The 113,097-nt window shown below is 61.5% G+C and carries 105 protein-coding genes and 10 pseudogenes (3 of these 115 running past the window's edge); 57 read left to right on the plus strand and 58 right to left on the minus strand.

Translation table 11 applies throughout. From position 1 onward, the window contains the following. A pseudogene (locus AC2444_RS30100) lies at window positions 1-11 on the plus strand (hypothetical protein); it begins 410 nt to the left of the window's first position. Here AC2444_RS30100 and AC2444_RS30105 read toward each other — a convergent pair. Next, window positions 1-1,070 carry the 5' portion of an AraC family transcriptional regulator gene (locus AC2444_RS30105; protein WP_128449453.1) on the minus strand. The gene continues 16 nt to the left of window position 1, outside the view, so 1,070 of the gene's 1,086 nt are visible here — the first part of the coding sequence; its start codon is at window positions 1,068-1,070; its stop codon lies off the left edge, out of view. The pseudogene AC2444_RS30100 and the gene AC2444_RS30105 sit on opposite strands and share 27 nt — an antisense overlap. An 83-nt stretch (window positions 1,071-1,153) precedes the next feature. On the opposite strand from AC2444_RS30105, the gene AC2444_RS30110 reads away from it, so the two are divergent. The 10 genes and pseudogenes from AC2444_RS30110 to AC2444_RS30155 all read left to right on the plus strand — a co-directional run bounded on the left by AC2444_RS30110 (window position 1,154) and on the right by AC2444_RS30155 (window position 11,822). Further along, on the plus strand, window positions 1,154-1,921 hold the full coding sequence (locus AC2444_RS30110; protein WP_128449452.1) for an SDR family NAD(P)-dependent oxidoreductase: 768 nt from the start codon (window positions 1,154-1,156) through the stop codon (window positions 1,919-1,921). 23 nt (window positions 1,922-1,944) lie between these two features. Then, window positions 1,945-3,132 (plus strand): acetyl-CoA C-acyltransferase, encoded by a 1,188-nt coding sequence (locus AC2444_RS30115; protein WP_128449451.1) that lies wholly within the window; start codon window positions 1,945-1,947, stop codon window positions 3,130-3,132. A gap of 16 nt (window positions 3,133-3,148) precedes the next feature. Further along, entirely contained in the window at window positions 3,149-4,276 is a 1,128-nt protein-coding gene (locus tag AC2444_RS30120; protein WP_128449450.1) for an acyl-CoA dehydrogenase family protein, read from the plus strand. 65 nt (window positions 4,277-4,341) lie between these two features. After that, window positions 4,342-5,574 carry a thiamine pyrophosphate-dependent enzyme gene (locus AC2444_RS30125; protein ID WP_128449449.1) on the plus strand — a complete coding sequence of 411 codons (1,233 nt, stop codon included), beginning with the start codon at window positions 4,342-4,344 and terminating at the stop codon, window positions 5,572-5,574. Window position 5,575: 1 nt separating this feature from the next. Continuing rightward, complete coding sequence (locus AC2444_RS30130) at window positions 5,576-6,589, plus strand: alpha-ketoacid dehydrogenase subunit beta (RefSeq protein WP_128449448.1); 1,014 nt, start codon at window positions 5,576-5,578, stop codon at window positions 6,587-6,589. 3 nt (window positions 6,590-6,592) lie between these two features. Beyond that, window positions 6,593-7,822 (plus strand): dihydrolipoamide acetyltransferase family protein, encoded by a 1,230-nt coding sequence (locus AC2444_RS30135; protein WP_128449447.1) that lies wholly within the window; start codon window positions 6,593-6,595, stop codon window positions 7,820-7,822. Window positions 7,823-7,827: 5 nt separating this feature from the next. Continuing rightward, on the plus strand, window positions 7,828-9,225 hold the full coding sequence (gene lpdA / locus AC2444_RS30140; protein ID WP_128449446.1) for a dihydrolipoyl dehydrogenase: 1,398 nt from the start codon (window positions 7,828-7,830) through the stop codon (window positions 9,223-9,225). Window positions 9,226-9,406: 181 nt separating this feature from the next. Continuing rightward, a pseudogene (locus AC2444_RS30145) lies at window positions 9,407-9,706 on the plus strand (IS6 family transposase); the annotation flags it as partial. Window positions 9,707-9,741: 35 nt separating this feature from the next. Further along, complete coding sequence (locus tag AC2444_RS30150) at window positions 9,742-10,005, plus strand: hypothetical protein (protein WP_206615929.1); 264 nt, start codon at window positions 9,742-9,744, stop codon at window positions 10,003-10,005. A gap of 50 nt (window positions 10,006-10,055) precedes the next feature. Further along, a complete protein-coding gene (locus tag AC2444_RS30155) occupies window positions 10,056-11,822 on the plus strand; it encodes a cadherin domain-containing protein (RefSeq protein ID WP_128449445.1) in 1,767 nt (588 codons plus the stop codon). 160 nt (window positions 11,823-11,982) lie between these two features. Here AC2444_RS30155 and AC2444_RS30160 read toward each other — a convergent pair. The 6 genes and pseudogenes from AC2444_RS30160 to AC2444_RS30185 form a co-directional block, all read right to left on the minus strand. Then, window positions 11,983-12,305: pseudogene (locus AC2444_RS30160) on the minus strand (transposase); the annotation flags it as partial. Between the two features lie 285 nt (window positions 12,306-12,590). Beyond that, window positions 12,591-12,956, minus strand: coding sequence for a GtrA family protein (locus AC2444_RS30165; protein ID WP_012760736.1), 366 nt, complete (start codon window positions 12,954-12,956; stop codon window positions 12,591-12,593). Then, a complete protein-coding gene (locus tag AC2444_RS30170) occupies window positions 12,953-13,657 on the minus strand; it encodes an HAD family hydrolase (protein ID WP_128449444.1) in 705 nt (234 codons plus the stop codon). The genes AC2444_RS30165 and AC2444_RS30170 overlap by 4 nt, the downstream gene beginning before the upstream one ends. Beyond that, window positions 13,654-14,640 carry a UbiA family prenyltransferase gene (locus AC2444_RS30175; protein ID WP_128449443.1) on the minus strand — a complete coding sequence of 329 codons (987 nt, stop codon included), beginning with the start codon at window positions 14,638-14,640 and terminating at the stop codon, window positions 13,654-13,656. Before AC2444_RS30175 ends, AC2444_RS30170 begins: the two co-directional genes overlap by 4 nt. A gap of 29 nt (window positions 14,641-14,669) precedes the next feature. Further along, the gene (locus AC2444_RS30180) at window positions 14,670-14,819 is read right to left on the minus strand and encodes a hypothetical protein (RefSeq protein WP_245461252.1); all 150 of its coding nucleotides are present in this window, start codon (window positions 14,817-14,819) and stop codon (window positions 14,670-14,672) included. A gap of 377 nt (window positions 14,820-15,196) precedes the next feature. Further along, window positions 15,197-15,553 carry a hypothetical protein gene (locus AC2444_RS30185; protein ID WP_012760733.1) on the minus strand — a complete coding sequence of 119 codons (357 nt, stop codon included), beginning with the start codon at window positions 15,551-15,553 and terminating at the stop codon, window positions 15,197-15,199. An 89-nt stretch (window positions 15,554-15,642) separates the two neighbouring features. On the opposite strand from AC2444_RS30185, the pseudogene AC2444_RS30190 reads away from it, so the two are divergent. From AC2444_RS30190 to AC2444_RS30210, 5 genes and pseudogenes are all read left to right on the plus strand, one after another. Continuing rightward, window positions 15,643-16,133 (plus strand): annotated as a pseudogene (locus AC2444_RS30190) (hypothetical protein). Window positions 16,134-16,184: 51 nt separating this feature from the next. After that, window positions 16,185-16,391: pseudogene (locus tag AC2444_RS30195) on the plus strand (lysozyme family protein); the annotation flags it as partial. A gap of 67 nt (window positions 16,392-16,458) precedes the next feature. Next, entirely contained in the window at window positions 16,459-16,674 is a 216-nt protein-coding gene (locus tag AC2444_RS30200; RefSeq protein WP_409565708.1) for a hypothetical protein, read from the plus strand. A 208-nt stretch (window positions 16,675-16,882) separates the two neighbouring features. Next, entirely contained in the window at window positions 16,883-17,149 is a 267-nt protein-coding gene (locus tag AC2444_RS30205; RefSeq protein ID WP_011654345.1) for a type II toxin-antitoxin system prevent-host-death family antitoxin, read from the plus strand. Continuing rightward, window positions 17,149-17,562, plus strand: a complete 414-nt coding sequence (locus tag AC2444_RS30210) for a hypothetical protein (RefSeq protein WP_011654346.1) — start codon at window positions 17,149-17,151, stop codon at window positions 17,560-17,562. The genes AC2444_RS30205 and AC2444_RS30210 overlap by 1 nt, the downstream gene beginning before the upstream one ends. A 20-nt stretch (window positions 17,563-17,582) precedes the next feature. Here the strand turns inward: AC2444_RS30210 and AC2444_RS30215 are convergent, their stop codons facing one another. The 4 genes and pseudogenes from AC2444_RS30215 to AC2444_RS30230 form a co-directional block, all read right to left on the minus strand. Next, entirely contained in the window at window positions 17,583-17,888 is a 306-nt protein-coding gene (locus tag AC2444_RS30215; RefSeq protein WP_105008842.1) for an alkylphosphonate utilization protein, read from the minus strand. A gap of 227 nt (window positions 17,889-18,115) precedes the next feature. Beyond that, window positions 18,116-18,340, minus strand: a pseudogene (locus tag AC2444_RS30220) (type II toxin-antitoxin system RelE/ParE family toxin); the annotation flags it as partial. Next, a pseudogene (locus AC2444_RS30225) lies at window positions 18,340-18,495 on the minus strand (type II toxin-antitoxin system ParD family antitoxin); the annotation flags it as partial. The pseudogenes AC2444_RS30220 and AC2444_RS30225, both read right to left, overlap by 1 nt. A 63-nt stretch (window positions 18,496-18,558) precedes the next feature. Beyond that, window positions 18,559-18,657 (minus strand): annotated as a pseudogene (locus tag AC2444_RS30230) (hypothetical protein); the annotation flags it as partial. A 467-nt stretch (window positions 18,658-19,124) separates the two neighbouring features. Between AC2444_RS30230 and AC2444_RS30235 the strand changes: the two are divergent. Beyond that, complete coding sequence (locus AC2444_RS30235; protein WP_128449441.1) at window positions 19,125-19,994, plus strand: alpha/beta hydrolase; 870 nt, start codon at window positions 19,125-19,127, stop codon at window positions 19,992-19,994. Window positions 19,995-20,296: 302 nt separating this feature from the next. Continuing rightward, entirely contained in the window at window positions 20,297-22,441 is a 2,145-nt protein-coding gene (locus tag AC2444_RS30240) for a TonB-dependent siderophore receptor (RefSeq protein ID WP_128407751.1), read from the plus strand. Window positions 22,442-22,683: 242 nt separating this feature from the next. Here the strand turns inward: AC2444_RS30240 and fhuB are convergent, their stop codons facing one another. The 3 genes from fhuB to AC2444_RS30255 are packed head-to-tail and all read right to left on the minus strand — an operon-like array spanning window position 22,684 to window position 26,340. Next, window positions 22,684-24,654, minus strand: a complete 1,971-nt coding sequence (fhuB, locus tag AC2444_RS30245) for a Fe(3+)-hydroxamate ABC transporter permease FhuB (RefSeq protein WP_128449440.1) — start codon at window positions 24,652-24,654, stop codon at window positions 22,684-22,686. Continuing rightward, on the minus strand, window positions 24,654-25,532 hold the full coding sequence (locus AC2444_RS30250; protein WP_003555583.1) for an iron-siderophore ABC transporter substrate-binding protein: 879 nt from the start codon (window positions 25,530-25,532) through the stop codon (window positions 24,654-24,656). Before AC2444_RS30250 ends, fhuB begins: the two co-directional genes overlap by 1 nt. Before the next feature lie 13 nt (window positions 25,533-25,545). Next, a complete protein-coding gene (locus tag AC2444_RS30255) occupies window positions 25,546-26,340 on the minus strand; it encodes an ABC transporter ATP-binding protein (RefSeq protein ID WP_128449530.1) in 795 nt (264 codons plus the stop codon). A gap of 683 nt (window positions 26,341-27,023) precedes the next feature. Between AC2444_RS30255 and AC2444_RS30260 the strand changes: the two genes are divergently transcribed. The 4 genes from AC2444_RS30260 (at window position 27,024) to AC2444_RS30275 (ending at window position 30,883) form a co-directional block, all read left to right on the plus strand. Continuing rightward, window positions 27,024-28,160 carry a DUF3734 domain-containing protein gene (locus AC2444_RS30260; protein ID WP_017997152.1) on the plus strand — a complete coding sequence of 379 codons (1,137 nt, stop codon included), beginning with the start codon at window positions 27,024-27,026 and terminating at the stop codon, window positions 28,158-28,160. Then, the gene (locus tag AC2444_RS30265) at window positions 28,150-28,890 is read left to right on the plus strand and encodes an acetoacetate decarboxylase (RefSeq protein ID WP_128449591.1); all 741 of its coding nucleotides are present in this window, start codon (window positions 28,150-28,152) and stop codon (window positions 28,888-28,890) included. The genes AC2444_RS30260 and AC2444_RS30265 overlap by 11 nt, the downstream gene beginning before the upstream one ends. A gap of 12 nt (window positions 28,891-28,902) precedes the next feature. Continuing rightward, window positions 28,903-29,685 carry a 3-hydroxybutyrate dehydrogenase gene (locus AC2444_RS30270; protein ID WP_012760101.1) on the plus strand — a complete coding sequence of 261 codons (783 nt, stop codon included), beginning with the start codon at window positions 28,903-28,905 and terminating at the stop codon, window positions 29,683-29,685. A 286-nt stretch (window positions 29,686-29,971) separates the two neighbouring features. After that, window positions 29,972-30,883 carry an acetamidase/formamidase family protein gene (locus AC2444_RS30275; protein WP_012760099.1) on the plus strand — a complete coding sequence of 304 codons (912 nt, stop codon included), beginning with the start codon at window positions 29,972-29,974 and terminating at the stop codon, window positions 30,881-30,883. 63 nt (window positions 30,884-30,946) lie between these two features. Here the strand turns inward: AC2444_RS30275 and AC2444_RS30280 are convergent, their stop codons facing one another. The 4 genes from AC2444_RS30280 to AC2444_RS30295 all read right to left on the minus strand — a co-directional run bounded on the left by AC2444_RS30280 (window position 30,947) and on the right by AC2444_RS30295 (window position 34,657). After that, window positions 30,947-31,849, minus strand: a complete 903-nt coding sequence (locus AC2444_RS30280) for an NAD(P)H-binding protein (RefSeq protein WP_128449590.1) — start codon at window positions 31,847-31,849, stop codon at window positions 30,947-30,949. 94 nt (window positions 31,850-31,943) lie between these two features. Then, window positions 31,944-32,801, minus strand: a complete 858-nt coding sequence (locus AC2444_RS30285; protein ID WP_017997157.1) for a helix-turn-helix transcriptional regulator — start codon at window positions 32,799-32,801, stop codon at window positions 31,944-31,946. Between the two features lie 91 nt (window positions 32,802-32,892). Continuing rightward, window positions 32,893-33,795, minus strand: coding sequence for a proline iminopeptidase-family hydrolase (locus tag AC2444_RS30290; protein WP_113545376.1), 903 nt, complete (start codon window positions 33,793-33,795; stop codon window positions 32,893-32,895). A 64-nt stretch (window positions 33,796-33,859) separates the two neighbouring features. Further along, the gene (locus AC2444_RS30295) at window positions 33,860-34,657 is read right to left on the minus strand and encodes a helix-turn-helix transcriptional regulator (RefSeq protein ID WP_028743398.1); all 798 of its coding nucleotides are present in this window, start codon (window positions 34,655-34,657) and stop codon (window positions 33,860-33,862) included. Between the two features lie 160 nt (window positions 34,658-34,817). Here AC2444_RS30295 and AC2444_RS30300 point away from each other — a divergent pair, with 160 nt between their 5' ends. Genes AC2444_RS30300 through AC2444_RS30320 form a run of 5 tightly spaced genes read left to right on the plus strand, consistent with a single transcriptional unit; the run spans window position 34,818 to window position 40,789 of the window. Beyond that, a complete protein-coding gene (locus AC2444_RS30300) occupies window positions 34,818-35,708 on the plus strand; it encodes a proline iminopeptidase-family hydrolase (protein WP_017997160.1) in 891 nt (296 codons plus the stop codon). Window positions 35,709-35,759: 51 nt separating this feature from the next. Then, entirely contained in the window at window positions 35,760-36,698 is a 939-nt protein-coding gene (locus AC2444_RS30305; RefSeq protein WP_003549356.1) for an ABC transporter permease, read from the plus strand. Continuing rightward, window positions 36,695-37,546, plus strand: a complete 852-nt coding sequence (locus tag AC2444_RS30310) for an ABC transporter permease (protein WP_113545375.1) — start codon at window positions 36,695-36,697, stop codon at window positions 37,544-37,546. Before AC2444_RS30305 ends, AC2444_RS30310 begins: the two co-directional genes overlap by 4 nt. Further along, entirely contained in the window at window positions 37,543-39,255 is a 1,713-nt protein-coding gene (locus tag AC2444_RS30315; RefSeq protein ID WP_128449589.1) for a dipeptide ABC transporter ATP-binding protein, read from the plus strand. The genes AC2444_RS30310 and AC2444_RS30315 overlap by 4 nt, the downstream gene beginning before the upstream one ends. Before the next feature lie 19 nt (window positions 39,256-39,274). Further along, window positions 39,275-40,789, plus strand: a complete 1,515-nt coding sequence (locus AC2444_RS30320; protein WP_128449588.1) for an ABC transporter substrate-binding protein — start codon at window positions 39,275-39,277, stop codon at window positions 40,787-40,789. A gap of 85 nt (window positions 40,790-40,874) precedes the next feature. Here the strand turns inward: AC2444_RS30320 and yghU are convergent, their stop codons facing one another. Beyond that, on the minus strand, window positions 40,875-41,750 hold the full coding sequence (gene yghU / locus AC2444_RS30325) for a glutathione-dependent disulfide-bond oxidoreductase (RefSeq protein ID WP_029875376.1): 876 nt from the start codon (window positions 41,748-41,750) through the stop codon (window positions 40,875-40,877). Between the two features lie 217 nt (window positions 41,751-41,967). On the opposite strand from yghU, the gene AC2444_RS30330 reads away from it, so the two are divergent. After that, entirely contained in the window at window positions 41,968-42,216 is a 249-nt protein-coding gene (locus tag AC2444_RS30330) for a type II toxin-antitoxin system ParD family antitoxin (RefSeq protein WP_113545372.1), read from the plus strand. A 6-nt stretch (window positions 42,217-42,222) separates the two neighbouring features. On the opposite strand, the gene AC2444_RS30335 is transcribed toward AC2444_RS30330, so the two are convergent. Next, window positions 42,223-43,122 (minus strand): NAD(P)-dependent oxidoreductase, encoded by a 900-nt coding sequence (locus AC2444_RS30335; protein WP_128449587.1) that lies wholly within the window; start codon window positions 43,120-43,122, stop codon window positions 42,223-42,225. A 159-nt stretch (window positions 43,123-43,281) separates the two neighbouring features. On the opposite strand from AC2444_RS30335, the gene AC2444_RS30340 reads away from it, so the two are divergent. The 3 genes from AC2444_RS30340 (at window position 43,282) to AC2444_RS30350 (ending at window position 45,134) form a co-directional block, all read left to right on the plus strand. Then, a complete protein-coding gene (locus tag AC2444_RS30340) occupies window positions 43,282-43,749 on the plus strand; it encodes a universal stress protein (protein WP_012760087.1) in 468 nt (155 codons plus the stop codon). A 144-nt stretch (window positions 43,750-43,893) separates the two neighbouring features. Then, a complete protein-coding gene (locus AC2444_RS30345) occupies window positions 43,894-44,808 on the plus strand; it encodes a DnaJ C-terminal domain-containing protein (protein ID WP_113545370.1) in 915 nt (304 codons plus the stop codon). A gap of 2 nt (window positions 44,809-44,810) precedes the next feature. Beyond that, on the plus strand, window positions 44,811-45,134 hold the full coding sequence (locus AC2444_RS30350) for a chaperone modulator CbpM (protein ID WP_128449586.1): 324 nt from the start codon (window positions 44,811-44,813) through the stop codon (window positions 45,132-45,134). Window positions 45,135-45,147: 13 nt separating this feature from the next. On the opposite strand, the gene AC2444_RS30355 is transcribed toward AC2444_RS30350, so the two are convergent. From AC2444_RS30355 to AC2444_RS30365, 3 genes are read right to left on the minus strand one after another with little or no spacing between them, the layout of a single operon-like run. Next, a complete protein-coding gene (locus tag AC2444_RS30355) occupies window positions 45,148-46,077 on the minus strand; it encodes a phosphatidate cytidylyltransferase (protein ID WP_128449585.1) in 930 nt (309 codons plus the stop codon). After that, entirely contained in the window at window positions 46,074-46,694 is a 621-nt protein-coding gene (locus tag AC2444_RS30360; protein ID WP_113545368.1) for a lysophospholipid acyltransferase family protein, read from the minus strand. Before AC2444_RS30360 ends, AC2444_RS30355 begins: the two co-directional genes overlap by 4 nt. Beyond that, window positions 46,691-47,320 carry a CDP-alcohol phosphatidyltransferase family protein gene (locus AC2444_RS30365; protein ID WP_128449584.1) on the minus strand — a complete coding sequence of 210 codons (630 nt, stop codon included), beginning with the start codon at window positions 47,318-47,320 and terminating at the stop codon, window positions 46,691-46,693. Before AC2444_RS30365 ends, AC2444_RS30360 begins: the two co-directional genes overlap by 4 nt. A gap of 340 nt (window positions 47,321-47,660) precedes the next feature. Between AC2444_RS30365 and AC2444_RS30370 the strand changes: the two genes are divergently transcribed. Genes AC2444_RS30370 through AC2444_RS30395 form a run of 6 tightly spaced genes read left to right on the plus strand, consistent with a single transcriptional unit; the run spans window position 47,661 to window position 54,893 of the window. Next, complete coding sequence (locus AC2444_RS30370) at window positions 47,661-48,647, plus strand: BMP family protein (protein ID WP_113545367.1); 987 nt, start codon at window positions 47,661-47,663, stop codon at window positions 48,645-48,647. A gap of 8 nt (window positions 48,648-48,655) precedes the next feature. Beyond that, window positions 48,656-50,068: an amidase gene (locus AC2444_RS30375; protein WP_128449583.1), complete on the plus strand. Its 1,413-nt coding sequence runs from the start codon at window positions 48,656-48,658 to the stop codon at window positions 50,066-50,068. After that, the gene (locus tag AC2444_RS30380) at window positions 50,065-51,597 is read left to right on the plus strand and encodes an ABC transporter ATP-binding protein (RefSeq protein WP_128449582.1); all 1,533 of its coding nucleotides are present in this window, start codon (window positions 50,065-50,067) and stop codon (window positions 51,595-51,597) included. The genes AC2444_RS30375 and AC2444_RS30380 overlap by 4 nt, the downstream gene beginning before the upstream one ends. Next, entirely contained in the window at window positions 51,587-52,636 is a 1,050-nt protein-coding gene (locus AC2444_RS30385; protein WP_128449581.1) for an ABC transporter permease, read from the plus strand. Before AC2444_RS30380 ends, AC2444_RS30385 begins: the two co-directional genes overlap by 11 nt. Next, complete coding sequence (locus tag AC2444_RS30390) at window positions 52,633-53,577, plus strand: ABC transporter permease (RefSeq protein WP_017997178.1); 945 nt, start codon at window positions 52,633-52,635, stop codon at window positions 53,575-53,577. Before AC2444_RS30385 ends, AC2444_RS30390 begins: the two co-directional genes overlap by 4 nt. Before the next feature lie 26 nt (window positions 53,578-53,603). Continuing rightward, window positions 53,604-54,893, plus strand: coding sequence for an amidohydrolase family protein (locus AC2444_RS30395; protein WP_128449580.1), 1,290 nt, complete (start codon window positions 53,604-53,606; stop codon window positions 54,891-54,893). A gap of 234 nt (window positions 54,894-55,127) precedes the next feature. On the opposite strand, the gene AC2444_RS30400 is transcribed toward AC2444_RS30395, so the two are convergent. The 3 genes from AC2444_RS30400 to AC2444_RS30410 form a co-directional block, all read right to left on the minus strand. Next, window positions 55,128-55,913, minus strand: coding sequence for a protein-L-isoaspartate O-methyltransferase family protein (locus AC2444_RS30400; protein WP_487762920.1), 786 nt, complete (start codon window positions 55,911-55,913; stop codon window positions 55,128-55,130). Window positions 55,914-56,202: 289 nt separating this feature from the next. Beyond that, window positions 56,203-56,901 (minus strand): ribonuclease activity regulator RraA, encoded by a 699-nt coding sequence (locus tag AC2444_RS30405; RefSeq protein ID WP_128449579.1) that lies wholly within the window; start codon window positions 56,899-56,901, stop codon window positions 56,203-56,205. A 27-nt stretch (window positions 56,902-56,928) separates the two neighbouring features. Then, window positions 56,929-57,714 carry an SDR family oxidoreductase gene (locus tag AC2444_RS30410; protein ID WP_128449578.1) on the minus strand — a complete coding sequence of 262 codons (786 nt, stop codon included), beginning with the start codon at window positions 57,712-57,714 and terminating at the stop codon, window positions 56,929-56,931. Between the two features lie 97 nt (window positions 57,715-57,811). Here AC2444_RS30410 and AC2444_RS30415 point away from each other — a divergent pair, with 97 nt between their 5' ends. Then, the gene (locus AC2444_RS30415; RefSeq protein WP_128449577.1) at window positions 57,812-58,684 is read left to right on the plus strand and encodes a LysR family transcriptional regulator; all 873 of its coding nucleotides are present in this window, start codon (window positions 57,812-57,814) and stop codon (window positions 58,682-58,684) included. Window positions 58,685-58,690: 6 nt separating this feature from the next. Here AC2444_RS30415 and msrA read toward each other — a convergent pair whose 3' ends face one another. Further along, complete coding sequence (msrA, locus tag AC2444_RS30420) at window positions 58,691-59,200, minus strand: peptide-methionine (S)-S-oxide reductase MsrA (protein ID WP_012760071.1); 510 nt, start codon at window positions 59,198-59,200, stop codon at window positions 58,691-58,693. Window positions 59,201-59,299: 99 nt separating this feature from the next. Here msrA and AC2444_RS30425 point away from each other — a divergent pair. After that, a pseudogene (locus AC2444_RS30425) lies at window positions 59,300-59,626 on the plus strand (TOBE domain-containing protein); the annotation flags it as partial. Between the two features lie 19 nt (window positions 59,627-59,645). On the opposite strand, the gene AC2444_RS30430 reads toward AC2444_RS30425, so the two are convergent. The 16 genes from AC2444_RS30430 to AC2444_RS30505 form a co-directional block, all read right to left on the minus strand. Next, window positions 59,646-60,479 carry an inositol monophosphatase family protein gene (locus AC2444_RS30430; RefSeq protein ID WP_128440134.1) on the minus strand — a complete coding sequence of 278 codons (834 nt, stop codon included), beginning with the start codon at window positions 60,477-60,479 and terminating at the stop codon, window positions 59,646-59,648. Window positions 60,480-60,585: 106 nt separating this feature from the next. After that, on the minus strand, window positions 60,586-61,479 hold the full coding sequence (locus tag AC2444_RS30435; RefSeq protein ID WP_113545360.1) for a ribokinase: 894 nt from the start codon (window positions 61,477-61,479) through the stop codon (window positions 60,586-60,588). 23 nt (window positions 61,480-61,502) lie between these two features. Beyond that, window positions 61,503-62,150: a TenA family protein gene (locus AC2444_RS30440; RefSeq protein WP_017997188.1), complete on the minus strand. Its 648-nt coding sequence runs from the start codon at window positions 62,148-62,150 to the stop codon at window positions 61,503-61,505. Window positions 62,151-62,152: 2 nt separating this feature from the next. After that, entirely contained in the window at window positions 62,153-62,995 is an 843-nt protein-coding gene (locus AC2444_RS30445; protein ID WP_128449576.1) for a BtpA/SgcQ family protein, read from the minus strand. A 38-nt stretch (window positions 62,996-63,033) separates the two neighbouring features. Then, the gene (locus tag AC2444_RS30450) at window positions 63,034-63,807 is read right to left on the minus strand and encodes a glutamine amidotransferase (RefSeq protein ID WP_012760065.1); all 774 of its coding nucleotides are present in this window, start codon (window positions 63,805-63,807) and stop codon (window positions 63,034-63,036) included. A 37-nt stretch (window positions 63,808-63,844) separates the two neighbouring features. Next, on the minus strand, window positions 63,845-64,924 hold the full coding sequence (locus AC2444_RS30455; RefSeq protein WP_128449575.1) for a phosphotriesterase family protein: 1,080 nt from the start codon (window positions 64,922-64,924) through the stop codon (window positions 63,845-63,847). Between the two features lie 4 nt (window positions 64,925-64,928). Next, window positions 64,929-65,933, minus strand: a complete 1,005-nt coding sequence (locus tag AC2444_RS30460) for an ABC transporter permease (RefSeq protein WP_017997190.1) — start codon at window positions 65,931-65,933, stop codon at window positions 64,929-64,931. Further along, the gene (locus AC2444_RS30465) at window positions 65,930-66,751 is read right to left on the minus strand and encodes an ATP-binding cassette domain-containing protein (RefSeq protein ID WP_012760062.1); all 822 of its coding nucleotides are present in this window, start codon (window positions 66,749-66,751) and stop codon (window positions 65,930-65,932) included. Before AC2444_RS30465 ends, AC2444_RS30460 begins: the two co-directional genes overlap by 4 nt. Next, window positions 66,748-67,701 (minus strand): ABC transporter substrate-binding protein, encoded by a 954-nt coding sequence (locus AC2444_RS30470; RefSeq protein ID WP_128449574.1) that lies wholly within the window; start codon window positions 67,699-67,701, stop codon window positions 66,748-66,750. Before AC2444_RS30470 ends, AC2444_RS30465 begins: the two co-directional genes overlap by 4 nt. A 38-nt stretch (window positions 67,702-67,739) precedes the next feature. After that, window positions 67,740-68,762 (minus strand): LacI family DNA-binding transcriptional regulator, encoded by a 1,023-nt coding sequence (locus AC2444_RS30475; RefSeq protein WP_012760060.1) that lies wholly within the window; start codon window positions 68,760-68,762, stop codon window positions 67,740-67,742. 254 nt (window positions 68,763-69,016) lie between these two features. Next, window positions 69,017-70,087 carry an ABC transporter ATP-binding protein gene (locus AC2444_RS30480; RefSeq protein ID WP_012760059.1) on the minus strand — a complete coding sequence of 357 codons (1,071 nt, stop codon included), beginning with the start codon at window positions 70,085-70,087 and terminating at the stop codon, window positions 69,017-69,019. Beyond that, the gene (locus AC2444_RS30485; RefSeq protein ID WP_012760058.1) at window positions 70,084-70,911 is read right to left on the minus strand and encodes a carbohydrate ABC transporter permease; all 828 of its coding nucleotides are present in this window, start codon (window positions 70,909-70,911) and stop codon (window positions 70,084-70,086) included. The genes AC2444_RS30480 and AC2444_RS30485 overlap by 4 nt, the downstream gene beginning before the upstream one ends. Continuing rightward, complete coding sequence (locus AC2444_RS30490; RefSeq protein WP_128449573.1) at window positions 70,908-71,810, minus strand: carbohydrate ABC transporter permease; 903 nt, start codon at window positions 71,808-71,810, stop codon at window positions 70,908-70,910. Before AC2444_RS30490 ends, AC2444_RS30485 begins: the two co-directional genes overlap by 4 nt. A gap of 174 nt (window positions 71,811-71,984) precedes the next feature. Beyond that, the gene (locus AC2444_RS30495; protein WP_128449572.1) at window positions 71,985-73,217 is read right to left on the minus strand and encodes an ABC transporter substrate-binding protein; all 1,233 of its coding nucleotides are present in this window, start codon (window positions 73,215-73,217) and stop codon (window positions 71,985-71,987) included. A 62-nt stretch (window positions 73,218-73,279) separates the two neighbouring features. Next, window positions 73,280-74,182, minus strand: coding sequence for a sugar phosphate isomerase/epimerase family protein (locus AC2444_RS30500; protein ID WP_012760055.1), 903 nt, complete (start codon window positions 74,180-74,182; stop codon window positions 73,280-73,282). An 11-nt stretch (window positions 74,183-74,193) separates the two neighbouring features. Beyond that, window positions 74,194-75,228 carry a Gfo/Idh/MocA family protein gene (locus AC2444_RS30505; RefSeq protein ID WP_113545356.1) on the minus strand — a complete coding sequence of 345 codons (1,035 nt, stop codon included), beginning with the start codon at window positions 75,226-75,228 and terminating at the stop codon, window positions 74,194-74,196. A 134-nt stretch (window positions 75,229-75,362) separates the two neighbouring features. Between AC2444_RS30505 and AC2444_RS30510 the strand changes: the two genes are divergently transcribed. Further along, complete coding sequence (locus tag AC2444_RS30510) at window positions 75,363-76,406, plus strand: substrate-binding domain-containing protein (protein ID WP_128449571.1); 1,044 nt, start codon at window positions 75,363-75,365, stop codon at window positions 76,404-76,406. A 40-nt stretch (window positions 76,407-76,446) separates the two neighbouring features. On the opposite strand, the gene AC2444_RS30515 is transcribed toward AC2444_RS30510, so the two are convergent. Both AC2444_RS30515 and AC2444_RS30520 read right to left on the minus strand, forming a co-directional pair. Further along, window positions 76,447-77,781 carry an LLM class flavin-dependent oxidoreductase gene (locus AC2444_RS30515; RefSeq protein ID WP_128449570.1) on the minus strand — a complete coding sequence of 445 codons (1,335 nt, stop codon included), beginning with the start codon at window positions 77,779-77,781 and terminating at the stop codon, window positions 76,447-76,449. Between the two features lie 8 nt (window positions 77,782-77,789). Continuing rightward, complete coding sequence (locus tag AC2444_RS30520) at window positions 77,790-77,933, minus strand: hypothetical protein (RefSeq protein WP_017997197.1); 144 nt, start codon at window positions 77,931-77,933, stop codon at window positions 77,790-77,792. Window positions 77,934-78,103: 170 nt separating this feature from the next. On the opposite strand from AC2444_RS30520, the gene AC2444_RS30525 reads away from it, so the two are divergent. After that, window positions 78,104-79,321: an SfnB family sulfur acquisition oxidoreductase gene (locus tag AC2444_RS30525; protein ID WP_128449569.1), complete on the plus strand. Its 1,218-nt coding sequence runs from the start codon at window positions 78,104-78,106 to the stop codon at window positions 79,319-79,321. Between the two features lie 80 nt (window positions 79,322-79,401). Here the strand turns inward: AC2444_RS30525 and AC2444_RS30530 are convergent, their stop codons facing one another. Both AC2444_RS30530 and AC2444_RS30535 read right to left on the minus strand, forming a co-directional pair. Further along, the gene (locus AC2444_RS30530) at window positions 79,402-80,610 is read right to left on the minus strand and encodes an acyl-CoA dehydrogenase family protein (protein WP_128449568.1); all 1,209 of its coding nucleotides are present in this window, start codon (window positions 80,608-80,610) and stop codon (window positions 79,402-79,404) included. A 77-nt stretch (window positions 80,611-80,687) separates the two neighbouring features. Continuing rightward, window positions 80,688-81,734: a substrate-binding domain-containing protein gene (locus AC2444_RS30535; RefSeq protein WP_017997200.1), complete on the minus strand. Its 1,047-nt coding sequence runs from the start codon at window positions 81,732-81,734 to the stop codon at window positions 80,688-80,690. 235 nt (window positions 81,735-81,969) lie between these two features. On the opposite strand from AC2444_RS30535, the gene AC2444_RS30540 reads away from it, so the two are divergent. From AC2444_RS30540 to AC2444_RS30590, 11 genes are all read left to right on the plus strand, one after another. Further along, window positions 81,970-83,454 carry a sugar ABC transporter ATP-binding protein gene (locus tag AC2444_RS30540; protein WP_128449567.1) on the plus strand — a complete coding sequence of 495 codons (1,485 nt, stop codon included), beginning with the start codon at window positions 81,970-81,972 and terminating at the stop codon, window positions 83,452-83,454. After that, the gene (locus AC2444_RS30545; RefSeq protein WP_017997202.1) at window positions 83,451-84,512 is read left to right on the plus strand and encodes an ABC transporter permease; all 1,062 of its coding nucleotides are present in this window, start codon (window positions 83,451-83,453) and stop codon (window positions 84,510-84,512) included. The genes AC2444_RS30540 and AC2444_RS30545 overlap by 4 nt, the downstream gene beginning before the upstream one ends. A 16-nt stretch (window positions 84,513-84,528) precedes the next feature. Next, window positions 84,529-85,926, plus strand: coding sequence for an LLM class flavin-dependent oxidoreductase (locus AC2444_RS30550; protein WP_017997203.1), 1,398 nt, complete (start codon window positions 84,529-84,531; stop codon window positions 85,924-85,926). 140 nt (window positions 85,927-86,066) lie between these two features. Then, entirely contained in the window at window positions 86,067-87,677 is a 1,611-nt protein-coding gene (locus AC2444_RS30555; protein ID WP_128449566.1) for an ABC transporter substrate-binding protein, read from the plus strand. A gap of 40 nt (window positions 87,678-87,717) precedes the next feature. Then, window positions 87,718-88,707, plus strand: coding sequence for an ABC transporter permease (locus AC2444_RS30560; RefSeq protein WP_017997205.1), 990 nt, complete (start codon window positions 87,718-87,720; stop codon window positions 88,705-88,707). Next, entirely contained in the window at window positions 88,704-89,528 is an 825-nt protein-coding gene (locus tag AC2444_RS30565) for an ABC transporter permease (RefSeq protein WP_017997206.1), read from the plus strand. The genes AC2444_RS30560 and AC2444_RS30565 overlap by 4 nt, the downstream gene beginning before the upstream one ends. After that, window positions 89,525-90,313 carry an ABC transporter ATP-binding protein gene (locus tag AC2444_RS30570; protein ID WP_113545348.1) on the plus strand — a complete coding sequence of 263 codons (789 nt, stop codon included), beginning with the start codon at window positions 89,525-89,527 and terminating at the stop codon, window positions 90,311-90,313. The genes AC2444_RS30565 and AC2444_RS30570 overlap by 4 nt, the downstream gene beginning before the upstream one ends. Next, the gene (locus AC2444_RS30575) at window positions 90,310-91,089 is read left to right on the plus strand and encodes an ABC transporter ATP-binding protein (protein ID WP_012760040.1); all 780 of its coding nucleotides are present in this window, start codon (window positions 90,310-90,312) and stop codon (window positions 91,087-91,089) included. Before AC2444_RS30570 ends, AC2444_RS30575 begins: the two co-directional genes overlap by 4 nt. Window positions 91,090-91,100: 11 nt before the next feature. Continuing rightward, window positions 91,101-92,195, plus strand: a complete 1,095-nt coding sequence (locus tag AC2444_RS30580; protein WP_128449565.1) for a pyridoxal-phosphate-dependent aminotransferase family protein — start codon at window positions 91,101-91,103, stop codon at window positions 92,193-92,195. A gap of 71 nt (window positions 92,196-92,266) precedes the next feature. Continuing rightward, window positions 92,267-93,130 (plus strand): glycerophosphodiester phosphodiesterase, encoded by an 864-nt coding sequence (locus tag AC2444_RS30585; protein ID WP_012760038.1) that lies wholly within the window; start codon window positions 92,267-92,269, stop codon window positions 93,128-93,130. A gap of 129 nt (window positions 93,131-93,259) precedes the next feature. After that, complete coding sequence (locus tag AC2444_RS30590) at window positions 93,260-94,915, plus strand: GGDEF domain-containing protein (RefSeq protein ID WP_128449564.1); 1,656 nt, start codon at window positions 93,260-93,262, stop codon at window positions 94,913-94,915. A 66-nt stretch (window positions 94,916-94,981) separates the two neighbouring features. Here AC2444_RS30590 and AC2444_RS30595 read toward each other — a convergent pair whose 3' ends face one another. The 7 genes from AC2444_RS30595 to AC2444_RS30625 all read right to left on the minus strand — a co-directional run bounded on the left by AC2444_RS30595 (window position 94,982) and on the right by AC2444_RS30625 (window position 102,170). Further along, window positions 94,982-95,791 carry an inositol monophosphatase family protein gene (locus AC2444_RS30595; protein ID WP_017997211.1) on the minus strand — a complete coding sequence of 270 codons (810 nt, stop codon included), beginning with the start codon at window positions 95,789-95,791 and terminating at the stop codon, window positions 94,982-94,984. Further along, window positions 95,791-96,795 carry a LacI family DNA-binding transcriptional regulator gene (locus AC2444_RS30600; protein ID WP_128407595.1) on the minus strand — a complete coding sequence of 335 codons (1,005 nt, stop codon included), beginning with the start codon at window positions 96,793-96,795 and terminating at the stop codon, window positions 95,791-95,793. Before AC2444_RS30600 ends, AC2444_RS30595 begins: the two co-directional genes overlap by 1 nt. Beyond that, window positions 96,779-97,558, minus strand: coding sequence for a glycerophosphodiester phosphodiesterase (locus tag AC2444_RS30605; protein ID WP_128407594.1), 780 nt, complete (start codon window positions 97,556-97,558; stop codon window positions 96,779-96,781). The genes AC2444_RS30600 and AC2444_RS30605 overlap by 17 nt, the downstream gene beginning before the upstream one ends. Next, window positions 97,558-98,613, minus strand: a complete 1,056-nt coding sequence (locus tag AC2444_RS30610) for an ABC transporter ATP-binding protein (RefSeq protein ID WP_017997213.1) — start codon at window positions 98,611-98,613, stop codon at window positions 97,558-97,560. The genes AC2444_RS30605 and AC2444_RS30610 overlap by 1 nt, the downstream gene beginning before the upstream one ends. Beyond that, window positions 98,613-99,455, minus strand: coding sequence for a carbohydrate ABC transporter permease (locus tag AC2444_RS30615; RefSeq protein WP_026154681.1), 843 nt, complete (start codon window positions 99,453-99,455; stop codon window positions 98,613-98,615). The genes AC2444_RS30610 and AC2444_RS30615 overlap by 1 nt, the downstream gene beginning before the upstream one ends. Before the next feature lie 2 nt (window positions 99,456-99,457). Further along, window positions 99,458-100,759 carry a carbohydrate ABC transporter permease gene (locus AC2444_RS30620; RefSeq protein ID WP_128449563.1) on the minus strand — a complete coding sequence of 434 codons (1,302 nt, stop codon included), beginning with the start codon at window positions 100,757-100,759 and terminating at the stop codon, window positions 99,458-99,460. A 64-nt stretch (window positions 100,760-100,823) separates the two neighbouring features. Then, the gene (locus AC2444_RS30625; RefSeq protein WP_003552053.1) at window positions 100,824-102,170 is read right to left on the minus strand and encodes an extracellular solute-binding protein; all 1,347 of its coding nucleotides are present in this window, start codon (window positions 102,168-102,170) and stop codon (window positions 100,824-100,826) included. A gap of 247 nt (window positions 102,171-102,417) precedes the next feature. On the opposite strand from AC2444_RS30625, the gene AC2444_RS30630 reads away from it, so the two are divergent. After that, on the plus strand, window positions 102,418-102,876 hold the full coding sequence (locus AC2444_RS30630) for a YbaK/EbsC family protein (protein ID WP_017997214.1): 459 nt from the start codon (window positions 102,418-102,420) through the stop codon (window positions 102,874-102,876). An 84-nt stretch (window positions 102,877-102,960) separates the two neighbouring features. Further along, window positions 102,961-103,956, plus strand: coding sequence for a Tim44 domain-containing protein (locus AC2444_RS30635; RefSeq protein WP_128449562.1), 996 nt, complete (start codon window positions 102,961-102,963; stop codon window positions 103,954-103,956). 128 nt (window positions 103,957-104,084) lie between these two features. Here AC2444_RS30635 and AC2444_RS30640 read toward each other — a convergent pair whose 3' ends face one another. Beyond that, window positions 104,085-105,116, minus strand: a complete 1,032-nt coding sequence (locus AC2444_RS30640) for a hydroxyacid dehydrogenase (RefSeq protein WP_128449561.1) — start codon at window positions 105,114-105,116, stop codon at window positions 104,085-104,087. A gap of 278 nt (window positions 105,117-105,394) precedes the next feature. Between AC2444_RS30640 and AC2444_RS30645 the strand changes: the two genes are divergently transcribed. Further along, window positions 105,395-105,994 (plus strand): HupE/UreJ family protein, encoded by a 600-nt coding sequence (locus tag AC2444_RS30645; protein WP_128449560.1) that lies wholly within the window; start codon window positions 105,395-105,397, stop codon window positions 105,992-105,994. 165 nt (window positions 105,995-106,159) lie between these two features. Here AC2444_RS30645 and AC2444_RS30650 read toward each other — a convergent pair whose 3' ends face one another. The 3 genes and pseudogenes from AC2444_RS30650 to AC2444_RS30660 all read right to left on the minus strand — a co-directional run bounded on the left by AC2444_RS30650 (window position 106,160) and on the right by AC2444_RS30660 (window position 110,216). Beyond that, window positions 106,160-107,146, minus strand: a complete 987-nt coding sequence (locus tag AC2444_RS30650) for a HupE/UreJ family protein (protein ID WP_017997218.1) — start codon at window positions 107,144-107,146, stop codon at window positions 106,160-106,162. After that, the gene (locus tag AC2444_RS30655) at window positions 107,143-108,027 is read right to left on the minus strand and encodes a peptidyl-prolyl cis-trans isomerase (protein WP_128449559.1); all 885 of its coding nucleotides are present in this window, start codon (window positions 108,025-108,027) and stop codon (window positions 107,143-107,145) included. Before AC2444_RS30655 ends, AC2444_RS30650 begins: the two co-directional genes overlap by 4 nt. 226 nt (window positions 108,028-108,253) lie before the next feature. Further along, window positions 108,254-110,216, minus strand: a pseudogene (locus AC2444_RS30660) (DUF3604 domain-containing protein). Window positions 110,217-110,860: 644 nt separating this feature from the next. Here AC2444_RS30660 and AC2444_RS30665 point away from each other — a divergent pair. Beyond that, complete coding sequence (locus tag AC2444_RS30665) at window positions 110,861-111,439, plus strand: GbsR/MarR family transcriptional regulator (RefSeq protein ID WP_026157699.1); 579 nt, start codon at window positions 110,861-110,863, stop codon at window positions 111,437-111,439. Window positions 111,440-111,443: 4 nt separating this feature from the next. Then, window positions 111,444-113,097, plus strand: partial view of a thiol reductant ABC exporter subunit CydD gene (gene cydD, locus AC2444_RS30670; protein ID WP_128449558.1) — the 5' portion only. It continues 92 nt past the right edge of the window; the window shows 1,654 of its 1,746 coding nt (coding positions 1-1,654); the start codon lies at window positions 111,444-111,446; the stop codon falls past the right edge of the window.

Here is a 113,097-nt window from a genome sequence, read left to right on the forward strand (position 1 = left end):
GATTCGACTGACATGCCCTCGATTTCCGCTCCGTCCCGCCGAAAGCCCTCGGGGCTCTTGCCCACCCATTTGCGGAAGGCCCGGAAGAAGGCGCTCGGCTCGGAATAGCCAAGCTGCACGGCAATCTCACCGATGGTCATCGACGTGTTCAGCAGCAGTTCGACGGCGAGGTCGCGACGGATGTCGTCCTTGATGGCGGCATAGCTTTGTCCCTCGTCGCGCAGGCGGTGGCGGAGTGTGGAGGGCGGCATGCGCATATCGGCGGCAAGCTCGGCAAAACTCCGCCACATGGCAGGCGTCGCCTGGTTCAGGCGCCGGCGGACGCCGGCGGCGATGCCCGCATCATAACGGTAGCGCACTAGAATATTGGCGGGTGCGCCGCGCAGGAACTGTTTGAGCGCCTGTTCGCTGCGCGCCACCGGCAGGTCGAGCAGGGCACTGTCGAAGCCGAGCCGGCTGATGGCTTGCGAGAAACGCACAGGGGCGCCGAAGAAGAGCCGATAGTCGGCGCCTTGTTTGGGCTCCGCGCAGCGGAAATCGACGAGCCGGATCGGAATGCGCCGGCCGACCAGCCAGCAGATGATGCCGTGCAGGATGATCCAATAGGTGCGGTAGGCGAAGGCCGAACGCGGGTCACCGGCGTCGCTGAGTTCGATCTCGGCCAGACCGTCGCGGATGACGAGCCGTCCCCGGGGATCGTCGAGCACGACATCGAGGAAACGCAGCGCCCGGCGGAGCGCCTGACCCAGCGTCGGCGCATGCAGCACAGAGTGGCAGAGCAGCGTGAAGCTGCCGCTGCGCATCGGCCGTGCGCCCATGCCGAAGAATTCATCGTCGAGCTCGGCGGCGATCGCCAGCCAGAGCGCGCCATAGGTCTCTGCCGAAACCGGCTGATCGACCGGGGATGCCAGGCCGACGCGGGCAAGGATCGGCGCCGTCGGCTTGCCGAGCCGCCGCAGGCTGTCGAGTGCCTCCTCCACGAAGCCCGGCGCGATCATGCGTCGTTCGATCTCGGCCATTCTATCCCCGCTATGGCAAAACTGGCCGAAATAATGGAGCAGTTCTGTCATCGCTTGCAATAGGTGGAGCGAATAGAATCGTGTCCGTCGGTTGCGCTTGGAGGGGGTTGTGGTCGGCAGGGAGGAAGAGATTCATGCTGATCCGTGGAGCAAGTTTCATCGTGACCGGCGGCGGCTCCGGCTTGGGTGCGGCAACAGTGCGCGCGCTTGTGGAGGCCGGCGGGCGCGTGACGATTGCCGATCTCAATATGCAAGCGGGCGAAGAGATTGCCCGGGAATTCGGAAGCGATGCCTGCTTCCTCAAGGCCGATGTGACCGATGGCGAGGAGGGGGCGGCGGTGGTTGCCGCTGCCGTCGAAGCCTTCGGCAGCCTGCGCGGATTGGTGAATTGCGCAGGCGTCGCACCGGCCGAAAAGGTGATCGGCCGCGACGGACCGCACCGGCTGGAGAATTTTGCCCGCACGGTCGGCATCAATCTCATCGGCACGTTCAACATGATCCGGCTGGCCGCCGCAGCGATCCAGACGACCGAGCCGGATGCGGAAGGCGAACGAGGCGTCATCGTCAATACGGCCTCGGTCGCCGCCTTCGACGGCCAGATCGGCCAGGCAGCCTATGCCGCCTCCAAGGGCGGGGTGGCGGCGATGACCTTGCCAATCGCCCGCGAGCTTGCCCGTCACGGCATTCGCGTCGTCGCGATCGCACCCGGCATTTTCGAAACGCCGATGATGGCGGATATGCCGGCCGAGGTTCAGGCAGCACTCGGCAAGAGCGTGCCCTTTCCGCCGCGGCTTGGCCGTCCGGCAGAATTCGCCGGGCTGGTACGCCATATCTTGGAAAACAACATGCTGAACGGCGAGGTCATCCGCCTCGACGGCGCATTGCGGATGGGCGCGCGCTGAGCGCTTTGCCCGAAGGAGGAAAGATGGTTTTGCAAGACCCCATCGTTATCGTCGGTGCAGCGCGCACCCCGATCGGCAGCTTTCAGGGAGAGCTGAAGGAGGCGACAGCGCCGGAACTCGGAGCAACGGCGATCCGCGCGGCATTGCAGCGGAGCCGCGTCGAGGCCGAGGCGATCGAGGAGGTCGTCTTCGGTTGCGTGCTGCCGGCGGGGCAGGGACAGGCGCCGGCGCGCCAGGCGGCGATCCATGCCGGCCTGCCCTTCTCCACTGCGGCCAGCACCGTCAACAAGATGTGCGGCTCAGGCATGAAGGCCGTGATGATGGCGCATGACCTGATCGCTGCCGGCAGCGCTTCAGTGGCGGTTGCGGGTGGCATGGAAAGCATGACCAATGCGCCCTATCTCCTTGACAAGGCCCGTGGCGGTTACAGGCTCGGCCATGGGCGTGTCGTGGATCACATGTTCCTCGACGGGCTGGAGGATGCTTATGACAAGGGGCGCTTGATGGGCAGCTTCGCGGAGGATTGCGCCGAGGCCTATCAATTCACGCGCGAGGCGCAGGATAACTACGCCATCGCCTCGCTGACGCGGGCGCAGAAGGCGATTGCCGAAGGCTGTTTCGAGAGCGAGATCGCGCCGGTTACGGTGAAATCGGGCAAAGCCGAGCAGGTGGCGAGCCGCGATGAACAACCCGGCAAGGCGAAGCTTGACAAGATCCCGACGCTGAAACCCGCCTTCCGCGACGGCGGTACCGTGACCGCCGCCAATTCCAGCTCGATCTCCGATGGTGCGGCGGCCCTGGTGCTGATGCGCCGTTCCGAGGCGGAGCGTCGCGGCCTGAAGCCGCTTGCCACTATCCTTGGCCATGCCACGCATTCACAGGCGCCCAATCTTTTCGCCACCGCACCGATCGGCGCGCTGCAGAAGCTGTCCGATCGCACCGGCTTGCCGCTGTCGGAGGTCGATCTGTTCGAAATCAACGAGGCTTTCGCTGTCGTCGCCATGGCGGCGATGCGTGATCTCAACCTGCCGCATGAAAAGGTCAACGTGCATGGCGGCGCCTGCGCGCTCGGCCATCCGATCGGCGCTTCAGGAGCCCGGATTCTGGTGACGCTGCTTGCGGCGCTGGAACGCCACGACCTGAAGCGCGGCATGGCCGCGCTCTGCATCGGCGGCGGCGAGGCGACGGCCGTCGCCATCGAGCGGCACTAGGGGGAGGGAAGAACAGATGATCCTTTCCGAAACTCAGCAGCAGATTTGCGATCTTGCCCGTGACTTTGCCAGTGAGCGGCTGGCGCCGGGTGCTGCCAAGCGCGACCGGGAATCTCTTTTTCCGCGCGAGCAACTGAAGGAGATGGGCGAACTCGGGCTGCTCGGCATGCTGGTGCCGGAAGCCTATGGCGGGTCGGATACCGGTGTGATCGCCTATGCTGCGGCACTGGAGGAAATTGCCGCCGGTGACGGACCCTGCTCGACGATCATGAGCGTGCACAGCTCCGTCGGTTGCGTGCCGATCCTGAAGTTCGGCAATGAAGAGCAGCGACAGCGCTTCCTGCCGAAACTGGCCAGCGGCGAATGGATCGGCGGCTTTGCGCTCACCGAGCCGCAGGCCGGCTCCGATGCCTCGAACCTTAAGACCCGGGCGCGACGCGATGGCGACCATTATGTGCTCGATGGCTCCAAGCAGTTCATCACCTCGGGCAAGAATGGCCATATCATCATCGTCTTTGCCGTGACCGATCCCGATGCCGGCAAGAAGGGCATTACCGCCTTCATCGTGCCGACGGATACGCCGGGCTATGAAGTGATACGGGTCGAGGAAAAGCTTGGGCTGCATTCCTCCGATACCTGCCAGATCGCCTTCAACAGCATGCGCATTCCGGCAGAACTCAGGCTCGGTGCGGAAGGCGAGGGCTATCGCATCGCGCTCGCCAATCTCGAGGGCGGACGGATCGGCATCGCGGCACAGGCGGTCGGAATGGCGCGGGCGGCCTTCGAGGCGGCGCGCGACTACGCCAGAGAGCGCACGGCCTTCGGCAAGCCGATCGTCGAGCATCAGGCCGTTGCCTTCCGCCTTGCCGATATGGCGGTGCGGATCGAGGCGGCGCGGCAGCTCGTCTTTCACGCCGCCTCCCTCAGGGAGGCCGGGCTGCCCTGCCTGTCGGAAGCGTCGATGGCGAAGCTCTTTGCCTCCGAGATGGCCGAGCGCGTCTGCTCCGATGCGATCCAGATCCATGGTGGTTATGGCTACATGGCCGATTATCCAGTCGAGCGCATCTACCGCGACGTGCGCATCTGCCAGATCTATGAAGGAACGAGCGACGTGCAGCGCATGGTGATTGCCCGCAATCTATAAGAAACACATCCGGCCCTGCTTCCGGAGGAGGGGAGCAAGGCCGGCAAAGGGAGGAAAGAAAAGACATGGTGGATTCCGCACGGTTGAGCCTGCATGTCCCCGAACCCGCCGTTCGCCCCGGTGGTCAGCCCGATTTTTCCAACGTCAAGATTGCCAAGGCCGGTTCGGTGCCGCGGCCGGAGGTGGATGTCGCATCCGAAGATATCCGTGATCTCGCCTATTCCATCATCCGCGTTTTGAACCGCGAGGGCGAGGCGGTCGGCCCCTGGGCCGGGTCGCTCTCCGATGAGGCGTTGCTGACCGGGCTTCGCAACATGATGAAGCTGCGCGCCTTCGACGCCCGCATGCTGATGGCGCAGCGGCAGGGCAAGACCTCATTCTACATGCAGCATCTCGGCGAAGAGGCCGTGAGCTGTGCCTTCCGCAAGGCGCTCGAGAAGGGAGACATGAATTTCCCGACCTATCGCCAGGCAGGCCTGCTGATTGCCGACGACTATCCGATGGTCGAGATGATGAACCAGATCTACTCGAACGAGAGCGATCCTTTGCGCGGCCGGCAACTGCCGATCATGTATTCCTCCAAGGAGCACGGCTTCTTCACTATCTCGGGCAATCTCGCCACCCAATATGTGCAGGCTGTCGGCTGGGCGATGGCCTCGGCGATCAAGAACGATAGCCGCATTGCCGCGGCCTGGATCGGCGACGGATCGACGGCGGAATCGGATTTCCACTCGGCGCTCGTTTTCGCCTCGACCTACAAGGCGCCTGTTATTCTCAACATCGTCAACAATCAGTGGGCGATCTCCACCTTCCAGGGCATCGCCCGCGGCGGCTCCGGCACCTTCGCGGCGCGCGGCCTCGGCTTCGGCATTCCGGCGCTGCGTGTCGACGGAAACGACTATCTCGCCGTCCATGCCGTCGCCTACTGGGCGGCAGAGCGCGCGCGGCGCAATCTCGGCCCGACGCTGATCGAATATGTGACCTATCGCGTCGGCGCGCATTCGACCTCCGACGATCCGAGCGCCTATCGGCCCAAGACGGAATCGGAAGCCTGGCCGCTCGGCGATCCCGTGCTGCGGCTGAAGAAACATCTGATCGTCAAGGGCGCATGGTCGGAGGAGCGGCATGTGCAGGCCGAAGCCGAAATCATGGACGAGGTGATCGAGGCGCAACGCCAGGCAGAGGCGCATGGCACGCTGCATGCCGGCGGCAGGCCTTCGGTACGCGACATTTTCGAGGGCGTCTATGCCGAGATGCCGCCGCATATCCGCCGCCAGCGACAGAAGGCGGGGTACTGACATGACCAGGATGACGATGATCGAGGCCGTGCGCAGCGCCATGGACGTCTCGATGGCACGGGACGACAATGTCGTCGTTTTCGGCGAGGATGTCGGTTATTTCGGCGGCGTCTTTCGCAGCACCCAGGGCCTGCAGGCAAAATACGGCAGAACGCGCTGCTTCGATACGCCGATCAGCGAATCCGGCATCGTCGGCACGGCGATCGGCATGGCGGCCTATGGGCTGAAACCCTGTGTCGAAATCCAGTTCGCCGATTACATGTATCCGGCCTATGACCAGCTGACGCAGGAGGCGGCGCGCATCCGCTACCGTTCCAACGGCGATTTCACCTGCCCGATCGTCGTGCGCATGCCGACCGGCGGCGGCATTTTCGGCGGCCAGACGCACAGCCAGAGTCCGGAGGCGCTTTTTACCCATGTCTGCGGGCTGAAGGTGATCGTGCCGTCCAATCCCTATGATGCCAAAGGCTTGCTGATCGCGGCGATCGAGGATCCCGACCCTGTCATGTTTCTGGAGCCGAAGCGCCTCTATAACGGCCCCTTCGACGGCCATCACGAGCGGCCGGTGACGCCCTGGTCGAAACACGACCTCGGGGAGGTGCCTGATGGCCATTACACCATCCCGATCGGCAAAGCCGAAGTGCGGCGCGCGGGATCGGCGGTGACGGTCGTCGCCTACGGCACCATGGTACATGTGGCGCTTGCTGCGGCCGAGGATGCCGGCATCGATGCAGAGGTGATCGATCTCAGAAGCCTGCTGCCGCTCGATCTCGATACGATCGTCAAATCGGTCTCGAAGACGGGACGCTGCGTCGTCGTGCATGAGGCAACCCTGACATCCGGCTTCGGCGCCGAGGTCGCAGCACTGGTGCAGGAACATTGCTTCTATCATCTCGAAGCGCCAGTCGTGCGTGTTGCCGGCTGGGACACGCCCTATCCGCATGCGCAGGAGTGGGACTATTTTCCCGGTCCCGGCCGTGTCGGGCGGGCGCTTGCCGAAGTCATGGAGGCCTGAGCCATGAGCGAATTCATCATCAAGATGCCTGACGTCGGGGAAGGGGTCGCCGAGGCCGAGATCGTAGAATGGCATGTGAAGACGGGAGATCCCGTCCGTGAGGACATGGTGATCGCCGCCGTCATGACCGACAAGGCCACCGTGGAAATTCCGTCTCCTGTCAATGGTACCGTCACCTGGCTTGCCGGTGAAGTCGGAGACCGTATCGCGGTCAAGGCTCCGCTGGTGCGGATCGAGACGGCGGGAGATGTCGGCGAGGTTCAGTCTGCAGGGATTTCGCAGACGCCGATTGCCGGAACGCCCAAGGCCGAGATTGCAAAACCTGCTCCGCCAGCGCCAACTCCCGCGCCGGCGCCGGCGGAAAAGCCGCTTGCCGCGCCCTCCGTGCGGCTCTTCGCCAGGGAAAGCGGTGTCGATCTTAGGCAGGTGCAGGCGACCGGACCGGCCGGGCGCATCCTGCGCGAGGACATCGAGCAATTCCTAAGCCATGGGACCGCGCCTGCAACGGCAAAGAACGGCTTTGCCAGGAAGACGGCGACCGAGGAGATCAAGCTGACCGGCCTGCGCCGCCGCATTGCCGAGAAGATGGTGCTTTCCGCCTCGCGCATCCCCCACATCACCTATGTGGAGGAAGTGGATATGTCCGCGCTTGAGGAGTTGCGCGCCACCATGAACGGCGATCGCAGGCCTGATCATCCAAAGCTAACGGTTCTGCCCTTCCTGATGCGGGCGCTGGTCAAGGCGATTTCCGAGCAGCCTGACGTCAACGCCACTTTCGACGACGATGCCGGCATCATCATGCGCTATAGTGCTGTGCATATCGGCATCGCCACGCAGACACCGGCCGGTCTGACAGTGCCGGTGGTGCGGCATGCCGAAGCCCGTGGCATCTGGGATTGCGCCGCCGAGATGAACCGGCTGGCGGAAGCGGCGCGCTCGGGGACTGCGACACGCGATGAGCTGTCCGGCTCCACCATCACCATCAGCTCGCTCGGTGCGCTTGGCGGCATCGTCTCGACACCCATCATCAATCGTCCCGAAGTGGCGATCATCGGCGTCAACAAGATCGCCACGCGACCGGTCTGGGACGGCACGCAGTTCGTGCCGCGCAAGATGATGAACCTCTCCTCCAGCTTCGATCATCGCATCATCGACGGCTGGGATGCGGCAAACTTCGTGCAGCGCATCCGCACGCTCATCGAAACGCCTGCGCTCATTTTTATCGAAGGCTGAGATCCATGAAAGAGATCGTCTGCAAGCTCCTCGTCATCGGCGCCGGTCCGGGAGGTTATGTCTGCGCCATCCGCGCCGGGCAGCTCGGCATCGATACCGTCATCGTCGAGGCCGGCAAGCCGGGCGGCACCTGCCTGACGGTCGGCTGCATTCCCTCCAAGGCGTTGATCCATGCGGCCGCCGAATTCGACGTCGCGCAAAAGATGCTTGCCGGCAAGAACCCGATGGGCATCCGCGTCGAATGCGCGTCGATCGATCTCGGCAGAACGATTGCCTGGAAGGACGGGATCGTCGGCCGGTTGACGACCGGTGTTTCGGGGCTGCTGCAGAAGGCGCGGGTCAAGATCGTCCACGGCCGAGGCCATTTCCGCGACGGCAAGACGGTGGAGGTGGAGACGGAAACCGGCCAGCAGATCATCCGCGCCGAAACCGTGGTGATCGCCACCGGTTCCGATCCGGTGGAGCTTGCAAACCTGCCTTTCGGCGGCCGCGTCATGTCCTCGACAGAGGCGCTGTCGCTGACGGAGTTGCCGAAAAAACTCCTCGTCGTCGGCGGCGGTTATATCGGGCTGGAGCTCGGGACCGCCTTTGCCAAGATGGGGTCTGATGTGACGGTCGTCGAGGCGACGCCACAGGTGCTGCCGCAATATGATGCCGAGCTGGTGCGGCCCGTCATGCGCAAGCTGACCGAAGGCGGTATCCGGCTGTTGACGGGTGCGAAGGCGATCGGCCTTGCCGATAATGGGGAGGCATTGATCGTCGAAACGGCTGATGGCCGGCGTGAGACCCTGCCGGCCGACCGCATCCTCGTCACCGTCGGCCGCCGCCCGAGAACCGCAGGATCCGGTCTCGAAGAGCTCGATCTCGATCGTGCCGGCCCTTATCTGCGGATCGACGACCGTTGCCGCACCTCCATGCGCGGCATCTATGCGATCGGCGATGTGACCGGCGAGCCGATGCTTGCCCATCGGGCCATGGCGCAAGGCGAGATGGTGGCGGAAATCATCTCCGGAAAGAAGCGGGCCTGGGACAAGCGATGCATCCCCGCCATCTGCTTCACTGATCCGGAGATCGTCAGCGCCGGCCTGTCGCCGGCGGAGGCGAAGGCGCAAGGTTATGAAATTCGCACCGGCCAGTTTCCGTTCAGCGCCAACGGACGGGCAATGACGATGTTGTCCGAAGAAGGTTTCGTGCGCGTCGTGGCCCGCGCCGACACCAATCTCGTGCTCGGCCTGCAGGCGGTGGGAGCCGGGGTCTCCGAGCTTTCGGCGGTTTTTGCGCTCGCCATCGAAATGGGTGCGCGCCTGGAAGACATCGCCGGCACCATCCACGCGCATCCGACCCGCAGCGAAGCGGTCATGGAAGCGGCACTGAAAGCGTTGGGAAGCGCGCTGCATATCTGAGCCGGAGTCCTGTATGAAAGGTGGCAATCTTCGAAAAAATTGAGCAGGGAAACCGTCCCGCGATGATTATCGAATTTCTCGACGGTCTCCGTTCGTCCCAAGCAACAGACTAGCTAGTTTCGTTCAGTTCGGTGTTGTCACATAAACCTGCTGTCAGTGAGTGGGGTGTAGAGATGGTGGGATGAAGAATTCAGCCATCAGCTACAAGCGTCACCGTCTCCCGCAACAGATCATCGCGCACGCGGTCTGGCTGTATTTCAGATTTCCTTTGAGCCTGCGGCTGGTAGAGGAAATGCTGCTGGAGCGCGGCATCGTCGTTTCGTATGAAACGATCCGGCGATGGGGTCGGAAATTCGGACCGGCCTACGCGAAGCAAATCCGCCGCCGACGGCCGTCGGGCCGGGACGTCTGGCATCGGGACGAGGTGGTAGTTTCCATCGCCGGCCGCAAACACTGGCTCTGGCGTGCCGTTGACCAGGACATGACGAGATCGGGCAGGCGTTCAAGGCAGCGGGATTGGATGCCTATCTCGTTCATGTGCTGTCGCCGGGCGACCTCGACGCCATTGCCACGACACGTGAGGCGGGAACGCGGATCGCCTATTCCGAGCAGCAACTGTCGGGCTGGATCTTGGCCGTTCAGGGCGTAGTCGCCTATCTCAAGGGGCAACCACGCTCTGGCGGTAAGATCGGAATTTGGGAATTTCCCTTGGCGCGCAAATCGCGGCATAGATCCGCAGGGGGTTGTCGTCCGTTGAAGCTGCAAGAACAGTTCTACTGAGGATTTCTCATTTTCATAGAATACAAACGCATCTTTCTGGAAAGTTTAATATGGCCTTGAATATTCTGAATACGAACGGCGCAACGATCACCAAGACCGGCGCCGAGCTCGAATCTTACGACGTCATCCGCAATTCCGAAATCAATCCTCTCCTCTCGGTCAATCTGGTCATCTCCGATTCCGGGACGGTTGATCTTGCTGACGAACTGGGCTCTGGCTCCGCGAATGTGACCGGCTCAAACGGCGACAATGCGATCACAACAGGCGCAGGCAACGATAACATCGATGGCGGCGAGGGCGCAGACACACTGAATGGGGGCGCCGGAAACGATCTGCTTCGTGGCGGTAATGGCAATGACACGCTTGACGGCGGTGATGGCAATGACTGGCTCGCGGGCAGAGATGGCAATGATATTCTGAATGGTGGTGACGGCAATGACCAGATTATAGACGACGTCGGAAATGACGTCATCAGAGGCGGCTTGGGCAACGATACGATTTCCGATGGTGACGCCGGCGGCCGTAACCCTGAGGTCTTCGACATCAATGCGGGCGACGGCGACGATGCCATAAGCGTGAAGGGGCAGGGCTCCGGAACAATCGACGGCGGCGCGGGGATCGATACTCTCCAAGCCTCTGAGCTAAGAGGCCTGACGATCAAGAACATTGAAGTCCTTGAAACGGTGGGATACTGGGTTGCCGGTTCAAGCGCGCAGTTCGAAAGCTTTGACACGATCGTGTGGTCGACCGATTCGTTCCACAATTTTAACCCCGCATTGGCAGTGACAGACAGCGCCCACCTCGATCTTTCCGACGAACTGGGAGATCGCGGGGCTTTCGTTACCGGCTATGTCTCTGGCGTTGACGTCAAGACCGGCGGTGGTAGCGACGAGTTTACAGGCACCGATGGCAACGACATTTTCGACGGCAGCGGCGGCAACGACATCATCAATGGCAAGGCCGGCAATGACAAGTTGACCGGGGGCGCCGGCAACGACACCATCAATGGCGGCGCCGGCATCGATACCGCGATCTTCTCAGGTAATTTCGTCAATTATTCCTTCGCATTGAACAACAGCGATCACATTCTGACGAGCGCCCTGGAGGGCAAGGACACGCTGACGGACGTCGAATTCGCGCGCTTTGCCGACGGCGTCTACGATTTCGCCACGGAAACCTTCACAAGCAGCAATACCGCGCCGACCAATATCCAGCTCTCGAAAACCTCCCTGTCGGAAAGCACGCCGATATGGACCACGGTCGGCCTGCTCAGCGCCAAGGACGTCGATGGTGACAAGCTCACTTACACGCTGCTCGACGGCGCCAACGATCATTTCCGGATCAACGGCAACCGCATCGTTACCTCCAAGGCTCTGGATTACGAGACGGCCAAGTCGCACACGATTAAGGTCGCCGTCTCCGACGGCAAGGTCTCGGTCGAAAAGGACATCACGATCAACGTCCTCGACGTCAACGAAACCCCTGCCAACAAGGCGCCGACCAATCTCGCTTTCTCGCGCAGCTCGATCTCCGAGATTGTCGCGATCGGCACCTCGGTCGGCCTGCTCACGGCACGCGATCCGGAGGGCAGCGTGGTGAAGTGGCGGCTGACGGATGATGCTGACGGCATCTTCAAGCTCGTCGGCAACAAGATCCAGACAAAGGCGGCGATCGATTTCGAAAGCACCCACAGCCTGACTTTCACCGCCGAAGCCTATGACGCTGCCGGAAACGCCACGAGCCACGATTTCACGGTGGCCGTGAAGGACGTCTTCGAGCCGTCCTTTTCGAGCTTGTCGCATGAGGCGTTGATCTAACTGCGACTGGATTGCCGTCAGGCGCGGAGATGCGTTGTGATCGTCTCTGGATGCGTTGCGAAGGGATAGGTCTGCCACCTCTCCTCCTTCATTCCTGTGCTTGTCACAGGAATCCATTCACGGCGCGTCCGCGCCGTGAATGACTCTGCGGCAAGAAAGAAAGGATGTCGCTTTGCCGGAAGCGGCCATGCCGGTCTTGGAGAAACTGGAATGATCCGGCACCTTCCCATCCAGACCGAGCCGGCAAAACCAGCGATAGGCCAAATTGAGATGGGCCTCTTCGTACAGCCGCCGATCCGAGGATGCCCAGGCAGTAGCCGATGATCCGCATCATCAGATCAGGATCAACCGACGGCCGGCCAGTGCCGCTATAAAAGGGCTTTAGCTGCGTGCGCAGCTGTCGAGGTCGAGATGGCGGTCGATGCCGCGCAGCAGATGATCTGCAGGAACGTGATCATCGAGGCGGAAGTCGTAGAAGAGCTGCGCAGGAACCGCCTGACACCATCATCACTCAATCCGCCGCAAATCAATGCGACGATTGAATCATGACACCAAAGCATCGGCAACGCCGAGTGTTTTCAACACTATCTCTCCGAAGGGGACATTAAGCACATATTGGCTAGATGCTGCTGGCGGACGCTTAGCTCAGGCATGGTTCATATTGCGCCGCTGTCCAACAGCCCTCCAACAAGGCTCCGCTGAACTTTCTCTTATTCTGGGCACCGTCCTTCAAAGGACGGAAAGATATGGCGCCGTCGCTCGCTGGCCCTACCTGAACACCCAGAGAAGGTTTATCAGGAAATTGAAGACGAAGGCCGCGCCGATTCCAAAAAGCTTTGCCCACAAGGGCGAGAGCCCAACCTGCTGCACGAGGATCAACGTCACGAAGACATTGATCGAGAGGCCGAGCAGTGCGCCGATCAGGAACAGTGAAGCGCGCTTGCGGCTTGTTGCCTGATTGAAGACATAGCGGCTGGTGGCGCTGTAATTGACGGCGGCCGCGATCAGCCAGCTCGATGTCGCCGAGAGCCCGAGGGGCACGCCAAACGCCAGCAGGCCACGAAACACCGTGAGGTCGACGAACGCGGCCAGCCCTCCGGTGAACACATAGCGGATAGCCTTTGACAAGATCATCCGGACGCTTCCTTTGCCCGCAGCGCTGCGAACACAGGGTCCGAATAGGTCGAAAAGGTCAGCCAGCCCTCGCGTGGCCCGTCGGAGCGAATGAGCGGCAGGACACCGGCGCGCCGCGCCGCAAGGCCATCCCGCTCGGGCCTGTCGCCTATCAATACGGTTTGCGCCGGGCCGACGCCGGCGCGCTGCATCAGCATCTGCAGGCCGCGCGGATCAGGCTTCTGGATGCCGACGCCGGGATCGCTTGCGGCCAATATGTAATCGGCCGACAATGTCATCCTCTGCAGCTTCTCGTCGGCAGGATAATCAGAATAAATCCCGATCGACTTGTTCTGCCGTCTGAGCCCGGCAAACAACTCCACCAGCCCATCATACCGGCAGGATGCGATATAGGCGAGCGGACGGCGCTCGATCCACTCGCTGACGATTGCCCCTATCCTTTCGGCTGGCTGGCCGGTTCGCGCGACGGTTCGCGTCATCAGGCTCGCCTGAAAATCGTCGATCTCCCCCTCGCCGATGGCTTCACGCAAGGAGCGGTATGCGCGTAGCACACGCAGATTGGTCAGGCTGCCTCTCGCCACTGCATCAGCAATCAATTCGCCGGCCATTCGAAGGCGTAGCATGCGCTGGTTGTATAACGTTCCGTCGACGTCGAACACGACGAACCGGATACTGCCCCAGTCGACATTCCTCGCGATCATCGGATGGTGATGTAGTGCTGTTCGGTCAGCGTCACTAAGAGCGGAATGTCGACGAATGTTGCGAAGATGAAGGCCGCCGCCAGGGCCGCGACGATCGCGATCAGGCCGGGCTCGCGGAACAGCTTTTCCGGTTTCTGCGCCGTAGAGCCCGGTTTCGTCGCCATCACGAAATAGGCCGTGAACAGGGCTACGACGAAGGGCAAGACGAGCATGTACTCGATGCGATACTTGACCAGGAAGACGGACAGAAAGGCAATCGAAAACAGTGAATACGCAATGCAGGAGGCGGTCAGCGATACCTGCGTATACTTGGCGAAACTCGCCCGGTAGCGCGACAGCAACTCCTTGCCATGCGACGCGACGATCTCGTCATATTCCGATAAGCGTTTGGCCGCCATGAGGAACGCGCCGCCGAACCAGTAGGCCAGGATGATCGATCCCGGCGGCAGGCTCGTTGGGTCGATCATTGACCAGCCGATCACCAAGCGGATCGGATTATTGATCGATTCTGAGATGACATCGAGATAGGTCTTATCCTTGCTTCTGATCGGATCGAGATTGTAGAGGATCCCCTGAATCGCAAACAGGCAGGCGACGAAGAACAGAAGTTTGCTCGAGAGGATGGCGCAGCCCAGGCCGACGATGAGCAGCACGGTCCATTCGAGCTGAACCAGCCTGCCGTTCATCGCGCATTGCACGGCGGACCGCTGCGATTTCGTCGGATGATGCCGGTCAAACTCGCGGTCGAACCACTCGTTAATGCAGTAGTTCGCGGATGCGATGCAGAGCGCGGTCACAAATCCGAGCAGGATCGAGGACGTCAGGTCGTCGGTTCTGACCCCCCGCAGAAGATAGGCGAGGATGATGCCGGGAACGATGAAAACATGCTTCGTACTGTGATCGAGCCGTGCAATGGCGATATAGTCGCGCAAGCCCGCTCGGCCTGATGCGGTCACCCTGCGGTCACCCAAGCTTGTGTTCATGCCGGACGCCTCCTTTTTCGTCAGACGGTCTATTTCCGATCACCGTCCAACAGATACACATCATAGGTTTCGAAATAATTCGCAGGGCCGAATTCGACGAGCACCATCGTCGTCGACAGGAAATCGTCGATCTGTTGGCGCGAGGCATGGAAGGTCTCCAGTTGTAACCCTCCCGGCAAATCTGGTCCGGAACTATTCTCTTCAGCTTGTGCTGCATCAGGATTACCACTGGAGACCGGGTCTGGACGTGCAGGTCCTGGCTAGTTTTCAGCGCCTCTCCAAGATCCGCGTCGAGCTGACCCTTCTTGGTGAAGCGGACGTAGGTCCTGAATTTCTGCTCGCGGGTCAGATATATCGGATCGTTGATGTAATATAGCAGGGCTTCCGCGAGATATTCCGGTTCGGCAACGATGGTTGCCTTGGCGAGTTAAGGCCGGGAGAGGATGAGACGGGCGAGATCCGCACTGCGGTGACTTGCCCTGAGAATTTACTCCAGAATGGATTAATGTCCGCCGCCGAGGTGGTGCATCAGAACTCGTCACTTAAGATAGGTTGCCTATCCAGCTCCGAAGGAGCTCAATTTCTCCAGAAGCGCCTGTGAAATCTCGAACTGGCGTGCCGTTCCACGCCCCATCGAATTCTTGACGATCGTCTCGTCCAGCATCCCTCGCTTCACCAGCAGATCCACCGTCTCCTTGACGCCACTGCGTGTCAGAGCGGTAATTTCCATGATGCTGGAAAGTGTTAGCTTCTGGTGTGCCTGGTTCATGCTGTAGAGGATCGTCATCATGCCGACCTGCTTCAGCCTTGCTTGAGGCGTCTCGTCATCGTCGAGAGGATGATCGAGGATCTCATGCAGGATCAGGCCTGAAAAAGCGAGATTGTGCCATTGAGTCTTGAGTGCTCTTGTCATGTATTTTACTGTGTTATATAAGTCAGTATAATTGCTCTACAGGCAAACCACCTCTTCCGCAATGGGATGTCCTTTGAAGGGTCGTGCTCATGAAAAACCTTCTGTTCAACTCAGTTGTCGCGGCCTGCTGCATATTGCCACCCTATCTTACCTCGCCTGGCAACGCGCAAGCAACTGATTGGGGTTGCGAGGTTATCCTGTGCCTTTCCAACCCCGGAGGTCCGACGCAGTTCGCGGAATGCCGGCCGCCGATCCAAAAGCTGTGGCGCGAGCTTGCCGAGGGGCATTCGTTCCCGACATGTAGCGGCGCCACCTTCCACAGTTCGCGCCCGGGCTATGAGCCGTATTACTGCGAAACCGGATACCGGCTGGAAAGCGATTATGGTCCGCGCGGGCAAGAAACAACCTGCGTGTCGACAGCCCTCCAGCCGGTGAGTGATGCATTCTGCCTCAATCTTGGCGCCGGCAAAATTTCAGCAAGGGTTCGGTCCTCTCGCCGCGATGGCAGCGGGAGGATGGGCGCCGCCGGTGCATGGGTTATTCGACGGCTCGTCCGAACGTGCGATCGCAACCTCACTAAGTCGAGGTCACCATCGATGGGACAGCCACGCAGCGGGTCTGGTATTGATCGATGGCGGTCGCTTTCGTGGATCTCGCGCAGACATGCGCGCCCATTGTGGAAGTCAGAACGCTCGCTGCTGTCGTCAGTCTCGAGAGCCGTTTCAAGCCTTCCGCCATTCGGATCAACAGCGGTTCGCCGCTTGAGCGCCAACCCGCATCGAAGGCGGAAGCAATTGAGCTTGCGACCTCCCTCATTACGGATCACCAGAACATTCAATGGAGGAGTTGCGCAAGCTGAACCTTTCGATTTCGAGAACGAGATTTTCGGGCGCTTCACCATCAATTTGCTGGACGATCTCGAAATCGACGTCGGCACCCACGAATACCGCATCAGCGGCGGCAGCTGGATCAACGCTTTGACGGCCGATGAGGGTGGGGTCGAGGTCCGGTTTCCGACATTGGTTGGGTTGACCGACGAAGAATTCGGTTCACTGGCATCGACTATTGAGGATATCACGCTGGAAACTGGCATCCCCGTTCATGCGGTGCGCGCCATTTGATCCTCGTGGTAAAAGGCGCTTCAGATGCTAAGAGGTGGCGGACGACGCCCGCCTCACAATTGGCGATCGCCGCAGCCGTTGTGAGCTGAGCGGCAATGGCGGACGCCGCAATTCCCGTCCGCGCAAGGCCGCACGCCTCAAACCAGCAACTTGCAGCATTGTTGGAAATGCTGTATATTGCAACAAATACAGCAACAAGGAAACCCATATGTCGAAGTCAAGCGGTTCCTATTCAACCAGCGACCTCTCCCGTAAGTCTGGCGACATCATCGCCGAGGCCCTGCGCCATCCAGTGACCATCACCCAGCGGAATAAACCCCGACTGGTCCTCCTCAATATCGAAGACTACCAACGGCTGATGAAGCAGTCGGATCGACGCACCGCCGGGACCATTGAAACGATGCCCGATGAACTGTTTGCCGAGTTCGAAAACGCCGTCGAGGCCTACGCCGGCGAGGACGAGGCAGGCCACTGATGAACTACGAGCTGATCCAGACCGCAAGCGTCATACGCTATCCCTATCTATGGGCGAGAGAGGCTGGGCGTGGAGAGACGGAAGGACGCAAGGAGCGGCCGGTGGCCGTCGGCGTGAGAATGCCGCGGCCGGACGGGGATCTGGTTCTCTTCTTTCCCATCACCACCAAGCAGCCGGAGGCGTCGCGGTTTGCTGTGGAAGTGCCGGCCATCGAAAAGCGCCGGGCTGGCCTCGATGCCGATCGCAGGCTTTGGATCATTTTCGATGAGTTCAACACCGACATCGTCGGAAATTCATTCTATCTTGAGCCTGAGCCGCCAACCGGCCGCTTCAGCAAGGCCTTCTTCCTGCCGCTGCTGCGCGAATTCATCCGTCGCCGCAAGTCGGCCACGGAGGTCAGCCGATTCCGCTGAGCAGGCCCTGAGAACTCGAATTAGCGTTTGCGCACGAACTCGGTGCGTAGAACGAGGCCCTTAATTCCATCATGGCGGCAATCGATCTCCTCGGGATTATCAGTGAGGCGGATCGACCTGATGACGGTGCCCTGTTTCAGCGTCTGGCCGGCTCCCTTGACCTTCAAATCCTTGATGACGGTGACCGAGTCACCATCGGCCAGAACATTGCCGCTTGCGTCTCGAACGACCGCCTCACCGCCACTGGCGGATGCTGCCATCTCCGAAGCCGGACGCCATTCGCCAGTCACTTCGTCATAGATGTATTCGTCATTTTCAGCGGCCATGCTCGTCTCGGTTCCTCAGAAGTCCTTGGCGCCTTCCGTGCGGGAGCGGCGTACAAAGGCGCTTATCGCAGACGTCCGCCCAACGCAACTCGGGCGGCGCTGCTGAACGTGTGAGCTCGTCAAGTTCGCACGAAGCGATTGGCCTTTGCTTGCGCATCCAATGAAGAAGCAGGGGCGAAAATCGTGCTGGTCGGCGATGCGATGCAGCTTCAGCCGATCCAGGCGGTATAGGGGAAAGCCTTCAGCGACATGCTGCGCAGATCGGGCAAACCGAGTTCATATGCGTAGCGCGATGAACCCGATGAAGGATGCTTTGCGATCAAACCAAATGTCGACTGCAGCGCGTCAACGAAGCTAATCGCGACTTGAGCGCCAGCCTCGCGAGCATAGTAGTCCACGGCATTCTCGATATCCCCGCGGGCCGACTCGCGGGGAACGATAGACTTTGCAATCACTTAGAGCTTTGCCGCGAGGCACGGGCTCGCAGGCTATCGAAATAGGCGGCATCAACCGGCTCGGTCGTCTCGAATGAAGCACCCTCAAGCAGGAGACTACGCAAGTGCTGCCGATCTTTGTCGTGACGGATCAACTCGCGGACGTATTCGCTGCCGTAGCGCGCACATAGTGCGCACCAGGCGGCCGCTGTTTTCGCATCTTGTCCGTAAAGCGATCGGGCAGCAGTACTAATGTTCCCAACATCTGCATCACTCCAAAAATCCGGTGCCGTTTTGGTGCAGCCGGCTGAGAACCTTTTGAACATTTCGCGCATTAAAAAGTCCCGTTACCGTCCGGAAACAGGCCGTCAAATTATGCCGGAAAAAGCCGATGACGACCGAACGAGCTACACTACCTCTCGGGACATCATCGGCCGTGATGCTTGAGAAGTGGTGGCTCTGACGTGTAGTTCACGTTAACACCTAGGGGCTGCAAACTCAGGAAAGCTACGAAACAGACGTCGGCTTAGCAGTGTTCGGAGATGATTGAATTGAGGCCCTTGTGAATTCATCTGTGGGATCGAAATGCGGCTCGATAGCTCCGGGTCTTCAAATCATGCCCGGACGAGGTTAGATCAGCCTCTGTAAACCTTCGAACCGTGACTGCCATGATGCGCTTTCGCGGAAGCCAGGATATCAGCAAAGAGTTGCACCGACCTTGGAAAACTTCGAAACCTGCCGGTGAACAGCACCGATATCAATTTCCCTTCCCCTATCCTCCCAACCATCAGAAAACTTTCTCATGACCAATCCCATCAGCGTCTATTCGATGCCCGGAACGTGTTTTTTCGATCTGGCTCCTGCTGCGGGCGGCGAGCCCTATCGCTTATTCCTTTCCATTCCGGCGGAGAAACCGCCTGCGGGAGGATGGCCGCTTCTCGTCATGACCGACGGCAACGCCACTTTCCCCTTCGCAGTCGCCAGCTTGGTCACGCAGGCACCTTACCCAACGGGGACGAATGTCGGTTGGGGGGTGATCGCGGCGATCGGCTACCCCTCCGACGAGCCCTATGATCCGCTCCGCCGGTCTTGGGACCTGGGGCCTCCGCCGGTCAAATCCTATCCGCCGTTCGTTGAGGGTGGTCCGCCGGTTGTAATCGGAGGGACCGGTAAGCTGGTGGATTTCATCGAGAACGAGCTTATACCGCGGATTGCAGAGATGGTGATCCTGGATCCGATGCGCCGATCACTTTTCGGACATTCCTTCGGCGGCCTCTTTACTCTCTATGCCCTGTTCGAGCGCCCAGGTCTGTTTGCCACTTGGATTGCGGCCAGCCCAACCATCTATTGGGAGAACAGTGAAATCCTCAAGAATGAAGCGCAGCGTCAAGACGCGCCGGGCAATGCACCCTTCCTGCATTTGTCCGCCGGAGAATACGAAGGCGATGAGCTGGCACCCTTCCAGTACCGGAACGAGGATGCCACTGCTCGCCTGGAGAAGAGGAAGACGGAACGGACCGTCCTCCTGGCGCGGGAGATGGCGGAGCGATTAAACGGCACTGCCGACGGATTGCGTACCGAATTCGAGCTCTATGCCGGTGAGACCCACATGTCCGTTCTTGCAGCGGCCGTGAATCGTGCGGTTGGCATCGCATTCGCCGTCCAAAGTTGACCGACATGTGACGCTTTCTGCAAGGGGCCTCATCGGTGAATAAATCCGGCGGTTAGACGATCGTCCTTGAGACGAACGTCCTTGCGCGTGCACTCGTCAAGGTCGGCGCCTCATGGCGTTTGGGATTACCTCCTCTTCTCCGTGTTGCCGCTAAACCTCATGGTCCCGACCAGGAGCAAAGATGGTCACAAAAGCGGGATTTTTAAGTTGACTCCAATTCTCCTGTTTGAGTAAACGGACTCGCTGCAGTGGCCGGAGGGGCGACCGTCACGCTGCTCGATATTGGTCTGACAGGGGATAGTATGACAGTAGGACTACAGGGAAAGTTGCGTGTGTTCACAAGCCGATTGATTGCGAGCAGCGCTTTGATGACAGTGTCGTTCGGATCGGTAGGCATCGGCTGGGCCCAAGACAATGCGGCGGAAGAGGCGACGCAATTGGCCCCGATCGTCATAACCGGCAAGTCGGATCGTGTGGTTGGCCCTGATCGCACCATCGTTGCCAAGGATACCGCCACAGGCACCAAAACAGATACTCCGGTCGTCGATGTCCCTGCGTCCGTGTCGGTGGTGACGCAAAAAGAGTTGGAAGAGCGTCATGTGGACAATCTTCAGCAGGCGGTCGCTTATACCGCCGGCGTCTTTTCGGATGAGTTCGGAAACGACGATCGCTACGATTATATAAGAATTCGCGGCTTCGATCAGACGGCGCTCGGCACCTATCGGGATGGACTGGCGGCGCGCATTCCTGCCTGGTTCACGGCCAGCCGCCTCGAACCCTATGGTCTTCAGCGCGTCGAGGTCCTGAAAGGATCGACTTCGACCCTCTTTGGCCTTAACGGCCCGGGGGGACTGGTCAATGCGATCACCAAGCGTCCCTTGGATGAGAAGCATGGCGAAGTGTACACGTCTTATGGGGATGGCACCAAGGAAGTGGGTGCGGATTTCGGCGGCCCGATCGATGCCGATGGCGTTTGGACCTACCGGCTTACCGGACTTGCCAAGGACGGTGACCAAGGCTTGGATTATTCGAACGACGACCGCACCTACATTGCACCGGCACTGACGATCAAGCCGGACGAGGGGACCTCGCTCACCATTCTGACCGATTACTATAAACGCGATGGAACGGGCGCACGGGGCGTTCCGACCGGTGCAAATATCGATGTCGACACCTTCCTCGGCGAACCGGACTTCAATCGCTTCAATACGGAGCAGGTCGACATCGGATATCAGTTCGAGCACGAGATCAACGACAACCTGACCTTCCGCTCCAACGCTCGCTATACACATTTGAGCCTGGATTATGCTGAAGTCTATGGCGCATCGCTGGACCCGACGGCCAATCGAACGGCGTTCTCGGTTGACGGCACGTCCAACCGCTACGCCTTCGACAATCAGCTCCAGTACGATACCGGATGGGACGGGATCGACAGCAAGACGCTGGTCGGCGTTGATTACACCAGTGACAATACGCGCGAAAACATCCTGTTCGGCACGGCGGGGCCGATCGATATTGATAATCCGGTCTATTGCGGTCTTTCCTGCATTAACCTTGGCCCTTATGTGAACTGGCGCGTCAAACAGCAGGCGCTCGGGATCTATGCTCAGGAGCAATTGACGTTCGACGATCGATGGATCGTTACCCTGGGCGGACGATGGGACCAGGTTCACACGACCGCGGATTACCTCGATAGCGGGACAAGCGACGACGACACGGCGTCAGCTTTCACCAAGCGGGCCGGACTGACGTATAAATTTACGCCGAACCTCGCAGCCTATGCGAACTATTCGGAAAGCTTCCAGCCGCTCGTCGCGCAGACCGCAAACGGCTACGCTGTGACGGGCTCGTTGAAACCACAGCAGGGTGAACAATACGAAGTTGGCCTCAAATATCAGCCGGATGGGTTTGACGGCCTCTTCACCTTGGCGCTGTTTGATCTTACCCAAACCAATGTGCCGAGCTATGTCAGCCCTCTGGTGCAGGAGCAGATCGGCAAGGTCGGTGTGCGCGGCATCGAATTTGAAGGGAAAGCCGCAATCAACGACAGGCTCAATCTCACGCTTGCTTATTCCTATTGGGATGCTGAAATCCGCGAAGACGGGACAGGCGGCAATGTCGGTAACCGGCCTTCCCGCGTGCCGCGACATCTGGCATCGGCCTGGCTTGATTACACGATTCCGGGAGACGGATGGCGCGGTGACCTGACGATCGGGGGAGGTGTCCGCTATATCGGTCAAACCTACGGTGACGATACAAATACGGTGTCGCTTTCCAGCTATACGCTCGTTGATGCCGCGGTCAGCTACAAGGTGACCGAGGACGTGACGCTGGCCGTCAATGCAACGAACCTGTTTGACCATAAATATCTCGCCACCAGCTATTACGGAACTGAGTTCTACGGCGATCGGCGTAAGGTCGTCGGCACCCTGAAGTATTCCTGGTAAAGTGGCGGACGCCGCCTTTGTCCAATCAAGGCGGCGTCCGCATTCTGAGCGTCGAAAGAAGCAATTATCCGCGGAGAAGCCGAACTATCGCGCCGGTATCCCTGCCGTTGTCGGGGCCGTTTGTCTGCGGATCTTCGCTGACGGAGCAAAACGCTCCTATTGATGGCGGGTTTTTCTTGCCGCGATGACAGCCACGGCTCTGCGGTGCGTGCCTCATGGCCGCCCCTCCCTACGCATAACCCTCAGCTGGCACTGCGCTTCCGCATCATCAGCATCAAGAACGGCGCTCCGATGAGTGCGGAAACGAGACCGGCCGGGATCTGGTAGGGCGATACGATCGTGCGGCCGACGAAATCAGCCGCAACCATAAGCCCCCCTCCGATCAGAGCGGCGCCAACCATTTGCGGCAGCGCGCGGGCCAATCCCGCCTCCCGCGCAAGGTGAGGTCCCATGAGGCCGATAAATGACAACGGGCCAACCGTGAGCGTCGCGGCAGCCGTCAACAATCCTGCAAGGCCAAAAAGCGCAAATCGCGATTTCGCCAAGGGTATACCGACCGCCGCCGAAGGCGACGGCCCAAGCGGAAGGATGTCAAGCCAACGGCGAGCGGCGAGCGAGACGGCAATCAGCACGGCGCCGAGCGCTACCTCCATTGCGGCGGTCGACCCGTCGATAAGATAGGTGGACCCGCTCATCCACCGCATCAGCAGCGCTGCTCTCGGATCTCCCGTCGAGCTCAACACGCCGACGACGGCATCGACCATCGCGCTTAAGGCAATGCCCGCCAGCAGGACTCGCTCAGGCGCAAACGCCGATCGCCGGGAACTGACGAAGATGACAAAAAGAACGCTGATCGCACCGGCCACGGCAAACGCAAATTGCCCGGAAAACCCTGGAGCGACGGCAAACAGGGCAATTGCAACACCGAAGGTTGCGCCGGCACTGATCCCCAGAACTTCGGGACTTGCCATTTCGTTTCCGGTCAGCCGCTGAAGGATCGAGCCCGCGACCGCAAGCATGGCGCCCGATGTCAGGGCGGCGAGGATTTTAGGTATCCTGATCGCAAGAACATCGACCGAAAATTCGCCTGATGTAAAAGCCCAGCCGCCGTTGATGTCGCGTCCGAGAAACGCGCTGACCATCAACAGGACGAGCAGGCCGGCGGCAGCGACGATGACCGGTCGGGTTCCATCCCATCGACGTGGCCGTCTGAACACCGGCGATTGCTGTAGCCTATGACGGATCTTCAGCCGCGGCAGGAGCGCGAGAAGCAGCGGCGAACCGAAGATGGCCGTCACCGCCCCCGTCGGCAAGAAATCACCAAGTCCGCCGGCGACAAGTTGCAGGATGGAGTCGGCGAAGAACAGCAGTCCGGCGCCGATCAGGGGAGACCAAAGGATGAGCTGCGCGGGACGCCGTGCTCCGGACAATCGCGCAATCGTCGGCGCGACCAGTCCAATGAAACCGATGACCCCAACGGCGCTCGTGACAAATGCAGCAAGCGCGACGGCAAGGGCGACGACAACGAAACGCAGGCGGACCAATCTGACGCCGAGTGCCGTGGAACTGCTCTCGCCAAGATCGAGCAGCGAAAGCGGTCTCATCACGAACGCGCAGCCGATGGCGATGACGGCCAACTTCCAAAGAAGCGACAAGGGAATGACCCAGCTTTGCTGTGCCAGCGAGCCGGCGCCCCAGATGAACAGGCTCGAGAGGTAGCGCTGGTTCAAATAGGTCAGGATGGCAGCGAGGCCACCGCACCATAGACTGAGAACCAGCCCCGACAAAACAAGCGAATAAGGCGAAAAACCACGGCGCGCCCCCAAGCTGACGACGATCGCAGCAGCGGTCGCACTGCCAATCAGAGCGACAAGATCGCGGCCGGCGCCAAGCAGGTCGGGGAGAAATAACGATGTTACCACCAGCGCCAGGTTTGCGCCGGCGGACACGCCGAGGGTGGTAGGATCGGCGAGCGGGTTTCGCAAAACTTGCTGAAACAGCGCCCCGGACAGGGCAAGTGCGCCTCCGGCAATCAGCGCCGTCGCGAGGCGGGGAAGCGTCGAATAGGTGAACACCATTCGCGTGACATCGTAATCCGGTCGAGCGATTTCTGACAACGCAGGAGCGGCAAGAAACCACGCTGCTACGCCTCCACCGCACATCAGGAGGAGGAAGACAATTGCTGGCCCGATATTGTCGCGGCGGGATACCATCAAGCTTCCTTTTCCAGAAGATCTGTCAAAAGGCCCGCAAAACGCATGGCCTCGTTCACCATCCCGAACATCAGGGCTGGCGGCAGAATCGACAGATGGCCTGGACGCGCAAACGAAAGCCTGTTCCACAGGGGGCTCTGAGCGAGTTTCGGAAGAACGTCCGGAGGAATCGGGTCAAATGCGATCAGACGCGCGTCCGGATCGGTAATCTTGGAGAGATCTTCAATGCCGATCGTTTCAAAGCCCCAGTAGTTCGACTCTCTGGTCCAGGCATTCCGGACACCGATGCGCTCTAGCACATTGTGGAACAGTCCGGGGCTCGAGTAGATGCGGGCATGGCGGGCATCCATGAAGTTCACCAGGGCGACCGGCGGCAGGTTCTTGCCCACCAGGCGGCTGCGGCATTGCGCAAAGAAGACGTCGGCGCGCGCCAGGAACTGCTCTGCTTCATTCTCACGTCCAAGCTCAATGGCCAATTTACGCGTTGCCGCGATGGCAGCGGTAAGAATAGGTCCAATGCCCGGCGTAAAGATTTCCAGCCGAACGACTTTCGCCACCGCCTGCAGCTTGGGCAACAGCTCATCCAGGTAGGGTGTGGTCAAGATAATGTCGGGCTTCAGCGTGACGAGAATTTCAAAATTGACCTCGAAAGCACTGCCGATATCGACGACGGATTTTGGCATCGGCGGTTCGACAACCCATCTGTCCCAATCGGCAAGGTCCGAAATCCCGACCGGAGGCAATCCGAGGGATAAAAGAGTGGACGCAAGACCGTAGTCGAGGCTGATGATCCTCAGGCCCATCGACTGTGCAAACAGCGGAGATGGTATGAGCGAGGCCCCGGCGAACTGCAAAAAGGATCGCCGCGAAAACCCCATAGAACGGCCGGCCTCAGCAAACATAGGCGAGTGGATAGGGCAGATTGGGCGCGGAGATCACATCCATGTCGATCCCATAGATCGCTTGCAGCGTATTCGGCGCGAGGATCGCGCTCGGTGTTCCGCTGGCAACCACGCGACCGCGTTTCAATGCATGGATCCGATCGCAGAAGCGCGCGGCCATGTTGATGTCGTGGAGCACGATGACGACACTCCTTCCGCCCTCATGCGCCAAGCGTCGCACAAGCGAGAGCACCTCGACCTGATGCGCAACGTCGAGTGCCGCAGTCGGTTCGTCGAGCAACAGGCAGCGAGCATCCTGGGCGATCAGCATCGCAATCCAGGCACGTTGCCGCTCGCCGCCCGATAGTGTCCCCATGATACGGTCGGCGAACGTCTCGATATGCGTGGCTCGAAGGGCTGCCTCGACTTTCTCTTCGTCGTTCCTGGTGAAGCGGCCGAGCGCTCCGTGCCACGGATAACGACCGCATCCCACAAGCTCGCGGACCGTCATTTCCGATCCGGTCGTGACATCCTGGGGCAGATATGCGACCGAACGCGCAAAGGCGCGTTCGCTATACATCCTCAGATCCTGGTTCCCGTAAAAGATCGATCCCGTGCTCGGCGCAAGCTGGCGAGCCAACATTTTGAGAAGGCTGGATTTGCCGGAGCCGTTGTGGCCGACCAGTGCGACAACTTCTCCTGCCGGAAATTTAAGACTGACGTCGCAGAGAATTTCGTTCCGCTCTATCAAAAGACCTATATTTTCGGCGACAAAAGTTTCAGCCGTTCGAGGCGGATCTTGCATCGGGAGTATAGCCACGTGACTTCCTTTAACCGGGTGACAGGTCGGTACTAAAGATGAGAGCGGCAATCAACTATTTTCGTTAGTCCTCCGCCTAGCTCCCTCGTCATCTCGTGCGGCGGCCTCGGCTTTCGGCCGGCAGCGCCGGCTTTGTGCCGCCTCACGTTAAGAGGGGAAGAGGAAGTCAAAATCCTCTCCAGCGTGTGTAGTTCCGTTGAGATTATCATTATTTGGCCGTCGCTTGACGGATCTTTCGCAGTTCAACGGAGAAAATATATGCAATCTAAGATTGTGTAAAGTGGCATAAGCTGAATTATGGAACATAAGATTGCTCCTGTCTCGAAGCGAGACTTCGTTGATTGAACCAGCTGACGACGCTGGTCGAACGGCGTAGCAAGCCTGAAATGAGGGATTGGCCTGGCGTGGGTGAATTCGCAGTCTACATCTCCACACAGCCAACGTTGTCACATTTTGTTGCATTGCAAGATGCCCTCGGCAGGACTAACTAAATGCTTCAATGGTTGCGACGAATGCGCAGCTTTTGACTAGCAAGCCTCTGAAATAACTTAGAATACGATTACTGAAGAAGCTTTTCTGCATTACTAAAACTTAATCTGCCCTGTGCAGCTCGATGGCCTTCCCTGTGCTATTTGTTAGCAGCTGCAGCATTTAAGGAAAAGCGTCCCGTGAGTAGTATTCCGACAGAGAAAACCGTGCTGGTGTTTCAGGGCGGTGGTGCTTTGGGTGCCTACCAGGCCGGCGCTTACGAAGCTTTGCATGAGGCTGGCATCCGCCCCGACTGGCTGGCCGGGATATCCATCGGCTCGATCAACTCAGCCATCATTGCCGGAAGCCCCGTCGATCAGCGTGTCGATAACCTCAGGACCTTCTGGCATCGGGTATCGTCCGGCCTGCCCGGCCATTTTCTCGGCAATGGCAATGCGATGCGCAAATGGTTCAACGAATCCTCCGCTTTTCTGGGGTCTTTGACCGGCGTTCCCGGTTTTTTCACGCCGCGCGTCTTTGCGCCATGGAACATCCCGGGCGACCCGATGGCCGCGATCAGCCTTTACGACACCGCGCCGTTGCAGGAGACCCTCGCCGGTCTGGTCGATTTCGACCTGATCAATTCAGGTGCCATCCGTCTCAGCCTCGGCGCAGTCGACGTTGTTAGCGGCAACTTCAATTATTTCGACAACCGCGATTGCGCGTTTTCGCCCAAACACGTGGCCGCCTCCGGGGCGTTGCCGCCGGGTTTTGCGCCCGTCGAGATCGACGGCCGCTATTATTGGGATGGAGGTATCGTTTCCAATACGCCGCTGCAGCGCATTCTCGGTGGTAGCGAGTTGGAGACAGATCTCTGCATCTTCCAGGTCGATTTGTTCAGCGCCAAGGGCGTGCTGCCCAAGGATGTCTTTGACGTCGATGCCCGCGAGAAGGAAATCCGTTTTTCCAGCCGCACCCGGCTCAACACCGACCAGTTCCGCAAGCTTCAGTCGGTGCGCATGGCGGCCAAGCGGCTGATGGAAAAGCTGCCGCCTGAGCTGAAGGACGATCCTGATGCGAAGCTTCTTGAAAGGATCGGCAATGATTGCGCCGTCACCATGGTGCACCTGATCTATAGGCGTGCCGCCTACGAAACCGGATCCAAGGACTATGAGTTTTCGCGGCTCTCCGTGGAGGAACACTGGAAGGCCGGCCATGACGATGTGGTCGAGACGCTAAACCATCCAGAGTGGCTCAACCGGACGCGTCCGACCAATGGGATACGGATTTTCGACCTTGCCGAGCAACGCCTGCGTGGGAAAAACCATGAAAATTGAAGATGTCGTTCGTAATGCCTTTGCCATGCCGCTGACGAGTCCATCCTACCCGCCAGGGCCGTACCGGTTCGTCAATCGCGAATACATGATCATCACCTATCGCACCGATCCGGAGGCCCTGCGCCGGGTCGTGCCGGAGCCGCTGCAGTTCGATGAGCCGCTGGTGAAGTACGAATTCATCCGCATGCCGGACTCGACCGGCTTTGGCGACTATACCGAATCCGGCCAGGTCATCCCGGTGACCTATGAAGGCGTACACGGCGGTTACGTGCATTCTATGTACCTCAACGACGACGCGCCGATCGCCGGTGGCCGCGAGATTTGGGGCTTTCCGAAGAAACTGGCCGAGCCGTCGCTGACATCCGTCAAGGATGCGCTGGTCGGCACGCTCGACTATGGCGGTCAGCGCGTCGCCACCGCAACGATGGGCTTCAAGCATCGAACACTTGACAAGGCGAAAACCCTCGAAAGCCTGAAGCAGCCGAATTTCATGCTGAAGATCATTCCACATGTCGATTGCACACCGCGCATCTGCGAACTGGTGCGCTACTATCTGGAGGATTTGACGGTGAAAGGCGCGTGGGAAGGTCCGGGCGCCCTGGCGCTGTTTCCGCATGCGCTGGCGCCGGTCGCCGACCTGCCGGTGCTTGAGGTCAAATCCGCCATCCATATTCTCTCGGACCTGACGCTGGGCCTCGGCGAAGTGGTCCATGATTATCTTGCAAAATAGGGAGTCCAAACCATGAAGCTCAGGGACAAGGTCTGCATCGTCACGGGCTCGGCCAGCGGTATCGGGCTGGCGATCGCAAGGAAATACGTTTCAGAGGGTGCCAAGGTCGTCATTGCCGACCTGAAGCTCGAGGCGGCGCAAGCGGCGGCCAAGGATCTGACGGCTGCCGGCCCGGGCGAGGCGATCGGTCTTGCGATGGACGTGACCAGCGAGGAAGCCGTGAACGCCGGCGTCGCCGCCGTCGTAGCCAAGTGGGGCCGGGTGGACGTGCTCGTCTCCAATGCCGGCATCCAGATCGTCAACAAGATCGAGGACTACGCCTTTTCCGACTGGAAGAAGATGCTTGCCATCCATCTCGATGGCGCGTTCCTCACCACCAAGGCTTGCGTTCCCCACATGAAAGCGCAGAAGGGCGGCGCGATCATCTATATGGGCTCGGTGCATTCGCATGAGGCTTCGCCGCTGAAATCGGCCTACGTCACCGCCAAGCACGGCTTGCTCGGCCTTGCTCGTGTGGTCGCCAAGGAAGGCGGACCGGATGGCGTGCGTGCCAACGTCATCTGCCCCGGCTTCGTCCGGACGCCGCTGGTCGACAAGCAAATTCCGGAACAGGCAAAGGAACTCGGAATTTCCGAAGACGAGGTCATCAAGAAGGTAATGCTCGGCGGCACGGTGGATGCACAGTTTACGACGGTCGACGATGTCGCAGAAGTGGCGCTGCTCTTTGCCGGTTTCGAAACCAATGCTCTCACCGGCCAGTCACTCGTCGTCAGCCATGGCTGGTACATGCAGTAACGGTCGCGCTGAGGCATCGCATCTGGGACCGTTAAGGCTCAACCCTGTTGAATGTTGCGGTCGATACCGCGTTTGCTCCCGACTTCGTCAGTGCCGGCAATCTCTGATCTACAGCGCTGCGTGTCGGAAAAGACGCGCAAAGGACGCTGTAGTCCTTTGAATTGCTGCATAATTTTAATCCTGAAGTCGATTCCAGTTTAAGCAATTATGCAGTAGTCTCGAATTCTCTCCGCCGGGCAATTCAGCCGCAGGCTCATGACATTCGAACGAGCGAGAGCTGTATTTCATGACCACTCACCGCTTCATTCCGACGAGCTTTCACAATGTCATCGGCTCTCTTCCGCCGGCCCTGCACATCGCCGACGGCGACACCGTGGTCACTGAGACGCTCGACGCCGCCGGGCATGACAAGGACGGCATCAAGCAGGCGCCCGGCGGCAATCCGATGAACGGCCCGATCTTCGTGGAAGGTGCTGAGCCGGGGGATGCGCTGAAGGTCGAGATCATCAGCATGATCCCGACCAGGGACACGGGGTTTACCCGCAGCGTCGTCGCGGCCAATGTCGTCGATCCCGAGTCGGTTCGTGACCTGCCACCGCGCGATATCGCCATCTGGGCGATCGACCGTGAGGCATTGACCGTCCGGCTTTCCGAGCCGGTCGCAGGTCTTGAAAATTTCGTTCTGCCCCTCGCCCCGATGATCGGCTGTTTCGGCGTGGCGCCCAGCCTCAGCCAGGCGATATCGACGGCGACCAGCGGTGAATATGGCGGCAACATGGATTATCGGCTGTTCGGCCCCGGCACCACCCTCCGCTTGCCCGTAGCGGCCCCCGGCGCCCTGTTCTTTCTGGGCGACTGCCATGCCGTGCAAGGGGATGGCGAGATCGTCGGAACCGGCATCGAGACGACGTTCGAGGTCACGGTGCGGCTGACGGTGGAAAAGAAGGCCGGACTGGTCTGGCCGCGCGGGGAAACCGCCGAAGACATCTTCACCATCGGCAACGCCCGGCCACTCGATCAAGCGCTCCAGCACGCGACCAGCGAAATGTTGACCTGGCTGGCATCGGATTATGGGCTGGACAGGACGGCGGCCAGCCATCTGCTCGGCCAGGTGGTGCGTTATGACGTCGGCAACGTCTTCGACCCGGCCTATACGATGGCTTGCCGCGTTGCCAAGAAATGGCTGGTTCGCGGATAGAAGGTTCTCGGGAGCGGCCGTCCCCGGCCGGACTCCTCTTCATGCGTCACGTGATTGAGACTATCACGACACAGCCTGCCCGACGTCAGGACGAAATGTTTCGAGGGCAGCGGAAAGCTCCGTGCGGCCACGGCGGATTTCGCCGATGCCGGCTTCGGCTCCGATCAGGCCCTTGTTGTGCGCGTCACTGAGCCTGACGATCAGCTCGGCGTAACTTTCCGAGAGTCCTGCGCGGATCAACGTTGCCGGCCACTCGGCACGCGGCAGTTCGTGTGCGACAACGCGCCGGGTCAACAATCGCCCCAGGGCCGCAGCGATCTCAAGCGCCGTGTATTCGCGCGGCCCCTCGCCATGGACGATCCGCGGCGAAGGGCCATGATCCTCATCAGCCAGCAGAAGGTCGGCAGCCATATCGCCGATATCGGCGGCGGAGACGGTCGGAAAGGGTCGTGCCAGCGGCTGGTGCATGCTCGGCATCACGCCGGTCTCATTGGCGATCTTCAGGTAGCGTGCCCAGTTTTCCATATGTTCGGCCGAACGCAGAAAGACCATCCTGGCGCTGCACTGCCGGAACCGCTCCTCCATCAAACGGAACAGCCTGGTAATGCCGGTATCGATCGTCAGATGCGCACCGTAATCCGAGATCGCCAGGACGCGCGGCGGCCGGGCGGCATCGACCGCCTCCGCCATCCGCTCGATAGACTGCAGCATCTGGCGGCTGGCATCGGCGGCGCGAGGGTCGATCGGGCAGATGAGCTGTACAGCCGTCGCATCTCTCATCGCGAGCGCCATGGCATCGGCATCGCCGACCTCAGCCATGGCAATCTCGCATCCGAGCGCCGCAAGGGGTGCGGCCTTGGCGGGATTACGGAGCACCGCCGTGACGGGAGAGCCCTCGGCCCGAAGCCTTGTTATCGTTGCCTTGCCGATTTTGCCGGTGGCGCCGAAGATGACAAACATGATCATTCCTTCCTCTGCTCGCAGTCGAAGGAAGATGCACTGCCGCTAAGGGGCATTGCCTGCGCATTCGGCCGATCCGTTGCAGGATCGGCCAATTTTTTTAATTGCGCGCGCGGGTGATGGTGCCGGGGCTGATGCCAAGCAGCCGCTTCATGCTGTTTGCCATATGGCTTTGATGCGCAAAGCCTGCTTCCAGGGCGATCTGGCTCAAGGGCAGGCCGGAGCTTCGGATCAGCACCTCGACGCGAGCCACCCGGCGGTGCAGCACATATTGATGCGGCGGCATACCGAAACTATTTCGAAACTGCGTCTTCAGATGCGAGAGGCTCAGTCCGGCAAGAGCTGCCAGTTCCGCAAGCGAAAGCGAGGTGTCGAGATTATCCTCGATGTAGTCGGCAAGCATCCGCTTCTGACGGGGCGAGAGCGCTCTGCCGCTATCCACTGGGCGAGAGCTGCCGCTGCCTGCCTCGACCAGACGGAGCGCCAAAGCTGTCGCCAGCGTATCGGCATAGAGGTTGTCGGACGGCACATCCGCTTCGAGTTCCGCTTTCAAGGCCCAGACGATGGCCTCGAGCCGCGGATCGCGGAGTTGAAATTGCGGCACGATTGCCGTCGCGGGGTCGCGGCCGAGGTCGATGGCAGCCCGATGGAAAAGATCCTTGCTGATCTTCAGTCGCAGGATCATGCATTCGCGGTCGTCCTCCCAGACGCCATCAAGGCCGGCTGGCACCACGTCGATATCGCCATGCTTCTGCAGTCGGCGATGCTCCCGCCCGTCACAGCGGCATTGCGCCCGCACCGGCCGGCCGACGTGGACCCCGAGACGATGGTAGGGCGTGCCTGAAATATGCGTGCTGCCGGGCGGAATGCGTAGCAGCTCAGCCTCCAGACCGTGCCAGCCGCGCCCCCTGCTCGTTGCGAGGATTGTCGCGCTTCCTGTCGGCGAATGATCGTTCATCGGTCCGTTCCGTTCGCTCGAATGGGACCAAGACTATCTCAAGCGTCATCTCCGCGGCAAGAAATGGTGCTGTCGGCGGGAACGATTTTTCTCAGTCGTGCCGGGACAGGAAACCGGAAACGGTCGCCAGGCAAAGCTGCTTTTCCTCGACATGCGGCATATGGCTGGAATTTTCGAAGAGCACCCATTCGCAGCCCGGAACGCGTTCGAGATAGGGCCTTACCACCAGGGGCGTCGCCTCGTCGTATTTTCCCGAGATCAGCAGCGTCGGGGCTTCGATGCGGTCCAGCCTGTTCTCGATCGTCCAGTCTTTCATCGTACCGATGACGTGAAATTCGGTCGGGCCGTTCATGTTGCGGTAGACGGTGTTGTCCTCGTCCATGATTGCAAAGGTCCGCGCCACTTCAGGCGGCCACGGCACCACGCGGCAGACATGGCGGTCATAGAAGACGCGTGAGGCGGCGATATAGTCCGGATCGGTGAGGCTTCCCGCCAGCTCATGCTTCAGCAGCGTGTCCTGCACCTCTTTCGGCAGTTCCTGCCTCAGCCGGTTCGCCTCCGAAACCCAGGTGTGCATGTTGGCCGGCGAGTTGGCGATGACAAGCGCCTTCAGACCTTGCGGCTGGCGCACCGCATGTTCGGCGCCGAGCATGCCGCCCCAGGACTGGCCGAGGAAGGCATAACGATCCCGAATGCCGAGATGGGAAAGTAGCGTGTCCAGCTCCTCGAGGAACAGGCCGACCGTCCAGAAATCCGGGCCTTTTTCCGGAAGTCGGGTGGAATTGCCATTGCCGAGCTGGTCGTAATGGATGACCGGACGGCCGTCGAGGGCGGCGATATCCTTGAAGGAATCGACATAATCATGGGTGCAGCCAGGCCCGCCATGGGCGACGACGAGGGGCAGCTTGCCGCTCTCCAGCGAACCGGTGACGCGATACCAGGTGCGATAGTCGCGAAAGGGCAGGTAAGCTTCTTTGGTCGTGACTTCGCCCACCGGTGTCTCCATCTCTTGGCGTCATGAAAAAAGCATAACGCGGCGGCAACGGTGAAGGCAGCTATCACAAGTTATAGGGTGGCCAATTATGGGTAGGCCGGTCTTCGAGCAGGCGGTAATGGGTGGCGCGCACCACGGCCTGGGTTCGGTTGCGGGCGCCGAGTTTCTTTGTCGCGGCGTTCAGATGCATCACGACGGTCGGTACCGAACGGTCGATGATGCGGGAAATTTCCTTGGCGGAGTAACCTTCCGCCGAATGGCGCAGGCATTCACGTTCCCGCTCGGTCAGGCGGATCGTGCCGACGCTCTTCGCCCGCGTGTCGAAAAGCGAATAGGCGGTCTCATGGAAAACATGGGCAAGCAGGTTGAAGTCGGCGATATAGCGCAGTGCGTGCCGCTCGAAATCTTTGTTCCGGCCGAAGCGGATGCCGGTGACGGTCGCATAGTCGCCGCGTGGCATATGAACCGGAACGGTGACGCCGGTCGACATATCGCGTTCGCTCAAATAGCGCGTCACCGGCGCGGTGTCTTCGGTCATGAAACGGTTGATCAGCGTGTCGGCGTCCGGGTCGTAGTTCCAGAAGAAGGGCGCGGAGGTGCGCAGCGCCACCTGCTGCACCGGATCGATACGGAAATAGCCGCGATTGAACCAGTAATCGTGCATATCGTCGGAGATATTCCGCAGCTTCAGCAGCGATGGTATCATGATCGCGCCGTCGAGATCGTAAGGCACCGGTGTATAGTCGTAGATCAGCGCCTCGAAGCCGATCTGCTTCATCGCCTCGAAGGCCTGGTCGATGCGTCCATCAAGCGTTTCGTGCGCTGTAAACTGCCGTCTGATCGTTCCGATATCGTCAAGAATGGGGTCGTCACGAATGGGGTCGTCAAGCATGGGCTGCTCCCGGGGTTCGGCATTGCGGCCCACCCTATCACTTCTTATAGCTGGCACTGAATGCGGTTTAAGGTAAAAATTTAGCCGTGCCCAAATATTGAGCAAGCGAAATCTTCTGCCGGAGCGATCAATGTGGCGTGAAATACGGCCGGACGAGCGATTCGAGATCGATGTCGATGGCTATCGCGTCGTTGCCTATAGTTTCGGGACCGGCAGCGAGACGGTTTTCTGCCTGAACGGCGGGCCGGGTCTGCCCTGCGATTACCTGCGCGAGGCGCATTCCTGTCTCATCGACAAGGGCTATCGCGTCGTCGCCTTCGACCAACTCGGCACCGGCGCTTCCGACCGGCCGGACGATCTCTCGCTCTGGACGATCGGCCGTTATGTCGAAGAGACGGAGACGGTGCGCAAGGCGCTGGGGCTCGGCAAGGTCCACATGCTCGGCCATTCCTGGGGCGGCTGGCTGGCGATCGAATACGCGCTGACCTATCCCGAAAACCTCAAGACGCTGATCCTCGAAGATACCGTCGCCGATATGCCGCATCTGATCTCGGAACTGGAACGGCTGCGCGCGGCACTCGGTCCCGAAACTGTCTCGATGATGCAGAAGCACGAGGCGCAAGGCACCTACAATCATCCGGAATATCTCGCCGCCGTCACCATCCTCAACTACCGCCATGTCTGCCGTCTGCCGGAATGGCCGGCGCCGGTGCGCCGCTCGCTCGACGATTGGAACATGGCGCCCTATGAGACGATGCAGGGGCCGAACGAGTTTCTCTATATCGGCAACCTCAAGGACTGGAACCGTATACCCGACCTGCCGCGGCTGACGCTGCCGGTGCTCATCACGACGGGAGAACATGACGAGCTGACGCCGGCCTGTGCGCTGAGGATGAAGCTTGCGCTGCCGAATGCCGAGCTTAAGGTATTTGCCAATGCCAGCCACATGCCGTTCTATGAGAACCCGCAGGATTATTATCCGGCGCTTCTCGATTTTCTCGCCCGGCACGAGGCAGGCTGATGCAACAGGAAGCGGACCGAACCAGACGAAGACAAAGGGGCGATCGCCGTCATGCATCGCTATAAATTCGTTCTGACGCGACCGCTGCAGTTCCTGCCCGTGATCTTCGGCATCAGCGTCATCACTTTCATTCTGGTCCGGTTGATCCCCGGTGATCCGGCGCGCAACATCCTCGGCACGCGCGCGACGCCGGCAGCCCTTGCCAGTATCCGCGCCCAGTACGGCCTCGACCAGCCGATGTGGCTGCAATATGTCTATTTCCTCAAGAACCTCGCCAATGGCGAGATGGGCAAGTCGATCCTCTACAAGATCGACGTGCTGAAGCTGATCGTCACCCGCATCGAGCCGACGCTTGCGCTCGTCGTCTCCAGCGTCGTGCTTTCGGTCCTGATCGCGGTACCGATGTCGGCGATCGCCGCACGCAATGCCGGCCGGGCGCCGGATCATGCGGTGCGCATCGTCTCGACCTTCGGCATCGGTTTTCCGCCCTTCTGGCTGGGGCTGATGCTGATCATCCTGTTCAGCGTCGAACTCGGCGTGCTGCCGGTTTCGGGCTATGGTGCGACGATCGGCGAAAAGCTGTCGCATCTCGTGCTGCCGAGCCTGACGGTCGCGCTGTCGCTCTCGACCGTGCTGACGCGCAGCCTGCGGGCGGCGATGATCGAGCAACTGAAATCGGATGTCGCGACGGCGGCGCGCGCCCGCGGCATGCCGGAGGGGATCGTCTTCTGGCGGCATGTGCTGCCGAATTCACTGGTGCCGACGATCAATCTGCTTGCTGTCAACATCGGCTGGCTGATCGGCGGCACGGTGGTGGTCGAGAGCGTCTTTGCGCTGCCCGGCATGGGACAGCTGCTGGTCAGGGCGATCTTCTCACGCGACTACATGGTGGTTCAAGGCGTCGCCATGGTCTTTGCCTGCGCCACCGTACTCATCAACTTCATTGCCGACATCGTCACTGTCGCCGTCGATCCGAGGGTGAAGCTATGAGCATCGAGGCGATCGCCCCCGCCTCCCCCGGCTGGCGCCGGTTCTTCGGCCGGCGGCCGATGCTTGTGCTCAGTGCCGGCCTGCTGCTGTTCTTCGTGCTGCTGGCGATCGGCGCGCCTATCGTCGCGCCCTACGACCCGATCATGCAGAATGCCGAGGTGCGCCTGCAGGCGCCTTCGCTGTTGCATCCCTTCGGTACCGACAATTTCGGCCGCGATATCCTTTCCCGCGTCATCTGGGGCGCGCGCCTCGACCTGCAGATGGCGCTGATCGGCGTCATCTTCCCCTTCGTAATCGGCACGACGGTCGGCACGATCGCCGGCTTTTTCGGCGGCATCGTCGATGCGCTGTTCATGCGCCTCGTCGATATCATCCTCGCCTTTCCCTTCCTGGTGCTGATGCTGTCGATCATCGCGATCCTCGGACCGGGCCTCGGCAGCTTCTACATCGCCATGGCGCTGGTCGGCTGGGTTTCCTATGCACGGCTGATCCGGGCGCAGATGCTGGTGCTGAAAGGCAGCGACTATGCCGTTGCCGCCGTCAGCCTCGGCTTCAGTCGCCCGCGCATCATGTTCCGCCATCTTTTGCCGAACGCGATCGCCGGCTCGATCGTCTTTTCGATGTCCGATGCGACGCTGGTGCTGCTCAGCGGCGCCGCCGTCAGCTATCTCGGCCTCGGCGTCCAGCCACCGATCGCCGAATGGGGTGTCATGGTCGCGGAAGGACAGAGCTTCATCACCACCGCATGGTGGATCACGCTGTTTCCCGGTCTCTCCATCGTCTGCCTCGCCTTCGGCTTCAGCATGCTGGGCGACGCGCTCGGCGAACTGCTGGGGGTGCATGAATGAGCGGCTCCGTGCTGTCCGTCCGTGATCTCACAGTCAGGGCGTATGTCGATTCCGGCCCGCGCACGCTGCTCGATGCGGTCTCGCTGGACCTCGGCAAGGGTGAGATTCTCGGTCTCGTCGGTGAGAGCGGCTCGGGCAAGAGCCTGTTCTGCCGTTCCCTGGTGCGCCTGCTGCCCTCCTCGCTCCTGAAGATCGAAAGCGGTAGCGTGCTGCTCGAAGGGCGTGACCTCATGCGGATCGATGATGGCGAGATGCTGAAAGTGCGCGGCGGCGAGATCGGCATGATCTTCCAGAACCCGACCAGCCATCTCGATCCGGTGATGCGGATCGGCGATCAGATCGCCGAGGGCATCCGCTATCACCAGGGCCTCAGCGCCCGCGAGGCCCGCGCCGCGGCGACGGAAATCCTGGCGCAAGTCGGCTTCCCCGATCCGAAGCGCCAGTACGACAGTTATCCGCACGAATTTTCCGGTGGCATGCGGCAGCGGGCGATGATCGGCGTGGCGCTGTCCTGCAATCCGAAGATCCTGATCGCTGATGAGCCGACCACGGCGCTCGACGTGACTATCCAGGCGCAGATCCTGCGGCTGTTGATTGACATTCGCGACCGGCGCGGCCTGTCGATCATTCTGATCACCCACGATCTCGGTATCGTCGCCCAGACTTGCGACCGTATTGCCGTGCTGCGCGGCGGCAAGCTGCTCGAAGAAGGGCCGAAGCGGACGATCCTGGCGCGGCCGCAACATCCCTATACGATCAACCTGATCAACAGCCACCCTTCCATCCCGGGCGAGACGGTCGCGCCGCTGCTCGAGCTTGCCGCGGCCAGCCAACCGGCGAGGCGGCCATTGCTCGAAATCGATGATCTCCATGTGCGTTTCAGAGCCGGCGGCGCCCTGCTCAGGGGCGGTGCCAAAACGGTCAGCGCCGTTGCCGGCGTCAGCCTGCAGATCATGCCGGGCGAGACGGTCGGCATCGTCGGCGAATCCGGCAGCGGCAAGAGCACGCTTGCCCGCGCCGTGCTCGGCCTCACGCCGCTTTCCTCGGGCCACGTCACCTTCGACGGCGTCGATCTGGCGCTGCAGAAGAGTGGCGGCCTGGCAAAGCTCAGGCGCGAGACGGCGATGGTCTTCCAAGATCCCTATAACGCGCTCAATCCGCGGCTGACGATCGGGCAGATGCTGGCCGAGGTGCTGAAGGTGCAGGGCAAGGTCGCCAGGGCCGATATCCCTGTTCGAATCGGCGAACTGCTCGATCTCGTCGGCCTCGAACGCGAATTCGCCGGCCGCAAACCGCGCAGCATGAGCGGCGGCCAGTGCCAGCGCGCCGGCATCGCCCGTGCGCTCGCCGTCAATCCGAAGCTGATCATCGCCGACGAATGCGTGGCGGCCCTCGACGTCACCATCCAGGCGCAGATCATCGAGCTCTTCCGCGAGCTCACGGCGAAGATGAACCTGACGTTGATCTTCATCGCCCATGATCTTGCGATCGTCCGCAATCTCTGCGAACGCGTCGTCGTAATGTATCGCGGCGAGATCGTCGAGGAAGGTCGTTCCGAAGAAGTCTTCGCGCGGCCGAAGCATCCCTATACGGCGGCGCTGATCGCCGCGATTCCCGACATCGATCCTGACAAGCGGCTGCTTCAAGACGCCGACGGCAAGGACGATCCGCATTCGATGCCGATTCAATCAATCAAACGCATGCCATAACAACGAAGGGAACGAACTCATGACAAACAGGTGGAAATCAATCGGGCTTGCAGCCGTGCTCGCCGGTCTGACGCTCAGCGCAAGCTATGCCGAGGCCGCCGGCGTGCTCACCATCGGCCGCCGCGAGGATTCGACGACATTCGATCCGATCAAGACCGCGCAGAACATCGACAACTGGGTGTTCTCCAACGTCTACGACGTGCTGATCCGGGTCGACAAGACAGGCACGAAACTGGAGCCGGGCCTTGCCGAAAGCTGGACTGCCTCGGATGACGGGCTGACCTACACGTTCAAGATCCGCGACGCGAAATTTTCCGACGGTTCGCCCCTGACGGCGGAAGACGCGGCCTACAGCCTGCTGCGCATCCGCGACGACGCTGCCTCGCTCTGGAGCGATTCCTATAAGGTGATCGACACGGCGGTGGCGACCGACGCGCATACGCTGACGATCAAGCTCAAGAACCCGTCCGCGCCCTTCCTTTCGACGCTGGCGCTGCCGAATGCCTCCGTCATCTCCAAGAACGGCATGGAATCGCTGGGCGCCGACGCCTATGGTGAAAAGCCGATCGCATCCGGCGCATTCACCGTCGAGGAATGGCGGCGCGGCGACCGCGTCATCCTGAAGAAGAACCCGAATTTCTGGCAGGCGGACCGGGTGAAGCTCGACGGTGTCGAGTGGATCTCGGTGCCTGACGACAATACCCGCATGCTGAACGTTCAGGCCGGCGAGCTGGATACGGCGATCTTCGTTCCCTTCTCTCGCGTCGAGGAGCTGAAGAAGGACCCGAACCTCAATGTCAATATCGACGCTTCGACGCGCGAGGATCATCTTCTGATCAACCATGCGCATGGCGCGCTCGGCAAGAAGGAAGTCCGCCAGGCGCTGGATCTCGCGATCGACAAGAAGGCGGTCGTCGATACCGTCACCTTCGGCCAGGGCGCGGTCGCCAACTCCTACATTCCGAAGGGCGCGCTCTATTATTATGCCGACAATCTGCAGCGGCCTTACGATCCCGAAAAGGCAAAGGAGCTGCTGGCCGCCGCCGGCGCCTCGGACCTGACGCTAAATTATCTGGTCCGTGCCGGCGACGAAGTCGACGAACAGACGGCCGTGCTCGTCCAGCAGCAGCTGCAGAAGGCCGGCATCACCGCCAATCTGCAGAAGGTCGACCCGAGCCAGGAATGGGACATGATCGTTGCCGGCGACTACGACGTCTCGGTCAATTACTGGACCAACGACATTCTCGATCCGGACCAGAAGACCACCTTCGTCCTCGGTCATGATTCCAACAACAACTATTCGACCAATTACAAGAACGAGGCGGTGAAGGAACTGGTTGCCAAGGCGCGTCTCGAGCTCGATCCGAAGAAGCGCGAACAGATGTATGTCGATCTGCAGAAGATGGCCAAGGACGACGTCAACTGGATCGACCTCTATTACAGCCCCTATATCAACGTCTCGCGCAAGAATATCGAGAACTTCTACCAGAACCCGCTCGGCCGCTTCTTCCTGGAAGACACGGTCAAGAACTGAGTTCGGGCAGTATGCAGATGCTCCGTCGCCGTAAAGGCGGCGGAGCATCATTTATTGCTGCGACACGTGGTTGGGGCCTGCTTGCTTACTCGGCGGCCGCAAGTTTGTCCTGCGTCCTGGTGTCGAAGTCGCTGGCGTCGTGGCGCTCGTGCAACTGGCTCGAGGGCTCGCCGGAGAGGCGGTTGACCATCCGGCCGCGTTGCACGGCCGGCCTGCTGTGGATGGCGTCGGCCCAGCGCAGCACGTTCTTATAGTCCTCGACCTGCAGAAACTCGGCTGCACCGTAGGTCCAGCCCTTCACCAGCCCGCCATACCACGGCCAGACGGCAATATCGGCGATCGTATATTGGCTGCCTGCCAGATACTCGCTTTCGGCAAGGCGACGATCGAGCACGTCGAGCTGACGCTTCACTTCCATGGCGAAGCGGTCGATCGCATATTCGATCTTCGTCGGCGCATAGGCGTAGAAATGGCCGAAGCCGCCGCCGAGATAAGGCGCGCTTCCCATCTGCCAGAACAGCCATGACAGGCATTCGGCGCGCGCGCTCGGCTCGGTCGGCAGGAAAGCGCCGAATTTTTCGGCGAGGTAGGTGAGGATCGCGCCAGACTCGAAGACGCGGATCGGTTTTGGCCCGCTGCGGTCCATCAAAGCCGGGATCTTGGAATTGGGATTGACCGCGACGAAGCCGCTTCCGAACTGATCGCCATCGCCGATCTTGATCAGCCAGGCGTCATACTCCGCACCTTCATGGCCAAGGGCCAGCAGTTCCTCGAGCAGGATGGTGACCTTTTGGCCGTTCGGCGTGCCGAGCGAATAGAGCTGCAGCGGATGCCGGCCGATCGGAAGCTCCTTGTCATGCGTCGGTCCCGCGATCGGGCGATTGATGCTGGCGAACTGGCCGCCATTCGCCTTGTTCCAGGTCCAGACCTTCGGGGGTGTATAGTCGGAAGAACCGCTCATCTTTCAAACTCCTGGCATTGGTCAGATAGGATCGCGATGCCAATGGGTTTGGTCACCGCATTTTTCCTGACATAGCAGAGGCGACAAGGTTTTGTCACAGGTGTCGGCGCGGTTTCACGCAATCGTCAGAGCCTTGGCCAGGGATCAGATTCACGCTGTGAAGACTGGGTTTTTTTATGTACCAGAAATTGGTACATTGGCTTAAAGGAGATTCAGGATGGCTAGAAATACGTCCATATCGCTCAGTGACCATTTCACCAGCTTCATTGATACGCAGGTTCAGGCTGGCCGCTATGGTTCAGCCAGCGACGTTATCCGGGCGGGCCTTCGCCTACTTGAAGAACACGAAGCCAAAGTGAAGGCATTGCAGGACGCCTTGATTGAAGGCGAAGAATCCGGCCCTGCCACGCCCTTCGATTTCGATGCGTTCAACGCTCGCAAACGGGCGGGGTTCGAGGCGAAATGACAGGCGTCATATTTTCTCCCGCCGCGCGATGATCTCGTTCAGCTGCCCCACGAGCACGCGATCGCCCTCGACGTCGCTCGCCATCCTGGAGAAGACATCCGCCATGCCGCGGAAGATGGTCGCGGCCGGATCATCTTCTCCAAGGAAATCGGCAATCTCCTGCATTTCGGCAACCCACCGATAGGCTTTCGGATACATGTCGGGTATGGATCCCGACAGCTTGCGATCGATGTCGGGAAGGCTTTCGGAGAGCTCGGCTTTCAGGCTTTCGGCCGCACCGGAACGCGATGCCGCAAGCAGCATGGCGGTGCCAAGGCCGACAAATCCCTTGTTGATGCCGGCATAACACATCTTCAGTGCCGAGGCGGCGCCGAGCGGTCCGTCGAGTCTGCGGATCCGCAGGCCGCAATCCTCGAGCAGCTTGCTTCGCTCCGCAATATCGCCGCTGATATAAATGGTCGGACCTGGTTTGCCGGGGCTCGGCGGCCCGCCGATGATCGCACCGTCAAGCACCTCGACGCGGCTGCTTTCGAAGCGTGCCGCCAAAGCCTGCATGGTTTTCGGCGCAATCGCGTTGAGGTCGATGAAGGGCGGCGGCGCCTGCATCGCCGACGATATGTCCGCGACGAGTTCGGCGACCTTGATCGCCTCCGCCGGCGGAACGATCGACAGGATCAGCTCGGCCTTCGTCAGCTCCTGGCGGCCGACCGGCACCATGCCGGCTGCCTTTGCCCGCGCAATCGTCTGCTCGCTCCTGCCTTCGAGATAGGTGAGCACCGTGGCGCCGTGGTCGATCAGCCGTTTGGCGACGGCACTTCCCATCGCGCCCGATCCGATAATCGCAAAATTCGGCATGTGAACCTCAATCAATGACGTCATCAGATTAGAACTGTTGCCGATGGCCATATCGTCAACTGCGACGATTCAGCCGAAACCCCTTCCGAAGAGCCGGCCGCTTCGTGCGCGCTGCCGTTGCGGCACTTTTTCTTGATATTCGTCAATGCCGGGACGGTCGACACCGGTATGATCGGTGCTATCATTCGCATTCGAGGATATGGATTTCAAATGTATCGGACGATCATCTGCGGCATCGGCATGGGTCCCCGCCAAACGGCCAGCCGCCTTCTGCGCCGGGCTGCTGCGCTGATGGACGAAGGCGGAAGCATCGTCGTCATGCACGTCATCGAGCATATCCCCCGCCGTCACCTGACGGAGCTTCCCGAGGAATTCGAAACGACCGCCATCGTCGACGCCGAAAAGAAACTTGCATCGCTCTGCAAGGAGCTGGGAATTCCGGCGATGACCGAGGTTCGTATCGGCGTTGCCGCCTCCCTGCTCGTCTCCGTCGCAAGGGAGAAATCGGCCGATCTTATCCTGGTTTCATCCCATGTGACCGATATCACCGACTACGTCTTCTCCTCGATCGTCGACAAGGTCGTGCGCCATGCCGCGTGCTCGGTTCTTATCGATCGGCGTCCCGATCGCGCGCAGGAAGGCTCGGCGTCCCCGGCGGAAGACGCGGCGTTGTTCTAAGCTCTGGCGAGCTTGCGCGACAGCAGGCGCTTTGTCGGATTGACGTCGACCGGAGCGGCCGGCCTCCCCTCCCCGGCGGCCGCCCGGCAACCTATATCATTGCCAAGCCAACCAGCAGTATTCGCTGCCCGACCGGAGACATGTATGAGCCAGGATCCTTACGAGCTTCTGGGCGTGAAACGCGATGCGACGCAAAAGGATATTCAAAGCGCGTTCCGCAAGCTCGCCAAGAAACTTCACCCCGACCTTAACCCCGGCGACAAAAAAGCTGAGGAACGGTTCAAGCAAATTTCAACGGCCTACGAGATCTTGAGTGACGAGCAAAAACGCGGACGCTTCGACCGCGGCGAGATCGATATAACGGGCGCCGAGCGGGCGCAGCGCAATTATTACCGCGACTACGCGTCGAAGAGCGGGCCTGGCGATCCCTACCACAACAGCGCCGGCTTTGCCGATTTCAGCGATGCCGACGATATCTTCGCCAGCTTCTTTTCCCGTCGTTCCGGCGGCGGCCAGACCCGTGGTCGTGGCCGTGACCGGCAATTTTCCATGGAGGTCGACTTTCTCGAGGCCGTCAACGGCACCAGGACGGAGGTCAAGATGCCGAATGGTCCGGCGCTCGACGTACAGATCCCGCCAGGGACGCGCGACGGCCAGACCTTGCGGCTGCGCGGCAAGGGCGAGCCGGGCACCGGCGGTGGGCCGGTGGGCGATGCCCTGATCGAAATCCGTGTGCGCCCGCACCGCTTCTTTACGCGAGACGGCGACGATATCCGCCTGGAACTGCCGATCTCTCTCAGTGAGGCCGTGCTTGGTGGCAAGGTTCGCGTGCCGACGCCGTCGGGACCGGTCAATCTGACGCTGCCGCCTCATTCGAACACGGGCAAGGTCCTGCGTCTCAAGAGCAAAGGTGTTTCAAAACGCGGCGGCGGACACGGCGACGTCTACATCTCGCTGAAGATCGTGCTGCCCGACGCCCCGGATGAGCGGCTGACGGCCTTGATGAAGGAATGGGCGACGGCAAACTCCTACGATCCGAGAAAGAACATGGAGGCTTGATCATGAATGATCTCGAATTCCGTCTTTACTTGAAAATCGACATCGTCCAGCTCGATCTCTGGATCGAACAGGGTTGGTTGATCCCGGAGATCTCAGGCGGCCAGAGGCAATTTCGCGACGCCGACGTCGCACGCGCCCGGCTGATCCTGGACCTCATGGGAAACATGGGTGTCAACGAAGCCGGCGTCGATATCGTCATGGAGCTGGTCGACGAGTTGCACGGCCTGCGGGGAACGATGGGCAAGCTGATGACCGCCATCGGCAAACAGGAGCGGGATGTTCAGCGCCGGCTGTTCGAAAGCCTCGAGGAGATCGACCGGTTTTAGCCAAAACCAGCTTCTACCTGGTGAACCAATAGCGGACGATGTGGAAGAACAGCGGTGCGGCGAAGGTGATGGAGTCCAGGCGGTCAAGCACGCCGCCATGGCCCTCGATCACATAGCCCCAGTCCTTGGCATTGAGATCGCGCTTGATGGCCGAGAGCACGAAGCCGCCGAAGAAACCCGCGACGACGATGACCGTGCTGATGGCAGCGGCCTGCAGCGGCGAAAACGGCGTCAGGCGATAAAGCAGTGTTCCGACGAGAATGGCCGAGGCGCCGCCCCCGACCAGCCCTTCGATCGTCTTCGACGGGCTGATATTCGGCGAGAAACGGTGCTTTCCGAGGAGCTTGCCCCAGACATACTGGAAGACGTCGCTGAGCTGCACGACCACGACCAGATAGACGAGAAGGAGCGCCGACGGCGTGCCGGTCTCCAGCATGAGCAGGGCGGGAGCGTGGCTGATCGAATAGACCGTCAGCATCAGTCCCCATTGCACCCTGGCGCTGCGGGCGAGGAATTCGTTGACGTCACCCGTCAAGGTCGCCACCGCCGGCAGGATCAGGAAGGCATAGACCGGGATGAAGATCGCAAACAGGCCGTACCACTCCGTTCCGAGCAGCACGTAATGCAGCGGCAGCACAACGAAGAAGGACAGGAAAAGCGCCAGATGATCGCCGCGCCGCGATGGTGTCAGGGTCCAGAATTCGCGAAGCGCCATAAAGGACAGGAATGCGAACAGGATGACCGTCGCCGTGTCGCCGAGCAGGATCGCGCCGCCGAACACCGCGACCATGATCCACCAGGAGCGGATACGGGCGTTGAGGTTTTGGACGGTGGCGATGGAGCCGGGTTCGGTCGCGCGCCGCTGAAGGACAAAACCGATGGCCGAGGCGACGGCAAGCAGGCCGAGGATGGCGGCCAGCACGATGGAGAAAAGGCTGGTCATGCGGCATGCCCCCCATCCGCGAGCTCAATGACCGCGGCGCGGGCACGAGCCAGGAATTCGGTCTTTTCCTCGCCTGGTTCGACGCGCAGCGGCTTGCCGAAGCGCGCCGTGCAGGTGATCGGGACGATCAGCATGCTTCCCTTCGGCAGGATGCGCTGCAGGTTGTCGAGATGGATCGGCACGAGATCGACATCCGGAAAACGGCAGGCGAGGCGATAGATGCCGCTGCGGAACGGGGCGATCTCATCGGTGGTGCTTCTCGTTCCCTCAGGAAAAATCAGGATCGAATGCCCCTCCTCGAGCAGACGCTCTACCGGAGCCAGCGGATCGCTGTCCGGCGGAGGCTTGCGGTCTATCAGGACGGCACGCAGGCATTTCTCCGCGATGAAACGGCGAAAGGCGCTGGTTCCCCAATAATCGCGCGCCGCAACCGGATGGGTCATGCGGCGCACCTGATATGGCAGGGCGGCCATGACGGCGACGGTATCGATGTGGCTGTTGTGATTGGCGAAATAGATGCGGCGGCTGGGATCGGGCGCGCAGCCCCGCCACTCGCTTCGGGCGCCGACCAGGATACGGACGAACAGCACGAGAAGGCGACGGATGAGCGCGATCATAGTCTCTCCAGGGAACGGGCAAGCGTTATCGTGCGTGTGATGCAGGTGACAAGGCTGCCGGCCGCGATGACCGCGGATGCCAAGATCAGCGACCAGTGGCTGCCTGATGCCAGCGTCTCGACGCTCTGGGCGAGGAGGCCCGCCGTCAGCACCGCCATGCGGCGCTGCTTGGCCATGATGCCGCTGAAGTCCTGGGGAAGACCGACCGATCCTCCAAAGACCCTGATATAGGCGGTGAGTGCGGCGAGCAGCGCAGCCAGCCAGCCGAGCCAGCCAAAGCCGCAGGCATAGCCAGCCGCGACGAGAAACAGGCTGTCGGCGACCCGGTCGGGGAATTCATTATAGAGCGGCCCGCTCTTGGTTTTCTTGCCGCCTTCGATCGCGACCATTCCGTCCAGCAGATTGCAGACGAGCCGCAGTTGCACCGAGATCGCGGCGCAAACCATGGCAGTCGGATGTGTTGTGAAAACAATGAGCGCCGCGCCTATGCCCGCGAATACGACCGATAAAAGCGAAATGCCGTTCGGCGTCGCGCCGCTGCGCGCCAGCCACGCGCTGAGGCCGATGGCCCAGGACGACGACCGGCTCGCGATCGGTCGCCGCGAGGCGCCTTCTTCTTCCCCCATTATCATTTTCCCCAACCCCTATCCTCCCTGCATATCCTGCCAATGTCGTCGCGCCAAGTCGTAACGCCCTGTATATTCGGCCCAGGGTCTGTCGCGCTGACCCGGAAAAGCGCTTTTTTTGGAAGAGAGCCCTGACTTCTTGAGAACTTGCCGGCGTAGCGTGCCATGCCACGTCCTTTCAACTAAGCCGTGACGCTATCCGAACTCGGAAAAAATTGGCTGATGAAGACAGGCTGCACTGGGGAGTGAACAGCCTGATTTTTAAGCCTGTTTGCCGCTTGACACATTTTTGGGCGCTACTATGATTTTTGAACCAAATGGTAAAAAAGGGGAACAATCAATGACCAAAGATATCCTGATTTCACGCCGGGCAGTGATCGCGTCCGGCATTGCGCTTGGGGTCAGCGGCTTTGCCCCGCTGGCAAGGGCTGCTGCACCGCTGAAGGTTGCCGGCATCCATGCGTCGCCGGTCGAAAACGCCTGGAACTCCTGTCTGCACAAGGCGTTGCAGGACGCCGCCAAGGAAGGCGTGATCGAATATGTCTTCTCCGAAGGCGTCTCCGGCACCGATTATCCGCGCGCCATGCGCGAATATGCCGAACAGGGCAACAAGCTGATCATCGGCGAGGCCTATGCGGTGGAGAAAGAAGCCCGGCAGGTCGCGGTCGACTATCCCGATACCGCTTTCGTGCTGGGTTCGAGCGGCGAGCAGGCCGGCGACAATTTCGGCGTCTTCGGCACCTGGAACCATGACGGCGCCTATCTCGCCGGCATGCTGGCCGGCAAGATGACCAAGTCGAATGTCGTCGGTTCAGTCGGCGCCATTCCGATCCCCGAGGTCAACATGCTGATCAATGCGTTCGCGGCAGGCGTCAAGTCCGTCAATCCCGATGCCAAGCATCTCGTCTCCTTCATCGGTACCTTCTTCGATCCGCCGAAGGCCCGCGAAGCCGGCCTTGCCCAGATCGATGCCGGCGCCGACATTCTGTTCGGCGAGCGTATCGGCACCGCCGATGCCGCCAAGGAACGCGGCATCAAATCGGTCGGCTCGCTGATCGACTATACGCCACGTTATCCGGATACGGTGTTTGCCAACGCCATGTGGTACTTCCGCCCAATCCTGGACGCTGCGATCGCCGATGTCGCTGCCGGAAAGCCGGTCGGCCGGAACTACACCTCCTACGGCCTGATGAAGGAAGGCGGCAGCGATATCGTCTTCGTGAAGGGCGTGGCGCCCGCCGAGGCTGAGGCTGCGATGGAAGCCAAGCGGGCGGAGATCAAGGCCGGCAGCTTCGAAGTTCCGAAGATGATGGACGAGCCGAAGTAATTCGGCTGATGCGTGGCGATGCGACGGATCTGGCGGCAGCGATCAGGCATGGCAGCCTGAGCGCTGCGGAGGCGATGCAGGCGTCCCTTGCCGCAGCCGTGCTGCAGGAGCCGCTCGGCGCCATCGCCTATCTCGATGCCGCCATGGGCCTTGCCTCGGCCGACGACCGCGACAGTGAGCGGCGGAGCGCGCCCGATCGCTTTGCCGCGAGGCCCTTTGCCGGCGTGCCGACCTTGGCGAAGGATCTTGGCGGCCCCTTTGCCGGGCTGCCGGTAACGGCCGGTTCCGGTCTTTTCGAAAGAAAGGGCGGCGAAGCGGATTCCGATCTGGCTGCCCGGTTCCGCGACGCCGGCTTCTGTCTGTTCGGCCTGACGACGAGCCCGGAATTCGGCCTGTCGCTCGCCAGCGAACCGGTGATCGGGCCGATCTGTCGCAACCCACTCGATCCGGCACGCACCGCGGGCGGCTCCTCCGGCGGTGCGGCGGCAGCGGTTGCCGCCGGGATCGTCGCGATTGCGCATGCCACCGATGCCGGCGGCTCGATCCGTGTGCCAGCCGCCTGCTGTGGCCTCGTCGGACTGAAGCCGACGCGCGGCGCCATCCCGGGCGGGCCATCCTTCGGCAACCACTTGGCCGGTATCGCAAGCGAACTCGCGGTCTGCCGTTCGGTGCGGGATACGGCGCTGATTTTCGACAGGCTGAGCGGCAAATCGCGAGGACCTTTTCCCGACCCCTCCCCTATCGATATTGACAATGGCCATTTGCGGATCGGCCTGCTTGTTGATACCGGCTCGGCCTATCCGACGGAGGACGATCGGCTCGCAGCCGTCGAGGCTGCGGCGCGTGCGCTGGAGGGCGACGGACACGAGATCGTTCCGCTGAACTGGGCCGAATTCGAATGGAGCGTCGCTGCCAGTGGCAGCACCTTCGCCGATATCGTCTCGGTCAACCTTGCAGCACTCATCAAGGCGGCGGCTCTTGATGAAAGCAGGGCCGAGTCTCTCACGCAGGCCTTCGCGGCGCGCGGACGGGCATTCTCAGCGACATCGCTCTGGAGCACGCTTGATGATGCCGTCCTGGTGAGCCGTAACCTCTGGGCACTGTTCGACAGGGTCGATTGCATCCTCATGCCGATGCTGTCCTCCGCGCCTCTTGCGATCGGTTCCTTTCCGTCCGATCATGCCGACACGGATCTGCATCTCGAGCGGATGGCGGCATTTGCGCCGCTTGCCTGCCTCGCCAATATTTCGGGTTTTCCTGCTTTGACACTGCCTTTCGGACAGGATGAGCACGCCATGCCGCTGCCGGTGCAGATCATGGCGCCGATGGGCCACGAGCCGCGCCTCCTGTCGCTTGCCGCACGCCTGGAGGCCGAGGGGCGGTGGCAGCACCGTTTTCCGGTCGCGGGATTGCCGTCATGACCGGGCCTGTGCTGGAGATAACAGGCGTCAGCAAGCGTTTCGGCGACAATCTTGCCAATGACGATATCTCGATGACGCTCGCCAAGGGTGAGGTCGTCGCCCTGCTCGGCGAGAACGGTGCGGGCAAGACCACGCTGATGAGTATCCTTTTCGGCCATTACATGCCGGATGCAGGCCGAATCCTGATCGAGGGCACGGAGGTGCCGCAGGGCAAGCCGCGTGCGGCGATCCGCGCCGGCGTCGGCATGGTGCATCAGCATTTTTCGCTCGCGCCCAATCTGACCGTTCTCGAAAATGTCATGACCGGCACGGAAAGACTGTGGTCCTGGCGCTCGGCGACGTCGGCGGCGCGGAAGAAGCTGCTCACAATTTCCGGACGCTTCGGCCTCAAGGTCGATCCGGATGCCCGCCTTGGCGACCTGTCGGTCGGCGAGCAGCAGCGCGTCGAGATCCTCAAGGCGCTCTATAACGATGCCCGCATCCTGATCCTCGACGAGCCGACGGCAGTGCTGACCAATATCGAAGCCGAACGGCTGTTCACGACGCTGAGGGAAATGGCCCACCAAGGCCTGTCGCTGATCTTCATCTCGCACAAGCTTGACGAGGTGATGGCCGCGGCCGACCGCATCGTGGTCTTACGCGGCGGTAGGATGGTCGCCGAACGCAAGGCGTCGGAAACCAGCAAGGCGGAACTCGCCGAACTGATGGTCGGGCGCCGTGTGACGCGGCCCGTGCGCGAACCGTCGACACCCGGCGCCGTTGCTCTTGAAGCGGCCGATGTGACGGTGCGCACCGGCGGCATCGATCGGCTGAAGTCGGTCAGCTTCCGGCTGCATCAAGGAGAGATCCTCGGCATCATCGGCATTTCGGGCAATGGCCAGGCGACATTGGCGCATCTTCTCTCCGGTATGCTGGCTCGGAACGCCGGCGACCTGCTGCTGTTTGGCGAAGCCATCGGCAATCTCGGCGTCGCCGATGTCGTCGATGCCGGCATCGGACGCATTCCCGAGGACCGCAACGAGGAGGGCGTGATCGGCGAAATGGCGATCTGGGAAAACGCCGTGCTGGAGCGCCTCGCCTCGCCTGCCTTTTCGCGCCATGGCCTCGTCAACCGCAAGGCGGGCATGGCCTTTGCCAGGGAGATCATCGACGGCTTCGATGTCCGCGGCGGCGGGCCAGCCATCCGCACCCGGCTGCTTTCCGGCGGCAATATGCAGAAGCTCATTCTCGGCCGCAACCTGCATCGGCGGCCGCGTATCCTGATCGCTGCGCAGCCGGCGCGCGGTCTCGACGAAGGGGCCGTGGCGGCCGTGCACGCACGCCTGCTCGAAGCCCGCCGGCAGGGCACCGCCGTGCTGCTGATCTCGGAAGACCTCGATGAGGTGATCGCGCTTGCCGATCGCATACAGGCGATCGTTGTCGGCCGTCTGTCCCCGCCCGTCGCGGCCGAAAGCGCCGACGCCCGCAGGCTGGGGCTGATGATGGCCGGCGAATGGCAGGAAACCCCAGAGGTCGGCCATGCGATTTGAACGCCGCGAGCACCGTCCGCTTTACCTGCTGATCGTCACGCCCGTGATCGCGGTGATCGCAGCGCTGGCGCTGGCCGGCATCCTGATATCAATCGCCGGCGCGCCTGTTATCGATGCCTATTGGCGTATTCTGACCGGTGCCTTTGGCTCGCGGCTCTCGGCGACCGAAACGCTGACGCGGGCAACGCCGCTGATGCTGACGGGGCTTGCCGCCGCCGTCGCTTTCCGGGCGCGGCTCTGGAATATCGGCGCCGAGGGCCAGTTCTATCTCGGCGCCATCGCCGTTGCCGCGGCAAGCTCGAAGCTGCTCGGCAATCTTCCCGCCCCCATCCTCATTCCGCTGCTGTTGCTGGTCGGCGCGATTGCCGGCATGGTGCTGATCCTGATCCCGCTCTGGCTCAGGCTGCGCTTCTCCGTCGATGAGGTCGTCACCAGCCTGCTCCTGAATTTCATCGCTGTGCTGTTCGTCTCGATGCTGATCGATGGCGTCCTCAAGGATCCGCTGGCCTTCGGCTGGCCGCAGTCGCAATCCGTCAGTGATCATGCCATGCTGCCGAAGCTGATCGCCCGCTCGCGCCTGCATATCGGCTTTGCGATCGCGATCGCTCTGGCCGTCGTCGTCCATTTCATCCAGTCCCGCACCGTGTTCGGCATGCAGTCGCGCGCAGCAGGCCTCAATCCCGCTGGTGCAGTCTTTGCCGGCGTCCCGCTCGGCAGAACGCTGGTGAAGGTCGCCTGTCTCTCGGGCGGGCTTGCAGGGTTGGCGGGAGCGATCGAGGTCATGGGCGTCAAGGGTTATGTGACGACCGATCTGTCGCCGGGCTTCGGCTATGCCGGTATTGTTGTCGCCATGCTCGCCAACCTCAATCCGCTCGGTGTCGTCTTCGCCGCCATTTTCACGGCCACCATGTTCGTGGGTGCGGACGGCATGAGCCGTGGCCTCGGCATCCCGACCTATATCGCTGATGTCACGGTGGCGCTGTCGCTGCTGACGATGCTGATTGCCTTGTTCTTCACCCAATACAGGATCCGGCGATGATGCAGCTGTTCGACATCATTGCTTCCGCCGGGCTCTGGGCGGCAATCCTGCGGATCGCCACGCCGCTGATTTTCGGCACGCTCGGCGCCCTGCTTTGCGAACGGGCCGGTGTGCTCAATCTCGGCATCGAAGGCATCATGACCTTCGGCGCGATGATTGGCTGGCTTTCCGTCTATCACGGCGCCGATCTCTGGACCGGCCTGCTGATTGCGGCGCTGGCCGGCGGCGTCTTCGGTCTGCTGCATGCAGGCCTGACGGTGACGCTCGGCCTCTCCCAGCACGTCTCCGGTCTCGGCGTCACGCTGTTTGCCTCCAGCTTCAGCTACTATGTCTTCCGGTTGATCGTGCCGCTTGCCAATACCCCACCCACCATCGTGCCGTTCCAGCCGATCGCCATTCCGGGTCTCTCGACGCTGCCTTTCATCGGGCCGGCCTTCTTCACCCAGACGGCGCCGACCTATCTGGCGATCATTATTGCCCTGCTGATGGCCTACATCATCTTCCGCACGCCCGTCGGCCTTGCAATCCGCATGACCGGCGAGAACCCGCATGCGGCCGAAGCCCAGGGCGTCAATCCGATGAAGGTGCGTTATGGCGCCGTCATCATGGGAAGCGCGCTGATGGGAATGGGCGGCGCCTTCCTGACATTGTCGGCGTTCAACAGCTTTTTCCCGACCATGGTGCAGGGGCGTGGCTGGATCTGCATCGCGCTCGTCGTCTTCGCTTCGTGGCGGCCGGGCCGCGCGCTGTTCGGCGCCCTGCTCTTTGCCTTCTTCGACGCCTTCCAGCTTCGGCTGCAAACCGCACTCAGCGGGCTCGTGCCCTATCAGCTGTTTCTGATGACGCCCTATATCCTTTCCATTGCCGCCCTTGCTGTCATGGCCCGCCGCGCCCGCGTTCCGCAGGCACTGATGCAGCCCTATCGCCGCGGCGAACGATGAAACCGCCCACACTCAATGAGGCTCCGATGTTCGATCTGATCGTCAGAAATGCAAATCTCCCCGATGGCCGAAAGGGTATTGATATTGGCATCCAGGGCGGCAAGATCGTTGCCATTGAGAGTAATCTCCAGGCGCAGGCGGGAGAAGAAATCGACGCGACCGGCCGGCTGGTCAGTCCGCCTTTTGTCGATCCGCATTTCCATATGGACGCCACCCTATCGCTCGGCCTGCCGCGCATGAACGTGTCCGGCACGCTGCTCGAAGGCATAACGCTCTGGGGGGAGCTGCGCCCGATCGTGACGAAGGAGGAACTGGTCGATCGCGCGCTGCGCTATTGCGATCTGGCGGTCACGCAGGGCCTGCTCTTCATCCGCAGCCATGTCGATACCAGTGATCCCAGGCTTGTAACCGTCGAGGCGATGATCGAGGTTCGCGAGAAGGTCGCGCCCTATATCGATCTACAGCTGGTCGCCTTTCCCCAGGACGGTTATTACCGCTCGCCGGGCGCGATCGACGCGCTCAACCGCGCCCTCGACATGGGCGTCGATATCGTCGGCGGCATTCCCCATTTCGAACGGACGATGGGCGAAGGTACGGCGTCGGTCGAGGCGCTCTGCCGGATCGCCGCCGATCGCGGCCTGCCGGTCGATATCCATTGCGACGAAACCGACGATCCGCTCTCGCGCCATATCGAGACGCTGGCTGCGGAAACCATCCGCTTCGGCTTGCAGGGGCGCGTCGCCGGCTCGCATCTGACCTCGATGCACTCGATGGACAATTACTACGTCTCCAAGCTCATTCCGCTGATGGCGGAGGCCGAGATCAACGTCATCCCCAATCCGCTGATCAACATCATGCTGCAGGGCCGGCACGACACCTATCCGAAGCGCCGCGGCATGACCCGCGTGCGCGAATTGATGGATGCCGGGCTCAACGTTTCCTTCGGGCACGACTGCGTCATGGACCCCTGGTATTCGATGGGATCGGGCGACATGCTGGAGGTCGGCCATATGGCGATCCATGTCGCGCAGATGGCCGGCATCGACGACAAAAAGAGGATCTTCGACGCACTGACCGTCAATTCGGCGAAGACGATGGGGCTTGCAGATTACGGCTTGGAAAAGGGATGCAACGCCGACCTCGTCATCCTCCAGGCCAGCGACACGCTGGAAGCGCTGCGGCTGAAGCCGAACCGCTTGGCGGTCATCCGCCGCGGCAAGGTCATCGCCCGCTCGGCGCCGCGCATCGGCGAGCTTTTCCTCGACGGACGCCCGGCACGGATCGACGGCGGGTTGGATTACGTGCCTCGTTATTGAGATGCTGCGGAGGCTTTCCGGCTTACCGGAGGAGCTTCCATCTGCGCCAAAATAAAAGGGCCGCGAAGGCGACAGAAAATCCCTGGAAAATCAGAGCTTCCGGTACTGTCGCGGAATTTAGGAATTACGCGACGGTATGATGCCGAACCGTCTCCTAAGCATAGGCTAGGCACCAGCCGGGAGCACGAACCCAACATCGCTCGACCGGCACCTCATCAGTACGATACAGCCGGGTCACCCGCTTGTGCTCCCCGCTTTCGAACGCCGCCGCGAGCGCTTTTTCCGATTCCTCATCGCGCATTCCTTCACAGGGGAAGATGGCGACCGGCGAAATCCATTGCGCGTGAAATCCTCACCCCTGCGCATCACGAGGAACACCGCACCGCGAAGGTGCATGTTGCTCCAATTGCTGCTGGTAAATCCAAGATCGGTCGTAAGCGGTAGGATCAGCCTTCCGCCATTATTGAGCCGGTCCAGCCAGATATTCGCGGGCCGGGTCGCGCCCGCGTTCACATAGATCACATCGGCTGTATCGAAAGCCACGGAACTGCCATCGCCCGGAACTACGGAAACATTCGGATAGGGAGCGAGATTTGCTTTCGCGCGTGCGGCAAGCTCCGGCTCGAACTCGATCGCCGTCACCTTGCCGGATGCGCCAACGAGTTTCGCCATGATCGCAGAATAGTAGCCGGCACCAGCGCCAACATGCACGATATGCTCGCCCGCTCGCGGCGCAGCCTGCGAAAGCAGGAAGGCATGAAGTGACGGTTGTCCGTTGTTGATGTGGCGCTCAGGGACGATACCAACAACGTCATCCGTGTAGAGGTAAACCGGGTCGGCGGCCGGGGTCGGAACATAGGCTTTTCGCATTCGGAAGATCGGCCACGGACCGGGACCAAGGAAATCTTCCCGCGGCACTTCGGCAAAAGCTGTTTCAACACGCTCATCGGCAACTCTCGCAGCCGCCGTGATCTGCTTCGCATAAGCTCGCCGCACGATCTTCATTTCATCAGGTGTCATCGGCAGAACCGACTCCATGGATTCCTGTCGCGAAAGTCCCGAAACATGTGACAGATATGATCCAAGTCAATGTCGACCTGCAAAGTCCGCTCTAGGCGTCCTCGCCTCCTGCCATGAACGGCCGAGATGGGGTCGGAGCCGGCCGTTCAAATGTTGCAAAAATCCTAAGTTCGCGACAAAAATCGCCACCGCAGAAAAATCGGGGAAATTTCTGTCTCAAAGCAATTCACGTTTTGGGTTACGGGCTGGGCGAAACCGTGCCCACTACAATCCGCCCTGGCCCGGAGCTTTACTTCTTCGAGGCCTCGTAAAGCGCTTTTGTTTCCGCGTTCATCGGGTACAGGCCGGGCAGCGATACGCCTTCATCGATCCTAGTCATGATCCAGGCTTCCATGCGCTCCTGTTCCGGCGCTTCGGCCAGCACCGCCTCCAGCAGATCGGCCGGGATCAGTACCGCGCCGTCCTGGTCGACGACGATGATGTCGTCAGGGAAAACAGCCACGCCGCCGCAGCCGATCGGCTGCTGCCAGGCGACGAAGGTGAGGCCGGCGACGGATGGGGGTGCTGCGACGCCGCGGCACCAGACCGGCAGGTTGGTGTCGAGCACGCCGGCAAGGTCGCGTATGACGCCGTCGGTGACGAGTGCGGCAACGCCTCTCTTCTGCATGCGGGCGCAGAGGATATCGCCGAAGATGCCGGCATCGGTGACGCCCATCGCGTCGACGACGGCGACACAGCCTTCCGGCATCGCTTCGATCGCGGCGCGCGTCGAGATCGGCGAGGCCCAGGATGCCGGCGTCGCCAGATCTTCGCGAGCCGGAACGAAGCGCAGGGTGAAGGCCGGGCCGACGATGCACGGCTGGCCGGGCTTCAGGGGAACGGCGCCGCGGATCCAGACGTTCCGCAGGCCCTTCTTCAGAAGAACGGTCGTCAGGGTCGCCGTCGAGACGGTCTTGAGGGTTGCTATCGCTTCAGCGCTGAGGGCCATCGGGTATCGGTTCCAATTCGGTTTCTGTCAGATGCTCTGGATCATGCCGCCATCGACGCGGATCACCGATCCGGTGAGATAGGAGGCAGGTTCGCTTGCCAGGAAGGTGACGACATTGCCATATTCTTCCGGCCGGCCATAGCGGCCGAGCGGAATGCTGCCGGTGCTCTCAGTGACGACGTCATCGACGGAGCGGTTTTCGCGTTTGGCCTTCTGCTCGTCGAGGAAGGTGATGCGGCCGGTGGCAATGCGGCCCGGCAGGACGATGTTGACGGTGATGCCGTCGCGCCCGACCTCACGCGCCAGTGTTTTCGACCAGCCGACCAGCGACAGGCGCAGCGCGTTGGAGAGGCCGAGATTGGGGATCGGCGCGACCACGCCCGACGAGGTCGAGGTGACGATGCGCCCCCATTTGCGCGCCCGCATCTGCGGCAGCACGCGGTCGGTGATTGTTATGACGGAGAGCACCATGCTCTGGAAATGCTGGCTCCAGACCGCCGGATCCTGACCGGAGACGGTGGTCGGCGGCGGGCCACCGGTATTGTTGACGAGGATATCGACCGGTCCGAACTGGCGCTCGATTGCAGTGACATGCGCATCGATCGAACCGAGATCGGAAAGATCCCATTGCAGTGCCAGCGCCTTGCCACCTTCGGATTCGACCGCAGCCGCGGTCTTCTCAGCGGCGGCGAGATCGATATCTGCCGCAGCGATTCTGGCGCCTTCGCGCGCAAGCTTGACGGCAATCGCGCTGCCCAGTCCGCCGCCGGCGCCAAGCACCAGGGCCGTCTTGTCCTTCAGGCCGAAATCCATTCCGTTCGTCTCCTCATATGGTCGGGCCATCTTTCGGAGCAATCGATCGTAAATAAAATATGGCTTCTGCTTCGTTCAAGAGATAGAAAAACTATCGATGGACACACGTTTTCTCGATACCTTCATTGTCGTTGCCGAGCGGCACTCGCTGGCGGAGGCGGCCCAGCGGCTGAACCTCACGCCTGCCGCCGTTGCCCAGCGCATCCGCGCATTGGAGGCCGAGCTCGGGGTGCGGCTGCTGGTGCGTTCCGGCCGCGTGATGCGGCCGACGGAGGCGGGTTTTGCCATTCTCGACCGCTGCAGGGATCTGGTGCGCGATACACGCGACCTGAAGGCGATGGCCGGCACCGCGACGATTTCGGGCGAGATGCGGATCGGGGCGATCAATACGGCGCTGACCGGCCTCGTTCCCGACATTCTCCACCGTCTCGCCCAGGATTACCCGCTGATCGAGATCTTCCTCAAGCCAAGCGCGTCAATGGACCTCTATGCCGAGGTCCTGAACGGCACGCTGGACGCAGCCTTCATCATCGAGCCGCGATTTCCGATGCAGAAGACGCTGACCTTCAACAAGCTGCGCCAAGAACCCCTGGTGCTGATCGCTCCGCGGGATTGCGAAGGGGCGGATCCGCTCGAACTGCTGCAGACCCTGCCCTTCATCCGCTACGACCGCAACCAGTGGGGTGGTCACATCGCCGACGAGTATCTGCGCGAGATCGGCATCCGCCCGGTCGAGCGTTATGAGCTCGACGCGCTGGAGGCAATCGCGGTGATGGTGGACCGCGGTCTCGGAATCTCGATCGTGCCGGATTGGGCGCCGCCCTGGCCGGCTGGCCTTGATATCCTCAAGCTGCCCCTGCCCCGCTCGTCCGCCGTGCGCACCGTCGGCATCGTGGTGACGCGATCCTCGCCGAGGACAAATCTCGTCGCCGCGCTTCTGGAAACCAGCCGCGCGGCGATGGGAGCCTGATCAATTTCAGGCGATCTTCTGGCGGACCGGCAGTTTCCAGCCGGGCCGGACGAAATGGCAGGTATAGCCGTTCGGAATCCGCTCCAGATAATCCTGATGCTCGGGTTCGGCTTCCCAGAAATCGCTGACCGGCACGACTTCGGTGACGACCTTGCCGGGCCAGAGGCCCGATGCATCGACATCGGCGATCGTATCTCTGGCGACGCGCTCCTGCTCAGGGGTGACGTAGAAGATTGCCGAGCGGTAGCTCAAGCCGACGTCGTTGCCCTGGCGGTTGCGCGTGCTCGGGTCGTGGATCTGGAAGAAGAATTCGAGGATTTCCCGATAGCTGATCCTTGCGGGGTCGAAGATAATCTCGATCGCCTCGGCATGGGTTCCGTGGTTGCGGTAGGTGGCATTCGGCACATCGCCGCCGGTATAGCCGACGCGGGTCGAAATCACGCCCTTGTATCGGCGGATGAGGTCCTGCATGCCCCAGAAGCAACCACCGGCGAGGACTGCACGTTCTTCGGTCATTGGATATCTCCTTTTCCGCAAGAGATAGTGTCTCCTGCCGCCGATTTCCACACGGTGCAAAGAGCACAGCTGTGCAATTTTCCTGCCGAGACGCCCGAACCGCTGTTCCAGCTTACTGTTCCCGTCGAGGATGGGCCGGTGATGCTGGCCGCCCGCCCGGAAGCACTGACGATCCGTCCCGTGGACCGGCCTGATGCCGCAACAGTCCATCGCGCCGTCGATTTCGGCACCCACAAGATGGTCGATGTCGATCTTGCCGACGGCAGCCGTCTGAAGGCGATGGTGGCGCCGGACGATCGCATCCGGACCGGGATGAGGGTCGAGCCGAGCTTCGCCGGCTTTTTCGTCTTTCGCGACAACGAGCTCGTCCATCAGTCGATGCCGACAAAGGGCGATGTGGAGATCGAAGAACTCCTGCGGGTTTAGACGCTCGGATTGCGCCGGTTCACGCCTTGCTCTGGAAGCCTTCCAGCAGCCAGGGATGCAGTGCCTTGCTGGCGGCAAGGATATCGCCCCGCCCGTTGACTTCGGCCCCGGAAAACCGGGTGACGATACCGCCCGCCTCTTCGACCAGCAGCGCCGAGGCGCCGAAATCATGGATGGCGAGCCCGTCTTCGAAGAATCCGTCCAGCCGGCCGCAGGCGACATAGGCAATCGACAGGGCCGCCGAGCCGAGGCGGCGCACACCCGCCGTATTCGCCATCAGGCGTTTGATCGCGTCGAAATAGGTCTCTTCCGCAACCGCCTTGATCTGGCCGGGGATCGGCAGGCCGGCGCCGACGAGCACATTCTCGATGTCGCCGACATCGGCGCAGCGGATACGCTCGCCGTTGAGATAAGCGCCGCCGCCGATTTCGGCGCTGAACAGCTCGTCCTGCATGGCGTCGTAGACGACGCCCATGACGAGCCTGCCGCTTTCGACGATCGAGATCGTCATGCCGAAATGCGGAATACCCCAGGCGTAATTGGTCGTGCCATCGATCGGGTCGATGTAAATGATCGGCGTTTCAGGACCCGCCGTGCGGTTGCCGACGGCTTCTTCCCCCTGGATGGCATAGTCCGGGAAGGCCTTCGTCATCTCGTTGACGATGGTCCGCTCGACGGCGACATCGATTTCGGTCTGATAATCGCGCGGCGCCTTGGCGAGCATTTCTGCCGACGTTCGTCGCCGCAGCGAGCCGCGGGCGGTTTCGCCCGCCTTCAATACCGTTTCTGCAAGCACAACGAGGCGGGACGAGGCGGTCGGGGAAAGACGCGCGGAAATCGAGGGTGATGTCATGAGGAAAGTCCGGATGCTGCTGATATGACGGAGTGAATCGCGAAGAGCCCATCCCTTCGCAGAGGCTGATGATGGTTTTATGAAGCTGCACGCCACACGGAGCCGGCTATCTCAGGATCGCTTCAAGCTCGGAAATGGTCGGAAACGCCTTTCTCGTTCCATGTCTTGAGACGGTGATGGCCGCGGCCGCGGCTGCGTGTTCGATGGCTAGACGGTCCAGCCTCTGCCCGCGCATCACGCAGGATGCCAGTGCTGCGGCCATGAAGGTATCGCCTGCGCCCGTTGTATCCACAACATCGCAGACCTGGGCCGGTACTTCGACACTATCGTGCCGGTTCACGAGCATCGCGCCGTCGCTGCCGAGCGTCAGAACGACGTCTCGCAGGCCCCGGCTTAGCAGATATTCGGCAGCCTGCCCGCCCGTCGTTCCCGTCAGGGTCTGCGCCTCGCCCTTGTTGAGGAAGGCGATGTCGATCAACCCCCAAAGATCAGAGAAATAAGAGCGCACCGGCGAGGGATTGAAGGCGGTGACCATGCCCATCGCTCTTGCATGCTCCAGGATATCGCGGGTCGTCTGGTCGGACAGATTGCCCTGCAGCATCATAAGATCGCCAGGGCCGGCCGTCGACAGGATCCGCCTGACATCGGACAGGGACAGGCTCTGCGCCGCTTCCGTCGTCGTGACGATGGCATTTTCGCCGCCCGGCAGCCGGAAGATGATCGAGACATCGCTCGATGCATTTTCCATTTCGATCAGTTCGCTCCGAAGCGGTTCGTCCGCGAGGTAATGGCGTATTGTATCGGCCCTCGCATCCCTGCCGATGGGCGCCACCAGCGTTGTCGGAACGCCGCAGCGGGCCATGACGACCGCCTGGTTCGTGCCCTTGCCGCCGAGATCGCTGCCACCGGCATTGCCGAGGATGGAGGCACCGATAACGGGAAGTTCGGAGACCGCGATGGTTTCGTCGATGGCGACGTTACCGACTATGTAGGCGCGCATGCATCCGCTTTCGCAAGGTGAAGCTAAAGATAAGGCGCATCGTGAAAATCGATCTCGAGTTGCATCGCCCGGCCGAAGATTGCGCTGAGCCGCGCTTTCTCATCCTCTTCCAGCGTTTCTCCTGCCATGTCGAGTTCATTCTTCAGCCATTGCGCCTGGGCGGCGAAATTCGGATCGACATGCAGGTCGACCCATTCCTTCAAGAGGGGATCGCTGATCGGGCGGTTAGCTGCTTCCTTCGACCAGGTCCAATACATCCACTCGGCCGCAAACATCGCCGCGACCGTGTCGAGGAAGCCGCCTTGGCGAGCGATTTCCAACATGCCGGCGCGAAAGGCCTCGACCTCGGCGATGCCGGTGTCGAAGGACGAGGGATCGATGCCGCGGCCGGCGAAGGTGCGTTCGAAATAGGCGATCTGCTCGTTGGCAAGCGCGTCGAGAACCGCGATCAGCCAGCGCTTCTGCGTCATGGTGTTGGCGGTCGCCGCCGCATAGGCGAAGATCGAGATGGCGCTGTCGACGAAGGCGCCTTCATAGACGAGATAACGCTCGAAAGCCTCCTTGCTCAGCCTGTCGTTCTTCACGTCCTCGACAAAGCGGTGGTTCAGCATCGCGCCAAGGACAGCGTTGTTCTCGCGCAGGATGCGGGCCGAAAGGCTCTCTGCCGCCATGCTCAGCCCTCCAGGCCCGGTTCGGCCGCCGCGCGGAAGGCGCGCACGCGCTCGATATCGACCGGGTTCCACCAGACGCCGCCGTGTTTCAACGAAGACGCAACGATGACGCCATTGGTGCGGGCGAGAATATCGACGATATTGTCCTTGTTGACGCCGGAGCCGACGAGCAGCGGCAGGTGTGTCGCCGCGCCGATTTCCTCGATCTCCTCCATCGTTGCCGAATTGCCGGTCCGTTGGCCGGTGGCGATGACGCCGTCGGCATCGAAGAAGGCGAGATCGCGCGTCAGCTCCTGGATCGAACGGTCGGCGACGATGGCGTGGCTGCCATGCTTGACGTGGCTGTCAGCAAAGACCTTGATGTGTTCGGCCCTCAGCAGCGAGCGGTAGCGCATGGCTTCGGCGGCCCTGCCCTCCATAAAACCTTCATTGGCGACATAGGCATTGGCCCACTGATTGACGCGGATGAATTTGGCGCCACCGGCCATGGCGATGGCGAAAGCCGGGATCGGCGCATTGGCCAGCACGTTGACGCCGAGCGGAATGCCGGCCGCGCGCGCGATCCGGTCGGTGACGACAGACATGAAGCCGGTCGTCTCGGGGCCGATATCCTCGGGCTTCGAAAACGGCACATCGCCGTGATTTTCGATGATCAGCCCATGCAGGCCGCCTTCCATGCAGACTTCGGCGTCGCGCATGCAGGCGTCGTAAATCGCATTCATCGCAGCCCCCCGGTAGCGCGGCGCGCCCGGAAAGGCCGGGCAATGGATCATGCCGATCAGAACCTTGTCCCTGCCGAAGATATCCCTGATGGCGTGGGACGGCCTGTCCGAAATTTCCTGCATGTCATTCCTCCCTTTCCAATTCCTGGCGCGTGCCGACATCACGCCTGCTTTTCGGTGAGCCAGCCGAGGATGTTCTTCCAGAGCCGGCCGTAGCCCTCCCATTCACAGAAAGCGGGCGAGAGCCAGTGCGGGCCGATATCCGACGTCCAGGCCGCCGTCCGGCCAGTGCCATGCGTGCCGACGACGAGCAGCGGATGGCCGCCCTGATCCTCGGGCAGGCGCGCGACGATCTCGACATCGGCGCGGGCTCGCACTTCGACCTCATTGACGCCGAGAAGCACCGGCCAGGCGCCTTCAAGCCCCTGCACCGTCGGATGCTCCGGCTTCACCACCTCGGCAACCGTGCCCTCGGGGATCTCGACGCGGTCGTCGTAAGGCAGGCACGTGACGGGCAGCGTGTCTTCGACGGGGGTGCGCCGCCAGCGCGCCTTGCCGTCGATGCCCTGGAAGGAGAAGTAGCCGCCGACCATCAGCAGGCCGCCGCCCTTTTCCACCCATGCCTTCAGAAGTTTCAGCCGGTTCGGCACCGTGCGCGAATGCAGCCATACATCCGGCGGCAGCAGCAGCGAATTGGCGCCGATATCCGAGAGGATGATGGCGTCATAGGCATCGAGCCCCGCCATATCGAAGGGGAACTTCTCCACTGCCTCGTGCGCCGGCATATAGGTGAGCTCGAAGGCGCTGCCGGCGAGCGCTTTCACCAGCGGTTCGGCGCCGAGATGGAAGGTGACGCTGCCGAACTGGTCGAAGCCTTTGTAATGCGTGGCGGAGCTGACCCAGCTTTCGCCGACAAGGAGGATTTTCTTGGTCATGGTCTGCGGTTACCTGTGATCGATTGATTGGATGGAGCTACGCTCCGGCATGAAAGACGCGGCGCGGATTGCCGCGCATCATCTCGTCGAGAACCGTCCTATCGAGGCCGTGCCGCTCCAGACGGGGAAGAAAATGGCGAAGGATATAGGCGTAGCCATTGCCGCCGTAATGCGTCAGCATCATCTTCAGAAAGACGTCATGCGACAGAAGAATCCGGTTGAGATATCCGGCCTCGACGAGACGCACGATCGCACGCGCCGCCTCCTCGTCGCTCGGGCATTGCACCTGCTGGTCGGCATAGAAGAAATCCATGCCGATCATGTCGTATTCGATGAAGGCGCCACGCTCCGCCAGCTCGCTCTGATAGGCGATGTCGTCATGCGACGGGTTCATGTGGCAAAGCACGGTATGGCGGAGATCCGCCCCCTCTTCGGCGACCACGTCAAGCACGCGGTGGCCGAGACGGAACCAACCCGGCAGATGCACCATCAGGGGAAGCCCGGTCAGCACCTGCGCACGCGCCGCACCGCGTAGCGACTTTTCCTCCTCGGCGGTGAAATCCGAGGAGACGCCGATCTCGCCGATCAGGCCGATCCTGACGCCGGTGCCGTCGACGCCTTGCCTCGCCTCGCGGACAATTTCACCCGCGATCTCATCGACGCTCATTGCCGCGACGCCTTCCGGATGCGAGGAGCCGAGGTAATAACCCGCCCCCATCACGATGTTGAGGCCGGATGCTTTCGAGATGCGCTGGAGCGCCAGCGGATCACGGCCGATGCCCTTGCAGGTCGGCTCCACCACGGTGCGCCCGCCCGCCGTGGCGAAATCCTTGAGTTCGGTCACCGCCAGATGTTCGTCGTCGAGCGTGATATTGTGCTTGCTGACGAAAGGATCCTGCCGGAGTTCGCCGAGGATCTCCATGCAGACGAAGCTTTCGGCGAGATATTGCCGTTCCGGTGTCTTCGGCGCGTGCCACCAGCAGCGGCAATCGTTGAGGATATGCTCGTGCATCAGCGTCACGCCGAGCGCATCCGCCGAAATCGGGCCGGTGACGGTCATCACCTTGCCGGAGCGGACATGCGCTTCGGACAGGCTTTCTGCTGCCTGTTCGCTCATAGCTTCATCCTTTCCTGCCCAGCCGGAAATGGAAATTGGCCGTGAAGATGCGCGTGTTCAGCCAGATGGCGACGAGAATGATGGCGCCGGTGACGATCTGGGTGAAGAACGGCGATATGTGCATCAGGATCAGGCCATTGCCGATGACGGCGATGGTCAGCGTGCCGAGTACGGTGCCGAGAATGGTGCCGCGTCCGCCCATCAGCGACGTTCCGCCGAGCACGACGGCCGCGATCACCTGCAGCTCGAAGCCGACGGCGGCATTGGACGAGCCGGAGCCGAGGCGAGCGGCGATCAACAGGCCGGCGACGGCGCAGGCGACGCCGGAGATGATATAGACCGAGGCGATAATCCATTTGGCGGGCATGCCGACACGCCGCGCCGCCTCCGCATTGGAGCCGACCGCCACGACCTGGCGGCCATACTTGGTCGCGGTGATAACGACGTAACCGAGAATGGCGATGATGACGGCGATGACCGCGGGGATCGGGAAGCTGAGGATTTCGCCCCGGCCGAGCGCGAAGAAGCCCGGCGCATCCTTGATCGGAATGGAATAGCCCTGGGTCAGATAGAGCGCCAGACCGCGCAGGATCGATAGGCCGGCAAGTGTCACGATGAAGGCCGGGATGCCCTGATAGGCGACAAACCAGCCCTGGACCAGTCCCATGAAGCCGCCGAGCACGATCATGCCGATGACCACCGACGGCCAGGGAACACCCATCGCCATAACGATCGCCGCGACCGCGTTGATGAGGGCGACCTGCGAGCCGACCGAAAGATCGATGCCGCCGGTGATGATGACGAATGTCATGGCGATGGCGACGATCAGGATGGGAGCAGCCTGCCGCACGATGTTCAGGATGTTGCCGAGCGTGAAGAAGGTTTCGCTGCCGATCGAGAAGAAGATCATGCAGGCCAGAAAGAAGATGGCGATCGACAGGACCTGTGCGTGTTCGCCGAAGAAATCGGCGACGCGCGAGCCGTGGCCGCGTTCCGTATAAGCCGTCATTGTCTGGCTCCTTCACCGACGATCAGCCTGACGAGATCTTCGAGATTGGTGCTACCGATCTGCCGTTCGGCCACCTTCGTGCCCTCGTACATCACCGCAATTCGGTCACAGACCCGGAAGAGATCCTGCAGCCGGTGGGTAATGAGGATCACCGAAACCCCGTTCGCCTTGACGCGGTTGATCAGGGCCAGAACCGCTTCGACCTCGGCGACGGCAAGTGCCGACGTCGGCTCGTCCATGATCAGCACCTTCGGCTTGAAGGAGGCAGCGCGTGCGATCGCGATCGCCTGACGCTGCCCGCCGGAGAGCTGGGCGACCTTGCCGGTCAGCCTCGGGATGCGGATCTCAAGCGAATCCAGCATCTTGCGGGCTTCGGACAGCATCGTCCTGGTGTCGAGAAACGGCCCGCGGCTGAGTTCGCGGCCGAGGAAGAGATTACCTACGACATCGATATGGTCGCAGAGACTGAGATCCTGGAACACCATTTCGATGTTTCTGCCACGCGCATCCGCGGGGCCGGAGAAGCGAACCTCTTCGCCTTCCATACTGATCGTGCCGGCATCGGGAATGTAGGTTCCCGAGATGATTTTCGTCAGCGTCGATTTGCCGGCGGCGTTATCGCCGACAAGGCCCAGGCATTCGCCGGGGAAGATGTCGAGATCGACGCCGCGCAGGGCCTGGTGCGAGCCGAACGACTTGCGGATGCCGCGCAGCGAGATGCGCGGGTCGGATCGGGTGCCGCCGGATGTTCCGGTTCCGGAGGATGCGACGCCTCCGGAACCGGCGGCAGCGATGTCACGCTGTCCGCTTTCGATCATTTGAAGACGGCCCGGTACGGCTCGACATTCTCCTTGGTCACTATGGTGATCGGCACCGAGATCGTCTTGGTGACGGCTTTGCCGGCCGAGGCCTTGACGAGCGCGTCGACGGCGGCACCGCCCATTGCGGCCGGATCCTGCTGGACGACGGCGACGACGAAGCCGGCATCGATGCCGGCAATGGCTTCGGCAGTCAGATCCCAGCCGAACACCTTGATCTTATCCTGCTTGCCCTGGCTCTGGACGGCGGCGATCGCCCCCATCAGGGCCGGCTCGCCGGTGGCGTAGATCGCGGTCAGGTCAGGATTGGCGGTGATCAGGTTTTCTGCCGCCGCAAGGGCGTTGTCCTGGATGTTCTGCCCGTCGACGACGCCGGCCATTTCAATGCCGTCGACGCCTTTCAGGGTCTTCTCGAAGCCGTCCTGGCGGATATTCTGGATGAACGAGTTCAGCGCTCCGACAACGCCGAGCTTGGCCTTGCCGCCCATGTTCGCCTTGACGTAGTCGAGGAAGTATTTGCCCATGTCGGCGCCGGCTGCGGCATTGTCCACGCCGATCTGCGCCTTCTGCGGACCATCAGGCAGGATGGCGTCGATGGCGACGACCGGAATGCCGGCATCGGCCGCCTGCTTGACCGCCGGCATGATGCCATTGACGTCGATCGCCACGACGGCAAGGCCGGAGACCTTTTCCTGGACGTAGGTTTCGATGGCACTGTTCTGCGCCGTCGTCTCGTTGTTGGCGTTGAAGATCACCAGCTTGACGCCAGCGGCATCGGCCGCCTTCTGGGCGCCCTCATTCATCTGATTGAAGAAAAGCGCCTGCTGGTTGATCTGCACCAGCGCGACAGTCTTCTTTTCCTGCGCCGCGGCGCTGGACAGGCCGATGAAGGTCAATGCCGTGAAGCCGGCGGCTGCGATCATCGTTCGTCTTGTCAAATTCAGTGTCATGTTCTCATCCTCTTTTGGTTTTTTGACGTTGCTGATTATTATTTCGCAGGCGGCGCAACGGAGTTCCGCACCACGATTTCGACAGGCAGGAGTTCTTCCGAGGCGGATGGTTTCCACTCGTGCCAATTGGTTTCCAGAAGCAGCTCCAGCGACCGCCGGCCGATCTCACGCACCGGCTGGCGGATGGCCGTCAGCGGCGGCGCAAAGAGATGAAGCGGACCGACGTCGTCGAAGCCGATGACTGAGATGTCGCCTGGGATCGAGACGCCTCGGCTTCTGAAGACCTCGACCAGCCCGATGGCGATCTCGTCGGAGCTGGCAAAGATCGCCGTCGCTTTTCGGTCTCCGGAGAGATAGTCGAGTGCCGCCGCACGGCCATATTCGATCGTATATTCGCCGGCATAGCGATCGGCTCGGGCCTCGCCGCCATGCCGCTCCCTGAGCGCCTTCAGCAGGCCGTCATAGCGCCTGCGGGCACTGATCATACGCTCGTCGCCGCCGATGAAGAGGACATGGCGATGGCCTTGTTCGGCTAGGTGCTGACCGGCGAGATAGCCGCCCTGCTCATTGTCGCAGAATAGCTTCGGCGCCTTCGAATCGGGAATGTCCTCATCGACGATAATAACCTTGCCGCTGCCGTTGATCAGCGCGGCAAGCGCGCCATCGTCGGGGTGGTTGGTGACGAAGATCAGACCGTCGACGTGATTGCGCTCGATCAGCTGCAGATATTCAATCTCGCGTCCCGGCCGGTTGAGGGTGGCGTGCAAGGAGACCGCGAGCTTCTTTTCATCGGCCGCCTGCTCCACGGCGGCGACGAGCGTCGCGAAGAAGGGATTGGCGATATCGGGCACGACGAGGCCGATCGTATCCGAGCGCCCCCTGCTTAAGCGACGCGCATGCGGGTTCGGCCGGTAGTTCAGCGTCTTGATCGCATCCTCGATGCGCTTCTTGGTCTGAAAGGGAAGATCGAGACTGCCATTGACGAAACGCGACACGGTGGTGACCGACACGCCGGCCGCTGCCGCAACATCCTTCAGACTTGGTGTCGTTCCCTTGGCCATCGACTGAACCTATTGTAAAGCGGTTTAGTAAACCGCTTTACAAGACAATATCGATTGTGCCCCGTTGTCAACAGCGATGATCGTGCGGCATTCGTTTTTCTTGCGATCCGATCGAAGCTCGACCGGACAGGCCCTCAGGCGATCGTCCGGTCGAGCTTGTCGCGCAGCCAGTCGCCGGTGATGCTTTCGAGATCTGGCTCGACGGCGTCGCCGGGTTCGATTTTATGACAATTCCAAGCCGAGGGCTGCTGCCTTTATATGAGGTGATCCGTCGACGCGTCGAAGAGATGGACCTGGCCCGGATCGACCGAAAGTCCGATCATGTCTCCTGCCTTGACCCTGTCGCGGCGCGTCTCGACGATTGTCAGTTCCGGCTGGGTCTCCGCGACGATGAAGGTCGACGAGCCGGTCGATTCGACGAAGGCGATCGGCACGTCGAAGCTGCCATGGCCGGGCTCGACGACGCCGATGTGCTCCGGCCGGATGCCGGCGATGAGCTTGCGGCCGGGTTCGATGGCACGTGATATCGCAAGCGTCTGCTTCACCGCGCCGAAGTCCAGGATCAGGCTCTTGCCGTCTTCCGCGGCGATCGCGGGAATGAAATTCATGGCCGGCGAGCCAATGAAGCCGGCAACGAACCGGTTCGCCGGCCGGTCGTAGAGGTCGAGCGGCGCGCCTTGCTGTTCGATGATGCCGTCGCGCATCACCACCACATGGTCGGCCATCGTCATCGCTTCGACCTGGTCGTGCGTGACGTAGACGAAGGTTGCGTGCAGCCGGTCGTGCAGCGACCGGATTTCCTTGCGCATGTGGACGCGCAGCGCAGCATCGAGATTGGACAGCGGCTCGTCGAACAAGAAGGCCTTGGGATGGCGGATGATGGCGCGGCTCATGGCGACGCGCTGGCGCTGACCGCCAGAGAGCTCGCGCGGATAGCGCTTCAGGAGATGCGAAAGACCCGTCGTCGCCGCTACGTCCTCGGCCGCCTTCTTGGCCTCGGCCTTGGCGATGCCGCGAATGCGCAGGCTGTAGGTCAGGTTCTCCTCGACCGTCATATGCGGATAGAGGGCATAGGACTGGAACACCATGGCGACGTCGCGCTTGCGTGGTGGCACGCCGTTCATCAGCTCGCCGGCAATCCTGAGATCGCCCGACGAAATGCTTTCGAGGCCGGCAAGCGAGCGCAGCAGCGTGGACTTGCCGCAGCCCGAGGGGCCGACGAGCGCGACGAAAGTGCCCTTGGCGATCGAAAGGTCGATGTTCTTCAGGGCGTGGAAGGCGCCGTAATATTTGTTGACGCCTCTGAGCTCGATCTGTGTGGTCATTTGAGGGCTCCAGAGGTGAGGCCGGATACGATGCGGCGCTGCAAGAGAACGAAGATGGCAAGGATCGGCGTCACATACATCGTGGCGTAGGCCATGATGTTGTTCCACTCGTTGGTGTTCGGCCCCATGAAGGAATTGAGGCCGACGCTTGCCGGCTGAAGGTCGACCGCCTGGATCATCGACTTCGAATAGACGAATTCGCCGAAGGCCTGCATGAAGATCAGGATGGCGCTGACCAGGATGCCGTTGCGGGCAAGCGGCAGCACGATGTTGAAGAAGGCGCCGACGCGCGAATTGCCGTCGACGAGAGCCGCCTCCTCCAGCTCCTGGGGAACGCTCATGAAGGTGGCGCGCACCAGAATGACGAAGAAGGGCATGCTCTTTGCCGCGACCGCGATGATGACGGCAAGGCGTGGATAATTCAGCATACCGATCTGCGAAAAGCCGACGAAGATCGGCGTGATCATCAGCGAGGCCGGCAGAACCTGCAGCATGAGGATGAGAAAGAGACCGATATCCACCCAGACATTGCGGTATCTGGCAAGCACATAGGCGCAGCCGACGCCGAGCAGGGTGATCAGCGCCACGGAGCCGAGCGCGATGACCAGCGAGTTCCAGAGATAACGGCCCATGTCGCGGCTTTCCCAGACCGCGGCATAGGTGCCCCATTGCGGCGAGGCCGGCCAGAAGCTCGGCGGCGTCGCGAACATTTCCGAGCCGCTTTTCAGCGCGGTGATGTACATCCAGTAGAGCGGGAACAGATAGATCGCCGCCATGACGATCGATATAGCGAGCATCAGTCGGTCGCGGTTCGTCGTAATCATCCGCGCACCTCGTGGCGTGTGGACCGGACATAGACGACGGACGCGAACATGACGAAGACGATCATGATGACGGAGATCGTTGCGCCCTTGGCGAAGTCGTATTGGCGGAAGGAGAGATCCCAGGCCCAATATTGCGTGACATTCGATGAATTGTTCGGCCCGCCCGACGTGATCGCGGCGAAAAGATCGAATTGCTGCAGGGTGAAGATCAGGCCGAGTGCGATGATGGCGCCGATGGTCGAGCGCATCATCGGCAGCGTGATCGTCCAGAAGCGCTGCCAGGCATTGGCGCCGTCGAGTTCGGCGGCTTCGTAGAGATCGGCAGGAATGCCGGCAAGGCCGACGGACAGCAGGATCATGTTGAACGAGGTGCCGAGCCAGACATTGGCGATGATGACGGCATAAAGCGAATAGTGCGGGTCCGAGCGCCAGAAGATGTTGCCCGAGATGATGCCGCTTTCCTTGAGAATGAAATTCAGCACGCCGAAATCGCCGGAGAGAATCCAGTTCCAGATGGCGCCGACAACGAGGCCGGGCATCACCCAGGAGACGAGGAACAGGCCGCGCATCCATGAGGCGCCGGGAAAATTGACCCAGAAGAACAGCGCCAGGCCGAAACCGATCAGGAACTGGCCGGCGATGGAGCCGACGACGAAGATGATGGTGTTGTAGAAGATCGGCAGCGTTTCCGGCTGCGCGAAGAGGTCGGTATAATTCTTGAAGCCGACGAAGGGACGCGAGAAGGTCCCGAGGCTGAACATGTCGACCTCCTGGAAGCTCATCACAACATTATAGATCAGCGGCAGCCCCGCCATCAGGAACAGAAAGCCGAGCGGGAAAGCGACCAGCACGATATCGAAACCGCGGCCGTCCCTGACGCTCATCAGGATCCTCTTCATGGGTCCTCCGATACTCCGAACGGGGCCGCCTGGCGCATGATGCGGAAGACGGCCCCTGCCGGGAGGAAATGATGGGATGAACCGAGGTTCATCCGGTTAAAAGACGCTTTACTTCCGGTTCCTCTTCTCCCCGCTGGGAGAAGAGGGAGCACGCGGCTCGCTTGCAGCCACTGATCAGCCTAGTACTGCCTTGATCTTGTCGGCTGCCTGGTCGAGCGCGTCTTTCGGGCTCATCTGGCCGGTGAGTGCTGCCTGGATAGCGTCCTGGATCGCCTTGGAGATCTTCGGCCATTGCGGATGCGGGCCGCGCGGCTTGGCGTATTTCAGCTGTTCGAGGAAGACCTTGAGGGCTGCATCCTTCAGCGGCTGGCCGGTCTCGGGGATCGAGATGTCGGAACGGGCCGGAAGCTGGCCGAAGTTCTTGAACATCTTGTCGTCCTGCGAGGCGAAATATTCGAGCGCCTTGAAGGCTTCGGCCGGATGTTTGCTGGTGGCGAAGATCGCCCAGTTGAAGTCGCCCATGGCCGAGGAGCGTTCAGCCCCTTCCTTGGGAACCGGGAGCAGCGTGACGCCCCAGTCGAACTTCGCTTCCTGCGTCATGCGGTCGAGCTCCCACGGGCCCGAGATCGCCATTGCCGCATTGCCGGAATTGAAGGTGCCGGTCGAATCCCACTGGCCGCGCGTCAAGGTGTCGGGAGAAGCGAGCTTCTCGTCCATGATCGTCTTCCAGATCCCGAGCGCCTTCACCGCGCCTTCGGCATTGATGTTCTCATAGCTGCCGCCGCCCATCTGAGCCCAGGGAAGGAACTGGAAGGTGCCCTCCTCGTTGGCCTTGGCCGAGAAGGCGAGACCATAGACGTTCTTGGCGGGGTCGGTCAGCTTACGCGCGTCCTCGACGAGCTCGTCCCAAGTCTGCGGTGGCTTGTTCGGGTCGAGGCCCTTGGCCTTGAACATGTCCTTGTTATAGTAAAGCGCGATCGTATTGGTCGCCTTCGGCACGCCAAAATACTTGCCGTCCCACTCGACCGATTTCAGCGGGCCGGGGAAATAATTCTCCGGCTTGATGACGGTCGACTTGGCGATCATGTCGGTAAGATCCAGGAAGGCGCCGCGCGACGAAAACAGCGCATGCTCCGGATTGTCGACGGCGATGATGTCGGGCGCCTGGCCGGTCGCATAGGCACGCATCGCCTCGGTGACGACGTCGTCGAACTGGATCAGCCGATATTCGATCTTGATGCCGTTGTTCTGGGCGTTGAACTCCTCGACGAGGTTCGGCGCCGGCTGGGTGTCCTTATCCAGCGACCAGAGCGTCAGTGTGACGTCTTCGGCCTTGGCCGAAAGACCGAACAGCGAGACGCCTGCAAGTGCGAGAGCGCCCAGAATTGCATATTTGCGGATAGCCATGGTTCTCCTCCTTTGTGGTTATCCCCGTTTCCGGCAATTCCTCCTTGCCGGAAACGATATCATCAGATGGGGTCGACGACGAATTCGCCGCCCCGGGCATGCTTGAGGTGGTTCAGCGCATAGACCTGGCCGGTCATTTCAAGCGCGTCGCGATAGACCGGGTCGTGCCAGCCTTCGATGTCGATCGAGCCCGACCAGCCGGCGAGGCGCAGTTCAGAAATGATGTCGGTCCAGTTGCTGTCGCCGAAGCCCGGCGTGCGCATGAAGACGAATTTCTCCTTGCCGAAGATACCGTGTTCCTTGATGACCTCCCAACGGATGGTCGCGTCCTTGCCGTGGACGTGGAAGAACTTGTGCGCCCATTTGCGGATCTGCGGCAAAGGGTCGATCAGATAGACCATCTGATGGCACGGCTCCCACTCCAGCCCGATATTATCGTCCGGCGTCTCGTTGAACATCAGTTCCCAGGCGTCGGGATTATGCGCGATATTCCAGTCGCCGGTCGCCCAGTTGCCGTCCATGGCGCAATTCTCGAAAGCAATCTTGACGCCCTTGTCGGCCGCCCGCTTGGCAAGCTCGCTCCAGATCTGCTTGTAGCGAGGCAGGCTGTCTGTCAGCGGCTTGCCGCGGATGCGGCCGGTGAAGCCGGCAACGCAGGTGGCGCCGAAGTGATGGGCATTGTCGATACAATGTTTCCAGCCCTCCAGCGTCTCGAGGTCGATTGCGGTCTCTTCCAGCGGATTGCCGAACATGCCGAGCGTCGAGATGGTGATGTCGCGGTCGCCGATCGCATCGAGGCAACGCTTGCCGAGCTCGGCCAGGTCCTGGCCCTTCGTCGTCTGCCAGAAGAAGGGCTCGAAGCTTTCGAAGCCCATGCCGGCGATCTCGCCGATGCGCGCGGCGGCATCGCCCTTGTTGCCGCTGACCATGGTGCCGATACGAATGGATTTTGCAGGGTTGCTCACGTCACGTCATCCTATGCTGAAATTTCGACGCGCCTGCCCGTCTTGGCGCTTTCGATTGCGCCGAAGACCATGGCAAGGCTTCGGATATTGTCGGAATTGACCGTCTCGGGCCGTTTGCCGGTGCCGATCGCCGCGATGAAGTCGGCGATGACGCTGGCGTGGCCATGGGTTTCCTCGTCATGTTCCGGACCGGGAACGTTTACGGCAGCGGAACCATGCAAAAGGCCGGGCTCTTCGCCGGCAACAGTCGCCTTGAAACTCTCCTCGCCATCCCAGGTGAGCATCCCCTTCGAGCCGACGAGACGCCACTGGCTTTCCCAGCTGGTGCGCTCGCCCTCGGCGCACCAGGAGCCGCGATAGGTGAAGACGATGTCGTCGGTAAATTCGAAAATGGCATTGGCCGAGGCGCCGTGCCGGTACCACGAACCCTTCGGATTGCGCTCGACGCAATAGACGGCGAGCGGCTTCCGGTCGGCGACGTAGCGCGCCGCATCGAAGGTGTGGATTGCCATGTCGAGAAGCAGGACATTGTCCATCTCTTCGCGGAAGCCGCCGAAATGCGGCGCCAGGAAGAAGTCGCAATGGATGCCGGTGAGTTCGCCGATCGCGCCGCTGTCGACGAAGCGACGCAGGCGCCTGACGCCTGATATGAAGCGACGGTTCTGGATGACAGCGTGGATACGGCCGGTCTCGGCGGCAAGATCGACCAGCGCAGCGCCCTCGGCAAGCGAGGCCGCCATCGGCTTTTCGCTGAGCACATGGCAGCCGGCCTTGAGTGCCGTCGAAACGACGTCGTAGCGCGCAGCCGGAATGACGATGTCGAAGACCAGATCAGCCTTCGTGGCAGTGATGACCGCAGACAGGTCCGAACCGATGACGGCGCCTTCAAGGCCGAACTCCGCGGCAAGCTTTTCGGCCGTCTCCCGGTTCAGGTCGACAAGGCCGACGATGGTGATGGATTCGGCCAGCAGAGGGTTGGAAGCGATGGCGCGCAACCAACCTTTGGACATAGCTCCGCACCCGCACAAAATGGCACTGAATTTCACGATTTCCTCCGAAAGAATGGCGCCAACTCCTGATGACACGCACTCCGTAAACGTTTACGACTGTATGCGGAAACATTTTACCGTGTCAATAGAGGCAAAATGCGAAATTGCAGACCGAAAGAAAATCGCGGCCGATGAAGGGGATTCGCCAGCTTGCCGAATACCTGGATATCTCGATCGGCACGGTCTCCCGTGCGCTGAACAGCAAGCCCGATGTCAATGAGGAAACCCGCCGGCGGGTGCTGGCGGCGGCTAAGGAACTCGGCTATGTCGCCAATCAGTCCGGGCGGAGCCTGAGGCAGGGGGAGACGAAGGTCATCGGGTTGATGATCGAATCCAGCAAGGAAACGGTCGAGAACGCCGACAACTTCTTCCTCGGCGTCACCAGCGGCCTGCAAAGCGTCTTTGCCCGCCACAAGCTCGACCTCATCATGCTGCCCTGCCCGAGCGACGAGGACCCGCACGAATATCTGAAGCGGATGGTGGCGCGGCGCATCGTCGATGCGATGATCATCTCGGACACGCAGCGCGTCGATCGGCGCATTGATTTTCTGTCGAGGGCGAAGATCCCCTTCGTCGCGCTCGGCCGCAGCCTTTCGGCCGGCAATTTTCCATGGATCGATCTCGATTTCGAGGGCGTGGCCGACCATGCCGTCGAGCGGCTGATCACGCTGGGCCACCGCCGGATCGCGATCACCGCGCCATCGAGCGAGGCCAACCTCGGCTATCTCTTTATCGACAGCTATCGCCGCGCGCTCGAGCGGCACGATATTCCCTTCGACCCCTCGCTCGTCATTCGCATCAAGTCGAGTGAACAGGGCGGCTATCTGGCGGCCCATGAGCTGCTGCTGCTCGAAGAGCGGCCGACGGCGGTGATCTTGATCTACGAGCTGATGGCGATCGGCCTTTACCGCCGCCTGATGGAATCGGGCGTCATGCCCGGCCGCGACCTTGCGGTGATCGGCTTCCGCGACGCTCCGCGCGCACGGTTCCTGCAGCCCTCGCTCAGCTGCTTTCGAATGTCGCTCTACGATCTCGGCGTCGCGCTCGCCCGGATGCTTCTCGCCACCATGCCGGTCTATCGAGATTTCTATCCGGGAGGCGACCGCAACATCATCTGGCCCCTCGAACTGATGGCGGGCGAAAGCGACGCGTTTCGGGTTGAGGTCATGGCCTGAGCACTATTGGCTTGCTTCCGGAAAACAGAAGCGAGCCCCTTCATGTACCTGCTGCAAAGAACCGGTTCTCAGGCCGCGGCAATCCGAGATGTTCGCGCAGCGTCGTGCCTTCATATTCGCTACGGAACAGGCCGCGGCGCTGCAGCTCGGGAACCAGCCGGTCGGTGACGTCGAGGAGACCCTGCGGCAGATAGGGGAAGACGACGTTGAAACCATCCGAGCCTTGCTCATCAAGCCAGCGTTCCATCTCGTCGGCGATGCTGGCCGGCGTGCCGACGAAGGCAAGGCCGGCATAGCCGCCAAAACGTTGCGCCAACTGACGCACCGTCAGATTTTCCTCCGCGGCAAGCTTCAGCACCTGTGCCCGGCCGGTCTTGCTGGCATTGGTGTCGGGAATATCGGCCGGTAGCGGCGCGTCGGGATCAAAGCCCGAAGCGTCATGGCCGAGCGCGATTGAAAGCGAGGCGATGGCGCTGTCGTAATGCACCAGACTGTCGAGCGTGGCGCGTTTGGCGCGCGCCTCCTCGATGCTGTCGCCGACGATGACGAAGGCGGCGGGCAGGATCTTCAGGTGCTCGCGGTTACGGCCGATGGCTTCCATGCGGCCCTTGATATCGGCATAAAGCGCCCTGCCCGCGGCAAGATCGCGCGGCGAACAGAAGACCATCTCGGCGGTTTCCGCGGCAAGCTGGCGGCCGGGGTCCGACTGGCCGGCCTGGACGATGACGGGCCAACCCTGCGGCGGCCGGGCGATATTGAGTGGCCCGCGCACGCTCAGTTCCTCGCCCTTGTGGCCCAGCACATGCATCTTTGCCGGATCGAAGAACAGGCCGCTTTCCCGATCGCGGATGAAGGCATCGTCGGCGAAGCTGTCCCAGAGCCCGGTGACCACGTCGTAGAATTCCCGGGCGCGATGATACCGCTCGCCATGCTCCACATGTTCGTCGAGGCCGAAATTGAGCGCGGCATCAGGGTTCGACGTCGTGACGATGTTCCAGCCGGCGCGGCCGCCGCTGATATGGTCGAGCGAGGCGAAACGCCGGGCAATGTGATAGGGCTCGTCGAAGGTGGTGGAGGCCGTGGCGACGAGGCCGATGCGCTCCGTCACCGCTGCCAGCGCCGAGAGCAGCGTAAAGGGCTCGAAGGAGGTCACGGTGTGGCTGCGCCTGAGCGCCTCGACCGGCATGTTGAGCACGGCAAGATGATCGGCCATGAAGAAGGCGTCGAATTTCGCCCGTTCCAGCGCCTGTGCGAAGGACTTCAGATGCGCGAAATTGAAATTGGCGTCGGGATAAGAACTGGGATAGCGCCAGGCGCCGGTATGCAGGCTGACGGGACGCATGAAGGCGCCGAGGCGCAACTGCCGTGGGGTCATGACTTTCCTCATGGATCGGGCAAGGCGGCCGCCTGCCCCGCATTGGGCGTTCTGTCTGGAGCCGCTGCGGCGACGCATCGGATATCGGTTACGTAGGAGGTCGGTGAAATCAAATCGAGGCCGGCGGTGGTAATTTCCGGCAGGAATTTCATTGCTTCTCCGACCCGCGTTTTCGCGCGAACGCCAGACCGGAAGCCTAATCGCGACCGCCGGAGGCTGATAAGCAAACACTTTTCACTTTCGATGACGTCTATAGAATTTATGCTCTTATCTCGACGCTCGATTTCTTTCACCGATAGCATCGTCAGAAGTGGAGACATCGATGAACACCGTGCTAAGGCAAGCAGATCAGATCCGGCCCGTGGCCGACCGTATCGGCAGCGATGATGAGGCGATCGCCACCGCCCGCAGACTGGCGGCACAATTTGCCGCACGCGCCGCCGAGCGCGACGCCGAACGGATGCTGCCGTTTGGTGAACTCGATCTTCTCGCCCAGTCCGGCCTTCTGGCGATCACCGTACCGGCGCAATATGGCGGGCTTGACGTCTCCAACGCCGTGCTTGCCGAGGTCACCGCGATCCTGTCTGAGGCGGACGGTTCGATCGGCCAGATCCCGCAGAACCATTTCTATATTCTCGAGGCGCTCAGAACCGACGGCGGCGAGGAGCAGCAGCGCTATTTCTTCGGCCGCGTGCTGGCCGGCGACCGTTTCGGTAATGCGCTGTCCGAGCGCGGCACCAAGACGGTCGGCCACTACAACACGCGCATCACCCGCGACGGTCCGGGTTACCGGATCAACGGCCGCAAATTCTATTCGACCGGCGTCCTCTTCGCCGACTGGATCACCATCTTCGCGCTCGATCCGGAGGACCGGTTGACCATGGCCTTCGTGCCGAAGGGTACTGAAGGCGTCGAGATCGTCGACGACTGGGACGGTTTTGGCCAGCGCACCACCGGCAGCGGTACGACGATCCTCGACAATGTCTATGTCAGCGCCGATTCCGTGGTTTTCCATCACAAGGGCTTCGAGCGGCCGACGACGATCGGCTCCGTTGGTCAGATCATCCATGCCGGCGTCGATCTCGGTATTGCACGGGCGGCCTTTGCCGAAACGCTGGAGTTCGTCAGGACGAAATCACGCCCCTGGATGGATAGCGGCCTTGAGCGTGCCGCAGACGATCCGCTAACGATCGCCAAGGTTGGCCAGATCGCCATCCGGCTGGAAGCCGCAACGGCTCTGGTGGAGCGCGCCGGGCACAAGGTCGATGCCGCGCAGGTCGAGACGACGGAGGAAAAGGTGATCGCGGCCACGCTTGCAGTCGCTGCGGCGAAGGTACTGACGACCGAAGTGGCGCTCGAGGCCTCGAACACGCTTTTCGAGCTTGCCGGAACCTCGTCAGTACAAACAGGCCTCAACCTCGACCGCCACTGGCGCAATGCCCGCACCCATACGCTACACGATCCCGTGCGTTGGAAATATCACGTCGTTGGCAACTACCATTTGAACGGCGTAACGCCACCGAAGAATGGTGCGCTCTGAAACCTCCATTCCTACCAAGGAAAAGCCCCATTGCCGATGCCGGCAATGGGGCTTCGTTCTTCGATGGAAGAGTGGTCGCCTCAGCTGTAGAGACTGACCTCCGGTATCTTGTCGTTCAGCGCGAATTCGCCGACTTCCCTCGCCTTGTAGAAGACCGGGTCGTGCAGAGTATGGGTGCGGACATTGCGCCAGAAACGGTCGAAGCGGTATTTGTCGGCTGTTGAGCGTGCGCCCGTCAGCTCGAAGACGCGCGACGTGATGTCAAGCGAGACATGAGTGGCGTGGACTTTGGCGGCATAGGCTTCCGCCGCCGCGGCGCCGCGCTCGCGCTCGGTGACGTCGCGGCCGCGGGCAAGACCCGCCTGCACGGCGGCTGCGGCACTGTCGGCAAGGGCCGCCGAGGCCTTCAGCGCGGCAGTGAATTCGCCGACGCGTTCGAGGATATAAGGATCATCCGCCGCCCGCTCGACACCGGAGGTTATCCACGGCCGGGTCGTGTTGCGGACGTAATCGACGGCCGCGTGCAGCGCGCCTTCCGCGGTGCCGAGATAGAAATTAACGAAGACCAGCTGGATGAACGGCGTATTGAAGGTCGACAGCACCGGCGGTGCTGCATCGGGTGCGGCGGGTACGCCGACGAAATCCTCCTCGTAAACGGGGAAATCATGAAATTCGACGCTACCGCTGTCTGACAGGCGCTGACCGATATTGTCCCAGTCGTCATTGGCGAGGTAACCTTGACGATTGGTCGGCACGGCGAAACCGGCGATCTTGTCGTCGAGCGTCGCATTGGCATTGATGTAATCGGAGACCCGCGCTGCCGTGGAGAAGGACTTGCGTCCGTTCAGCACATAGCCGTTGCCGCGACGGGTGAGCACCAGCCCGGGATCGCGCGGATTGACGGCAGCACCCCAATAGAGGTTCCTGGCGACCGTATCGCTGCCCAGCGCATGGGCGCGTGCGGTATCAAGGGCCCAATAGATGTACTGGCTGTTGACATAGTGGTAGCCGAGCAGCTGGCCGATCGAGCTCTCGCCACGCGCGAGAATGCGCACCAGCCTCAGCCCGTCGACCCAATCGAGGCCACCGCCGCCGATCTCACGGGGATGCAGCGCATTGAGCAGGCCGGCATTCTTCAATTTGACGATTTCGCCAAGCGGCGGGCGGCCTTCGCGATCGAGGTCTGCGGCGCGCCCGGAAAGGTCGGCAGAGATATGCTGCGCACGGGCAAAGAGGTCTTCCCGCGTCGGGTTGCGGCTGGTCGCGAAGACGACATTGGACTGGCTCATAGGCGGAACTCCAATTCTCCAAAAAGATGATCCGGCGGGAGACGAGGCTCCCGCCGGAAGGATCGAGGGTGACCTCCTCAGAAAAGCTTGTCCGGAATCCAGTTGGCGGTCGCCGCATCGCTCGTGCTGAAGGCCGGGATCTTTTCGGCCAGCTCCTCGATCGTCTTGACACCGGCTGCGCGCAGGCTTTCCTGCGTCAGAAGGGTCGGCTTCACGGTGATTTGGTGGGGAACCGTCTGTCCGGCGATTTCGAGTGCTGCGGCGCGAATGGAGACGGCGCCGACGACGGCAGGATTGGTCGCCACGGTCGCGACCCAAGGGCTGCCTTCCTCGGTGATTTCCTGGATATCGGCCGTCGAGACGTCGGCCGAATAGATCTTGAGCTTGTTTGATATGCCGAGGTCGTTGGCGGCGAGCTTCACACCGCGGGCGAATTCGTCATAGGGGGCGAAGACGACCGATATATCGGGATTGGCGGTGAGCACGGCCTTTGCTTGATCGGCGGTCGAGGTCGCCGTCGTGTCGCTGACATTGCCGAAACGGGCCTTTTCGACCACGCCTTTATTGTCTGTCTTGAACTTGTCCCAGACCTCGTTGCGGCGGTCGAGCGGCGCAAAGCCCGCGACATAGACATAGCCGGCGTTGAAGCTGTTGCCGTTGTCCTTCACCACCTGTTCAAGCGCCAATGATGCAAGCTCGTGATCGCTCTGCTCCACCTGCGGAATCTTTGGGTTGTTGAGGTTGACGTCGAAGGCCACGACCTTGATGCCCTTGTCGAGCGCCTGCTGCACGACGTCGCCGAGCGATTCCGGCAGGCCGTGGTCGATGACGATGCCGGAGACACCGAGATTGATCGCCTGGAGGATCTGCTCGCGCTGCTCGGCGGCATCCTGCCGGCCGGGGAAGATGCGCAGGTCGATATCCAGCGCCTTGGCCTGGGCTTCAGCTCCCGCCTGGTAGGCCTGGAAGAAATCGCCGGCCGAGATGTAGCTGATTAGCGCTACTTTAACGCCGCCCTTGTCGAAGGGAGCGGGAGCACCGGATAAACCGTCGGCTTTTGCGCCTTGAATGAAAATGAACGGAATGACGGCGGCAGAGAGTGCGAGCCGTGCGAGGGATTTCATCGTCGCGTTCCTTCTAGCAAATCGGGGCGTCGTCTGACAGGTCTGGAAGCCCCTGCGACGCGTTGAATTATTAGATATAATCTCTATGTTTTTAGTAGAGTAAATGATCCGATTTTACCGGCTGCGGGAGATTCTTTGTTCCCTGAGCGTGGCTCGCAGCGGAAAGGCGTGCCTGGAGTTCGACCGCCCGGACAGGGCACACTCCGGCTTCGATTACAGTCCCGGACCTTTGTCGATGCCGCTTCTTCACATTGAAAATATCACCCGCAGTTTCGGGTCGACGCGGGCGCTTGCCGGCGCTGATTTTTCTATGGAACGCGGCGAGATCGTGGCGCTGATGGGCGCAAACGGCGCAGGCAAATCGACGCTGGTCAAGATCCTTTCCGGCGTGCTTCCGGCCGATGGCGGCATGGTCAGCCTCGATGGCCGCGCCTTTGCGCCACGTAGCCCGGCCGAAGCGGCAAGGGCCGGTGTCGTCACGGTGCATCAATCGACGGATCTCGTCGGCGCGGCCGGTCTGACCGTTGCTGATGCCCTGCTGCTCAACCGGTTTGCCGATCGCAGCACACCCTTCTTCGTCTCGCGCGCCGGCATCCGCCGTGCCGCGCAGTCCATGCTCGATGCCGCCGGCTTCACCCTGCCGCTGGACCGCGATTTCGGTGACCTCACCAGCGCCGACCGGCAACTGGTGGCGATCGCCCGGGCGCTTGCCAACCGCGCCGACCTCCTCATCCTCGACGAGCCGACGGCAAGCCTTTCCGGAGAGGAAAGCCGCCGCCTCTTCGATATTCTGCTCGGCCTGCGCAAGCGCGGACTGGCGATCCTCTATATCTCGCACCGTACCGCCGACCTCGAAGCCATCGCCGACCGCGCGCTCGTCATGCGCGGCGGCCGTGTCGTCGGCACCTTCGCGCGGCCGATCGATTTTTCGAGCGCCATCGAGACGATGATCGGCCGCAGACTGGATGCGGCCCGGCCGGATGTGCGGCCTGCGACCGGACCAGTGATTTTCGAGATGCGCGATATCAGACTGCTCTCTGGGGCCGCCTCCTTCGATCTGTCATTGCATGAGGGCGAGGTGGTGGCGGTGACCGGTGTGCTCGGCGCCGGCAAGAGCCGGCTGCTATCGGCGATCTTCGGGGTAACGGCGCTTGCCGGCGGTGCGATGTTCCTCGGCGGTCGGCCCTACCGGCCGAAAGGTCCGGCCGAAGCGATTGCATCGGGTGTCGCCATGGCGGCCGAAGACCGTCATCGTTCCTCGCTGATGCCGCCGGCATGGCCCGGCCATTCGCTGTCGGCGACGATCAGCCTGCCGCATCTTGGCAAATGGTATCCGCACGGTTTCCTTGTCGGCGGCCGTGAGCGACGCGAGGCCGAACAGGCGATCACGCGTCTCGGCATCAAGGCCGCGGGTCCACTCGCCTCGATCTGGTCGCTGTCGGGCGGCAACCAGCAGAAGGCGGTGATCGCCCGCTGGGAGGCGGAACCGAGCCGGCTGCTGCTGCTCGACGAACCCTTCCAGGGTGTCGACGTCGGCGCCCGTCACGACATCATCCGGGCAATTCGCGCCCGCACCGACCGGGCGACGCTGATCGCGACCTCCGACCCGGAGGAGGCCTATGAGGTGGCCGACCGCATCCTCGTGATCGACCACCACGTGTTGAGGCCTGCGGCAGACGGGGCCGCTCTTTCCTCTGCCATCCAGGGAATATCCGCATGACGACGATCGACGACGACACTCTTCCACAGGCAAGCGTCCGGCCGAGGGCCTCGCCGCAAGCCGATAACGGCCGTCTCGCCGCCCTCGGGGCGTTCCTGCGTGCGGGCGCGGTGTTCATCCTGCTGGCGCTGCTCATCGTCGGCTTCACCATTGCCCAACCCGCCTTCATCAATATCGCCAATCTGATGAGCATCCTGCAGGCGGTGTCCGTCGTCGCCATCCTCGGCGCCGGCGTCACCGTCACACTGGCTGTCGGCGGTTTCGACCTGTCGATCGGCGCGGTCGCCGCATCGAGCGTGATGGCGGCGAGTTACGCGATGATCGTCTGGGGCCTTGATGCCTATGCGACGGTGCCGCTGGTGCTCGCCTTTGGCGCCCTGATCGGCCTCGTCAACGCCTTCCTCATCGTGCGCCTGAAGGTGCCGGATCTCTTGGCGACGCTGGCGATGATGTTTCTGCTTTCCGGCCTGCAGCTGATCCCGACCGCCGGCCGGTCGATTTCGGCCGGCCTCACCCTGCCCGACGGCTCGAAGGCGACCGGCGCCTACGACCCCGCCTTTTTGCTGATCGGCCGCTACAGCATCCTCGGCACCCTGCCCGTTTCGGTGGTGCTGATGGCGGTGGTCGCCATCGCACTCTTCATTCTCACCGAACGCACCCGCATCGGCCGGCTATTGTTTGCGACCGGCGGCAACGAGGTCGCCACCCGGCTTGCCGGCGCCTCGACGGCGCGGCTGAAGACGCTCGCCTATGTCCTATCGGGCACGCTGGCATCGCTCGGCGGCATTGTCATCGCCGCCCGCGTCGGGCGTGGTGATATCTCGTCCGGCGGCTCGCTGCTGATGGATTCGGTCGCTGCCGCATTGATCGGCTTTGCCGTCTTCAACCTGCGGCGTCCAAACGTGCTTGGCACCATTGCCGGCGCGGTCTTCGTCGGCGTGCTGCTGAACGGCCTCACCATGCTGAACGCCCCTTACTACACCCAGGATTTCGTCAAGGGCGCCGTGCTCGTCGGAGCCTTAGCGCTGACCTACGGCCTCGGCCGCAGCAATCCCTAATTCCAAGGAAGAAAACATGACCCGCGAAATCAGGCTGAACGCCTTCGACATGAATTGCGTCGGACACCAGTCGCCGGGGCTCTGGCGCCATCCGCGCGACAAGTCCTGGACCTATAAGGATCTCGACTACTGGGTGCATCTGGCAAAGACGCTGGAGCGCGGCAAGTTCGATGGGCTGTTCATCGCCGACGTGCTCGGTGTCTACGATGTGCTGAACGGCAATGTCGATGCCGCACTTCGCCATTCGGCACAGGTGCCGGTCAATGATCCGCTGCAACTGATCCCAACCATGGCCTACGAGACCGAGCATCTTGGCTTCGGCCTCACGGCGTCGCTCTCCTTCGAGCACCCCTACACCTTCGCCCGCCGCATATCGACGCTCGACCATCTGACCAAGGGGCGCGTCGGCTGGAATATCGTCACCTCCTATCTCAACAGCGGCGCGCTCAATATCGGCCAGCCGGCGCAGACGAAGCATGATGACCGATACGACCTCGCCGAGGAATATCTCGAGGTCTGCTACAAGCTCTGGGAGGGAAGCTGGGAGGATGGCGCCGTCGTCCGCGACCGGGAAAGCGGTATCTTCACCCATCCTGACAAGGTCCACCCGATCCGCCATGCCGGCAAGCATTTCAACGTGCCCGGCATTCACTTGAGCGAGCCCTCGCCGCAGCGCACGCCAGTGCTCTATCAGGCCGGTGCTTCCAGCCGCGGCAAGGATTTCGCCGGCGCCCATGCCGAGTGCATCTTCGTCGCGTCGCCGTCGAAGCCTGTGCTGAAGCGTTATGTCGCCAATGTCCGCGAGGCGGCCGAACGGATCGGCCGCAACCCGCGCGAAATCCTTGCCTTCAACCTGCAGACCGTGATCCTCGGCGAAACGGATGCGGAGGCGCAGCGGAAGTTCAACGAATACCGCAAATACGCCTCCTTCGAGGGCGCGCTGACGCTGATCTCCGGCTGGACCGGCATCGATTTCGGCCAGTTCGGACCGGACGAGGTGCTGCGCCACCGCCATACCAATGCGGTGCAATCGGCCGTCGAAACCTTCACGACAATCGATCCCACCAAGGAATGGACAGTGCGCGAAATGGCCGATTGGGTCGGCATCGGCGGTTTCGGCCCTGTTTTCGTCGGCTCACCGCAAACGGTCGCCGATCTGATGCAGGAATGGATCGAGGATACCGATGTCGACGGCTTCAACCTCGCCTATGCCGTGACGCCCGAGAGTTTCGAGGATGCCGTCGATCTGCTGGTGCCGGAACTGCAAAAGCGCGGCGTCTACAAGACCGACTACGCCAAGGGGACGTTGCGGGAAAAGCTTGGGGGAGCGGGGCCGCGCCTTGTCGCGCCGCATCCGGGTGCTGCCTATCGTAATCTGGCGGGAGAACCGGTCAGGCTTGCCGCCGGCGGCTGACCGGCAGTGATTGCTCGGGCGAATGCGCACAGGGCAGAAAAATATCTCGCCCGGCTTGCGCATTTGAATTTAATATCCGTCGCAATGATCTTTTCGCTTCGAATATAGTCTGGCGAATTGTTCACCGACCAGGAGGGGTCATGACCGTATCATCTATCTCGCGGCGCACGCTGATGAAGGGCACTGCCCTGCTGCTTGCTTCGACGGCGCTCGCCCGGCAGGCGCTTGCGCAAGCTGCTCCCGCCGGCGGCCGGCTGATCGTTGCGGCCGATTCCGAGCCGAAGAACCTCAATCCTGCGATCGTCGCCTCGAACGGCGTCTTCTTCGTCGCAAGCAAGGTGATCGAGCCGCTGGCCGAAGCGTCGTTCGACGGCAAGGACGGGCTTGCGCCGCGCCTTGCCACCTCCTGGGAGGGCTCGGATGACGGCCTCTCCGTCACCTTCAAGCTGCGCGACGGCGTCACCTGGCACGACGGCAAGCCGTTCACCTCAGTCGATGTCGCCTTCTCCGCGCTCAATATCTGGAAGCCGCTGCAGAATCTCGGCCGCCTGGTCTTCGCCAATCTCGAAGCCGTCGACACGCCCGACGATTACACCGCCATCTTCCGCTTCTCCAAGCCAACGCCGTTCCAATTGATCCGCAACGCGCTGCCTGTCGTCACCAGCGTCGTCGCCAAGCACATCTTCGACGGCACCGACATCGCCACCAACCCGGCCAACAACACGCTGATCGGCACCGGCCCGTTCAAGTTCGCCGAACACAAGCCTGGCGAATATTACCGGCTGGCGCGCAACGAGAATTATTGGGACAAGGACCAGCCGAAACTCGATGAGATCGTCTTCCGCGTGCTGCCCGATCGCGAAGCGGCGGGTTCGGCGCTCGAAGCCGAGGAAATCCAGCTTGCCGCCTTCTCGGCGGTGCCGCTGGCCGATCTCGACCGCATCTCGAAGGTCGCCGGCATCAAGGTGATTTCGAAGGGCTATGAGGCTTTGACCTATCAGCTCGTCGTCGAGATCAATCACCGCCGCAAGGAGTTGGCCGACCTCAGGGTCCGTCAGGCGATCGCGCAGGCGATCGACAAGAAATTCGTGGTCGACACGATCTTCCTCGGTTACGCCGCCGCCGCGACCGGCCCGGTGCCGAAGAATGCGCTGCAGTTTTATACGCCTGACGTCGCGGCCTATGATTTCAATCCGGCTGCGGCCAACGACATTCTCGACAAGGCCGGATATAAGCAGGGCCCTGATGGCAACCGCTTTACGCTGAAGCTCCGCCCCGCGCCCTATTTCAACGAGACCCGCCAGTTCGGCGATTATCTTCGCCAGGCGCTGGCCGTGATCGGCATCAATGCCGAGATCGTCAATGCCGATGCGGCCGCACACCAGAAGGCTGTTTATACCGACCACGACTTCGACCTCGCCGTCGGCCCACCGGTTTTCCGCGGCGATCCGGCGATCTCCACCACCATTCTCGTCCAGTCCGGCACCCCAGCCGGCGTGCCCTTTTCCAACCAGGGCGGCTACGTCAATCCGGAGCTCGACAAGATCATCAAGCAGGCCTCCGAAACCGTCGACACGGCGGCGCGCACCGATCTCTACCGCAAGTTCCAGCAGCTCGTCGTCGCTGACCTGCCGCTGTTCAACGTCGCGGAATGGGGCTTCATAACCGTTGCGCGCGACACCGTGCTTAACGTCTCGAACAATCCGCGCTGGGCCGTCTCGAACTGGGGCGATACCGCGCTGCAATCGTGATAGGATCGGCGGCAATTCCCTTCCAGAGGCCCTGTCAGGCGTGAAACGAGCCATCATCCTCCTGAGGCGCAGGGCGATCAGTAGTATTCCGGTGCTGCTGATCGTGGTGATCTTCACCTTTTTCTTGCTTGAGTCAGCCTCGGGCGATGCGGTCGACGCCTATCTCGGCTCGATCGGCGGCGGCGATGCGGCACTTAGGCAGTCGCTGCGCGAGAGTTACGGTCTCGACCAGTCTATGCTTGCGCGCCTCTGGCTCTATCTCTCATCGCTTGCGCGGCTCAATCTCGGCTGGTCGGTCGCCTTCGGCCGGCCGGTTGGCGCGCTTATTGCCGAGCGCCTGCCCAATACGCTGCTCCTGATGGGCAGCGCCACCGCGCTCTCCTTCGGCCTCGGCTCGGCGCTGGGCATTCTTGCCGGCGCGCGGCCGGGCAGCATGCGCGATCGGCTGCTGTCGATCGGTTCGCTGATCGTCTATGCCATTCCAAGCTTCTGGCTCGGCCTGGTTCTGAGTATCGCCTTTTCGGTGAAGCTGCGCTGGTTTCCGATCGCCGGCGTCGAGACGATCGCTTCCGGCAAGACAGGATTTTCGCGCGCGCTCGATATCGCCGATCATCTCGTTCTGCCGGTCGGCGCGCTCGCCCTGATCTATCTCGCCTTGTTCCTGCGGGTGATGCGCAGCGGCATGGTCGAGGCGTGGAAGCTCGATTTCGTGCTCTTCGCCCGCGCCAAGGGCCTGTCGCGGAGCCGGATCGTGCTGCGCCACGTGGCGCGCAATGCGCTGCTGCCGCTCGTCACCATGCTCGGACTGCAATCGGCGGCGATGCTCGGCGGCAGCGTGGTGATCGAGAGCGTCTTTGCGATCCCGGGTTTCGGGCGTCTGGCGCAAGAGGCGGTCAATGGCCGCGACGCGCCGCTGTTGATGGGCATCGTCGTCACCAGCGCCGTCCTCGTCATTTCCGTCAATTTCCTCGTCGATCTCGTCTATGCAGCACTCGACCCGCGCATCGGCGCTTCGGAGGGCGGCACATGAGCCGCCTGCTGCGCACGCCGGAAGGCGTGATCGGGCTTGTGATCCTTCTCGTCCTGCTTTCGGCCGGGCTGCTCGCCCCTATCCTTTCACCGGGCGATCCACTGAAGATTGCCGGCCGTGCGCTGCTGACGCCCTTCACCGATCCGGCTTTTCCGCTCGGCACCGACCGGCTCGGCCGCGACGTGCTGGCGGGCCTGCTTTATGGCGCGCGGACCTCGCTGGCCGTTGGCCTTGCGGCAGCGTTTTCGGCCATGGTGCTTGGGCTCTGCGTCGGCATGGCCGCCGGTTTTGCCGGCGGGCTCGTCGACGAAGCGCTGATGCGCGTGGTCGACGCCTTCCAGATCGTGCCGGCTTTTCTGCTTGCCCTTGCCTTCGTCAGCACCATCGGCGTCTCGACGCCTGTCGTCGTCATTGCCATTGCGCTCGGCACCTGGGCCGATCCGGCGCGGCTGACGCGAGCGCAGGTGCTTGCCATCCGCGAGCAGGATTACGTCGCCTCGGCAAGGGTGATCGGCATGCATCCGGCCGAGATCGCCTTCCGGGAAATCCTGCCGAACGCGCTGCCGCCGGTGCTGGCGCTCTCCGCCACCATCGTCGCCGGCGCGATCCTCACCGAGGCAGCGCTGTCCTTCCTTGGCCTCGGCAACCCCAATATCGCCACCTGGGGTTCGATGATCGCCGAGGGCCGCAGCGTGCTGCGCTCGGCATCCTATCTCTCCGTCATACCGGGCGCGGCGCTCGCCATCACCGTGCTCGGCGTCCATCTCTTCAGCGAGGGTCTCGGCAAGGCGCTCGGCGATAACGATGCGAGGGCGGCATGAGCGGCATCTTCTGCAGCCTGCGGCAGCTTTCAGTCACCTATGGGCGCGGCGCTGCTGCCGCGCTCGACAGTGTCGATCTCGATATCGCCGCCGGCGAAAGGCTGGCGATCATCGGCGAAAGCGGCTCCGGCAAGAGCACGCTCGCCCGCGCGCTTGCAGGCCTGCTGCCGGAGGGCGCTAAGGTCCGGGGGGAGATGCTCTGGCCTGCACTTGGCCATCCGCCTCGTCCCGGCCGCGATTTCGGCTTCGTCTTCCAGGATCCGGGCTCCAGCCTCAATCCCGTCCTGACGATCGGCGAGCAGATCGCCGAGGGCGCCAGGCGCCACCTCGGCCTCAGCTCGAAACAGGCCTATGCCAGGGCCGAAGAATTACTCGAGCGGGTACGGATACCGCAGCCCGACAAGGCGATGCGGGCCTTTCCGCATCAGCTTTCCGGCGGCCAGCGCCAACGCGTGGCGATTGCGGCGGCCATTGCCGCGAGGCCTGCGCTGCTGATCGCCGACGAGGCGACCAGCGCGCTGGACGTCGTCGTCCAGGCCGAGATCGTCCGGCTGCTCGACGGGCTGGTGCGCGAGGATGGCATGACGCTTCTCTTCATCACCCATGACATCGCGCTGGTCTCCGGCTTCGTCGATCGCATCGCCGTCTTCCGCAATGCGAGGCTAGTCGAGGCAGGCCCCGTCCGTTCGGTGCTTTCAGCGCCCAAGAGCGACTATACCGCCGCCCTCATCGCCAGCCATCGTGACCTCGCGACGCCGCCGCTGATCGCGGAGGAGCTACCATGAACGATGTGCTGCTTTCCGTCGAAAACCTGTCGAAAGGGTTTGCTTCTGCGGGCCGCCAGGTTGCCGCTCTCGACAATGTGTCGCTGACGATCGCGCCTGGGGAAACGCTCGGCCTCGTCGGCGCCTCCGGCAGCGGAAAATCGACGCTGTCGCGCATCCTGCTGCGGCTTGTTGCTGCCGATGCCGGCTCGATTCGCTTCGAGGGAGAGGATTGGCTCGCGCTGAATGGCGCGCCTTTACGCCGCCGGCGGGCGCGTATGCAGATGGTGTTTCAGGATCCGCTCGCCGCCTTCAATCCGTTGGCGAGCGTTAGTGCAGTGCTCGACGATCCGCTTCGCATCCACGGCGTCGCAAAAGACCGGCGCCCCGGCGAGATCGTCGATCTGCTAGAGCGTGTCGGCCTCACCGCCGATCATGCCGCCCGGCCGGTGCGTTCGCTCTCCGGCGGCCAGCGCCAGCGCGTGGCGATTGCGCGGGCGATTGCGACGCGGCCGTCGATGCTGGTGCTCGACGAGGCGGTCTCGGCGCTCGACGTCACCGTGCGTGGCAGGATCCTGGAGCTTCTGGTCGATCTGCAGAAAGAACAGGGCATTGCCTGTCTGTTCATTTCGCACGATCTGGCCGTGGTGCGCGCCGTTTCCCACCGCATCGCCGTTATCGATGGCGGACGGATCGTCGAGACCGGTCCGGCAGCGGCGGTCGTTGCCGCTCCGCAATCGGAGGCCGCCCGCGCGCTCGTGGGCGCCGTCCCCCGTCTCGTGACCGATCTTTGCTGAAGGAAGTATCCATGTCCGATCTTGGTTGGAATCCCCTGCATGCCGTGCCCTCCTATCCCGCGGAGCGCTACGCCGTCCTTGCCGACAGGATCGGCGACATATTGTGCAGCCGCAACGATATATTACTGGTGCAGGCCGAGGCGGTGGTGGCGCTGGAGGCGGCGGCGCTCAGCCTTGCGCGCCCCGGCCTTTCAGCACTCAACATCATCACCAGTCCCTATGGCGGCTGGTTCGGTCAATGGCTGCGGCGGGGTGGCGCGTCGGTCGCTGATATCGTCGCCGAACCGGGCCTGCCGATCGAGATCGAAACAGTCGCCAAAGCGCTCCAGACAGGTCCGAAGATCGATGTTCTCTCGCTGGTGCACGCGGAATCCGCAAGCGGCATTCTCAACCCCCTGCCCGAGATCTTGGCGCTTGCCCGGGCTCGCGGCGTCGTCACGGTTGTCGACGCGGTCGCATCGGTCGGCGGCCATCAGCTCGATGTCGACGGTCTCGGCATCGACATCGCCGTGATCGGGCCACAGAAGGCGCTCGGCGGTCCGGCTGGCGTGTCCGCGCTTTCGGTCAGCGGCAGGGCCTGGGATTTGATCCTCAGTGACGGCGCACCGCGCGATTCGATCTTGTCTTTGGCCGATCTGAAGAGCTGGATCGACGGCGGCCGGCGTGGCCTGCCGGGAACACCGGCGTCGCTGGAATTCTTCGCGCTGGAGACAGCGCTCGACCGCATCGAGGCCGAGGGCCTGGAGAATGTGGTCGCTCGCCATGCGCTGGCGGCATCGGCGACGCGAGCGGGGCTTGCCGCGCTCGGTGCCCCGGGATGGGTGCCGGCAGTAAAGGCGTCGAACCTGGTCACGGCAGTGCCGGTGCCGGAGGCGCTCGCGCCTGCCGCGCTGATCGCAGCTGCCGGGCAGCTCGGGGTCGAGCTGAGCGAAGGCGTTGGAACAGCGCCGGCCCGTCTCGTGCGGCTGAACCACACGGGTTCGCGCGCCGCATTCCAGACGGTGCTGTCGAATGTCGTGGCGTATGGCGCCGCTCTCAGGCAGGCAGGCCATCCCTCGGATATATCAGCCGCCTCGGAGGCAATATCCGCAGCCTACAGTCGATGAAAGCCGTATTCGGCCCTTGATAATCATGGTTCATCAAGGCAGGAGAGTAGTATCGCGGAGACTTGGTGCAGATGACAAGATTGCTGGATGCGCAGGGCCTGGAGATTTCACATGAGGGGCACCGGACCCGCCTGAAATGGCACCGGTTGCGCAAACGGTTTGCCGATCCGTTGTTCTCAGCCGAAGTGATGGCGGAGGGATTTGCAGCAGGCGCTTCGATGGAGCTCGATCTGCGCGTACGTGCCGACGGCGGTTTCGTCGTGCTGCACGACAAGGATCTCGAAGGCGAGACGACAGGACATGGACCGGTCGCCGAAAAGAGTATCGGTGACCTCAGCGATATCAGGATGCAAGAGGGCGACCGGCCGCTGATCCTCAGCGAGGATCTTGCCGCCATGATGCAATCGACGCATCCAGCCGCACTGCTGCAATTCGACATGAAGGATGACTTTGAAGCGATCGGCGCCAAGGGCGTCGCGCATCTGGCCGCGCATTTTAGGGATATCGCCGCCTCGGTGATTGTCAGCGGCGACAGTCTCGACCTCATCGTCGCGGTCAAGGAGAAGCTTCCCCATCTCCTGCGCGGCATCGATCCGACCAACAAGCTCTACGATATCAGGATGGCCAACGGCTGGAAGGCGGTCGAGACGGAACTGCGCGCTGACCTGCGCGGCCCGACTGAACCGGACACGATCTATCTGCACTGGCCGCTGATCCTTGATGCCGCCAATCAAGGTCTCGACTTGATCGCGCTCTGCCGGGACGAAGGCAAACGCGTTGATGCCTGGACCTTCACCCTGAAGGATCCGGAGGCCGGTTTCAGCGAAGAGGAATGGCGAGGCTTTTCAGCGCTGATGGCCCTGAAGCCGGATCAGATCACCACCGACGAGGCGCCGGCGACTGAACGCGGCTGGGGCCGCCGCATGGCGAATTAACCGGTGGGCGTTGGAGCATGATGCCGAAAGGTGTGAGAGGCTTTCGCTACCCTGTTTCTAGGTTTGTCGCCTGCTTTTTGCAGTTTGCATCATTTTAAACTTCTGATGCTATCCATAGCCAGCAGACAAATGTTGGTGTCCGATATGCAAATTGTTGATGCCGAAGCAAATACTCGACAAGCAAATTCCAGCTTACAGGAAGCGTGGCATCTTGGATGTACAGGCCGTTCGGTTGAGGCCCTCACGCTGGCCGGCAAAATTCTTGTTGATGCCAAGGCGCGGGGCGACGATCGGCTCGCCGCGCAATGCGACACCGATATTGCCTGGTACTGTTTTCAAATCGGCAAGGCCGAACTTGGGCTGACGCATGTCCGGCGGGCGATAGACTTCTGGAAATTGCACGGGGAGCGCAAAGAGGAAGCCTGTGCCCGGGCCTATTTCGGATGGTTGCTCTTGGAACTGGGCTTGCCGGTGGAAGCGATCGAAGAAGCGACCCGCGCGTTGGATCTGGCCGACAAGGCCGCGGATCCGAAAGCACAAAGCCTGGCCACCAACGTCATAGGGATTATCTTCTGGTGCAACAAACAGCCCGACCGGGCCATCTTGATGAGCGAGAGATCTGTCGAACTCGCCAGATCGATTGGCAATAAGAACTATGAATGCTGGTGGCTTATCAATCTCGGCGGCGCTCATTCGGAAGGTGGATATATCGCGCGGGCGCTCGGCCAGCCGGAGGAAGAACACCAGATGCTGGTCAGGGCGCTGGCACTGACCGAACAGGCGCTCGACATCGCAATCGAGATCGGCGACAGCTGGGCCGCTCGCCTCTGTCTCGGCAACCAAGCCGAATTCTACAGCCACCTGGGCGAGCATGAGAAGGCGCTCCAGTGCATGGCCCGCTATCGGCTGTTTCAAGAGAACAGCTATGTCAGGGACAGGCAGCAATATCTCTACACTTTGGGCCAGATCTACAACAATTCCGGAAAATTCACCGAAGCCCTGTCGCCGCTGCTCGAGGCGGTGGAGCTGATCGACGCCGGCGGCAGTTTCGATTCCTATGTCCAGATCTATCTTTATCTGTCGCAGGCCTATGAGGGGCTGGGACAGTTCGATCCGGCGCTGGCGGCCCATAAAAAATACCACCAAGCCTATTTGCGCAATAGCGCCGAGAGTACGCAGCGACGCGCACGTCTCGCTGAAATCTACTATGAAACCAAACGGTTCAAGGAAGTTGCCGAAACGGAGTCGAAGCGCGCAGAAACGCTGGAGGCATCCTATCAGAAATTGCAGGAGCAAACCGATCTCCTTGCAAATGCCGTCTATCTGGACGCACTGACCGGGCTCTATAATCGCAAATATCTCGACAGCCGCTTTAAAGCGCTGACATCTGAGAAGCGTCCATATTCGATCGCGATGCTGGATGTCGATCACTTCAAGTCGATCAACGACGACTTCTCTCACATGATCGGTGACCGGGTCCTGAGTGCCATTGGAACCATATTGCGCAGCCAGTTGCGCGTTACCGATCAGGCAATTCGGTTTGGCGGCGAGGAATTCGTCGTCCTGTTCGCCGGCGCTCCCCGAGGGGCCGCAGATCTCTGCGAGAGGCTGCGTTCAGCCATTGAACGATGGGATTGGTCTGAGATCTGCAACGGGCTGCACGTCACGATCAGCATAGGTGTCGCCGGTACCCTGTCTGCCAAGTCTCCGAACGAGATTTTGGCGATCGCCGATCAGAATCTCTATGCGGCGAAAAAGACCGGTCGCAATCGCGTTGTTGCGTAACGGGCGTTCCGGGCAAAGTTCGCAGTCTCAGAAATCGGGCGGATCCCGTCGCCGGGAGTGGTCTATCTATAGCCCCTCGATGTCGAGGATGAACGCGAACTCGCCAGCAAGCCCCGGCGAGTAGGCGATGACAGGTCCGCCCTGCGCAAGCAGCCTCTCGACCGGCGGCATCGCCACCGCAGCGCCGGCCTCTTCGGCGATCAACGCGCCGGCGAGCATGTCCCAAGCATTGAGGTGGCGTTCGTAATAGAGATCGGCAGCACCCTCGGCGACACGAACGAGGTCGATCGCGGCCGCACCCGTGCGGCGATAATCCATGCCGCGTTCGTGAAGCCGTTTGGAGAGCGCAAGATAGTCGTCGAAGCTCGTCTTGCGGGAATGGCCGAGAATGACAAGCGCATTTGCCGGATCGGCGGTCGCAGCCGCATGCACCGGCAAACCGTCCTTAAAGGCGCCGCCGCCGCGGACGGCGTGAAAGACCTTGTCGCCGGCGGCGTCGTAGACCACGCCGATCTCGACCTGTCCGCCGACGACAAAGGCGATCGAAACGCCCCAGTGCCGGAAGCCTCTGATATAGTTGGTCGTGCCGTCGATCGGATCGACGACCCAGGTGCCGCCCTTACCCGATCGTCCGCCACTCTCTTCGCCCATGAAAGTGTCATCCGGAAAGCGCGAGAGCAGCCCTTCGCGGATCGCCTGCTCGGCCCTCCTGTCGGCAACGGTGACGAAATCCTGCAATCCCTTGTTCTCGACGGCAAGCGCGCCGGGGTCGGAATCGTGCCGAAACCGGGCCGTCTCCCGTCCGACATCGAGGGCAACGGTGATGGCGACCTCCGCCCGTGCGCGGATGGCGGCGGCGTCGAATACGGAGTTCATCAGGCAGTCCTTCTTCTGATCAGTGTCACCGGCGTGAATTCGACACGCGCCGTCAGGTCCGGCTCGACGATGCGGCTCATCAGCAGGTCGACCGTCTTTTCGGCCTGGACGTCGCAGGGTTGGCGGATGGTCGTGAGATCATAGGCCGCCCAGCTCGCCTGAGGAATGTCGTCATGGCCGATGATGGAGAGCGGCGGCGCATCCTCGCGGCCGCGGCCCTGCATGATGCGATCGACCACGCCGCAGGCCATGTAGTCGTTGGCGCAGAACAGCCCGTCGATGCCGGATGCGGCAAGTTCGGTTGCAGCATCGTACCCGCTCCGGTAGTCGTTGATCCTGACCTGCAGAAACTGCGCCTCGACGCCGAGCTGCTTGCAGCGTGCGATGAAGGCCTCGCTGCGCCGCCGCGCCGTATAGGATATGGCAGGGGCAGCCATCACGGCGGGCTTTCGCACGCCGCTGTCGATCAGGTGGGTGGCGGCGAGATGGCCGGCCATGCGGTCGTCGGAGATGATGCGGTCGACGAAGGGAATGTCGTTGCCCTTGTTGATCAGCACGATCGGCACACCCTCGGCCGCGCACTGCTCGCAGATCTCGGTCGGCGGTGCGTCCGAGGTGACGATGACGCCTGATACGGCGTAATGCAGCAGCTGGCCAATGACCGTCGAAGTATCAGCCTCCGGCGAGGTCGGCAGTAGGATGGGGCGGAAATTGCGGGCGAGCAGCACTCTTGCCAGGTTTTCGATTTGCAGCGTGCGGAACGGATTGTCGAGGCCGGCAGCGACAAGGCCGACGAGATCGGAGCGTTTGTTGGTGAGGCTTCGGGCAAGATAGTTGACCCGGTAGCCAAGTTCCTTGGCGGCCTGATAGACCTTCTCGCGCGTCTTCGGCGAGACGCTGGCATCCGGCGTGAAGGCGCGCGACACGGCAGCGCGCGAGACGCCGGCCACACGCGCCACGTCGAAGGAGGTTACCTTGCGCGGTCCCTTATCCCTGTCTGTCAATTGCTTTTTCCTTAGCCGCAGGCGGCCGCATCAGATCGGGTAGATCCGTGCAGATGCCGAGAACCGGAAGCTTCATGAGGTCATCGAGGATGGCCGGCCGTTCCTCGTGCCAGAGCACGATCTCGCGGCCAGCCTCGAAGGCGCGGCGCATCAACACCTCGCTCACCAGATCCTGCGGACGTTCGCCTGCCCTCTCCCAGCACAGATGCAGGATATCGGCGCCGGCCTCGTCGCCGAGCGCGTGCGGATCGTGGCCGACCCGGATCAGCACCGAAAGCGGAAAATCGCAGGCCGCGTCGCGAAGTTCGCGCACCTGTGCCGTGTCGAAGGAGCCGAGACAGGCGAAACGCTGGTTCATCTCGACAAGGTGCTGCCAGCAGCGCAGGCCGGTTCCAGGCGCCTTCAGCTCGACATAGAGACCGGTTCCGGTCTCGCGGCCGAGTGCGGCCACCTCCGAAAAACTCGGCACGTCGACGCCGTCGAGGCGGGCGAGCTCTGCCGCCGTCATTTCGGAAATGCGGCGGTCGATGCCGAAGACACGCTCGAGATGGTCGTCATGCGAGACGACGACTACGCCGTCCTTGGTCAGCTGCGTGTCGAGCTCCCACATTTCCGCGCCGAGTTCGGCGGCACGGCGGAAAGCGGCTATTGTATTCTCGCGTTCATGGCCACTGGCGCCGCGATGGCCGATGCAGAAGGGAAGCCGGCCCTTGGCCGTTGGCCAACCGTAACGCTGGAAGAATACCGAGAAATCGCGGGTCATCAGAGCCTCCTGCCATTTTCGTCGAAAACGAATATGCCGCGGCTGTCGATCGCCCAGCGGACGTCGTCGCCGACGTGAACATCGCTACGCACCGGCTGGATCGAACGCAACAGCGGTCCGCCGGCAAGAGCCACGTCGTAGAGGTTCTCGCGGCCCTGCGTTTCGGCGAAGGTGACCTTGCCCGGGACGGCGATGTCGCCTGCCGGCGTGAAATGCTCGGGCCGGACGCCGAGCATCAGCTTGGTACCTTCGGCGGCACCGACGGTATCGGGCAGCGGCACGCGGATCTCGCTTTGCGGGATTGTGAATGCGCCCTTGTCCACGATGCCGCGCAGGAAGGTGATAGGCGGATTGCCGAGAAAGCCGGCGACGAAGGCGGTCTTCGGATCATTGTACATTTCGGCCGGCGTGGCGATCTGGACGATCTCGCCCTCCTTCATGATGGCGATGCGGTCGCACATGCTCATCGCCTCCACCTGGTCGTGGGTGACGAGAATGGCGGTAATGCCGGTTTCGCGCTGCAGGCGGCGGATTTCCGATCGCATTTCGAGGCGCAGCTTGGCGTCGAGATTGGCGAGCGGCTCGTCGAGCAGCAGCACATCGGGCTTGCGGATCAGCGCGCGCGCCAGGGCGACGCGCTGCTGCTGGCCGCCGGAAAGCTCGGCCGGCCTGCGGCCCATCAAGTTACCGATCTGAACGAGAGCCGCGATACGGTCGACCTCCTTGCGGATCTCGCCAGCCGGCATGCCCTTCACCTTCAGCGGAAAGCCGATGTTCTCGGTAACCGTCATGTGCGGATAGAGCGCATAGGACTGGAAAACGACGCCGACATTGCGAGCCTGGCTCGGCAGGTCGGTGACGTCGCGGTCGCCGAAGAGGATGCGTCCGCCGCTTGGCCGATGGATGCCGCAGACGGAAAACAGCGTCGTCGATTTGCCGCAGCCGGAAGGACCGAGCAGCGCCAGCATCTCGCCGTTGCCGACTTCGAGGGTCATGTTCTCGATGACCTTGGTGGAGCCGAAGCTCTTCGAAAAATTGTCGAGGAGGATTCGCATCAGCCTTTGCTCCCGCCGCCATAGATGTTCATGAGGTATTTGTTGAAGAGCGCGTAAACGATCAGCACCGGAACGAGGTAGAAGACGCCGACGGCTTTGAACATGTTGAAATCATAGTTGTTGTCGTCGGCGAGGAAGGCCGCGAGATAGACCGATAGCACCTGCACCTGATTGCCAGGTGCCAGCACCTGCGGCAGGATGAACTCGCCCCAGCCGGAGAGGAAAGAGAAGAGGCCAAGCGCCATGATGCCGGGCTTGACCTGCGGCAGCACGAGGCTGCGCCAGACCCGGAAGCGCGAGGCGCCGTCGACGACGCCGGCCATTTCGATTTCCCAGGGCACGGTGTCGTAAAAGCCCTTCATCAACCAGATGCCGAGCGGCAGGTCGATCGCCGCCTTTACCAGGATGACGCCGATCAGCGAATTGTAGAGACCGATCATCTGCAGCACGATGAAGATGGCGATGATCAGCGTCACCGACGGGAAGGCATGCAGCACCATGACGCCGGCGAGGAAGAAGCCGCGTGCCGGGACGTTCAGTCGCGACAGCACGTAGCCCGCCATCGACGAGACGATGAGCACGAGGCTGGTGGTGCAGGCCGCAAACAGCAGCGTATTCACGGTCACCTGCCAGATGTTCGCCTTGCCCTCCGTCGTCTGCCAGAGGAAGCGCCAGTGGTCGAGCGTCAAGCCGGAGGGCAGCAGTGCGTCCGCCTGCTTCACGGTCACCGTGTCGAGGAAGAGATAGACATACATCAGGAGCAGCGGCAGGCTGACGATGGTCAGCGCCGTTATGACAGGCCAGCTGCGGTAGTTTGCCGAGGGCTGCGATCGTTCGGCCATGGTCAATCCTCGATCAAGGGCTTGGCGACAAGCGTGCCGTAGTTGAAGACGCGCAGATAGAGGAGCGACAGCGTCACGCCGATGACGACGAGCACCAAGGCCATGGCGGCACCCAACCCGTATTCGAGGTTGCCGGCATAGTTCCTCAGCGCAGTGTGATAGGCCGAGAGCGCCCAGACCTCGGTCGCATTGCCCGGTCCGCCATTGGTGGCGAGCAGGATTTCATTGAAGGAGGCAAGCAGCGACAAGGTCTGGTAGCAGGTAACAAAGAGGATTGGCCAGCGCATCTGCGGCAGAATGATGTAGCGAATCTGCTGCCAGCGCGAGGCGCCGTCGACCTCGCTCGCATAGAACTGGCTCTTCGGAATGGCCTTCATCGCCGAGGAGAACACCAGCATGCCCATCGAGGCGCCGATGAAGCCGTTGATCAACACGACGAAGAACCAGGCGTTGTAAGCGTTGTCGAGAAGGTAGTTCTTTGGCGGATAGCCGAACTTGCCCATCAGGATCGAAATGAAGCCGGTATCCCAGGCAAGCCACTTCCATAGCATGACATAGATGACGACAGGGGTAATGCGCGGCAGGAGCCAGATGCCGCGGAAGATCGAGGCCGGCGTCGGCGGCATGTAATGCGTCCAAATGGCAAGTAGCAGCGCATAACCGACATTGAACAGCATCAGCACCAGCGCGACGTAGAGCACGGTATTCAAGAGTACACGCGCCATATCGGGTGAGGTGGTCATGCGCGAGAAATTGTCGGTCGTCCAAACCCAGCCGGTATAAGTGGCCTTGGCGACCGTTTCCTTCTGCTCCGGTGTCAGTTTGAAACCCAGACTATCCAGCGCCGAAAAGAGCTGCTCCTTGCTGTCGAAGCGGGTGTTGAGGACGGAGCGGTTGAACTGTTCGGAAATCTGCTTGAGGTCGCGCGTCGAAGGCCGGTCGGCGAGATCCTTGAGCATGCGCTCGACGTCGCGGCGTGCCGTGAACACCTCACCTGCATGTTTGGCGCGCAATTCCCCAGCAATCCCCGGCGCAAGCCCGAGTCCTTCGACGGCCTTGAGGCCCGCCTCGTCGATCGTGTAGCGCGGTTCGGCCATCTCGGCGGCAATGTCCGGTATTGCCGACTTTAGCGCAATCATGGAGTTGGGTGCGATCTGATAGACGCCGCCGGAAATACCGGTCGCCGTCGTCATGCTGGTCATCGAAAAGACCGCTGTCAGAACGACCGGCATCAGGAAGAAAAGAACGATCATGATCGCCGCAGGCGCGATCATCACCAGTCCGAGCGTTCTGGACGATTTCATGGAAGCCCCTCATCGCGGACCGACCGGGCAGCGGGTTACCGCCGCCCGGAAGAGTGCTTCGACCTTAGCGGATGACGATCTTGTCGCCGAGCGTGCTCTTCAGCTCGCTCTCTGCATCACCGACCGCGGCGTCTACGGTCTTGGCGCCGGTCCAGGATGCTTCGAGGTTCTTCCACATGATGTTCCAATATTTGCCGAAATCGGAATTGTTCGGCATCGCATTGGCATGTGGCAGCAGGCGCTCGGTGGCTTCGCGGGTCCAGCGGTCGGCCGAATAGAATTCGACGGTGGATTCCGACTTGGAGATGCCGAGATGGGCCGATTTGACTGCATGCAGCGCGTTGATGCGTGGCTCGGAGGCGATCTTAACCAACTGGGCGGCGATCTCAGTGTCTTCCTGGTCGTGACCTGCGGTCAGCAGGTAGACGAGCGGATGGGTCAGCGTGTTGGCCTTGCCGCCTTCGCCGGCGGGGATCAGCGTGAAGATCACGTTGCCGAAGAAGTCCTTCAGGCCTTCCTGGTTGACAAGGCGAGCATAGTGCCAGGTGCCGCCGTCCCAGATGCCGGCCTTGCCTGTGGCGACTTCCTTCCACCACTGGTCGCCCGGCATGCCGATGTGGTTCTTCTTGGTAACACCGCTCTTCACGGCATCGGCGAAGAACTGATAGGTGCGGGTCATCGCGGCCTTGTCGAAAACGAGCTTGCCGCCTTCTTCCATCGTGCCGCCGAAGCTGGTGTAAAACTGCCAGTAATCAGGGCCGTTGCTGGTGCGCGGATAGAAACCATAGCCGGGCTGGACGAGGCCCTTATCCTGCATCTTCTTGGCGTCTTCGAGCAGGTTCTTCATGGTGTACTTGCCGTCCTGCACGCTCTGCGGCAGCGCATCCAGATCGGCGTCGCTGTAGCCGATCGCCTTCATGTAAGGCTTCCAGAAGAACATCGGACGGGATTCGGCGTCCTGCGGGATACCGTAGACGGTGCCGTTATAGGACGCGATCTGCAACAGGTTTTCATAGATGTCGCTGAGCGGCCAAGAGTCGAGATCGACATAATCCTCGATCGGTACGATCAGCCCGGCCTGCGACCAGGGTGCTATGTCTTCATGGCCGCTTACGACGATATTCGGAGCGGTCTTGGCTTCGGCGGCAAGGGTCAGCGCCTGCTTGAAGTCCTCCCAGGCCGAATAAGGCTTCTTCTCGACGGTGATCTTCAGGTCTTCGCCCTTAAGAGCGGCTTCACGCTGCAGCTGCTGGGCTGCGATCTCGATGGCGTCGAGGCGATAGACGTCGTTCGGGCCGGTGCCGCCGGCCCAGACGCTGATGTGAACGTCCTTAGCGAGTGCAATTGCAGAGGTCGACGCCAGGATGGCGGCTGCGACGGCAAGGGATTTCAGTGTCGGCAAAATAGTCATCTTCTTCGTCTCCCTAGAAGAGCAGTGTGAGGCCTCTTGACGGGTCAGCACTGCTGATGATGACCGTTCCGAAACCCCACGAAAACGTGGCGTATCCCGCTCTAGGGGTTGAACGTAACGGCCGAATGACAAAATTGAGCACGTGTGCAAAATTATTATGACGATGTCCGCGCGACTTGCAAGCGGCGGTTTTCGGCAGGCGTCTTTTACGCTTCAAATTGCGTATTTCCTGGGCTAGCATCACGTCATGAGCCTTGAATCTGTCCGCGCCTTCCTCAGCGCCCACGCACCCGATATCGAAATCATCGAAACCGCCGAGAGCTCCTCGACGGTTGCGCTTGCCGCCGAAGCCCATGGCGTCGAGCCGGCCCAGATCGCCAAGACGATTTGCCTGCGCGTCGGCGAGCAGATGATGCTGGTCGTAGCCGGCGGCACGGCGCGGCTCGACAATCGCAAGTTCAAGGACACGTTTGGAGCCAAGGGGCGCATGCTCGATGCCGAAGAGGTTGTGGCAGTCACCAGCCATCCGGTCGGCGGCGTCTGCCCCTTCGGCCTGCCCTCGCCGCTGCCCATCTATTGCGATATCTCGCTGAAACGCTTCGATGAAGTCGTGCCGGCCGCCGGCTCGACCAACTCGGCCGTACGCATCGAAACCGGACGGCTGGCTGAGCTGACTGGCGCCAACTGGGTCGATGTCTGCCAGTAACGCATCCGGGGAGCTTCACACTCGGGAAAGAGTACCTATATTAGCTCTCGATATGCCGTGATTGTGCATGACAGGAGATCAGGAATGCCGAGTGCCGTTTCGCGTTTTGCCAAGATCGCGGCCATTGCCGCACTGACGAGCGCTACCGTTTTTGCTTCCCTTGACGATGCAGAAGCGCGCCGCGCCGGCAGCGGCGGTTTCGGAAGCCGCGGCACGCGCACCTTCCAGGCTCCGCCGGTCACCAGCACCGCACCTGGGGCCACAGCACCGATCGAACGGTCGATGACGCCGCGTTCGCAGACCACGGCACCTGCCACCGCGCAGCAGCCTCTTGGCGCCCAGCGCCCTGGCTTGTTCGGCGGTTTCGGCCGTTCGATGATCGGCGGCCTGATTGCCGGCGGCCTTCTCGGCATGCTGCTCGGTCACGGTTTCGGCGGCGGCTTCGGCTTGCTCGGCATGCTGTTGCAGATCGCGCTGATCGGCGGCGCCGTCATGCTCGCCATGCGTTATTTCGCCAACCGCCGCCAGCCTTCCTACGGCGTCGGAGGCCGGAGCCGGTCCTATAACATGTCGCCCACGAATAAGTCGTCGTTCCAGATCCCGACGATCGGTTCGGGGGGCGGTTTCGGCGGGCAGTCGCGCGGCAATCGGCCGAGCGACGAGATCGGGCTGGCGCAAGCCGATCTCGATCAGTTCGAGGAACTGCTGACCCAAGTGCAGACCGCTTACGGCGCCGAGGATTACGGTACCTTGCGCCGGCTGACGACGCCCGAGGCGATGTCCTATCTCGCTGAGGAACTCGGCGAAAATGCCACCAACGGCGTGCGCAACCGCGTCTCCGATGTCAAGCTGCTGCAGGGCGATATTGCCGAGGCCTGGCGCGAGGACGGCCAGGAATATGCGACGCTCGCCATGCGTTATTCCTCGATCGACGCCATGGTCGAGCGCGACAGCGGCCGCGTCGTTTCCGGCGACGATCGCCGTCCAAGCGAGAGCACCGAGGTTTGGACTTTCGTGCGCAAATCCGGCGCTGACTGGAAGCTTGCGGCGATCCAGGGTGCCGAGCAGCGCGCCGCCTAAAGCGACGCGCCAAATCGGTATTTTGCTCTAAAGCGCGTGGCGATCTTTCAGATTCGCCTCGCGCTTTAGATCTTTGCTTTTGCGTAGGCGGTATCGCAAAACCGCTCCACACTTTTGCGCGACATGCTCTAATTCACCGCGACCGGTTTTGAACGCATGCGGGAGACCGTCTCGCGTTCCGCCCGCTTGCAGCGCATCGGCGGCAGGCCGCGATCCATCAGGTCCATGTCTTCGAGCACCATGTCGCCCATCTTCTTGAAGGCACTGTCGAGGGCGCCGGCCCTATGCGCCGAGCGGATGAAACCCTTTAGGCTCCGCACCGGATGATCGGGTGGCAACGGTTCCTCAGGGTAGACGTCGCTCGCCGCGACGATATGGCCTGAAGAGACAGCTGCCATCAACGCATCGAAATCGATGACATCGGCGCGGCTGAGCAGGATGAAGGCCGCGCCCTTGCGCATGCTGGCGAAGGCCTCAGCGCTGAGAAATCCCCTGTTCTCGCTGGTCACGGCAGCGGCGACGAAGACAAAATCGCTCTTTGTCAGGACGTCATCGAGGCTTGCAGGCTCGACGTCGTTCTCCTCGAGGATCGATTGTGGCAGCCAGGGATCGAACACCCGGATCTTGGCTCTGAAGCCGGACAGGACCCGGCGCAGCGCTTTGCCGAGATCGCCGAAGCCGACGATGCCGATCTCGGAGCCGGCTATCAGCCGCGCGCTTGCATTTCCCTCGCCGCCCCAGAGTTCCGTGCCCTGGCGGAAAGCGACATCCGCATCGACGATGCCGCGCGCTAAGGCCAGCGCGAAACCGAGGCCGATTTCGGCGACCGGCTCGGCAAAGACCTGCCCTGTCGTCACGACATGGATGCCGCGTTGGAAGAGCACCTCATAGGGCATGTTGTTGAGCAGATTGCTTTCGACGTTGAGGATCGAGCGCAAGGCCGGCATTCTGGCTAGCGTTTCGGCCGAAAGTGGCGGCTGGCCGATGATGTAGCGTGCCCTGCCGAGGATGTCGTCGCCGAGCCCGGCGGTGTTCTCGGGGTCGGCCTCGACGATCTCATATTTCTCCTGCAGTTCGGCGCGCGCCTTGTCGCTGAAGATCAGATCGAGCGTGCGCGGCTCGGGCGCGCTGATCGCCAGCGGCCGTTCGGTATTCGTCATGGGCGTCTCCTCCATCGCGGCAGTCTGCGCCGTCTCTGCCGGACGATTGATAGCCTCTGTGCGGAGTTGTTTCCAGTTCGATCTTGAGGCGCGTCGCGCCGGGAGAAGCTATCGAAAGTGGCATTTGCCTATCAGATAAGCAGTTGAATTGGCTTGGTATTTCTTGGCATTTTTATTTGACGGTATAAATTCTTTGAATTAGCCTAGTCCCCGCGACTTTAGAACCATGCCCGGTGTTCGGCGGCCGCAGGATCTTCAAAACTCAAGGGAATCGAACAATGAAATCAGCATTAAAGACCGGTTTGTTCGCCCTTGCCGCCGCAGCACTTCCGGCCGTTGCCTATGCTCATACCGGTGTCGGTCAGACCTCTGGCTTCATGCACGGCTTCAGCCATCCTATTTCCGGTCTCGACCATATCCTTGCCATGGTGATGGTCGGTGTTTTCGCATTCCAGCTCGGCGGCCGTGCGGTCTGGCTCGTGCCGGCGACCTTCGTCCTTGTCATGGCTGTCGGCGGCGGGCTCGGTATGGCAGGCGTGAACCTTCCCTTCGTTGAAGTTGGCATTGCGCTTTCCGTCATCGTCCTCGGCGCAATCGTGGCGCTCAACGTCAAGGCTCCGACTGCGGTAGCGATGGGTATCGTCGGTCTCTTCGCGATCTTCCACGGGCATGCCCACGGCGCGGAAATGCCGGAAGACGCCGGTGGTGCCGCCTATGCCGCCGGCTTCATGTTCGCGACCGCGCTTCTCCATGCCGCCGGCCTCGGTCTCGGCTTACTGATCGCCAGCATCGGTGAGCGTCAGGGTCCCTTCGTCGTGCGGACGGCCGGCGGCCTCGCCGCTGTTGCCGGTGTCGGCATCCTGACGGGCGTGATCTGAGCCGCCGGCAAGACAGATGATGCCCAGGCGCTTGGTCAAAAGCGCCATTACAGCTGCCGCGTGTCTTTTCAGATGCGAAAAGGACGCTGTAACATTTTGAATCGACGCATCGGCCTGAAAACCGATTCTGATTTTCAGGCCGATGCGCTAGTGGCGATTTGTCGGCTAAAAACCAGCCACACGCTGCACGAACCAGAAGGCCGAGACGGTGCCGATCAGGTAGGCAAGCCAGAAGTGCATGCGCGAAAAATCAAATAAACGTACAAGCCTAAAGCTGGCCACGGCGAGCAGTGCAATCGCGACGAAAGCCAGTTGACCGGCTTCCACCCCCAGATTGAACGTGAACAGGGCCAAAGGCACATCTTTCTGTGGAAGGCCGATTTCCCGTAGCGCGCCGGCAAAGCCGAAGCCATGCAAGAGGCCAAACACGAAACTGATAATCCAGGGATAACGGCTGGAAAGATCGCGCCTGCCGCGACCGCTTCGGATGATCTCGGCAGCGACGAACATGATGCTCAATGCGATCAGCGCCTCGACGGGCGACTGTGGGAGTCGGGCGACGTCCAGCGATGCGATTGCAAGCGTGATCGAATGCGCCACGGTAAATGAGGTGATGGTAAGCAGCAGCATTCGCGGGTTGCGGATCAGCAGCAGCAGAGCAAAGACAAACAGCAGATGATCGACGCCTTCCAGGATATGCTGGACGCCGAGGAAGAAATAGGTCTTTGCCGTGCCCCAGGGCGTCAGGCTTTTGGCGATCGTCAGGTTCGGATCGGAAGGGGCGATACGGCTTGTTTGGGTCGTGCCGTCTAGGTTGGTTAGCTTTGCCAGCGCATCGGTAAATGTCGATGATAGTCCGCCGATGAATACAGTTTTGCCACTGAGCCCGCCTGGGCATTTTACTTGCCATCGGCTGACATAGGCAGTGTCGATATGGCCTCCGACCGGGTCGGTCATCTGCTGGCAAGCGTCCGGCAAGTGAACGGACAATGCCATTTTGTATTCACCGCGCGCCGGCACCTTCCAGGTGATCGCATAGCTTTCCGGCGCGATCTCGTTGATTTCGAGAAAGGCCGGGCGAAGTTCATGGGCGTTGGCAGTACAAGTGACCCAAAGCAAACACCCAAAAAACAGACCGAGGAAGCGGCTCATGGCAGACTCGACGTCTTGATCGGCGATGTGTCGATGTCTCGCGGCCAGTTGATCTCGATGTCGTATTGCTTCTTCATCGCCGCATAGCGTGCGTCAGCGATGTCTTTGCGTCGGGCACTTTCCCAATCTGCAAGCACTGCGGTCCCAGCGTCGGAAAGTGCGGGCGGATGGCTCATGAGCCGTTCTGAAACGAAGACAAGATGAACGCCGTATGCCGACCGGATCGGCCCGTACCATCGGTTTTCAGGCGCGGACGCCAGTTCGGACACGAAGTCTTGACCGAAGCTGGTCGCGATCAGTTCGGCGTCGCTGAGCACCGTCCTCTCCGGCAGGAGCGAGGAGTCGCCGAGAGAGGTCATATCAATCGACGCGGCGTCGGATTTGAGTTTCGAAAGCACCGCGGTTGCGCTCAGATCGCCTTTGTCACCCGTGCGTTCGCTCCTGAAAAATATCTGCCGGAAGGCGAGCTTTTCAGGCAGCCGGTAGTCTTGCGCATGCGCCGTGAAATAGGCTTCGAGTTCCCCCGGTTTTGGCGCCAGCTCCTCGACGCTTGGCTCGAGCAGAAATTCCATCTTCTGCTGCATGCGCCGCCGGAAGACGGTATCGTCCTGGGCGAGACCCATCTTCTGACCCTCGCGGTAGAAGATTTCCTCCTTGATGTAACCCTCGACGAGTCCCTTCAATTCGTCCTCCGTCGGTGGACGTTGCCAGGTGCGGGAATAGGTGTCGAACATGCGTGCGAGTTGGCCCTCGTCGACAACGATGGCCAGATCCTCTCCAACAGTCATAGGCTGACGTGTCAGCGTATAGAGGCTGAAGACGACGACGCCAAGAATCAGGAAGTGGAACAGGGGTTCAACCAGGACTTTACGGATGAGCATGAGGCAGGCCCTCCGGCCATTGATTGCTAATGCACGTCGCGCAAAAATGTGCAGCGGTTTTGCGCTCACGACATGCGTAAAAACCAAGACCTAAAGCGCGATGAGCGAATCTGAAAGATCGCGACGCGCTTTAGACCTGGTACGAAAACGCGGGTGACTCCCAGATTGACGAGGTGGCAATCGAACGCCGCCACCTCTTTCAAGCCATCCTACCACGTTCACGTCGTCATGACGGGTTGTACCAGATCGGTGACGTAAGGGCGCGCTCCTGCAGCGTCATTGCGGTGCCGGGCAGAGGCTTTACGCCGAAGCGGTATGCGTCGTAGGCAGTCCATCGGGGTGTGGGGATTTCGATCACCCGGCCGTAATAGAACGCCCGCTGCGTCGGATCGAATTCCGGGTCCTTCCAAACAGCCATAAGTTCGGGATCACCAATCGTATTTGTCCACGTGGCGGTCGATAAATCCACCGTATTGCCGACAGGAGGCAATTTCCCATCTGCAGCAGGTTTCCGGTCATCGGACCAGACGACGTCGTATACCTTTTCTTGCGCATTGCCGTCCTTGTCCAACCATCCCTTGACGATCTGGTAGCGATCTAGGTTTGCTCCGATCGGGTCCTTGAGGGCGGCAACCAGGAATGTCGGCACCTTGCCGGTCGGTGCCGCGGTGAGATCACCGCCCATCGGCACGCCCTTTGTATAGCCGATCTCTGCCGGCATACGGTTCTGCGCGTCCTTTGCCTCGAAATCCCATCCTCCGAAGAAGCGAACCACCATCCGCGGGCCAGTCGTCGCATAGGTTTCCTTGCGCTGCATAGCATCCCACACAGCGGCGCGGGTGTTTTCTGTGGCCCACACGGCCGCGTAGCCCGCCGCAGACACCTCCCCAGTCCATGATCTTGACACCAGTCTGTTTGTTGTCGACGAAAGTCGCCGTCATGCGATGTGGACTAGGCTCTTGCGGCGTCGTCTTGCCGAAAAAGTTGTCTTCCTCCATTGCGGCGAGCCCGGTATGGGCGTCGCTGCTGCTGATCAGCCCGAACTTGTAGGGATTGGTGCCGAGCTGCTGTTCGAGCTTCATCCCGTTCTTGTAAGCAGAACGCGCGTACTCGAATTCGAGCATCTCGTTCGTCTTGGCCACACTACCGTCCAGATTGCCCTTGTCCCAGATTTCGAAGTCCGCGAACTCGTCGTTCGGCGACAGGAAGGGGTGTGCCTCACCTGATCCCTTGGTTTGCGCCACTTCGTAGAGACGTTCCCACTTGGCGCGGGTCTGGAGATAATCCACGTCGATCTTCTTGCCGAACTGCTCGACGATGGGAAACATCAGGCCATTGCTGAGATTGCCGTTATGCGCGATTGCCAGCACCCGACCTCCCGTCTTCTGCTCGTAGCCCGCCATCCATTTCCAAAGATCGGCAGGATTGTCGCTGCCAAATGGCGGATACACAGTGAACGGCTCGACCTGGCTTGCCTTGTCAGCATTGTCACGGAAAATAACATTGCGATGCAGGTTGTTGCCGTTGGTATTCGAGGTCCATTCATAACCGATGAAGGCCGTGAAGCGGTTCGGCTCGTTGAATTCTTCTGCGGCAGCGACCGTGTCCTGCCAGGCGCTTCGATAGGAGTCGGTTCCCGGAAAATACATGAGGTCTTTCGGGAACTTGCCGTGGGAGAACGCGACAATAATTTCGATCGCGGCGTCCGCGCCCTTGCCCGATTGCAACATGTCGTACCATTTGCGCCCCGTCGGATCGGCGAGCAAGTTTGGTTTGCCGGCAAACAGATCGGGGAAGAATCCCATGTTGTCGGAGTGGTCCGCGACCACCAGGAAGTCCAGAGGACGCGAAAGCTTCGCAGGCTGTCCCGAGGAAGCTGTGATCTGTTCGCCCCTGGCAAACCGATATGCGTCCCGGGGACCTATCCTCGCGCCGAAGGCTCCGGCATCCATCGAAAATGAGGTGTGAAGGTGCGTGTCCCCAAAGAAGGGGCGCGTTGGAAAATTTCTGTCGGCGTAAGGCGAATAAGACCGCTGTTTCGGGAAAAGCTGCGCGGCTTTTTCTTTGTCGAGATCCCCGATATCAGTGTGTTCGGCCTCCTGCGACCAGACTGGGTGACACAAGCCGACTGCCAAGACGCCGGCTACAACTGCAGCTGCCCCGGTTACGGATTTAAGATTAGCGGTCATTGCGAATACCCTCCATTGAAATCAACAGCTGCGTATTCTGTTGCACCTGCGGCCCGATGGCTGAGGGTGTATTGCCGAGCCCTGAGCGAAGCTATTCGAAACAGAAATGTATATGTAAGTCTGTTTGCGTGGCCATCCCGGCGGGATTGATCCCCGAGGTTAGCTGAACACTACTTTAGCAATATGTAAAGTACATCACGGAAACATTGTGGAAACAATCTCAAGGCGGTGCGCCTCGATAACCACTTCGGGCTTACGGCTTCAATTGAAATCAGGAAGTAAAGCCACCAAGACATTACGATCCAACCAGAACGCTCGGCATGCACCGCGCATTGCCGAGCGTTTCTGCGCCATCGCTGCAAGTGCTGTAGACTTGATCCAAGTCAAATCGGCCTGCGCCGCACCCGGCTATATCTACTGCATGTCGCCCAAAAATGTGCAGCGGTTTTGGGATAACAACATGCATTAAAACAAAGACTAAATCGCGTCGCAGGAATCCGATTGAACGCGACGCGCTTTAGCCCACCATCAACGAACGGACATCCAAATTGACGCAGGCCTGCCTTGCCGATTGCCGGCGAGACGCGAAAGTCAGTATAGTGATTTCAGAAATTTCTGAAATCACAGACGCAACGGAAACGACCATGAACCTTCCGCCTCTCGTCCAGTCCTTCGTTCTCCACTTCGGCGAAATGGGGTCCCGCTGGGGAATCAACCGCACGGTCGGCCAGATCTATGCCCTGCTCTTCGTCTCGCCCGCGCCGGTCTGCGCCGAAGAGATCGCCGAGTCGCTCGGCATCTCGCGCTCCAATGTTTCGATGAGCCTGCGCGAACTGCAGGCCTGGAACCTTGTCATCCTGAAACACAAGCCGGACGACCGTCGCGATTTCTTCACCACGCCTGATGATGTCTGGCAGATATTGAGGACGCTTGCCGAGGAGCGAAAGAAGCGCGAAGTCGATCCGACGCTGTCGGTTCTGCGAGAGATCCTGATGCAGCGGCCGGCCAGCGACGCCGAGCGGCATGCGCAGCAACGGATGAGCGAGATGCACACGCTGATCGAGCAGCTGACGCATTGGTATGAAGACGTAAAACAACTTGAAACAGAAAGGCTCGCAACGCTACTCTCGCTGGGCGCGAAAGTGACCAAGCTTCTGGAGGCCAAGGACCGGGTCGTTTCGCTCGGCCGCAGCCGCCGGCCAAATCCTGCGAACAAGAGTTAGCGCCATGGGCACTGCTTTCTTCGACGCGAAGGACGGAAGGGGCGCCGAGCCGGTGCCGGACGGCGATACAGTCTCGCCTGTCACCCGCCCCGATAATGTCAAAGGCGGGCTGCGCAGGGCGGCAATGCTGCAGTCGCTGACCGCTGCCGTCTGGATCCCGCAGGCCGGGTTGCTGGCCGTCTCGGTCGGCCGCATCGCCGATGGCGGCGGATTGCATGACGTTCTCTGGCCAGCCCTCGGCATCCTCTCCCTCGGATTTGCAAGAAGCTGTCTCGACGCGGCCGGCGGTCGCCTAGCTTTTCAAGCCGCCCGCGCCGAACTCAGCCGCAGGCGCCAGATCGCCGTCGCGGCACTTTCCGTGTCGTCGCCGGTCGATCGCGGCCGGCCTGCCTCGGGCAAAGCCGCAAGTGTCATTGGCGAGCAGGCCGAACTGATCGTGCCTTATCTCGCCCGTTTCCAGCCGGCACGGATGAAGGCGAGCCTCGTGCCGCTTGTCATCCTTGCCTTCATCCTTCCGGTCTCCTGGATCGCTGTGCTGGTTCTGCTGTTCGCCGCGCCGCTGATCCCGATCTTCATGTCGCTGATTGGCTGGCGCGCCCAGGCGGCCAGCGAAAGGCAACTCGTCGCGACCGGCAGCCTCAACGGCTTCCTGCTCGATCGGCTACGCGGACTGGCGACCATCCGTGCGCTCGACGCAGTCGATGCAACCGCGCTACGGCTGCGTCGGGAGGCGGAGTCGCTGCGTACGCGCACCATGGCGGTGCTGAAGATCGCCTTTCTCTCCTCGGCGGTGCTCGAGCTTTTCGCCGCACTCGGCGTGGCGATGATTGCCGTCTATGTCGGTTTCAGCCTGCTCGGCGAAATTCGCTTCGGCACTTGGGTGGGCCGGCTCGACCTGACCGAGGGACTGTTCATCCTGCTGCTCGCGCCGGCCTTCTTCGAGCCCCTGCGCGAACTCTCCGCTGTCTGGCACGATCGGGCGGCCGGCGAGGCGGCGCTGAAGGCCCTGGACGCCCTCGCTGCCGGCCGCCTGTCCATTCGAGGTGCAGCCGACGTCGCGCCGGCGGTATCTGCCGTCGCCGAGGCGTCGGCCATTCGTCTTGAGAATGTCGATTTTCGCTACGACGCCGGCGAACCGTTGATCCTTGACGGTTTCAACCTCGATATCACCGCCGGCGAACATCTGGCGCTTCTCGGCGCCAGCGGTTCCGGCAAGTCGACGCTTCTTTCGCTGATTTCAGGACTAGTGCCCTGCACCGGTGGATGCATCATCATCGGCGGCGTCGAACTTGTGGATGACAGCGCCCATGCCTTGCGCGCCAGCATGGCATGGATCGGCCAGAGACCGCATATTTTTGCCGGCACCATCGCCGGCAATATCGCGCTCGGCAGGCCCGGTATCTCGAGTGGCAACGTGACGGATGCGCTCGACGTCGCCCGGCTCGGAAAAGTCGCAGCCGCCTATGGCTACCGGCCGCTCGGCGAAGGCGGGATCGGACTTTCCGGCGGCGAGGCGCTGCGGCTTGCGATCGCGCGTGCCGCCTGCAATCCGCATCTCCGGATTATCCTGGCCGACGAGCCGACCGCGCATCTCGACGCCGCCACCGCCGCCGAGGTGACCGAGAGCCTGCTTTTGCTCGCCAGGGGCCGCACTTTGA

It is taken from the genome of Rhizobium sp. WSM1328, from assembly GCF_057653715.1.

Bases quoted from the DNA above. Each gene is read 5' to 3' on its own strand.
- AC2444_RS30110 (WP_128449452.1), top strand. From the start codon at position 1,154: ATGCTGATCCGTGGAGCAAGTTTCATCGTGACCGGCGGCGGCTCCGGC.
- AC2444_RS30115 (WP_128449451.1), top strand. From the start codon at position 1,945: ATGGTTTTGCAAGACCCCATCGTTATCGTCGGTGCAGCGCGCACCCCG.
- AC2444_RS30120 (WP_128449450.1), top strand. From the start codon at position 3,149: ATGATCCTTTCCGAAACTCAGCAGCAGATTTGCGATCTTGCCCGTGAC.
- AC2444_RS30125 (WP_128449449.1), top strand. From the start codon at position 4,342: ATGGTGGATTCCGCACGGTTGAGCCTGCATGTCCCCGAACCCGCCGTT.
- AC2444_RS30130 (WP_128449448.1), top strand. From the start codon at position 5,576: ATGACCAGGATGACGATGATCGAGGCCGTGCGCAGCGCCATGGACGTC.
- AC2444_RS30135 (WP_128449447.1), top strand. From the start codon at position 6,593: ATGAGCGAATTCATCATCAAGATGCCTGACGTCGGGGAAGGGGTCGCC.
- lpdA (WP_128449446.1), top strand. From the start codon at position 7,828: ATGAAAGAGATCGTCTGCAAGCTCCTCGTCATCGGCGCCGGTCCGGGA.
- AC2444_RS30155 (WP_128449445.1), top strand. From the start codon at position 10,056: ATGGCCTTGAATATTCTGAATACGAACGGCGCAACGATCACCAAGACC.
- AC2444_RS30165 (WP_012760736.1), bottom strand. From the start codon at position 12,956: ATGATCTTGTCAAAGGCTATCCGCTATGTGTTCACCGGAGGGCTGGCC.
- AC2444_RS30170 (WP_128449444.1), bottom strand. From the start codon at position 13,657: ATGATCGCGAGGAATGTCGACTGGGGCAGTATCCGGTTCGTCGTGTTC.
- AC2444_RS30175 (WP_128449443.1), bottom strand. From the start codon at position 14,640: ATGAACACAAGCTTGGGTGACCGCAGGGTGACCGCATCAGGCCGAGCG.
- AC2444_RS30185 (WP_012760733.1), bottom strand. From the start codon at position 15,553: ATGACAAGAGCACTCAAGACTCAATGGCACAATCTCGCTTTTTCAGGC.
- AC2444_RS30205 (WP_011654345.1), top strand. From the start codon at position 16,883: ATGTCGAAGTCAAGCGGTTCCTATTCAACCAGCGACCTCTCCCGTAAG.
- AC2444_RS30210 (WP_011654346.1), top strand. From the start codon at position 17,149: ATGAACTACGAGCTGATCCAGACCGCAAGCGTCATACGCTATCCCTAT.
- AC2444_RS30215 (WP_105008842.1), bottom strand. From the start codon at position 17,888: ATGGCCGCTGAAAATGACGAATACATCTATGACGAAGTGACTGGCGAA.
- AC2444_RS30235 (WP_128449441.1), top strand. From the start codon at position 19,125: ATGACCAATCCCATCAGCGTCTATTCGATGCCCGGAACGTGTTTTTTC.
- AC2444_RS30240 (WP_128407751.1), top strand. From the start codon at position 20,297: ATGACAGTAGGACTACAGGGAAAGTTGCGTGTGTTCACAAGCCGATTG.
- fhuB (WP_128449440.1), bottom strand. From the start codon at position 24,654: ATGGTATCCCGCCGCGACAATATCGGGCCAGCAATTGTCTTCCTCCTC.
- AC2444_RS30250 (WP_003555583.1), bottom strand. From the start codon at position 25,532: ATGGGGTTTTCGCGGCGATCCTTTTTGCAGTTCGCCGGGGCCTCGCTC.
- AC2444_RS30255 (WP_128449530.1), bottom strand. From the start codon at position 26,340: ATGCAAGATCCGCCTCGAACGGCTGAAACTTTTGTCGCCGAAAATATA.
- AC2444_RS30265 (WP_128449591.1), top strand. From the start codon at position 28,150: ATGAAAATTGAAGATGTCGTTCGTAATGCCTTTGCCATGCCGCTGACG.
- AC2444_RS30270 (WP_012760101.1), top strand. From the start codon at position 28,903: ATGAAGCTCAGGGACAAGGTCTGCATCGTCACGGGCTCGGCCAGCGGT.
- AC2444_RS30275 (WP_012760099.1), top strand. From the start codon at position 29,972: ATGACCACTCACCGCTTCATTCCGACGAGCTTTCACAATGTCATCGGC.
- AC2444_RS30280 (WP_128449590.1), bottom strand. From the start codon at position 31,849: ATGATCATGTTTGTCATCTTCGGCGCCACCGGCAAAATCGGCAAGGCA.
- AC2444_RS30285 (WP_017997157.1), bottom strand. From the start codon at position 32,801: ATGAACGATCATTCGCCGACAGGAAGCGCGACAATCCTCGCAACGAGC.
- AC2444_RS30300 (WP_017997160.1), top strand. From the start codon at position 34,818: ATGTGGCGTGAAATACGGCCGGACGAGCGATTCGAGATCGATGTCGAT.
- AC2444_RS30305 (WP_003549356.1), top strand. From the start codon at position 35,760: ATGCATCGCTATAAATTCGTTCTGACGCGACCGCTGCAGTTCCTGCCC.
- AC2444_RS30310 (WP_113545375.1), top strand. From the start codon at position 36,695: ATGAGCATCGAGGCGATCGCCCCCGCCTCCCCCGGCTGGCGCCGGTTC.
- AC2444_RS30315 (WP_128449589.1), top strand. From the start codon at position 37,543: ATGAGCGGCTCCGTGCTGTCCGTCCGTGATCTCACAGTCAGGGCGTAT.
- AC2444_RS30320 (WP_128449588.1), top strand. From the start codon at position 39,275: ATGACAAACAGGTGGAAATCAATCGGGCTTGCAGCCGTGCTCGCCGGT.
- yghU (WP_029875376.1), bottom strand. From the start codon at position 41,750: ATGAGCGGTTCTTCCGACTATACACCCCCGAAGGTCTGGACCTGGAAC.
- AC2444_RS30330 (WP_113545372.1), top strand. From the start codon at position 41,968: ATGGCTAGAAATACGTCCATATCGCTCAGTGACCATTTCACCAGCTTC.
- AC2444_RS30335 (WP_128449587.1), bottom strand. From the start codon at position 43,122: ATGGCCATCGGCAACAGTTCTAATCTGATGACGTCATTGATTGAGGTT.
- AC2444_RS30340 (WP_012760087.1), top strand. From the start codon at position 43,282: ATGTATCGGACGATCATCTGCGGCATCGGCATGGGTCCCCGCCAAACG.
- AC2444_RS30345 (WP_113545370.1), top strand. From the start codon at position 43,894: ATGAGCCAGGATCCTTACGAGCTTCTGGGCGTGAAACGCGATGCGACG.
- AC2444_RS30350 (WP_128449586.1), top strand. From the start codon at position 44,811: ATGAATGATCTCGAATTCCGTCTTTACTTGAAAATCGACATCGTCCAG.
- AC2444_RS30355 (WP_128449585.1), bottom strand. From the start codon at position 46,077: ATGACCAGCCTTTTCTCCATCGTGCTGGCCGCCATCCTCGGCCTGCTT.
- AC2444_RS30360 (WP_113545368.1), bottom strand. From the start codon at position 46,694: ATGATCGCGCTCATCCGTCGCCTTCTCGTGCTGTTCGTCCGTATCCTG.
- AC2444_RS30365 (WP_128449584.1), bottom strand. From the start codon at position 47,320: ATGGGGGAAGAAGAAGGCGCCTCGCGGCGACCGATCGCGAGCCGGTCG.
- AC2444_RS30370 (WP_113545367.1), top strand. From the start codon at position 47,661: ATGACCAAAGATATCCTGATTTCACGCCGGGCAGTGATCGCGTCCGGC.
- AC2444_RS30375 (WP_128449583.1), top strand. From the start codon at position 48,656: ATGCGTGGCGATGCGACGGATCTGGCGGCAGCGATCAGGCATGGCAGC.
- AC2444_RS30380 (WP_128449582.1), top strand. From the start codon at position 50,065: ATGACCGGGCCTGTGCTGGAGATAACAGGCGTCAGCAAGCGTTTCGGC.
- AC2444_RS30385 (WP_128449581.1), top strand. From the start codon at position 51,587: ATGCGATTTGAACGCCGCGAGCACCGTCCGCTTTACCTGCTGATCGTC.
- AC2444_RS30390 (WP_017997178.1), top strand. From the start codon at position 52,633: ATGATGCAGCTGTTCGACATCATTGCTTCCGCCGGGCTCTGGGCGGCA.
- AC2444_RS30395 (WP_128449580.1), top strand. From the start codon at position 53,604: ATGTTCGATCTGATCGTCAGAAATGCAAATCTCCCCGATGGCCGAAAG.
- AC2444_RS30400 (WP_487762920.1), bottom strand. From the start codon at position 55,913: ATGACACCTGATGAAATGAAGATCGTGCGGCGAGCTTATGCGAAGCAG.
- AC2444_RS30405 (WP_128449579.1), bottom strand. From the start codon at position 56,901: ATGGCCCTCAGCGCTGAAGCGATAGCAACCCTCAAGACCGTCTCGACG.
- AC2444_RS30410 (WP_128449578.1), bottom strand. From the start codon at position 57,714: ATGGATTTCGGCCTGAAGGACAAGACGGCCCTGGTGCTTGGCGCCGGC.
- AC2444_RS30415 (WP_128449577.1), top strand. From the start codon at position 57,812: ATGGACACACGTTTTCTCGATACCTTCATTGTCGTTGCCGAGCGGCAC.
- msrA (WP_012760071.1), bottom strand. From the start codon at position 59,200: ATGACCGAAGAACGTGCAGTCCTCGCCGGTGGTTGCTTCTGGGGCATG.
- AC2444_RS30430 (WP_128440134.1), bottom strand. From the start codon at position 60,479: ATGACATCACCCTCGATTTCCGCGCGTCTTTCCCCGACCGCCTCGTCC.
- AC2444_RS30435 (WP_113545360.1), bottom strand. From the start codon at position 61,479: ATGCGCGCCTACATAGTCGGTAACGTCGCCATCGACGAAACCATCGCG.
- AC2444_RS30440 (WP_017997188.1), bottom strand. From the start codon at position 62,150: ATGGCGGCAGAGAGCCTTTCGGCCCGCATCCTGCGCGAGAACAACGCT.
- AC2444_RS30445 (WP_128449576.1), bottom strand. From the start codon at position 62,995: ATGCAGGAAATTTCGGACAGGCCGTCCCACGCCATCAGGGATATCTTC.
- AC2444_RS30450 (WP_012760065.1), bottom strand. From the start codon at position 63,807: ATGACCAAGAAAATCCTCCTTGTCGGCGAAAGCTGGGTCAGCTCCGCC.
- AC2444_RS30455 (WP_128449575.1), bottom strand. From the start codon at position 64,924: ATGAGCGAACAGGCAGCAGAAAGCCTGTCCGAAGCGCATGTCCGCTCC.
- AC2444_RS30460 (WP_017997190.1), bottom strand. From the start codon at position 65,933: ATGACGGCTTATACGGAACGCGGCCACGGCTCGCGCGTCGCCGATTTC.
- AC2444_RS30465 (WP_012760062.1), bottom strand. From the start codon at position 66,751: ATGATCGAAAGCGGACAGCGTGACATCGCTGCCGCCGGTTCCGGAGGC.
- AC2444_RS30470 (WP_128449574.1), bottom strand. From the start codon at position 67,701: ATGACACTGAATTTGACAAGACGAACGATGATCGCAGCCGCCGGCTTC.
- AC2444_RS30475 (WP_012760060.1), bottom strand. From the start codon at position 68,762: ATGGCCAAGGGAACGACACCAAGTCTGAAGGATGTTGCGGCAGCGGCC.
- AC2444_RS30480 (WP_012760059.1), bottom strand. From the start codon at position 70,087: ATGACCACACAGATCGAGCTCAGAGGCGTCAACAAATATTACGGCGCC.
- AC2444_RS30485 (WP_012760058.1), bottom strand. From the start codon at position 70,911: ATGATTACGACGAACCGCGACCGACTGATGCTCGCTATATCGATCGTC.
- AC2444_RS30490 (WP_128449573.1), bottom strand. From the start codon at position 71,810: ATGAAGAGGATCCTGATGAGCGTCAGGGACGGCCGCGGTTTCGATATC.
- AC2444_RS30495 (WP_128449572.1), bottom strand. From the start codon at position 73,217: ATGGCTATCCGCAAATATGCAATTCTGGGCGCTCTCGCACTTGCAGGC.
- AC2444_RS30510 (WP_128449571.1), top strand. From the start codon at position 75,363: ATGAAGGGGATTCGCCAGCTTGCCGAATACCTGGATATCTCGATCGGC.
- AC2444_RS30515 (WP_128449570.1), bottom strand. From the start codon at position 77,781: ATGACCCCACGGCAGTTGCGCCTCGGCGCCTTCATGCGTCCCGTCAGC.
- AC2444_RS30520 (WP_017997197.1), bottom strand. From the start codon at position 77,933: ATGAAATTCCTGCCGGAAATTACCACCGCCGGCCTCGATTTGATTTCA.
- AC2444_RS30525 (WP_128449569.1), top strand. From the start codon at position 78,104: ATGAACACCGTGCTAAGGCAAGCAGATCAGATCCGGCCCGTGGCCGAC.
- AC2444_RS30530 (WP_128449568.1), bottom strand. From the start codon at position 80,610: ATGAGCCAGTCCAATGTCGTCTTCGCGACCAGCCGCAACCCGACGCGG.
- AC2444_RS30535 (WP_017997200.1), bottom strand. From the start codon at position 81,734: ATGAAATCCCTCGCACGGCTCGCACTCTCTGCCGCCGTCATTCCGTTC.
- AC2444_RS30540 (WP_128449567.1), top strand. From the start codon at position 81,970: ATGCCGCTTCTTCACATTGAAAATATCACCCGCAGTTTCGGGTCGACG.
- AC2444_RS30545 (WP_017997202.1), top strand. From the start codon at position 83,451: ATGACGACGATCGACGACGACACTCTTCCACAGGCAAGCGTCCGGCCG.
- AC2444_RS30550 (WP_017997203.1), top strand. From the start codon at position 84,529: ATGACCCGCGAAATCAGGCTGAACGCCTTCGACATGAATTGCGTCGGA.
- AC2444_RS30555 (WP_128449566.1), top strand. From the start codon at position 86,067: ATGACCGTATCATCTATCTCGCGGCGCACGCTGATGAAGGGCACTGCC.
- AC2444_RS30565 (WP_017997206.1), top strand. From the start codon at position 88,704: ATGAGCCGCCTGCTGCGCACGCCGGAAGGCGTGATCGGGCTTGTGATC.
- AC2444_RS30570 (WP_113545348.1), top strand. From the start codon at position 89,525: ATGAGCGGCATCTTCTGCAGCCTGCGGCAGCTTTCAGTCACCTATGGG.
- AC2444_RS30575 (WP_012760040.1), top strand. From the start codon at position 90,310: ATGAACGATGTGCTGCTTTCCGTCGAAAACCTGTCGAAAGGGTTTGCT.
- AC2444_RS30580 (WP_128449565.1), top strand. From the start codon at position 91,101: ATGTCCGATCTTGGTTGGAATCCCCTGCATGCCGTGCCCTCCTATCCC.
- AC2444_RS30585 (WP_012760038.1), top strand. From the start codon at position 92,267: ATGACAAGATTGCTGGATGCGCAGGGCCTGGAGATTTCACATGAGGGG.
- AC2444_RS30590 (WP_128449564.1), top strand. From the start codon at position 93,260: ATGTTGGTGTCCGATATGCAAATTGTTGATGCCGAAGCAAATACTCGA.
- AC2444_RS30595 (WP_017997211.1), bottom strand. From the start codon at position 95,791: ATGAACTCCGTATTCGACGCCGCCGCCATCCGCGCACGGGCGGAGGTC.
- AC2444_RS30605 (WP_128407594.1), bottom strand. From the start codon at position 97,558: ATGACCCGCGATTTCTCGGTATTCTTCCAGCGTTACGGTTGGCCAACG.
- AC2444_RS30610 (WP_017997213.1), bottom strand. From the start codon at position 98,613: ATGCGAATCCTCCTCGACAATTTTTCGAAGAGCTTCGGCTCCACCAAG.
- AC2444_RS30615 (WP_026154681.1), bottom strand. From the start codon at position 99,455: ATGGCCGAACGATCGCAGCCCTCGGCAAACTACCGCAGCTGGCCTGTC.
- AC2444_RS30620 (WP_128449563.1), bottom strand. From the start codon at position 100,759: ATGAAATCGTCCAGAACGCTCGGACTGGTGATGATCGCGCCTGCGGCG.
- AC2444_RS30625 (WP_003552053.1), bottom strand. From the start codon at position 102,170: ATGACTATTTTGCCGACACTGAAATCCCTTGCCGTCGCAGCCGCCATC.
- AC2444_RS30630 (WP_017997214.1), top strand. From the start codon at position 102,418: ATGAGCCTTGAATCTGTCCGCGCCTTCCTCAGCGCCCACGCACCCGAT.
- AC2444_RS30635 (WP_128449562.1), top strand. From the start codon at position 102,961: ATGCCGAGTGCCGTTTCGCGTTTTGCCAAGATCGCGGCCATTGCCGCA.
- AC2444_RS30640 (WP_128449561.1), bottom strand. From the start codon at position 105,116: ATGACGAATACCGAACGGCCGCTGGCGATCAGCGCGCCCGAGCCGCGC.
- AC2444_RS30645 (WP_128449560.1), top strand. From the start codon at position 105,395: ATGAAATCAGCATTAAAGACCGGTTTGTTCGCCCTTGCCGCCGCAGCA.
- AC2444_RS30650 (WP_017997218.1), bottom strand. From the start codon at position 107,146: ATGAGCCGCTTCCTCGGTCTGTTTTTTGGGTGTTTGCTTTGGGTCACT.
- AC2444_RS30655 (WP_128449559.1), bottom strand. From the start codon at position 108,027: ATGCTCATCCGTAAAGTCCTGGTTGAACCCCTGTTCCACTTCCTGATT.
- AC2444_RS30665 (WP_026157699.1), top strand. From the start codon at position 110,861: ATGAACCTTCCGCCTCTCGTCCAGTCCTTCGTTCTCCACTTCGGCGAA.